We start from the raw sequence: 115,343 nt of genomic DNA on the forward strand, positions 1-115,343 counted from the left end.
AAACAAGAGTTGGATAAAAAAATAGCTTTAACTTTAAATTTTAACTAGTTTTTATCTAGAAAATTAATCGAGTATTATATCTTTGGCGACTGCAAAATTTAGCTACAAAAAAGGTTTGTACAATTAATTTTTTAAGTGATATGAAACAACTAGTACTAGTATTTTTTCTATTAACCACTCTTATAGCAAAAAGTCAAACTAATATTATTTCTAATTCAGATTTTGATAATATTAAAATAAATAATATTGCTTTAACTGATATAAAAAAGACCTTTGGAAAACAAGCAAAAGTAGAATCTTTATTAGGTGCAACTACTTCTTATGAAGATAACGGTTTTTACTACTATTTTAGATTTAATGGATTAAAACTTGATTTTTCTACATCTGGAAGAAAGCCTTACATCGAGTCTTTAGATGTTTTAAGTAATGAAGCCTCTTTTACAATTAAAGGAATTACAGTTGCTGTAGGGGATTCTATTAGTAAATTAGGTGATGTTACCTTAAGCACTGGTAGAAATGGATCTAAAAGTATTTTATATGCCGAGTGTGATAGTTGTGATGTCTTTATTAACATAGATTTTGATCAAGCAACTAAAAAAATTACAAAAATCAATTATTTTGATATGTCATAATTGATTTACTTATTAAAAATAAAATGCCCAGAAACATAGCTTCTGGGCATTTTTATTTTATTCTACTCAAATAGTTAACTTGTTATTCTTCCTTCTCATGCTCTTCTAAATCTTTAGTTAAATCTAACTTTCGTAACGTTGGGTTTAAAACTCCCGTAGTAATAACGGTAATTAAGGTCATGGTACCACCAAAAACAACAGCTGTAACGGTACCCATTAATTTTGCTGTTACACCACTTTCAAAAGCTCCTAATTCGTTAGAAGAACCAACAAACATAGAGTTTACTGAAGCTACTCTACCACGCATATGATCTGGTGTTTTTAATTGTAATATTGTTTGGCGAATCACCATCGAAACTCCATCAGTTACACCACTAAAAAATAGCGCTACAATTGAAATCCAGAAAACAGAAGACAATCCAAATACGATAATACAAATTCCAAAACCAAATATAGCTGCTAAAAGCTTCATTCCTGCATTTCTACTAATAGGTATGTAAGCAGTTATTAACATTGTTAAAAAAGCTCCTATGGCTGGTGCAGCACGTAAAGCGCCAAAACCTTCCGGTCCTACTTTTAATATATCTTGAGCATATACTGGAAGCAATGCTACTGCCCCACCAAATAATACTGAAATCATATCTAACGTAAGCGCTCCTAAAATAGCTTTTGTTTTATACACAAAACGTACTCCTTCTTTTAAACTTTTCATCACTGGCTCACCAATTTTAGGGTTTAAAATTGGTTTCTTTTTAATGAAAAATACTGTTAGAAATGATATAGATACTAAACCAAATACAACACATAATGACCAATGTACTCCAATCCAAGAAATGGTAAATCCTGCAAAAGCAGGTCCTAGTACAGAAGCTATTTGCCATGTTGAACTACTCCAAGTTGCTGCGTTTGGGTATAATTTTTTAGGTACTATTAATGCAATTAATGAAAATATAGTTGGTCCAAAAAATGAACGTAACAATCCACCAAAAAATACCAAAGCATAAATAGCGTATAGTACTGTGTTCTTATTCCATCCTTCAATAAAACTAGGTAGGGTTAAAAAGAATAGTCCTAAGCTAATTAGTGAAAATAACCCAATGCACAGCGCTAATAAATTCCTCTTTTCTTTTTGATCTACAATATGACCTGCAAACAGCGCCATAGATACTGCTGGAATTACCTCCATTAGACCTATAATTCCTAGTGATAATGGATTTTTAGTGATACTATATACTTGCCATTCTATAATAATAAATTGCATAGACCATGCAAATACTAGGGCAAATCGTACTAAAAGAAAAATATTAAACTCTTTGATTCTTAGGGAAGCGTAGGGATCTTTTTTTTCCATTAATTAATTTAGTTTCAAATCCATTAAAATGGCAAATGTTTCATTAACATCTCTTTCTTTTACCACTATGGTCATTTCATGTGTCGTAGAAATTACTTCTTGTACCGCTATATTTGCCCAAGCAAATTGTTTTAAAATGAAATAATAAATACCTGATTGATCTAAGTTTCCTTTTGGAAGTTTTATGGTTATAGAAGCTAAATCGTTTACATTATTAATTAGTGCTTCTTTCTTAAAAATTTCTTCAACAAAAGGTTTTAAATTTTTACTTGTAACAATATTTGTTTCAAAAATACCTTGAGAAACCGTTAAAAAATAATCTTTACTATCAGCTGATTTACTTAAAATTTTAGCAATTTCTTTTAGTAATGATGTGGTATTTTTAAAAGTGAAATCGCACAAATCTGAACGTACAATTACATCTCCTAAATTCAATGCAAGTCGTTTAATATTTTTACGAACTCTCAATTCGTTTGCTGGAGATAACCTATTAATAGCCATCATAACTGCACCAACTTTTACTTCTTTTTTTAACAATTTAGAAACTTCTGGTAAAATTTCTCTTGCTAACGATGATACATTAATTAACTTCTCATTTAAAGCCTCTTCTATAAAAGGAGTTTTTCTGATGGTAATTTCAACAGCTTCTTGAATTGTTTTCATACTTGTTTAATTTTAAACTAAAAGTAACAAAAATACAATTAAAAGTGAATTTATACTCTATTTTTAATTTGTAATATATTTAATTAAAAACTTTGTTAATCAGATTTTTAAACTAAATTTGTTACTATTGTATCTTGTATACAAGACCTATACACAACTCAATTTATTAGAAGCGATTGATGGGGCTTCTTAATTATATATTAAGAAGGATTATTTGTACAAATGCAAACAACTAATCTAATCTATTTGTTAACTTTAAAAACTCATCTTTCGCTTCTTTTTTGTCGTACAATACGTTATAAACAGCGTCGATTATTGGAGTTTTAGCTTTGTTTTTTTGATTGATTTTATAGGCACTTTTTGTTGCGTAATACCCTTCAGCAACCATACTCATTTCTAACATTGCAGATTTCACAGTGTACCCTTTACCTATCATGTTTCCAAACATTCTATTTCTACTAAATGTTGAATAGCCTGTAACTAATAAGTCACCTAAGTATGCTGAGTTATTAATATTACGCTTCATTTTGTGAATCTTTTTAATAAAGCGTTTCATTTCACGAATACCGTTACTCATTAATACTGCTTGAAAATTATCTCCATATCCTAAACCATGAGCAATTCCAGCTGCTATGGCATAGATATTTTTTAACATCGCTGCGTATTCAGTACCAATAATATCATCAGATATTTTAGTTTTAATATAGCGTCCTGCTATACCTTTACTAAGGTTTTTTGCTTTATCTTCATCTTGACACGCCAATGTTAAATACGATAAGCGCTCCATTGCCACTTCTTCTGCATGACAGGGTCCTGATATTACTCCAATATTTTCATATGGAATATTATATGATGTATGAAAATGTTCACCAACAATTAATCCTGATTCAGGAACTATTCCTTTGATAGCTGAAAAAATAATTTTTCCCTCTAAAGAAGTTGTTAGTTTTTCTAGCTCGGTGTTTAAAAAAGCAGATGGGATAGCAAAAATTAACACATCGTAATTTTCAATAATATAGTTTATATCTTCAGACAAATCTAATTTCTCTGGGTGTAATTCTGCAGAACTTAAATAACTAGGATTATGCTTGTTACGTTTAATATGTTCAATAGCATATATGCTACGCATATACCAACCAATAGTTTCTAAGTTTTCAGATAACATTTTAACAATAGCTGTTGCCCAACTTCCTCCTCCTAAAACGGCTATTCTAGTTTGATTGCTCATAAGTAGTATTTGTTTGTATTACAAAATTAAGAAATCTATAAACGACTCTCTAAACTTAAAGGTTATTATATTTGAAAATTGAAAATCAAGAATTATGAATGTACAAATCATAAACAAATCAAAACACCAAACTCCAACGTATGAAACCGAAGGTTCTGCAGGTATGGATTTGCGTGCAAATATAGATGCTGCTATTACTTTAAAACCTTTAGAGAGAGCTATTATAAAAACAGGTTTATTTATTGCTCTTCCTGTTGGATATGAAGCTCAAGTTCGACCACGTAGTGGACTTGCAGCTAAAAAAGGAATTACTGTATTAAACTCTCCTGGTACTGTTGATGCGGATTACCGTGGTGAAATTGGTGTTATTTTAGTGAACTTATCTAATGAAGAGTTTATTATAAATGATGGTGAACGTATTGCACAATTGGTCATTGCAAAGCATGAACGTGTAAACTGGAAAGAAGTAGAAGTTTTAAACGAAACTGAACGTGGTGCTGGTGGTTTTGGAAGCACGGGAGTTTAAATAAGTCTTTTATATACTTGACTCATTTTTCTAACTTCATCAAACAATAATTCAAAGTTTAAAAAACAATGTGAATGATACTGGTACCCAAGTTTTTTATAGAATTCAAAAGCTTGCGGTTGCTCATCCATAGTATCTAACCATATTAATTCATATTGTTTTTTTCTAGCTTCCTCTTCTAACCAAGCTAATAATTGTTTACCAACACCTTTACCTTGGGTGCTTTTATGTAAATAAATTCGATGGAGTTTTAATGATTTTTTATTCTCAAGCCCTGATAATTTTTCTTCCCATAGAATTCTAAAAACCCCTATTATTTCTCCGTTGTAAAGAATAAAATAGTAGCTTGTTTTATCTTCTAATAATTCTTTTTCTAAATTACTTTTAGAGAATTGAGTTTGCACATACCAACTACCTGCATCTTTCCAAAAATGACTGTATGCTGCAGGATATATTTCTTCCATTAAATTAAAAAGAGATGTTGAATCGGAACTCAAAATCTCTTTTAATTGTATGCTTTTAGATACATTAATCATTGTCTTTTTAAATACAAAATTACTTATAAAAACAGTATAATTATTTACTAGTTTAGATTTACACTAAATCTTCTTTTTATATAATTTTCAAAACAATTTATTTATTTACTTTCATATATTTCTTTACCATTAAAAACCGTTAAAACTACTTTAGTTGTTTTAATTGTATTTGATGAAATTGTAAAAATATCTTGATTAAGAACGATGAAGTCAGCTAGTTTTCCTGCCTTTAAAGACCCTACTTTATCTTCTTGACGCATTACATAAGCTCCATTAATTGTATACGCTTTTACAGCTTCTTTTAACGATATATTTTGTGGTGCCCTTGTAACTGCATTCTGAATTCCTACAAACGGGTTTAAAGTACTTACGTTCCAATCACTACTCAATGTTATCCTAGCTCCAGCTTCTTTTAATGATTTTATTGGAACTTGATTGTCAGATAATTCTGCACCTAGTAAATGATTGTTTTCATGCCAATATTGTGGTTGGGTAAAATCTCCAGCTACTTGAGCATCAGCTGTTACATTTAATTGTTTAAACCTAATTAAATCAGAATTGTTTATCATTTCTACATGCGTTAATCGGTGTCTTCCTTTTGAGGTTCCACTTTGTTCAATGGCATTTAAAGCTTCTGTTACCCCTCTATTTCCTATAGCATGAATGTGAAAATCAAATCCAACCGATTCTAGTTCTTCAATATACTTTGCAATCCTTTCTTGTGTAAAATAATTAAGTCCGTTATTTGTTTTTAATCCAAAAAAGTCTTCTTTGTAGTTTGAATGTAACGCTGCTGTGGTATTATGTGTTATTCCGTCTGAATATAACTTTATCTGATTAATTTTTAATAGGCTATTTTCATCATTAGAAAACAATGATTTTAGCGATACTAATTGTTCTTTATCATTTTCGGTTGGATATGCCCATAAACCTAAATTAAATCGAGCAGTTAATTTACCATCATTAGCTAAATCTTTCCAAGTTTTATGTTGTTTTCTTTTCCAGTAAGTTCTTGCATCAGAAACTGATGTTATACCGTATTTTGCTAATTCAGGTAGTACATAAGAAACCATTCCGTCATACTCACCATCTGTATCTTTTAATGATTCTACTGCTTGCTGAAAAACTACATTGCCTGCATTATCTATTAAAATTCCTAATAATTTCCCTCCTTCTTTCATAATAATTCCACCTTGAGGATTCTTTGTAGAATTCGTAATTCCTTCTAACTCTAAACCTTTAGAATTTATCCACATTGAGTGTGATGTTTGTTCCATAATAATTACAGGTCTGTCTGAAACTGCTTCATCTATAATTTCTAATGGATTTCTTTTTGCATTAAATAGTGTATTTATAGAATGTCCAAAACCAATTAACCACTCAACATTTGGATTGTCCTTTGAAGCTTTTTGGATGGTTGAAATATAATTTTCTGCATTAGTTTCTTCTTCATTCAACACAAAAGCAGTGGTAGTAGATCCTACCTCCATAGGATGCATATGAACATCATGAAAACCTGGTAATACTAGTTTTCCCTTTAAATCAATTTTCTTAGCATTTTTATTGGCTTTTAATTTTGCTTCTTTATTTGTTCCTACAAAGATTATTTTATTTCCTTCTAACAATAATGCTTCTGCTAAAGGATTGTTTTCATCTACTGTATATATTTTTGCGTTGTAATATAATTTTTGACTGCTTATTTCAGTGTTTTTATTTGTAATTGCTACATCACTCGAACAAGATTTTATAGTAAAAACTATACTGCATAAAATAGTTAATAACTTCATTTTTTTCATGTTTTATTAGTGTTGTGAAATCATCTTTTTTAAAGGTACATAAATTTCTGTTTCGAATTCACTTTCATTACTTGTGTTCCCTTCATGTTTCGTATATTTTTCAATAAATGGTTTTTCTGAAACTTCAAAATTTGTAGTAAATAACCATCTTGTAAAAATTTTGTCATACGTTTTAGAAATACTTTGATATGACCCAACATGTGTAAATACAGCATAACATTGTTCTGGAATCGTTTTTATCTTAAACTTTTTTTGAGGTATTTTTTCTATAAAATTAACTTCAATACAAGCATCGTAATCATAATTTATAGTTTCTGAAATACTGGGTTCGTCCCATATAATTCCAAAACATTCAGCTGTATTAATATTTATATTTTGTGCAGATGCTTCTTCTAAAAACTCATCCCAAATAGTAGTTAACTTTGTACTATTATAATCTCCTTTAAAAGTAGTATATAGTACTTTTTTTGTGGGTAAAACAGTAATTTTTTCTTCAAAAAAAGGCATAATTTCTATATTTATTTGATTCTTTTTTTGAAATAATTCTTCTTTTTTATTTCTATACTTTGCTGGTGAAATTCCGAAATGCTTTTTAAATGATTTACTAAATGTTTGTACATCAGAATATCCTACTTCTTCAGCTATTAATTTAATTTCTGTAGAAGAGTATACTAACATTTTAGCACCGTTTTCTACTTTTATTCTTGTAACATAAGCTCCTATAGTTTCTTTATAGTATGCTTTAAATACCCTTTGAAGATTTCTGTATGAAAAGTTTGAAAACTCTTCAAGTTCTTTAATAGAAATTTTTTCATTGTATTTAGATCGTAAATAAGAAACAACTTGCTGTAACCGGTTTTTATAGAATTCTTTTGTTTCCACAATGCAAATTTATGCTAGGATTAGTGTTTTACTTTTGTCTTAAATTGACAACATTTAATGTACAAAAAAAAGCTGTTGAAATATTTCAACAGCTTTTTAGTAATAGTTAGAACTTTTTAATTTAAACCTTAATCTTGGTTTTCAATAGCATCTTTTATTTTATTTTCTAACTCTTCCATTAGTTCTGGGTTGTCTTTAATAACACCTTTTACAGCATCTCTACCCTGACCTAATTTAGTATCTCCGTAGCTAAACCACGAACCACTTTTCTTTATAATTCCGTAATCTACACCAATATCTAATACTTCACCAACTTTTGATATTCCAGCTCCATACATAATATCAAACTCAGCCATTTGAAATGGTGGTGCTACTTTATTTTTTACAATCTTAACCTTGGTACTGTTACCAATTACCTTATCACCATCTTTAATTTGTGTTCTACGACGAATATCTAAACGAACCGATGAATAGAATTTTAAAGCGTTACCACCAGTAGTTGTTTCAGGGTTACCAAACATAACTCCAATCTTTTCACGTAACTGGTTAATAAAAAATACCGTACAGTTTGTTTTACTAATTGTACCTGTTAATTTACGTAAGGCTTGTGACATTAAACGTGCATGAAGTCCCATTTTAGAATCTCCCATTTCACCTTCAATCTCAGATTTTGGTGTTAAGGCCGCAACCGAGTCAATTACTACAATATCTATAGCTCCAGAACGAATTAAATTATCAGCAATTTCTAAAGCTTGTTCACCATGATCTGGTTGAGAAATAATTAAGTTGTCAACATCAACGCCTAAACTTTCAGCATAAAAACGATCAAAAGCATGCTCTGCATCTATAAAAGCTGCAATTCCTCCTGCTTTTTGAGCTTCTGCAATGGCATGTATGGTTAATGTTGTTTTACCTGATGATTCTGGTCCGTAAATTTCTATAATTCTTCCACGAGGATATCCTCCTACTCCTAAGGCTAAATCTAATCCTAAAGAACCCGACGATATTGCATCTACATCTTCTACTTGGCTATCTCCTAACTTCATTACGGTTCCTTTACCGTACGTTTTATCTAACTTATCTAGTGTAAGTTGAAGCGCTTTTAATTTCGCTTCTTTTTCTTTATCTGCTGCCATAAATCGTGCTAATTATTTTAAGTAATAAGAACGGCTAAGTTATGAAAAACTAGCTTTAATATCCTATCTTTTTATGTTACATTTTGTAATATTGTGCTTCTTAAAAAAAGAAAAGATGCCAACCCATCGTCACTTCATGATTTACAAACCTTATGGTTTTTTATCGCAATTTATTACCAATCAAAAAAAAGGAGGTAAACATAAATTGTTAGGAGAGTTATTTAATTTTCCTTCAGGAACTATGGCTGTGGGTAGGTTAGATGTAAAATCAGAAGGATTATTATTATTAACTACCGATGGAAAAGTAAGTGATTTTATTACCACAAGAGGCAAGGTTGAAAAAGAGTATTATGTGCAAGTTGATGGAGCAATTACATTTGAAGCTGTTGAACAGTTAAAAAATGGTGTTGAAATTGGTTTTGACGGAAAAAAATATATGACTAAACCTTGCAAGGTTAAAATGATTGACATTCCTAATTTTCCTGAACGTTCTAAAAAAATTCGTGATGCTCGTCACGGTCCTACTCCATGGATATCGGTTACTTTAACGGAAGGGAAATTTAGACAGGTACGTAAAATGACTTCTGCAGTGGGTTTTCCTACACTTCGTTTGGTACGTGTTCGCGTGGGTGATATTGTATTAGGTAAAATGGATTCTGGTGAAGTTAAAGAGGTTGAAGAATTGATTTAGTTTGTTATTTTTACAGCTTTATAAAAAGCTATGAAAAAATATATCACTCTTTTACTTTTCTTTTTTACTTTATTTTCTTACTCACAAAATACTTATGTTCCCGATGATGCTTTTGAAAATTATCTAATTAGATATGGCTATGACTCAGGTCCATTAGATGACTATGTACCTACAAAAAATATAAATAACATTGAAAGTTTATTTCTTAATAATTTTGGAATAGAAAACTTTGAAGGTTTACAAGATTTTGTTTCATTACATACTTTAAAAATTATTGCTGGGAGTAACGTAAAAAATATAGATATATCAAAAAATATTAATCTTATAGATTTTCAAATATATGGAGCTCCTTTGTTACAAAATTTTGATATCTCTAAAAACATAAAGCTAGAAGTTTTTACTATAGAAAACAATAGTATAAACAAAATAGATTTATCTAAAAACTTAAAAATAAAAGAATTAACAATAGGAAATACAAAAATTAAAAACTTAGATTTATCAAAAAATTCTAATATTAAAAAAATTGATTTAAACTACGGAATTTTTGAAAATATAAATTTAAATAATAATAACAACTATTCAATAACCCAATTTTCATGCATAGGAAATTATAATTTAAAATGTTTTAGAGTTGATAACAAAAATTACAGTATAAATAATTGGATAAGTATAACTAATTCAGATGTTTTTAGTGAATCTTGTGGATCCTTTGAATTATTAACTTATATACCAGATGATGGTTTTGAACAATATTTAATTGATTTAGGGTATGATTCTGGTCCTTTAGATGATTATGTTCCTACTAATAATATCAGTACTATAAATAACCTATCAATATCAGGAAATGCTGCTTATATATGGGAAATAAAATCCTTACAGGGTATTGAAGACTTTATTGCTTTAGAAAAATTAACTATTGAATTAAATGAAGTTGTGACTATTGATCTTTCTAGTAATACCAATCTAAGAGAATTATATATTTATAGTGATTCATTATTAGAAAGTTTAATTATTTCTAACAATAGGAAGTTAGAAAATTTTTATTGTATTAACACTAGTGTAAATTCAATCGATTTATCCAATAATATAAATATAAGAGACTTAACAATAGGTAATTCAAGTATAACAGAATTAGATTTATCAAAAAATATTAAAATTGAACAACTTAATTTAAGTCATGGAATTTTAGAAAAAGTAAATTTTAAAAACGGTAATAATTCATCTATTACTCAATTATCCTGTATTGATAATCCTAATTTAACTTGTTTTCAGGTAGATAATGAAAATTATAGTAAAACTAACTGGATAGATATTGATGACAACTCTGTGTTTAGTAATAATTGTGCTGCTCCTCTATTAACCTATGTACCCGATGATAATTTTGAACAAGAATTAATAAATCTTGGATATGATTCTGGTCCTTTAGATGACTATGTGTTAACCAGTAATATTGAAAACATACTAGAATTAGAAATTCAAGAAAAAAATATTGCTGACTTAACAGGTATACAAGATTTTAAGAGTTTAACAAAACTTATATGTTATACTAATTCTATTACCTCTATAAATCTCGATAACCTTAAAAATTTGACACATTTAAATATATCAGAGAATAATCTTACAACACTAGATATTAGTAATAATTTAAAATTAATTGATCTATTTTGTAGTGATAACTTACTTGATGAAATAGATGTTAGTGATAATATCAAGTTAGAAAGATTGGTGTGTTCTCTAAATAAAATAAAGGATTTAGACATATCTAGGAACTTAGATCTATATCTTTTATGGTGTGAACATAATCTACTAAATCAATTAAATTTATCATTAAATAAAGATTTAAAAAGATTAAGTTGTGGAGGTAATTTATTTACTAGTATAGATGTATCAAATAATAATATATTAGAAGAATTTTATGCTCCTGATGGAAATTTAGAATCATTGGATTTATCTAATAATCCAAAAATCAGTTACTTCGTTGTATCTAACAATAAACTCACTTTTTTAGATTTAAGAAATGGTGCTAATCAAAATATACCTGGAAACAGTTTTAATACAACAAATAATAATTTGGATTGTATTCTTGTTGATGATAAAAATTTTAGTGAAGTAAATTGGATTTCTATCGATGCTACATCTACTTTTATTAATAATGAATCAGAATGTAATCAAACTACATGTAATATTACAGTAGATACTTTTAATGATGTTACTACCTGTGATAATTACTCTTTACCTAATTTATCTAATGGTAAATATTATACCAAAAGTGGAGGTAATGGAAATCAATTAAATTCTAAAGATATTATTACTACTTCTCAAACTATTTTTATTTATAACGAAGATTCAAGTAATCCATCTTGTTCAATTGAATCTTCATTTTTGGTTACTATAAACAATTCACCTGATGTTGATATTTTAAATGATGTTTTTGCTATTAATGAATTTACTTTACCAAATCTAACAAACGGAAATTATTATACTGAATCTGGAGGTAATGGAAATCAATTAATCTCTGGAGATATTATAACTTCATCACAAATAATTTTTATTTATAATGCTAATCCAGCCAATTTAAATTGTGATAATGAAAGTAGTTTTACTATCACGATTGAGCAAAAAGATATTACTATACCAAATTTCTTTACACCTAATAACGATGGAAATAATGATACTTGGGTTGTAAACGCTAATAACGATCTTATTAAAGATATTTATATTACCGATAGATTTGGTAAAATAGTAAGTAAGATTAAAGCAAATACTATTGGTTGGGATGGTTTATACAATGGATTACCATTACCTAGTAATACATACTGGTATCAAATAATTTTTACTAATGGAGAAACTAAAAATGGTGCTTTTGCTTTAATTAGAAACTAGTTTCTAACCATTCTTATATGTGGAATACCATCTTCTAAATACCCTTCACCTACTTGTTTAAACCTGTGAGATTCGTAAAATTTCTGTAAATACGTTTGTGCTGAAATTGTTATAGTGGTTGTTTTGTAGTTATCAACAATGGCTTTGATAGAAGCTTCAATTAAATCGTGACCATAACCATATTTACGTTCGGTTTCCTTTATTACTACCCTACCAATACTAGGTGTATCAAAATATTCACCACTGTTAAATAATCGTGTGTAGGCTATAATTTTACCATCTTTTACACCTATAACATGTAACGCTTTTTTATCTTTACCATCAATATCTTGATATACACAATCTTGTTCAACAACAAAAACTTCAGAACGTAATTGAAGTAATTCATACAGTTCTGAAGTTGTTAATTCTTGAAAATTTTTAACTTTAAATTCCATTAGCAATCACAAGCTATTTTATTTACTCTATTAGCATGACGACCACCTTCAAATTCTGTAGATAAGAAAACTTTCACAAAACCTAAGGCTTGTTGTAACGATACAAAACGAGCAGGAATCGTTAAAATATTAGCATCGTTATGTTGACGTGTTAATTCAACTAATTCATTATTCCAACATAAAGCAGCTCTTACACCTTGATGTTTATTAGCTGTCATTTGCGCTCCGTTGCCACTTCCACACAAAATAATACCCATTTCAGCTTGACCAGTTTCAACAGCTTCAGCAGTAGGGTGAATGGTATCTGGGTAATCCATACTATCGGTTTCATTTGTACCAAAGTTAATTACCTTATGTCCTAATTCTTCTAATAGGTTAACTATTTCAAATTTGTATTCGGTGCCTGCGTGATCATTTCCTACAGCGATTGTCATAATTTGTTGATTTTAATTCAGTTGTGAACTACAAAAATACAGTTATTCACGGTTATCAACAGTAATTAACAATGCTTTTTTTAGCATTCTTAATAACCTCTTTAAAATTAAGGGGTTAAACTGTATTACCAAATTGTTAAGAACTAGTAGTAGATTCTGAAAAGAAAATTTGATTTTCTAGATATTTTTTACAATACAAGAACAAGAATTAATTATGCAACTTTTTTTTTGATATTTTAATGAACATTTATCAACATAAAATTAACCCTTTCTTTACATTTAAAATGAAATTAACTATTCATAATTTTTAGTGAATTGCTGTTTATAACTTTTGTTAATAACTCCATTTTGTAGTTGATTTTTAAGATTTTATTCAAATAATAACTTGTTTATTTATTTTAATAAGTCACTTTACCAAAAATAAAATCTACTTTTTATGCTACATATTAACACACTATTATAACAATCATTTCTTTTTTTTAATTTTAAAAATCTTTTATATATATTATATAATATGTTAACAACAGTTTTTTTGAACTTCAAACTTTAAATAATTTACTTGTAAGATGAGAGATTAAATAAATTAGAATCCTTTTCTGTGTTTCTAGTAGGCAAATTGCAAAAAATAAGGCATTAATGCTACGTTTGTTGATAAGTGATAATAAATGTAAAGAAGTGCTTTAAACGGCTTTTTTATAAGCTTTGATAAGGTTAAGAGTGTCTTTAGCTTTAACTACTTCAGAAGGAGTTTTTTTATTCAAAGTCGTATTGATACTTACTACAGTTACGATAATTCCTGTAATAAATATAAAAATAAACAGCGCTATTATTTTGCGTAAGTTTTTCATTTATAACGACTTTCTTATTATAAAGACGTATGAGTTTAAGAAACGTTACAATTTATTTAAGTTTTTTTTAACTTTTTAAGGAACTACTATTCGAATAGCACTTTTAATAATACTAACTCTTACTTTCCCTTTACCTATTAACTCTCCATCTGCCTGAATATAAGGAAGATTATTTCTATTTTTTGGAGTTATTAACAATGATTTTGAAGTATATGTTTCTACTTTTTTATGCTGAAGAATTTTTCCGTTGTATAATTTTTTTATAGAAAACAATAAATCCCAAAAAGATAGATTTTTAGCTATGGTTATATCAAATAATCCATTATTAGAGTCTTTATAATCAGTTAATTGCATACCACCAGCAGCATATTTACAAATACCAAACAAAGTCATTAAACACTCGGTTTCAATTGATTTATTATCTATATCTACTTTAAAAGTAGTTTTTTTGTAGAATAATAAACCTGCTATTCCGCTAAGTAAGTAGGCTATAGGTCCAAACCTTTTCAATTTATTCAACTTATTAACAACATATCCGTCATAACCAATGCCTGCAACATTATTAAAGTAAGAAGTAATATCTGATAATTCCAAGTAACCGATGTCTTGAAAAATGGTTCTTTCCTGCTTTATTAAATTAATAGCTGCTTTTACATTTTTAGGAATAGTATAGGTTTTAATCCAGTAATTACCAGTACCTAAAGGTATTACAGCAACAGTTATTTCTTTTGAATTAATAGTATTTTGTGTCATAATTCCATTAATAATATGGTGCAAAGTACCATCACCACCTACTGAAATTATTTTTTTATACCCTTTATTAATAGCTTGTTGAACAATTATTTTTTCATGATTTGAATACTCAGTTTTAACATATTCATAAGTAATATCATTTGCTTTTAATCCCTGCTGAATTTCAGACCAATACTTATTAAAATTACCATTACCAGCTACAGGATTAACAATACCAAACCAAGAATTATTCATACAAATACTTTAAATAAAGAATGGAAAAGTACAAAATGAATTTATAACAGTTATTTAAATTACTAGCATTAATTTTATTTGTACTTTGGTTGAAAATTAAATAAGACGAAAGATTAATGACTAGAAAGAAAAAAATCTACAAAAAAAAGGGGAAAGTTATCAAAGACCTTACTCGAAACATTTTCAAAATACTTAACGAAGACAGTAATAAAAATTATAATTACAAGCAGATTGCTGCCAAATTGAAGGTTTCTGATACTGATGGTAAAAACCAGATTATTAAGAAACTAGCTGAATTAACAGCCAATCAAAAAATTAAAGAAGTTGACAGAGGTAAATATCAAATAAACGAAGATCGTAAGTATCATATTGGTACATTAGATGCTACTTCTAACGGTAATGCCTATTTTATTTCTGATGACTTCGAACATGATATTTTTGTTCCTTCAGTAAATTTAGGAAAAGGCTTACATAACGATACTGTTAAAGCTTATGTTTATAAAAAGCGAAGAAGTAATAAATTAGAAGCAGATGTTGTTGAAATTATAGATAGAGCTAAAACAGAATTTGTTGGTGTTTTACAAATGAATAAAAACTTCGGATTTGTGATACCTGATAGCAATAAAATGTATGCCGATATTTTTATTTCACAAAGTAAACTTAATGGTGCAGAAGATGGTGATAAAGTTGTTGCTAAAATGACTGATTGGCCTGAGAATTCTAAAAATCCGTTTGGAAAAATTACACAAGTTTTAGGAAGACCAGGAGACCATGATACCGAAATTCATTCTATTTTATTAGAGTATGGTTTACCGTATGAGTTTCCAACAGAAGTAGAAAAAGAAGCTTCTGAATTACCAATAGAAATAACTAAAGAAGAAATAGCTAAACGTAGAGATATGCGTGGTGATTTAACCTTTACTATTGACCCAAAAGATGCAAAAGATTTTGATGATGCTTTGTCATTTACCAAACTTGAAAATGGAAATTATGAAATAGGAATTCATATTGCAGATGTTTCTCATTACCTACAACCAAAGACAATTTTAGATGATGAAGCTTACGATAGAGCAACTTCAGTATATTTAGTTGATAGAGTGGTACCTATGTTACCAGAAATGTTAAGTAATGGAGTTTGTTCATTACGACCAAATGAAGAAAAATTGACTTTTTCTGCCGTATTTGAAATGAATGACAAAGCACAAGTTATCAACCAATGGTTTGGAAGAACAGTTACCTATTCTGATAAACGTTTTGCCTACGAAGAAGCACAAGCCATAATTGAAAACAAAAATAATATTATACCTGCTGATGTTTCTTTAACAGGTGAAGCCTATGAAGTTGATGAACAAATAGTAGAAGCTACATTAAAACTAGATGAATTAGCCAAAAAGATGCGTAAAAAGCGCATGAAATCTGGAGCTATTTCTTTTGATAGAGTTGAAGTTAAATTCGAATTAGATGAAAATGCAAATCCTACTGGAGTTTTCTTTAAGGAAGCAAAAGATGCTAATAAATTAATAGAAGAATTTATGCTATTAGCAAATAAAAAAGTGGCTGAGTTCATAGGTTTTTCTGGTGGAAAACCAAGTAAGAAAACATTTGTGTATCGAGTACACGATGAACCAGATGTTGAAAAGTTAGCATCATTACAAAATATTGTTAGCAAGTTTGGTTATAAAATCAATACAGAAACACGCCAAAAAACATCAGATAGTTTAAATAAATTATTATCAGATGTACATGGAAAAGGGGAAGCTAATATGGTAGAAACCTTAGCAATACGTTCTATGAGTAAAGCTGAATACACTACACAAAATATTGGTCACTACGGATTAGCATTTGATTATTATAGCCACTTTACTTCACCAATTCGTCGTTATCCCGATGTAATGACACATCGTTTATTACAACATTATTTAGATGGAGGAAATTCACCAAAAGCAGAAATTTATGAAGATAAGTGTAAGCATTCTTCAAAAATGGAAGAATTAGCTTCTAAAGCCGAAAGAGATTCTATTAAATACATGCAAGTAAAATACATGCAAGATCATAAAGATCAAGAATTTGAAGGTGTAATTTCTGGGGTTACTGAATGGGGAATTTATGTAGAGATAAAATCTAATAAATGTGAAGGTATGGTACGTATCAAAGATATTAAGGATGATTATTATATATTTGACGAAAAACAATATGCTGTGATTGGACAATCAACCAAAAATATGATTCAATTAGGTGATGAAGTTGTAGTAAAAGTTAAACATACCGATTTGGAGCGTAAACATCTTGATTTCAACCTTATTTCACATTAATTAGATAGCTTTAAACAATAAAAATTAGCATTTACCTTTATAGTATTGGTATAATTATTGGTTATACTCAATTAACTAATGGAATTTATTATGAAGAAATTAGCAATATTAAGTTTGTTTTTGATGACCGTTTTAGCATCAGCTCAAACAACCATAACTAAAAATTTAGGAGACTTTTCAATTGTAAAAGTCTATAATGGTATAGATTTAAAACTTGTTAAATCAGATGTTTCTAAAATTATAGTTACAGGTGAAAAAACAGATAAGGTTAAAATTAAGTTAGATGGAACTACCTTAAAAGTATTATTGAGATTCCCAGAAACTACTGCCGATGGTAAAGTTAAAGCAACGTTATATTACAATAAAACTTTATCAATAATTGATGCAAATGAAGGAGCGACAATTACAGGTAAAGACATTAATCAACAAAAAGTTGAAATTAGAGCCCAAGAAGGAGCTTTTATCAATCTTGTGGTGAATGTTAAGCATTTAAACGTAAAAAGCTCTTCAGGTGCTGTTATTAAGCTTTCTGGTACAACCAAGAATCAAAATGTAAATGCAGATTTAGGAGGAATGTACCACGGATACAAATTATCAGTAGAAGAGATGACTATTGTAAAAGCAGGATCTGGATCTAAAGTAGAAGTGCAATCTGGTGAAACTTTAGATGCTAAAGTATCGTTTGGAGGTTCTATTTTTTACAAAGGAAAACCAGAAGTATTTAGAGATAAAAAAGTAATTGGTGGAGTAATTGAACACCGAAGTTAATTTTGTATCTTTGTAGCGCAAAAATTTAATAAAAATGAATTTACTTACTATATTTTTAGGAATGATTGGACCATGGCAAATAGCCATTGTCGTTGCATTAGTATTATTATTATTTGGAGGTAGAAAAATTCCTGAATTAATGAGAGGTTTAGGAACAGGTATCAAAGAATTTAAAGATGCTACTAAAAATGAAGATGAAGAGAATACTGATAAAGCAGAAGATAAAAAATAAGATTAATACTTATTACAAATAAAAAAAACCGAAACATTTAATGTTTCGGTTTTTTATTTTTAGTTATATTTTTATAGTAGTACCTGAGGCTGTGACCATTAGCATACCACCATTGGCACCTACGGTTTCATAATCTAAGTCAATTCCTACCACTGCATCCGCTCCTAAGCTACGAGCTCTTTCAGTCATTTCTTTTAAAGCTATTTATTTAGCTTCTCTTAGAACTTTTTCATACGAACCAGACCTACCTCCTACTATATCTCTAATACCAGCAAAAAAGTCCTTAAAAATGTTTGCACCAATAATTGTTTCACCTGTAACAATACCTAAATATTCTTTAGCAGGTTTATTTTCTAACGAAGGTGTAGTTGATAATATCATATTATTCTTTGTCTTTTTTCTCTTGAGCTTTTTTCATGGCTTCCCCTATTTGATTACTTGCTGTAAAGCTAGCTACCATATCATTTAACATATTACTACCTGCTTGAGGAGAGTTTGGTAATAAAATTAAGTTACTATTCGTTTCTTCACCAATAGATTGTAAAGTATCGTAATGTTGTGTAACAACGATTAATGCAGAAGCTTCTTGACTGTTAATTCCTACTTTATTTAATACTTCTACAGATTCTTCTAATCCACGGGCAATTTCACGACGTTGATCAGCAATACCTTGTCCTTGCAAACGTTTACTTTCAGCTTCCGCTTTTGCTTTCTCAACAATTAAAATACGTTGTGCATCACCTTCGTATTGAGCTGCAGTTTTTTCTCTATCTGCTGCATTAATACGGTTCATAGCTGCTTTTACTTGAGAATCAGGATCAATATCAGTAACTAAAGTTTTTATAATATCATAACCATAATCCATCATAGCATCATTCAATTCTGTTTTTACTGCGATTGCAATATCATCTTTCTTAACAAATACATCATCTAAACGCATTTTAGGTACTTCTGCACGTACAACATCAAATACATAAGAAGTAATTTGATCATGTGGATAATCTAGCTTATAAAAAGCATCATATACCTTATCTTTTATTACCATATATTGAACAGAAACTTTTAATTTAACAAATACATCGTCTAAGGTTTTTGTTTCAACAATTACATCTAATTGTTGAATTTTTAAACTTAATTTTCCAGCAATTCTATCTACAATAGGAACTTTTAATTGTAAACCAGATTGACGGATGCTTTGAAAACGACCAAAACGTTCAATAATCGCAGCGGTTTGTTGCTTAACAATAAAAAATGAAGATAATAAAACGATAACCCCGATAGCAATAACCGGATACATGTAAATTGACATAGTTTTTAATATTTAAATGTTAGTAATTTTTTTGATAAAGATACTACTTAATAGTAGATATTTATAGGACGAATTTTTTCATAATTGTTACAATTCTTTTTTTAAAATTATATTTGTAAAAAATCAATTACATGGAACTTATACAACAAAGCATAACAGAAATTTTAATCTTACTTTTTTTAATCGTTACTTTTTTACAATCGGGAATTGATAAAGTGAGTGACTGGAAAGGAAATTTGTCTTTTATTAGAGGCCACTTTAAAGATTCACCTTTAAAAAATTCAGTACCAATTTTATTAGCCGTTATTTTAGTGATGGAATTATTAGCAGGTGCATTAATGTTTGTTGGAATTTTTCACTTATCAACAACAGGAAATCATAACATCGCTTTAATTGGTGCAGAATTATCTGCAGTAACATTAATCTTTTTATTAATTGGTCAACGATTAGCAAAAGATTATGCAGGGGCGATGACCTTAGCAGTTTACTTTATAATTGCAGTTTTAGGCGTATATTTATTAAATAGATAAAAACTATTAAAAATACAATAAATAATAAATATTTATTATTTAAAAACCTCTTAAAAATCTAATTTTAAGAGGTTTTTAAATTTCAATAAGGTATTTGTATGCTTTAGTGTTTAAAACTACTTAAAATAGCTTTAAATTTAGCTTTACTTACTTTTTAAGATGTAAATTAAAGAAGAATACTCACCAGAACGTTTTGCTTTCATATTTGACTTTAAACCTGTTAAAAAAGCATGAATAGGTCTTGATTTTTTTGTTTTATATTTTTCTGATAATAAAGAAACATAAAATGAATCAAACTTCATTGGAAGTGTTTTTTCAACTTTTATTTCAACGAATGAAAATATTTTTGAAATAGCTGTTTTTGAAAAATGCCATAAATGTCTTGGAACATCGTAAGCAGCCCAAAACTCTTTGTAGTGTTTTGAATCAAAGCTTTTATAATTAGGAACAGCAATGATTAAAAATCCATTTGGTTTTAAAAGTGATTTAAGTTGTTGTACATACTCTGTTAAATTAGGAATATGTTCTAATACATGCCAAAGTGTAATAACATCAAATTGCTTATTATCTATTTTAGAAATATCTTCTACAAGATTTATGTTTTTGTTTTTAGCAAAATCTCTAGCTTTTTCAGAAGGTTCTACTCCATTAATTCTCCATCCACCTTTTTCACATACTTTTAAAAAATCACCAGTACCTGCTCCAATATCTAAAATTGATTTTTCTTCTGTATTAAAAGAGTTAATCAATTTTAGTTTTTTCTTTAAAGTGTAATTTTTTACAAACTGATATGTTTTATCAAAAAGAGAAGTTTTACTATCTGTGTGTGAAATATAATCTTCACTAGCATAATATTTTTCTAAGTTGTTAGGTACAGGTGAAGTTACCAACATATCGTAATCTTCATTTCTCATTACCTCATAACTTTCTTTTGATACTGTATGATCAATACAGTTTAAAAAAGGTTTTAAGTTTCTGTAGAATTCTTTATCTGTAATCAAACTAATAAAATGTGTTGAGTGTTCCTTGTGGAACATTATTTTTTATCGAACAATTATACATAAAAAAAACAAAACGTTCCACATGGAACATTTTGTTTTTTGTAACTCTAAATTAGAATTTACCTACCCATGTAAACAAGTAGTACTGATATATCACTTGGTGAAACACCACTTATTCTACTTGCTTGTGAAATGGAAGTAGGTTGAATTTTTGTTAACTTCTCTCTAGCTTCATATGATAAAGACTTTACTTTAGTATAATCAAACGTAGAAGGTATAGGTACATTTTCCAATCTATTTAATTTATCGGCATTATTTTTTTCTTTTTCGATATAGCCAGAATATTTTAAATGGATTTCAACTTGCTCTATTATTTCATTATCAATAGCATTTTCTTGAATATAATTTTCAAGTTTTTCTATAGATCTAAAATCTGAAAAAGATAATTGTGGTCTAGCAGCAATCTTATATAATTTCATAGATTGATTAATGGTTGCTAAATTTTTACTCTCTAAAATAGGGTTTACCTCTTCTTTTGTAATACTTAATTTAGTGATAAAATCTATTAAATTTTGAGTTTTGTTTTGCTTCTCTTCTACTCTATCCATTCTTTCTTGTGAAGCTAATCCTAATTTATAAGATCTTTCAGTAAGACGTAAATCAGCATTATCTTGTCGTAATAAAGTTCTATACTCTGCACGAGAAGTAAACATTCGATAAGGTTCTTCTGTTCCTTTTGTAATTAAATCATCAATTAAAACACCTATATAAGCTTCACTCCTTTTTAAAATAAATGGTTTTTTATTTTGAGTTTTTAAGGCAGCATTTACACCTGCCATTAAACCTTGTGCAGCTGCTTCTTCATAACCCGTTGTACCGTTTATTTGTCCAGCGAAAAATAAGTTGTTAATTAACTTAGTTTCTAAATTATGTTTTAATTGTGTTGGAGGAAAGTAATCGTACTCGATGGCATAACCATATCTAAAAAACTTTACGTTTTCAAAACCAGCGATAGAACGAATAGCTTTGTCTTGAATATCTTCTGGAAGAGATGTTGAGAAACCATTTACATAAATTTCAACTGTATTCCATCCTTCTGGTTCTACAAAAATTTGATGACGTTCCTTCTCTGCAAAACGATTAATCTTATCTTCTACTGAAGGACAATAACGAGGTCCTGTAGATTTAATTCTACCATTAAACATTGGCGAGCGTTCAAAACCTTCACGAAGTATATCATGTACTTCAGGGTTAGTGTAAGTAAGATAACAAGAACGCTGTTTTGCTAATGTTTTTGTAATAGGTAAATACGAGAATTTTTCTGGAGAATCATCACCAGGTTGTTCAGTCATTTTAGAATAATCTAAAGAACGACCATCAACACGAGGAGGAGTTCCTGTTTTCATTCTACCAGCTTCAAAACCTTTTGCAACTAAATCTTCAGTAATACCAGTTGAAGCTCCTTCACCTGCTCTACCTCCACCAAAAGTTTTATCACCAATATGAATTAAACCGTTTAAAAAAGTACCAGCTGTTACGATTACAGTTTTAGCTTTTATTTCTAAACCTAAAGCAGTTTTAACACCTGTAATAGTATCTCCATCAAACAATAATCCATTAACAGAATCTTGATAAAAGTCTAAATTTTCTGTTTGTTCTAACATCGTTCTCCAACACTCTGCAAATTGCATCCTGTCTGATTGCGCTCTCGGACTCCACATAGCAGGTCCTTTTGATTTATTTAGCATTTTAAACTGAATAGCTGTCTTGTCAGTTATAATAGCACTATAACCACCTAAAGCATCAATTTCTCGTACTATTTGCCCTTTTGCAATTCCACCCATAGCAGGATTACAACTCATCTGAGCAATGTTTTGTAAGTTCATTGTAATTAACAAAGTGTGTGCTCCCATGTTTGCACTTGCTGCAGCTGCTTCGCTTCCAGCATGTCCACCTCCTATTACAATTACATCGTATGTCGTATTAACTAAACTCATTTTTTATAGTCAGTTCCACGTGGAACTTTTTTATGTTTTATCTAAAATTTCTAAACATTCATTTTCCTTAGAGCGCATCATTTGCTTCTCTTTCTCAGTCTTGTCTTTGTATTTCATATAATGTAAAATACCATGAATTATCACTCGGTGTAATTCATCTTCAAAAGAAGTACCAAACTCGTTAGCATTATCATTTACTCTTTCTATAGAAATAAAAATATCGCCCCCTACTAACTTACCCAACGTATAATCAAAACTGATAATATCAGTTAAAGTGTCGTGTTGTAAAAACTCAATATTGAGTTTATGTAAATAGGCATCGTCACAAAAAATATAGTTGATTTCTCCTAATTCAAAACCTTCTTTTTCTATACATTCTTGTATCCATTTAGAAGTGTTTTCTTCATTGTTTAATTGAAACTCGGTTTCGTAATTAAATGCAATCATTTCTTTATATCAAATACTATTGTTAATGTCTTTTTTTAAAAAAATCAATTAAAAAGCGATAGTATTTGTATAATCTAAAGGCTTTTTAATGTGTTATTTTTTATCCTTTGGAAGGCTAAAATACTCTTGCACCTTCTTTTTGTAATTTTGGCGCAAAGGTAGTGATTGTCTGTTTAATATCTCTGTTTGGTTATAAAACAACTTTTTAAACTCCAATTCTTTAGAAGTATTGTTATTAAACTCTTGTAAATTGGTATTCGATTTACGTTGCTTATCTTTATTTTGTTCAAAAGTTGCTTTGTCTAATTTTAGTAACTCATAGTTTAACTGTTGCATTCTATTTATACTTTCTTGCGTAAACCCTTTTTCTAAAATCTCATTTTCTAATTGCTCCATTTCCTTTAATGCTTTTTTAGTATCACCATTCCCTCTTTTTCCTTCCCTAATAGCATTTTCTAATTGCTCTCTTAACTGTGATTGTTCTTTATAAATTTGATATAACTCGCCATCTAAATCATCACTTTGTTCTCCGTTTTGTCCCTCTTTTTCGCCTTTCTTTTTACCATTTTTTCCGTCTTTTGGTTTTCCTTGATTTTTCTTTTGCATACCTTGTTTCATCTTTTCCATCAATTCGTTTTGTTTTTGAATGATGTCCGGTAAGCTAAACGATTTCCCTTTCCCTTTTCCTTTTCCGTTACCGGGTTTAGGGTTTTGCATGGCATCTAAAGTATTACTCAACATATCAGCTAATGTATTTGCTGAAGTCATTACATACTGTTGGTTTGATATTCCAGTCTGGAAATAATTATCCGCAAAGTTTTCTAAAGATTGATCTAAGTTATAATGAGCTTGTGCTAAGTGATCTTGAATTTTTGAAGATATACTAGGAACTCGCATTGAAAGCACAAACAAACTATCGTCAATATGTTCAAAATAGGTTTTAAGCTGATGTTGTTTTTGTAGGTTTTTACCAAAATTTGGATGCGATGAATTCGATGAAGAAAACTCATCCATTAGTGCTTCTTGGTCAAAAGAAAATTTAATTAAATTTTCTAAAATTTGACGCAATCCTTCCATGTTCTCCTCCTCCATTTCAGCACTCATCGATTGCATTGACTGTTGCATTTTTTGACTCATTTCCTGCATCTTTTTAGCAGCTTTTTTCTGATTTTTTTTAGTTTCTGAAGCATTATTTTTATCTAAGTTTTCCTCAGCTTTATTTAGTTCTTGTTGAGTTTTCTTTTCTAAATCTTCCATAGAAGGCATTTCCATGGGTTGTTTTAACTCTTGATTGTCTTTTTCTAAGTCGTCTAATTCTTTCTTTGCATTTTGAAACTCTTCATTAATCTCTTGTTGCTCTTCTTTACTAGCTTCTTTTTTACTTAACTCTTCTTGTTTTTTAGACAAATCATCAAGTTTATTAGCTAGTTGATTCATCTTTTGTTCAACATAAAAACGTTTAGTCATTTCTAAAATACGTTCCAAACTACGTTCCTGTTGTTTATTTTGTTCAGCTAGTTCTTTAGTCTTTTTAATTAACTCTTCTTTCTTCAGTTTATCTGCTAGCTTATGTAATTGATCTAGTAATTTTTGCTGCTTTTCTAACTTCTTAAGTTCTTCAATACGCTTTTTAAGGTTCTCTTTTTTCTCTTGAAGTGTTTCATTTTCCTCTTTCTTTTCAGAAAAATTTTCTTGTAATTTTTGTGTTTGACGTTGCATCATTTGCTTGTATTGCTCTTGACGCTTTATTAAATTCTGAATTTTTTTCTGATCATTCCAGTTGATATTCTTTTTGTTTTGTAAATCAAACTGAATCTTTTCTAAATCTTTCTTGCTTTTTTGTTGCTGATCTAACGAATTAGTTATGTTTTGAATGTAGTTTTTTTGCTCTTGCAATAGCTCCTCTTCTATTTCCTCTTCAGTTTTTTGACGATAACTAAATTTTCTACTGATGGCCTTTTTACTACCATTTACAAGATCATTATCGTATACCTGAAAGTACATTTCATAGTCTATTCCTTTCTTTAAATCTAAGCTTCCAGGAAACTCTAAATAAAAGGTCTGAATAATCTCTTTATTAATGTTAATTAATTGATTATAAGTGTTTTGGGTATTGTTTTTATCATAATAAACCAATTGTAATTTCTTAAAACCGTAATCATCAGAAATTTGACCTACAAACTGTGCGTTACCTCTCGAAATACTATCAATATTTGAATTTACAGTAATTGTAGGATATTCATCTTTCGTCACATTAATAGAAAACTGCAGCTGTTCGTAATCTGTTAGGTTTTGATTAGAGGTAGTTATTTGATAATTTGTATTATTTAGTACTCGTTTTGTAAACTCAAATTCGTTGTTTTCTTTTTGTTTAAAAATTGTTCTTTTTTCTTTTTCAATGAAGGTAACTGTATCGGTTTCAGAAGTTTTAATGCCCCATTTTATAATTGTTCCTTGTGGAACATTTAAGTTTCCGGTATTGTTTATAGTTTCAGAAGCTTTTCGTATGTATGATGGATATGTTAAGTTCAATGATATATTTTGAATAGAAGGAGTTTTAATAATCGTTATGTGATACTCATTAGATTCAATTCCGTTGGCACTTGCATAAAAAGTAATTGGATTTTGGACTTCAGAAAACGTATACGAAAACAAACCATTTCCTTCATTCTCCATAAAGTATTGTTGATTATTAAAATGAATTTTGGTTTCCTGTGGTATTACCTCCCCTTCTGTTTGTAAATACACGGTTACATCTTTTCCTTTAATAACACGTAAATCTTTTGCAGTTAAATTAAAATAAAAAGGAGCTGGTGGATTATAAGCTACGGAATGATTTACCATACGATTAAAACTTTGTGAAAGCTTAACAGAAGTTCCTGTAAGCAAAGAAATACTCCAAATAAGAAAAGGAATTAAAGCATACTTTATATATTTTTTATTTCCACTAAAATCGATAGCTTTATTAAAAGAAACAGGTTGTAACTCTTTCGACTTTTGTTCAATACTAGCAGCTAATAAATCAGACTGCTGATTGTTTTGCTGCAATTGTAAAACATTTAATAATTTATCTTTTACCTCAGGAAAATGATTTCCGATGATTTTAGAAGCCTCTTCAAAAGAAATTCCTTTTTGTAATCCCACAATTTTAAAAATAGGAAAACAAATAAAACGGAATAGTAAGAATACTTCCACCACAATAAATAACCAAAACAAAATAGTTCTAGCTGTAGGTTTTAACCATAAAAAGTATTCAATAAACAGTGTAAAAAGTAAATAGATTAATCCTAATGCGACAAATAAAATGCTTCCTTTTATCAATTCATTAGTGTAAAACTTCTTGCTAAACTGCTGTAGCTTTTGTTGTATTTTATTAAAATCTTTCATATCTAAGTATAAAAATACATGTTTTATGAAGAAATCTTAGTTAAAGATTTATTTAAACGCACATATCCTCTTAATAAATCATTTTAAAATAGTATTTAAAGAAAAAATAAGGACTTTCCATACCTTTTATAAGGTAAAATAGGTGATTCGTATTTAAAGTTGAATTAAATTGCTAGTACTAATTTAAAAACTTTAAAGATGTTAAAAAACATTTCAAACTTAGGTATTCTACTGAATAAAGTAGCTCAAAAAAATATTAATGGAGGATTTTCAGGAAATAATGAATGTGATATTACAGGTTGTCATGAAAGATACCCTGGAGGAAATGGGTATGTTGGTTTCGGAGAAGGAAATCCATGTGCATTTGATACGCCATATGATATAAGCTGTGTAGGAATTATACAAAATGGATTGTGTTGCATAAGTTAAAAACTTCAAGTAGAATGTATGAAAGCAGTATTAAATTTAATGCTGCTTTTCTGTGAAGTGTAATTAATAATAAAAAAATATTACTTAAAAAATAAGTCTTTTGTAAGGAACGAAAGCTTTTGTAAACTAATTATAAAATCTTTTTAGCATGAAACAACTAGTTTTACCAGCATTATTTTTAATTACACTTAATGCTTTTTCTCAAAGTCCATGGACAAAAAATAAAAACGAAGGATACATTCAAGTATCATATACTACTATTGGGAGTTATGATAAAATCTATGGAACCCCAGACTATAAACCACAACGAGAAATAACCGATAATACAGTACAACTATACGGAGAATATGGTGTAACTGACAAAACAACACTATTTGCTAACATTCCTTTAAAAATGGTAAAAACAGGCGATTTTACCGAAGACATGTCAGTAATTTTTCCTTCTTTTACCATTGATGAAGCTTCAGAAACTTTATTAGGGAATATTCAATTAGGAATAAAACATAACTTTTCTAATAATAAATGGTTGCTTTCAGGACAACTTTCTATAGAAGCAAATACAAGTACCTATAAAGAAAATTCAGGATTACGAAGTGGTTACGATGCGTGGACGTTTACCCCGTTGTTTTTAACAGGTAGAGGTTTTGATTCATGGTATATACAAGCGTTCACAGGGTTTGATATTAGAACTAATGATTATAACTCTAACTATAAACTCGGAGGAGAAATAGGGTATAAAGCACTAAATTGGTTATGGATAGCTGGGTTTTTAGATGGTGTTGCTTCTTTAAAAAATGGAGATATAGTATTACCTCAGGAAAATTTAGCTACAGGTTTGTATGTAAACGATCAAAGCTATGCTGCCTTTGGATTAAAACTTATAGGTGAGTTCAATAAATCTTTTGGAGCTAATGTTGGTTTCGGAGGAGCTTTTGCAGGAAGAAATGTTGCCAAAGCCCCAGCATTGAGTTTCGGATTGTATCATAAATTTTAAAAAGTATGGTTTTACCTTACTTTTTGTAAGGTAAAATAGACGACGAGTGTTTAAAGTTGAATTAAATTGCTTGTACTAATTTTAAAAACTTTAAAGATGTTAAAAAACATTTCAAACTTAGGTGTTGTTTTAGATAGTGCTGATCTTAAAACTATTAATGGAGGTCGTGTAAAATGTACTTATCCTGATGGAACAGGTTGGGATTTGGACTATAAAACAGAGCAATCGGAATTTTTAGCGGGAGATCACTGTGTAAAAACTGGAGGAACGGTTGAGTTTTATGAAGAAGATCAGATAATGCCATAAAATGCTAAATTTAGGCAGTATCTTAAACAAAAACAGAGAAAAAAACATCTAACATTTCTCTGATAAGGATTGTCCAATTTGGGATTCTTTTATTAATAATGTATAAAAAATTAAAAATTAAGGTTTTTCCTTACTTTTTGTAAGGCAAAAAAAGCATTGGGTATTTAAAGTTGAATTAAATTGCTAGTACTAATTTTAAAAACTTTAAAGATGCTTAAAAAGCATTTCAAATTTAGGTACTACCCTAAAGAAAAAAGAACAAAAAAAAATCAATGGAGGGTGGAGAAACATTAGATGCCATACCGATAAAGATTGTCCACCTTGGGATTCTTTTTGTCTTAATGGTTACTGCCAGTATAAATAAGATAACACAAAGCGAGCTAATACTCGCTTTTTTATTTATCAACAAAAAAAGTATGGTTCTTCCTTACTTTTTGTAAGGTAAAATAGACGACGAGTGTTTAAAGTTGAATTAAATTGCTAGTACTAATTTTAAAAAACTTTAAAGATGTTAAAAAACATTTCAAATTTAGGTACTACCCTAAACAAAAAAGAACAAAAATTTATTAATGGCGGTTTTGGAGGAGGACGTATGCAATGCTCTTCAAATAGCGATTGTAATATTCTTAATTCTTTACCAGGGATGGAAAATGAAGTTTTCTTTTGTTACTGGGGTTATTGTCAAATATCTTAAAAACATATTATGCTAAAAAACATTTCAAATTTAGGTACTACCTTAAAAAAGACTGAGCAGAAAAATATTAATGGAGGTTTCGGACTTACCAGATGTAGATATGATCAAGACTGTCCGAGAAGGGATATGTATTGTTTTCATGGTTACTGCCAGTATAAATAAGATAACACAAAGCGAGCACTAGCTCGCTTTTTTTATTTATAAATAATATTAATAATTCTGAATATTGTATAAAAAATTTAAAAGTATGGTTTTCCCTTACTTTTTTTATGGTAAAGTTTTAATTTTAGTATTAAAAATATAGTAGATTGAACTCTTATTAATCTATAAACTTAAAAATCATGTTAAAGAACATTTCAAAAACAAGTAAGTTACTTACTAAACAAGAGCAAAAGGTAATAAAAGGAAATGGTGGTTGCTTTCCTCTTGAACCATGTGATGTGGGTTACGTGTATGATTACACAGCTTGTGCATGTGTTCCAGACAATTCATAAAAACTATTTAAAAAGCGAGTTTAACTCGCTTTTTTTCTTTTTTCTCTTTCCTCCTTTTTCTTTTCTATTAACATAAAACTATCTTTGCGCTTTCAAATCAATAAAAAATGACTGAGAACGTAAGAGTACGCTTTGCTCCGAGTCCAACAGGACCTTTACACATAGGTGGTGTAAGAACTGCTTTATTCAATTATTTATTTGCTAAAAAACATAACGGAACCTTTGTTTTACGTATCGAAGATACAGACCAAACTCGTTATGTAGCCAATGCAGAAAAATATATCATCAATTCGTTAGAATGGTGTAATATTCCGTTTGATGAAGGCCCTGGTAAAAACGAAAAATTCGGACCATACCGTCAGTCAGAACGTAAAAATTTGTATAAAAAATACGCAGATCAGCTAATTGAAAGTGGTTGGGCGTATTATGCATTTGATACTGCTGAAGAATTAGATGCACACCGTAAAGATCATGAAGAAAAAGGAAAAACCTTTATTTACAACTGGCACAACCGATTAAAATTAAACAATTCATTGGCTCTTTCTGCTGAAGAAGTTGCCGTTAAGATAAGTGCAGGAGAAAAGTATGTGATCCGTTTTAAAACACCACAAGACGAGACCTTAATTTTACAAGATGAAATCCGTGGTACGATTAAAGTGGAAACAAATACGTTAGATGATAAAGTGTTATTTAAGTCTGATGGAATGCCAACCTATCACTTAGCAAATATTGTAGATGACCATTTAATGGAAATTTCGCATGTAATTCGTGGTGAAGAATGGTTACCTTCTCTCCCACTACATGAATTATTATACCGTGCATTTGATTGGAAAGCACCAAAATTTGCACACTTACCATTAATTTTAAAACCAGTAGGAAAAGGTAAATTAAGCAAGCGTGATGGTGACAAATTAGGTTTCCCAGTATTCCCGTTAGAATATACCAATGAGCAAAAAGGAGATGTTTCACGCGGATATAAAGAAGACGGTTATTTCGCAGATGCTTTTATAAATATGTTAGCATTTTTAGGATGGAACCCTGGAACAGAACAAGAAATTTTTAGTTTAGAAGAATTAACAGAAGCGTTTGATTTATCTCGAGTAAGTAAATCAGGAGCTAAATTTAGTCCTGATAAAGCAAAATGGTTTAATCAGCAGTATTTACAACAAAAATCTAACGAGGAACTTACAGAGCTATTTTTACCAATTCTGGAGGAAAAAGGAATAACAACAGATATTGATCGTACAGAAAAAGTAATTTCATTAATTAAAGAACGTGCTGTGTTTGTAGCTGACTTTTGGGAGTTATCAAGGTTTTTCTATCAAAACCCTTCAGAATACGATGCAAAAGCGGTTAAAAAGCAATGGAAAGATACTACAAGCGAATTAATGCAAGAGTTAATAGAAGTCATTTCTAATATAGAAAACTTTTCAATTGAAAATACACAAACAGAAATTAAAGGATGGATTACCTCTAAAGAAATAGGCTTTGGCAAAGTTATGCAGCCACTTCGTTTAAGTTTGGTAGGTAAATTAGCAGGACCCGATTTGTTTGAAATTATGACAATGATTGGTAAAGAAACTATCATGACAAGAATACAAAATGCAATAAACGAACTATCATAAAAATAAGAAAGCCGCTTTTAAAGCGGCTTTCTTATTATATAAAATTAGTGAAGTTTAAAACATACAACCTCCTAAATGTTTTGCAGCATTACGACCATTGTTATCACCACCATTGTTCCAGTTTAATTTGAAAACAACACCTAAAGTTCCTTGAATGTGTGAACGCATACTTTCATAACCTTCAAAAGAATGTTTATAGTATAATTGTGGATTAATACCGATGTTATCGCTAACCCAGTAAATTCCACCAGCACCAACATTAAGTGTAGGTGTCATTTTACGTTCAGAATCTACTACACTTCCTCCTATAAAAACATACGGAGCAAATTTATCTAACACTGCATTTAAGTTATAACGAAATGAAGCATCCATAGAAAAATACTTTGCCGAATTTTTAATAAAACCAACATCATCAATAGTATTAAAAGACACAGCACCATCTAAAGAAAAACGATCACCAATAGGCATAGTTAAACTTACAGTAGGTACTTGAAATAAATATTGATCGCCAATAAAAGCAGCATCACTTTCACTAAATTTTGTTATTCCAAAACCTACACCTATTTGCCAAGAGTCGTTTAAATTTTGAGAAAAAACGGAGGTTGTTAAACAGGTAAAGATTGCTATGAATAAAATTTTATGTTTCATCGGGAGATAAGTGTTTAGAGTAATAACTAGTTTAATAAGTTTTTAGTATAATTAAGTTAATCGGCATTTACTTTCTTAATAGCTGTAGTAAAGTCATCTAAATCATTATCATTTAAAACTAAATGAATGGCTTCATCACAAACCTTTTCTGCATTTTCAGTAGAAAAATGCAAAGCTACTGCAATTTTACGTAGTATACCAACTTCTTCTTTCGCTACATTTTCATCAGCAAAAATCATTTTTGTTAAACGAAACAAACGTTCAATACGCTCTTCGTAACTTACAGGTGCATTTATAGGATACTTTTCAGGACTTTTTAAAATTAGTTGGTACTCTTCATTACTTATATTTAATTTTTTAGCAGCTCTGTTTAATAATAATAGCTCCCCTTCTGAAATTACTCCGTCTGTTTCGGCAATTTTTACTACACTAGCAAAGTGTCCTATTTCTTGTTTATGTTTTCCGGTTGAATATAAATCTGATATTGACATAATTTTTTTTTGATTTTTTTAAATTGAAAGTAAGTGTATTTATTTAGAAGCAAGTTTTAAATAAAGTCACAAAAATATCGCCGAAAGTTAACAATTCTAACTAAAAACAAAGTATTATTTTTTCTTATAGTAAATTTAAAAAACATAAAAACTATTAATAAAAAACAGGTTTTTTTAAGCGTTTTAAAGCATTTTTATTTTTAATTAATACAATTATTATAATAATTGTTTTTCGTTCTTTAAAAAGATAAATAGGTGTGTTTTTGTAAAAAGTATTGAAGAAAATAAAAAAGAATAGAAAATATTTATAAAATAGAAAAAACAAATCAATAAAACTTAATATAGTTTTACTCATAAAAAAATTACTAACTTGTTAACAAATGAATTTTTAATCTTATCAAAAAATGAAAACGGGATACACTATTTTAATTTTTTTAGTTTCGGTTACATTGAGTTTTTCACAAAATAAACAAGTAATAGAAAAAGAAGTTAATCAACAAATATGGAAACCATTTAAAAAATCTTTTGAAGCTAGAGATTGGAAAACGTTTAATAGTTTACACTCTAATGAAGTGTTACGTGTAAATAAATATGGAATTCGTATAGGAGCCGAATACAAAAACTCAATAAAAGCATCCTATCAAAAATCAACAAACAAAAAACGACAAATAGATTTTTGTTTCAATCAAAGAACCTATAAAGAAAACATAGGTTATGAAGTAGGTTATTACCGAGTTATATATACCGAAAAAGACAAAGAATCACGTACTGTATATGGAAGATTTCATGTGGTACTTAATAAAAAGAATGATATATGGTTAATTGCGCAAGACTGGGATACTGATACCATTAATGGAGATCCGGTTACTAAAGAAGGTTTTGAATCAGGTAAGTGTTTGAGTACAAAATAATTTTAATTGTGAGTCTTTCAATTGTCGCTCAAGAAAGGTTAAAACCAAAGTGTAAAATGAAGCAATCTTTATATTACGAGTTTTCAATAAATAGATTACTTCAGTTGTATTTTTTTGTAACGATGTTGAGGTAGTATAACTGATTAAAATAAAGGAATGAAAGTATAAAAATAATTTTCAAAATACCTTATTTTTATCAACACAAGCTTTAAAATCAGCCTATGAACAACGAGAAAAACTCTGAAACTTGGAAAAATTTTTATCAAAACTCACAAGAACTCACCAAACCAACATCAATAGACAATATACTTTCTGATGACGATGTAACCTTTTTAAAACAAGAATTAAAAAACATCATCAATCGGTTTTTAGACAAAGGAGAATTGCATAAAGGCATTAAAGTATACATAAACCACGAACTTCAAAACGGAATCGCAGAAGAAATGGCTGCTAATAGACCCGAAGAAAATGAAACTATTGAGCAATGGTGTATGAAGTTATTCGGAGATCAAAAATTCGGAGTTGTTTTCAATAGTTTAGAAACCTTTAGCAATGAGTTTACAGAGAGAATGTGTCAGATTGTAGCTCCGTTACTTCAAAAAGCAGGAATGCCTTTAGGCGGACTCTCTTTTTTATTTTTTATGGGAAACTATGGTTTTACTCCTTTCGGAATTCATAAAGAAGCCAAAGGAGAAGAAGGTTTTTTGTTTCATTTAGGTCCCAACCATAAAGATTTTTACACTTGGGATATTGAAGAATACAACCAAATAGAGCACAATACTCAGGTGTTCCACGAGGTAGATACAATGCTACCAAGCTCCACAAAATATCCACTAAAAGCAAAATCGGCGATGTTTATTCCGCATCAGGTATATCATATTGCAAAAACCGATGAATTTTCATTAAGTGTGGTAATGGATTACATAAACCCGTCAAGAGACTATTTAGAAAAAACAATTGCTACACAAATAGCCTCAAGTGAGTTAATCAAAAACCCAAAAGTAGGGTACTTACCACCCGTAGATATCACAACCGAAAAATTGGATTGGAATAGCTTATTAAACCCAAAAACATGGGAACAGCAATTTAAAAAAGCGCTTTCAAAATATATTACAGGATTAAAGAGTAACGCAGGAGTCTTACAACCTTCAATAGTTGAAAACAAAGAAGGGGTACCAAATCCGCCATTTCAAATTACGGGAAAAACAATTTTTCCGTTGTTAATACATACAGAAAACACAGAGAAAACCTGCATTATGGCAAGAGGAAATGAAGTTATTGTTAGCAATAACTCACAACTAAACACAATTATAGAAAAGCTAAATACAGGAAAAATCATAAGCTTTGATAAATTACAAAAGCACCTCATTCCTACTTGGGAATTGATGGATGTATTTGATTTTGTAAGTCAGTTAGCAAGAGTTGGAGCGATTACTATTCATAAGGAATAAAGCCTTTTTTTGTACAAACTTTTTAAAATTATTTTTTTTTTTGTACATAAAGTGCGCTCCGTTTGATGTACAAATAAAATTTTGAAAAATATTTTCTTGTACACAGGTTGTACAAACTTTTTTCTACAAAAAAACTTGTATAAAATAACAATGATGTTAAGGTTGTATGGTTTCCCGTAATTGCGATCGTTAGCGAGAAACCGCAAGGTTCAGCGGAGCTAAATCTCATTCGGGAGTCAGAAACACTCTTGAAAGTACCCTACACATAACAATAAGATTTCTAACTTCCGTTGTACTTCAGTTCGAAATGACGTATAAGTTGTCATTTCGAGCGATAGCGAGAAATCTGCTTAATTTGAGTCACGAATATCCTTTAATATTTCTTAGTCGTATCCTCCTTCGAAATGACGTTTAGAATTTTTCATATCTTTAAAATAAAAAATGCTAGACAAATATGTTGTGTACATTATTACAAACAAGAACAAAACCACGTTGTATATTGGTGTGACTAACAACCTCCAAAAACGATTATCTCAACATTATTTTGATAGTGAACATGCTAAAAAATCCTTTGTAGGAAAATATAATTGCTATTATTTGATTTATTATGAAGCTTTTGAAACGACAAACGAAGCAATCTATCGAGAAAAAGAATTGAAAAAATGGCGTAGAGAAAAGAAAGAAAGCCTGATTAATAGTTTCAATCCTGAATGAAATTTTTTAAATAATGAAGTGTTTTAATTAATACGGTCATTTCGAAGAAGCGATTTTATGAGCGACTGAGAAATCTCATTCATGTGAGTTATAAGTACACTTTAAAGTATCCAACACACGACTGTAAGATTTTTCAGTCGTGTCCTCCTTCGAAATAACGTTGTAGTTGTTGCTTCATTCTTGGTGTCCTGTCATTTCGAGCGCTAGTGAGAAATCTCATTCACGGGAGTCAGAAACACTCTTGAAAGTTCCCTACACATAACAATAAGATTTCTCAGTCGTTCCTCCTTCGAAATGACGTAATGAGTTGTCATTTCGAGCGATAGCGAGAAATCTGCTTAATTTGAGTCACGAATACCCTTTAATATTTCTAATACATAACAATAAGATTTCTCAGTCGTTCCTCCTTCGAAATGACGTTGTAGTTGTTGCTTCATTCTTGGCGTCCTGTCATTTCGAGCGCTAGGGAGAAATCTCATTCATGTGAGTCAGAAACACTCTTAAAAGCTACAAACACACGATTGTAAGATTTCTCACTTCCGTTGTACTTCAGTTCGAAATGACGTAATGAGTTGTCATTTCGACCGCAGGGAGAAATCTTTTTAAAGAGAGTTACAAATACTCTTAAAAGCTACAAACACCCTTACAAACTCACAGACAAACAAATAACTCTTGCTTCCCTCCTCTTTTTTTACTATGTTTAACACGCTAAAAAACAAAAAGTAGTACTACCCCTTATCTCAACTATTTTTTTATTTAAAAAGTAACAACAAATACTTCTTTATGGATTGCCGTAAAGAATAGTGATTGTGTGTGTTTAGTTTTAAGATTAAATAGATTTTTTATAATAAATTAATAAATATGGCAGATAACAATCAAATAGTACTTCAAACTTTAATTGAGCAAAACAGAAAAGAATTATATCCAGAATTGTCAGCGGATGATTATTTTCATCTATTTGTTACTGAACAAGTAATGAAAGATACAGAGCTTTCTTATGATGAGATTGAAGAAGGTATTGTGGATAATGGAGGTGATGGAGGAATTGATTCAATTTATACTTTTGTAAATCAAGAGCTTGTACAACGAGATAGTGAGTTAATTGATGGGAAAAGAAACTCAGTAATTGATGTTTATATTTTACAATCAAAAAATGTAAATGGTTTTGGAGAGACTCCAATAGAAAAATGTAATTCTTCAGCCATAGATATATTTGATTTGAATAAATCAATAAATTCGCTACGAGCAGTATATAATTCTGATTTACTAGCTAATGTTGAGGTTTTTAGAAATCAATATCTACATTTAGCGTCAAAGTTTCCTGTTTTAAGATTTCATTATTTTTATATTACTAAAGGCTCAGAAATACATCCGAATGTAGAAAGAAAAGTAGAAGTTTTAGTAAGTTCAATAAAAAAACATTTTGACAAAGCGGAAGTTATATTTGATTTTATTACAGCAAAAAAGCTTATTGATTTATCAAGAAAAGAGCAGTTACGTAGTAAGGATGTAGTGTTAAATGATAATCCAATCTCAACTCAAGATGGAGGATATATCGCAATCGTTCCGATAAAAAACTATTTTGATTTTATTACAGATGAGACGGATAACTTAATAAGATATTTTTTTGATGCTAATATTAGGGATTATCAAGTTAATGTTGATGTAAACAAAGAAATTAGAAAAACATTAATAAGCCAAAATGAAAATGAAGATTTTTGGTGGTTAAATAATGGAGTTACGATTACAGCAATTGATGCAACTTTTGCAAGTAAAAAACTACATATAGAGGATCCACAGATTGTTAATGGACTTCAAACATCTTTTGAAATTCATAAATATTTCACTGAGAATAGAATAGAAAAAGAAAACAGAAATGTTCTTTTAAGAGTTATAAAAGTACAAGACGAAAAAAGTAGGCTAAACGTAATAAAAGCAACAAATAGCCAAACAAACATACCTCCAGCATCATTAAGGGCTACTGATCCTATTCATAGAGATATTGAGGACTTCTTATTTTCAAAAGGATATTATTATGATAGAAGAAAAAATTATCACAAAAATCAAGGTAAGCCTGTAAATAAAATTATTAGTATACCGTATTTGGCGCAGATAATAACAGGAATTTACAATCAAAAACCTGACTATGCTAGAGCAAGGCCATCAACGTTAATTAAAAATAATAGTGATTACCAAAATATATTTAAGGACAGTTTATCATTGGAAATGTATCATAAAGGGATACTTATTCAAAAGAAGGTGGAAACTCTTTTAAAAGAATATGATAGCCCAAAACTTTCAAGACCTCAAATTGGAGATATAAAATTTCATGTAGCGATGTATGTTACTTCCATTTTATGTAATAAACAAAAACCAACGTCTGAAGATATAGGAAAAGCAGATATTAGTAAAATGTCTAATGAAATGGTTACCAATGCAATTCAAAATACATATATTGTTTATGATGCGATGGGAGGAACAAATTCAGTTGCTAAAGGGAATGAGTTTGTGAAAGAAGTACTAGAACAGGTTCAAAATGAATTAAAAGAAAGAATAAAAGTTTTATCAAACACTTAATAGAACAGATATTATTTAACCAAAATAATCCTCGTACATTTGCGTAAAATTTTTGTACGTTGAGCAAGCAAGCAATTGTAAACCAATACCAACAATCTGAGAATGTAAAACAGATTGTAAATCAGCTTCAACAAGATCCACACCATTTTCAACTAACGAATTTGGTCGGTTCTTCGTTGTCTTTTGTCATTTCCGAAACTTTTAAACAAGCCGATAAACCCTACTTGTTAATTTTTAACGACAAGGAAGAGGCTGCATATTATCTAAACGATTTAGAGCAGTTATTGGGTGATAAAAACGTGTTGTTTTATCCGGGTTCGTATCGCAGACCGTATCAGATAGAAGAAACCGACAATGCCAATGTGTTGTTGCGTTCAGAGGTGTTAAACCGTATCAATTCTCGTAAAAAACCTGCGGTTATTGTTACCTATCCTACTGCCCTTTTCGAAAAAGTGGTGACCAAAAAAGAGCTGGAAAAAAACACGCTAAAAGTGATGGTGGGCGAGCAAGTATCGCTCGATTTTGTCAACGAAGTATTATTCGAATATCATTTTAAACGCGTTGATTTTGTAACCGAACCAGGAGAGTTTTCGGTACGTGGTGGAATTATCGATGTGTTTTCGTTTTCTCACGACGAACCGTATCGTATTGAGTTTTTTGGCGATGAGGTAGACAGCATAAGAACTTTTGATGTAGAAACGCAACTTTCTAAAGAAAAACTGAAGAAAGTAAGCATTATGCCCAATGTAGAAAACAAAACATTGAAGGAGTCACGAGAAAGTTTTTTAAAATACATATCGGCTAAAACGGCTGTTTTTGTGAAGAATGTAGACTTGTTAAGCGATTCATTAGACAAATTTTACCGAAAAGCAGAACTATCGTTTAACGAATTATCCACTGAAATCAAACACGCAAAACCCGAAGAACTGTTTTGTAATGGTGAGCTCATTCGTAATCAATTACAAGATTTTACAACGGTTGACATTGGTAAAAACAGTCATCCCGAACAAAGAGAGAAACCGCAAGGTTCAGCGGAGCTAAATCTCACTGAAATAAGTTTTAATACCCACCCCCAACCTTCTTTCAACAAAAAATTCGACCTGTTAATTCAGAATTTTAATGAATTTTCAGCCAAAGGATTTACCAATTATATTTTCTGTTCTAACGACAAGCAAGCACAGCGTTTCCACGATATTTTTGACGATGGTGAACAAGAAGTTTCCTATGAAACCATTGTGTTTCCGTTATATCAAGGATTTGTAGATTTAGATAATAAAATTGTTTGTTATACGGATCATCAAATCTTTGAACGTTATTACAAATTCCGACTCAAAAACGGATATGCGAAAAAACAATCCATCACTATACAAGAACTTACCAAATTAGACGTAGGTGATTATGTAACGCACATCGACCACGGAATTGGAAAGTTTGGAGGACTGCAAAAAATTGATGTAGAAGGGAAAAAGCAAGAAGCCATTAAGTTAATTTATGGCGACCGCGATATTTTATACGTGAGTATTCACTCGCTACACAAAATATCCAAATTCAACGGAAAAGACGGCAAACCGCCTAAAGTATACAAACTAGGGTCGAATGCTTGGAAAAAAGTCAAGCAAAAAACCAAAGCTCGTGTAAAACATATTGCGTTTAACCTAATTCAGTTATACGCAAAACGAAAACTGCAAAAAGGATTTGCTTTCGGACCCGATACGCACATGCAACACGAGTTGGAAGCAAGTTTCTTATACGAAGATACACCCGATCAGTTCTCTTCTACCCAAGAAGTAAAAGCCGATATGGAAAAAGAACAACCCATGGACCGTTTGGTGTGTGGTGATGTTGGTTTTGGAAAAACAGAAATTGCCATCAGAGCTGCTTTTAAAGCGGTAGATAACGGAAAACAAGTGGCGGTGCTCGTACCAACCACGGTTTTGGCATTTCAGCACTTTAAAACCTTTTCTAAGCGATTAAAAGACTTTCCGGTCACCATTGATTACCTAAACCGTTTTAGGACTACAAAACAACGAAAAGGCGTTTTAGAGGGAATAACTAACGGCGGTGTAGATATTGTAATTGGTACGCATCAATTAACGAATAAAGCAGTTCAGTTTAAAGATTTAGGATTGTTGGTTATTGATGAGGAACAAAAATTTGGGGTAGCAGCGAAAGACAAACTAAAAACCATTAAAGAAAACGTAGATACGCTAACCTTAACGGCAACACCGATACCACGTACGCTACAGTTCAGTTTAATGGCGGCGCGAGATTTATCGGTGATTAAAACGCCACCACCCAATCGTCACCCGATAGAAACCAATGTAATTCGTTTTAGTGAAGAAACTATTCGCGATGCGGTTTCGTACGAAATTTCTCGTGGAGGACAGGTGTTTTTTATCCACAATCGTATTGAAAACATCAAAGAAGTAGCAGGATTATTGCAACGTTTGATACCAAGTGCTAAAATTGGTATTGGACACGGACAAATGGAAGGAAAAAAGTTAGAAGAACTCATGCTTGGTTTTATGAACAATGAGTTTGATGTACTAGTTTCTACTACGATTATTGAAAGTGGATTGGATGTACCGAATGCGAATACCATTTTCATCAACAATGCCAATAACTTCGGACTGTCGGATTTACACCAAATGCGTGGTCGTGTAGGACGTTCGAATAAAAAAGCCTTCTGTTATTTTATCACGCCACCGTACCATCATATGACCGATGATGCACGTAAACGAATTCAGGCATTAGAATTGTTTTCTGATTTAGGAAGTGGATTAAATATTGCCATGAAAGACTTGGAAATTCGTGGTGCTGGAGATTTACTAGGAGGTGAACAAAGCGGATTCATCAACGACATTGGTTTTGACACCTATCAGAAAATATTACACGAAGCGATTGAAGAACTGAAGGAAAATGAGTTCAAAGATTTATATCCTACGGATGAAAATGCACCAAAAGAGTATGTAAAAGAGGTGCAAATTGATACCGATTTTGAAATTCTGTTCCCAGATGATTATGTCAACTCAGTAACCGAACGTTTAAGTTTATACAACAAATTAGGAACCTTAACTATAGAAGAAGAATTACAAACCTTTGAAACTGAAATTATCGATCGTTTTGGAGAATATCCAACCCAAGTGGCCGATTTATTAGACAGTGTTCGTATTAAATGGTTAGCGAAAGAATTAGGCTTAGAAAAGGTGATTTTAAAGCAAAAACGATTAATTGGGTATTTTGTATCCGATCAGCAAAGTGCTTTTTACCAAACAGAAGCATTTACCAAAATGTTGAGGTACGTACAGCACAACCCGAAAAGTTGTGTAATGAAAGAAAAGAAAACCAAAAACGGATTGCGTTTACTCATTACATTTATTAAAATTGATAGTGTACATAAGGCATTAGAAACCTTACAGAAAGTGTAAAACGTCATCACTCGCAATGAAGTTGTCTGTTCGAGTGGTTTTCACGATTAGAATGAGTGAAAATTGTATCGAGAACTAGCTTATATGCATCTCGATACAAATTTCTTTCCTCTATCGAAAAAGAAATTCACTCGATGTGACAATGTAAACTCATAACCAAAGGATGGGTACGTTGCCCCTAGCAATGAAGGAGTAAAGAAATTGTTATTCTTGTAAAAGGGTAACTAATTCGTTGATAAACTTTAAAATGAAAATATACTTTGTTTACATATTACAATGTTCAGATAAAAGCTATTATACAGGAGTAACTTCAAATCTATCTCAACGAATATTTCAACACCAAAACGGAACTTTTAAAGATAGTTATACTTCAAAAAGAAGACCTGTAGAATTAGTTTTTTATTGTGAATTTACCAACGTAGAAATGGCTATTGAAAAAGAAAAACAAATTAAAAAATGGTCAAGAGCAAAAAAAGAAGCTCTTATAAATAATGAGTTTGAAAAACTACCTAATTTAGCAAAAAAGAAGTTTAATAGTTAAGATTGTCTGTTCGAGTGGTTTTTACGATTAGAATGAGTGAAAACTGTATTGAGAACTATAGTCCATATACATCTCGATACAATTTTTTTTCTATCGAAAAAGAAATTCACTCGATGTGACAGCTAAATCTAAAACAATTTTGTTTGTTTTGAAATAACATACATTTACCCTTATGCAAAACAATCACATAAAACATGTTTCAGGCTTACTTTTAGCCACTGTTTTTATAAGCACCTCAAGTGTATTGGGTAAGTATATTGCAATGCCTTCGGAAGTGATTGTTTGGTTTCGTTCAGTATTTGCCATGGTAGTTTTATATGCTTTTTGTCGGTTTAGAAAGATTGATTTAAAAATACAATCAAAAGGACATGTACTTCCGTTTATTATAGGTGGTGTTTTTATGGCAGCGCATTGGATTACCTATTTTTATGCTTTAAAACTATCTAATGTTGCAATCGGAATACTTTCTTTATATACCTTTCCGGTAATGATTGCTTTTTTAGAACCCTTGTTTTTAAAGGTAAAATTCAATCCGATTCATATAATTTTAGGCTTGTTAGTACTACTTGGGTTATACATTTTAGCACCAGAATTTGATATTAAAAACACGCAAGTACAAGGAGTTTTGTTTGGTTTACTTTCCGCATTGTGTTATGCTGTTAGAATTTTAATTTTAAAGCAATATGTACAGCAATATAACGGAGTGATGTTAATGTTTTATCAAACGGTAATTATTACCGTTTTATTGGTTCCTGTACTGTTTTTTATGGATATTTCAGGTTTTAGAGAGCAACTCCCCTATTTGTTACTATTAGGGTTGTTAACTACGGCTATCGGACATAGTTTAATGGTACACTCACTACAGTTTTTTTCAGCATCAACGGCAAGTATTATCAGTAGTATTCAGCCCATTTTCGGAATTTTGTTAGCGTTTATTTTTTTAAACGAAATCCCCACATGGAACACGTATATTGGAGGAAGTTTGATTTTAACAACCGTAATTATTGAAAGTATTCGAAGTAGAAAAAGTTAGTGTAGCTTTTGTTGTTGTTGAATAATGGTTTTCATGCTAACATCTTCGTAATTTCTACGAACAAAAGTGAGTGCACTGTCTAGAACCTCTCCCATACCATCACTATCCCTAAAATTAATATCACCTGTAAATTCAAAAATTTCAGACTTTAGCTTTTCAATATTTTTAGGAGTAGAAATATTATCAGATTTCATGGCAGTGAGCAAACGGTTTAATCGAGAACGTGAACCTAAAATTCTTTTAGCAACAATTGATCGCTCTTCTATTTGATATTGTTCAATAGACTCTGAAGTAAGCTTATCTCCTACTAGTTGAACGAGTTTTATGTTTTCTTTAAAAAACTGCGGATAATATACTTTAAACTTTCCTTCGTAACATTGTTGGTCAAAATCTATCGGACGAATTTTATACACAACATTTTCAAAATCGTGTGTTGGTACTACCACATAGTTATACGAACGCATGTCACCCAACAAACGAATCATACAACGTTCGTTAAACTTTACAAACTCTTTGGCTAATTGCGCTTTTTCAATATCTAAACAATCCTCTAAATAATCGTTGATAAAAACATCTCCAGGAATTCCTGATATATGTTCTTCTATCAAGGTGTCTTCATATACCAAAAAGTTAAGGTTATAAGGCGATAAAATATCCTCTAACTCTAGTCCGTAAATACGAGAAGAATCGGTTTTTTTAACGTAAAAATACGTGTAGTTATCATTTAAAATATTTCTAATTTTTATACGAAAAGGTTTAGAGTTACCAAACGTACAAAAATCTATAGCATCAACATTTAAGTGTCTAATACCAGCATCAGAACCGTTAGAGTGTAAAATATTGTATACTTTTTTTAAGTATAAATCAATTTCCTCTCGTTCAAACTCATTGTAAAAAACACGTATCCATAAGGTATCGTTATCGTGTTTGTCGTACACAGCAACTGCGCCTTGAAAACGTAACAAATCATCATAAAAAATAGGAATTTTAATAGTCCTGTTATGCCTTTTTAAGTAGGTTCCTAGTTTTTTGGTAACAGGAAAAGCAGGTTTTTTTTGTGATATGAGTTTGTTTTCTGACATTAATAGTCTTTTTTTTTCAAAGATAATTTATTTTATTTTTTCTGGAATAGTATTTGTTAATTCCTAATATAAAAACCATCTACTATGAAAAACTTTAAATTAACTATTTCAAAGCCATGTCATGAAGATTGGAATGCAATGACACCTAATGAAAAAGGAAAATTTTGTAATTCCTGCTCAAAAACAGTAGTTGATTTTACTCAAAAATCAACTAAAGAGATTGAAGATTATTTGGTAGCTAATAAAGGACAACGAGTTTGTGGTCACTTTTACAGAAAACAATTAGACAGTATTATAATTCAGTTACCTGAAACAACTTTTTACCAACCTTTAACCTTTCAAAAATTATTTATTTTATCGTTGTTATTTGCGATGGGAACCACATTGTTTAGTTGCAAAACCAATACGGGAAAAACACAAAAAATAGAAAAGGTTGAGTTTATAGATACTGTTTCAGAAACAAACATATTGATTGATTCTTCACATGTTGATAAGGAGCCTGTTGTTCAAAAAAGGGAGTATAAAACTCCTCTAGTAGCAACTAAAAGAATGACTACTATTGAAACTAAATTAAAAGAAGATATTATATTACACCCAAATGATAGTGTTCCAGAAGTTGTAATTATGGGAGATATTATTGAGGGAGAAATTGAAATAGAACCTAATGAACCGTACGCTTTTTTTCAAGTTGATATCAAGCCTAAATTCAAAAACTCTAAAGTTAGTTTTGGAGAAGACATCAATCGTCTTATCGAAAAAAAACTTGATAATGACCTAATCAATAAACTTGAAGTATATAAAAAAAATGAAAGAGCGTATGCACAATTTATAATAGACACTATGGGCAATATTTCTAACATAAAAACAAGAGCTCCACGCCAAAAAGTAGAAGATTGGATGATAAACTTTGTTGAAGGTTTACCCCAAATAATACCAGCTAAGATTGATGGAAAAAATGTAAATGTGCGATATACTTTACCAATTACTTTTAAAGTAGATTAAACTTCAAACATTTTTCCGGGTAAAGGTTTTATCACTCCTTTTAACTCCATTTGAACTAAGATAGATGATAATTGATAGGTGGGAAGATTACAGTCTAATGCAATAACATCCAGTAATTGCTTACCATTTTCTTGTAAATAATCATAGATTTTTTGTTCGATTTCATTTAAATCAACAAAAAGCTTGTTTTGAATGGGTGCCGAGGCTCTCGGTAGATCCCAGTTGAGCATGGTTACAATATCTTCAGCAGAAGTTAATAAATGTGCCTGATTATTTTTGATAAGGTTGTTGCATCCTTTGCTATATACATCAGTAGCTCTACCTGATAGCGCGAATACATCGCGATTGTAAGAATTAGCAATATCGGCAGTAACCAACGAGCCTCCTTTTTCAGCAGATTCAATGATAATTGTTGCTTTTGATAACCCTGCTACAATACGGTTTCGTTTTAAAAAGTTTTCTCTCATAGGCTGTTCATCATGCCAAAACTCGGTAATAAATCCCCCATTTTCATTTACTTGATGAATGTGTTTTTTATGAGTTTTCGGATAAATTTCATCCAGTCCATGTGCCAATACCGCAATAGTTTGCAAGTTGTTTTTTATAGCAGCTTTATGCGCACAAATATCTACACCGTACGCAAAACCACTTACAATTATTGGGTTGTGTTCTTTTAAATCCTCAATAAGTTGATTGCAGAAATCACGTCCGTACGAACTCATTTTCCGAGTTCCTACAATCGAAATAATTTTATTGTTGTTTAGGTTGAGATTTCCATCTTTAAAAATTAATATAGGAGCATCGATACAATGTTTCAAGTGCTGCGGATAATCAGATTCTAAAAAATAAGAAAAAGCAATGTTGTTTTGTTGAATATAGACTAGCTCCTCTTCTGCTCTTTTTAGGTTGTTTTCATTAAAAAGATGTTGGGTTACATGAGTTCCAATTCCGTTAATTTTATGTAGAGTATTTTTCTTTTCTAAAAATACTTGTTCAACGCTTCCTACGGAGGTAATTAGCTTTTTTGCTAAAATATCACCTACATTTTTGGTTGCTTGTAACCGTAGAATAGCTAGCAGTTTTTCTGAGTTCATATAGCAATAATTTGAGTATCAATATACAAAAAACTGTTAATAAAAATTAAGAGATTACTTGAAAGTAATGTACTAAAAAGCTATATTTGTTCTTATGACATTAGCCAACTACATTAACGATTTATTATATAGATACGATTGCGTAATTGTTCCTAATTTTGGAGGGTTTGTAACCAATAAAATTGGTGCTAGAGTAAATACTACTACGCACACTTTTTACCCACCCAAAAAACAACTTACATTTAATGCGTATTTACAGCATAATGATGGTTTATTGGCTAATTATATAGCTTCAAGTAAAAATACTTCTTTTGAAGAAGCAATTACTTTTATTGCAAAAGAAGTTGAACAATGGAATGAAAAGTTAGCAACAACAACTGTTACTGTTGCCTCTGTAGGAAGCATGTCATTGAACGAAGAAAAACAAGTTGTTTTTGAACCAAATATATCTAGTAACTTTTTAAAGGAATCTTTTGGATTAGCAGAGGTTTCAACGCCTTCTGTAGAAAGAGTGAAAGAAGTAACAGTTAAATCATTACCTACTACTAAAGAAGAAAACAAAAAAACAATTCCGTTATATGTAAGAAGAGCTGCAGTAGCGGCTGTTTTTGTAGGAATTACTTATGTGGGTTGGAATGGTGTTCAAAGTCAGGAACAACAGAAGGTACTAGCAAACCAAGAAAAAGCTGTTGAGAAGAAAATTCAATCAGCAACTTTTGTAATCGATAACCCGTTACCAACTATTAACTTAAACGTTAGTAAAGAAGATAGAAGCTTTCATATCATTGCTGGTGCTTTTCAAGAAGCACATAATGCTGAAAACAAATTAGCAGAGCTAGAAGAAAAAGGCTATGATGCTTCTATTGTTGGAAAGAATGGATTAGGTTTAACACAAGTAGCTTTTGCAAGCTATGCAACAAGGGCTGAAGCTAGAAAAGCCTTAGAAATTATTAAAGAATCAGTAAGTGAAGACGCTTGGTTATTGACCAAATAAACTGTATTTATTTTAGGTAGATTTTTTTGTTGCTGTATCTTTGCAGCAAAATTTAATTGATGAGAGCAAAATCACCAAAAGAATCGTTAACTGTACTTACCGATTTAGTTTTACCAGGAGAAACAAATTATTTAGATAACCTTTTTGGAGGAGAATTATTAGCTCGTATGGATAGAGCTTGTAGTATCGCTGCACGACGTCATTCGAGAAGAATTGTAGTAACAGCCTCTGTAAACCATGTAGCATTTACGAAATCGGTGCCTGTAGGAAGCGTGGTAACTTTAGAAGCAAAGGTTTCACGTGCTTTTAAATCATCAATGGAAATTTATGTGGATGTTTGGATTGAAGATCGTCAATCAGGAGAAAAAACAAAGGTAAATGAAGGTATTTACACCTTTGTTGCTGTTGATGAAACAGGTAAACCAGTCCCCATTCCTCAAATTGAACCAGAAACCGAATTAGAAAAACAACGTTACGAAGCAGCATTGCGCAGAAAACAATTAAGCTTGGTTTTAGCAGGTAAAATGGATCCTAAGGAAGCAATAGAGTTGAAGTCTATTTTTATGGATTAAAACAGGTTATATTTCATCTACATTGCCGCTTTCAGACAAGAAAATGGCAATGTCTTTTGTTTTCTCAAACTGAGAAAAGATAATAATCATAATTACTGTAATAGGTACCGAAAGTATCATTCCTGTAATTCCCCAAATTTCTCCCCAAACAGCTAATGATAAGATGGTAACTAACGGACTTAAATTTAGTGACTTTCCAAAGACTCTAGGCTCTACAATATTACCAACTACTACCTGAATACTACCTACCGCAAATAATATGACTAAAAATGGAGGAAATTCTCCAAATTGAATTAAACAGAATATGGCAGGAAATGCAGTTGCCACAAGTGAGCCAATAGTAGGAATATAATTCAGTAAAAAGATAAGAAATGCCCAAAATGGAGCACCGTCTACCCCTACTAACAATAATACAAAATAACTAAGTATACCTGTTAATAAACTCACGTAGGTTTTTAGTCGTAAATAGTTTGAAATAGAGTCTTCAATCTTTTTTAAGATAGACTGAAAGCTTTTAGAGTTGTTTTGAGAACTCATGAATACCTTTTGTAATTTCTTTTTAAAATTACTTTCCTCTAAGAAGATAAATAAGGCATAAATAATAATCATAAAAGTGTTACCTAGCAAACTGCTAATTCCGTTTGCTATATCGCCTAAAACAGAGCCATAATCAAAGTCTCCAACAACAGATTGTAACGACTTGATAATATCGATGTGAAAATAGGCATCTAAACGTTTTATAATAGCATCAACATTTGGTTCATATTTTGAGTACGAAGTGGTTAAGTTAGAAATACTATTGGTAATTATTTCTGAAACAAAACCAAATCCTAAAATAATGAATGTAAAAACAAATACATTACTTAACCAAAAAGGAATAAAGCGTTTGGCAAAGGGAATTTTGTATATGGTTTTGCGGATTTCACGAGTTAAAAACCAAAAAATTAGTGCAAAAACAAATGGAATTAAAATTCCTTTTCCAATAACCAACGTTGCAATAATAGCCACGGTTACAATAATAAAGTTTGATGCGTTTTTCACACGTTTAAGTTTTAGTAATTACTTGATTACAATTTAATTATAAAATTGAGAACGTGTGCAACCGCTACGCTCTCACATTAAAAATTTTAAATATTACCTTTTGTAAAAAAAGATTAAAACTTATTAATGTTCGTTTCATAGTATTATGAACGAATCCACTTTGCAGGATTCAGTCGATTTTTGTTTTTGTATAGCATAAAACTAAGTTGTGTTTTACCTGTTACTTTGTTAGTAAATACTTTACCTAATTTATCACCAGTTTTAACAGCGTCACCTTTTTTAACATACACTTCTTTTAACTTGTTGTATGCAGAAATATAATTACCATGTTGTACTAAAACTGACTTTCTACCATCAGAATGCAACTGAATAACTAATACTTTTCCGTTAAAAATACTTTTTACCTCAGTGTTGGACTTAGTAGCAATGTATAATCCATGGCTGTTAATACTAATTCCAGGAAATGTAGGATGTGGTTGTACTCCATATTTTCGTGTAATTACGCCTTTTACTGGCCAAGGTAAATTACCTCTATTTTGTTCAAAGTTGGCAAGCAAAGCTTTTTCTTCGGCATTTAAAATAAAACCAGAACTTTTAGTTTTACCTTTCGTTGTTTTTTTACCCTTGTTTGCTTTAGTAATAGCATCTCTAATTAACTTATCAATTCTGGCGGCAATTCTTTTTTCTTCTCGCTGTTTTTTCTGTAAATCGCTTTTATATTTTTTCTCTTCTTTTTTAATTTTTGAAATTAGCTGCTCCTGACTTTTCTTATCTCCTTCAATTTCTTTTTTCTGATTTTTTTCGTCAGATAGTAAGGTTTCTTTTGATTTTTTTTGAGCAGTTAGCGAGTCGTTTAACTGTTTTACGTCTTTAGCTTTTACGATGATTTCTTCTCCTTGCTTTTTTCTAAAGTCTTTATATTGCTGCATATATTTTAGTCGCTTGTAGGCTTGGTAAAAGCTTTCTGAAGACAATAAAAACATGGTTTTGCTTTGTTGCGATTTACTTTTGTATGATTTCACTACCATGTCTCGGTAGTCATTTTTCAAATTCTTTAACTCGTCATTATATTTTTTTAATTGTTGCTCGTTTGACCTAATTTCTTTTGAAAGTAATTTAGCTTCTAATTCAATAGTTTCAATTAAGCGTTCTCTAACACTTATTTTTTGATTTAAGTCTTTTAAATCATCTAAAGCACTACTCTTTTTTTTCTTTGTTGTAAACAAAAGGTTGTTAACCTGTTCTATTTCATTTTTAAGTTTCTTTCGCCTATTTTCAAGCTCTTTCCTACTTTGAGCAAAAGAAGATATTCCTACAAAAAACAGGCATAAAAAAGAGATGTAAAAAACAGGGTACTTCATAATTATAATTGAATTTCTTTGTATCCACTAGGGATATTAAAATTTACATTAAGTTTAGTGTCATATTCTACTGAACGAGTAGTTATATCAATAATAGTAAATTTATTTTTTTCTTTAGCCTTTATGTTAATCTTCTCAGGGAAAAAAGTAGTGTTCTTCTTATGATATTTTGGGTAACTAATAGCTAAACGTTGATCTTTTAACGAATTTACAATTAATTGCTTGTTTAGTTTAAAATGTTGAGGGTTTACATAAAAAAACAAGTCGAATAAAGTAGGTTGTTTTTTTGGTGATAATTGATACGATTTTTCTTGAATTTGAACTTCTTGTCGTTCAGATTTTACATCCATTAAAGCTTCACCCAATAACATGCTTTGTAATTGTTGGAAATTAATATCAGCTCCTAATAATTTTTTTAGCATTAGAAAGTCACCATCGAAATAACTCTTTTCATACGGAGAATAAAATTGCACTTTTGTTGGGGTAATTTTAGCTTTAAAAATAGAGATGATTTTGGTTCCCTTTAACCAAATAACTTCATCTTTTTTAATCTTCATTCGTACCGAAAACCCTAAGCTTTCTTTGTTGTTCTTGTAATTAACTTTTAAACGAGCATCTACCGTTTTTTTGTCAAAACTTGTGGCAATATGTTTTTTAGCTACTTTTCGTGCCGACAATTCTTTAATGACGGCACTACCAGTAACGTCTTTGGTAGATTTACAAGAGGTTAAACCTAAAAATAATATAAATAATAAAGAGGTGTATTTCATAAATATTGTACTAACGAAACTTATTTTAAAATCTTTTCAGCTTTGTTTTTGTAAGAATTGGCTTTTTTAGCATTGTTCAACCCTTGATAAGCTTTTGATATTTCTAAGTAAAATTTGGCTTCTATTTCATTATTATCAATAACAAAATCAATGCCGTTTTGTAAGGTTTCTAACGCTTTTTTATAATCTCTATTGTTATTAAGTGCCTTTCCATTCATTAAATATACAAAAGGTTGAGCAGGAAAAAGAGCTAAACCCTCTTCACTGTATTTTAATAAATCATGATTATTATCATCAGCTAATTTATCCAATAAAGCTTTTAAACTTCTATAGGATTTTTCTTTTTCAAAAAGCGATTTTGCATCGAGGCTTTCTGTAACTTTTTTGGGCTGTACTTCGGTTGTTTTTCGAAGATTTAATTTTCTTTTGATAGAGCGAAGTCTGGCATTTAATAATTTAGCTTCTTTTAATTCAGCCAACACTTTTTCAGCAGAGATTACATCTTTGTTTTGAAGATGTAAAAAAACAAGTAACTGTTTTTTCTTTGGGTATATTGCAGCTATCTTTTGTTGTGTAAGAATAGCATCATTAAAATCAGCTAATTTTCTTAAAATAAATACCTTGTGCTCAAGTAACCAAACATTATTAGGTTCTGCTTTTAAGGCTAAATCAATATAGGTTAAAGCTTCAGGGTTTCTACCTAACTTTTCATAGTTTTTAGAAAGTTCAAACAAAACAGCTTTATTGTTTGGAAATATTGTGTTACATTTCTCTAAATGCTGTATAGCTTTTTGATAGTTAAATATAGCTTTGTCTGAGAGAGCTTTAAAAAAATGTTGTTGAAATTCAATATTATTTTTTTCAGCAATGTTAACCGCAGCAGGAATGCTGTCTTGAGCGTTTAGAAAGAAAGAAAAGAGAAGAAATATAAAGGACAATACCGTTTCAGAAAAAAAACTTTTTCCTTTTCTTTCTTTCTTCTCTTCTCTTGAAATTTTATGTAAGTTCTGTATAATCACCTATACTTACTGATGTATAATTAGCATTGTATTTTGCATGATTACCAATCATAGCGTTATCTAAATTGGCATTTGAAATACGAACATTTGTTTGAATTAGAGAGTTTGTTATTGTTGAGTTTTCAACGATACTATTTTCACCAATTGAAACAAAAGGACCTATTTTAGTGTTTTTCAACACTACATTTTTTCCAACATAACAGGGCTGAATAATTTCAGCGTTCTCTAATACAACGCTTTCAGCTACTAAATTGTTGCCATCAGCTTGTTCAAAACCTAAAACTTGTTTGTTGGTATCTACTGTTGGGTCTTTTTTACCACAATCCATCCAAGTGTTTACTTTTCCAGGAATAAATTTAGCCCCTTTTACTTTTAAAGCTTCCAAAGCTTCAGTTAATTGATACTCACCAGAAGGTCTAATATCATTATCTATTAAATATTTTATTTCTTCCAATAATTTATCAGCATCTTTAAAATAGTAAATACCAATAATGGCTAAATCAGAGACAAATTCTTTTGGTTTTTCAACAAAATCAGTAATAACTCCATCGTTAAGTTTTACCACACCAAAAGCACTAGGGTCTTCTACTTGCTTCACCCAAATAGCTCCATCAGCGTTAGCATCTAGGGTAAAATCAGCTTTGAATAAGGTATCAGCAAAAGCTACTACACAAGAACCTCCTAATGATTCTTTAGCACAATAAATAGCGTGTGCAGTTCCTAAAGCTTCTTCTTGTACGTATACAGAACCTTTTGCTCCTAAGTTTTGGGCTATTTTTAGTAGTTTGTTTTTTGTATCTGCAGGAAATCCTTTAGCAGCAGGTCCAATTATAAATGCAATTTCTTCTATAGGTTGATCTACAACAGAAGTAATATCTTCTACTAATCGTTGTACAATTGATTTACCAGCAATAACGGTTAATGGCTTAGGAGTAGTTAATGTATGGGGTCTTAAACGAGACCCAATTCCTGCCATTGGTACTATAATCTTCATATTCTTTCTTTTCGTTTTTAACGGTGCAATATACCATTAATAACGCAGTGAAAAAAGTTACAGCCCTTTTGGGATAGCTTCTATTAAAGTTTGAGTATATTTTGTCTTTGGATGTTGGTAAATTTCGTCAGCATCAGCTATCTCCTCTACTCTACCTTTGTTCATCACAACCAACTTATCTGCCATGTATTTTACCACAGATAAATCATGTGAAATAAAAATATAAGTAAAGTTAAATTCTGCTTTTAATTGGTTTAATAAGTTCAATACTTGGGCTTGTACCGAAACATCAAGAGCCGAAACCGACTCGTCACAAATAATTAGTTTTGGTTGTAAAGCTATTGCTCGAGCAATTCCTATGCGTTGACGTTGTCCACCAGAAAATTCATGTGGATAACGATTGAAATGAGTTGCTTCCAAGCCTACTTTTTCTAACAAGTTACACACATATTCTTTTCGCTCTTTGTTAGAGCCTAAAATTTTATGAACTTTCATTGGTTCTAAAATAGTATTACCAATAGTAATTCTTGGGTTTAATGAAGAAAACGGATCTTGAAAAATGATTTGAATTTCTTTTCGAAGTTTTTTAAATTCAGATTTAGAAAGTTTGGTAATGTCTACTCCCTTGTATAAAATACTTCCCAAAGTAGCTTTTTCTAGTTGTAAAATAGTTCTACTCAAGGTCGTTTTTCCGCAACCACTCTCTCCTACTAGTCCTAAAGTTTCACCTTCATAAATTTTAAAAGACACATCATTCACCGCTTTTATCACAGTTGGTTTTGAAAACCATGAAGCATTACTGATAAAATCTTTATGTAAATTGACGATTTCTAACAGCGGAGGTTGGGTATATATTTTTTGATGAAAAGCAGTACGCTCTTCATCTGTATAAATTGTAGAATCAATAGTTTCATTGATAAAATCGTAAACAGTAGGTAAAGTTTTAAGTCGTTTTTCTGTGTTTGGTTTTGAATTAATTAAGGCTTTTGTATAATTTTCTTTTGGATGTAAAAAAACAAGGTTAGCACTTCCCTTCTCTACTATTTTTCCTTTATGCATTACTACTACAGTATCAGCAATTTCAGAAACTAATGCTAAGTCGTGAGAAATAAAAATAATTCCCATTTCAAACTCATGCTGTAATTCTTTTAATAAAGAAATAATCTCTTTTTGTACCGTCACATCAAGCGCTGTTGTAGGCTCATCAGCAATAAGCAATTGAGGTTGGCAAGCAATAGCCATAGCAATCATTACCCGCTGCTTTTGTCCGCCACTTATTTGATGCGGATACGAATTATAAATAGCTTCGGGTCTTGGAAGCTTTACTTTTGAAAATAATGAGATTACTTCTTCTTTAATTTTTTGATTAGATAATTGTGTATGCTGTTGTAGCATTTCAGCAACCTGGACACCACAAGTTAATGTTGGATTCAAAGAACTCATTGGTTCTTGAAAAACCATGGCAATTTTTTTACCACGTATTTTTTGAAAATCCTGCTCATTAAAATTTAATAAAGATTCATGGTTAAAAAGTAGTTCACCTTTTACAGTAGCAGTTTTAGGTAGTAATCCTAAAATAGCTAAGGAACTTATTGATTTTCCGCTACCACTCTCTCCTACAATTCCTAGTATTTTGTTTTTCTGAACATTAAAAGAAATTTGCTGAACAACAGGTGGAGAGTCTTTAAAGGATATTTCTAAGTTTTTAACTTCAAGCATCAATCATAAATTTTAATAAAAATACAATTAATATTTTCCATTTCATACTTAAAAATTGATTTAGAAGATAAGTACTTGATAATAAAACAGAAGGTGAGTGAAATAAAAAATAATAGAAAAACTCAGTTTAAAAGTGTGCTTTTTGTTATGTAAAAAAGGTTTTTATTGATAATGATGTATATTTTTTATGATTTTATTAATAAAAATATATATTTGCCTTCGCTTTTTAATAAAAAAAGCAAAAAATAATAATTAAAAACCCTTCAAAATGAAACAAAAAATTACCCTTGCACTTATGTGCTTGTTTATGGTAGTTACTGCCTTTTCTCAACAAAATTCACCGCAAGTAAAAAGAACTTGTGGAGTAATGGAAGATTTAGAGTATAGAAAATCTCAAGATCCGTATCTTCAAAATCGTATGGATCAAATCGAAAAATTTACTCTAAGTAAAATTAAAGAAATACAAAGTCGCCAAGGAAAAATAGAAGGTGAAATTATTACCATACCGGTAGTAGTACACGTTTTATACACAAACTCTACAAACAACATTAGTGATGCTCAGATTCTTTCACAAATTGATGTGCTGAATAAAGATTTTCGTAGACAAAATACGGATAAAACAAATAAATGGGCACAAGCAGCCGATACTCAAATAGAGTTTGCTATGGCGAAAATAGACCCTAACGGTAACTCAACTACAGCAATTACTAGAAAACAAGTAGGTAGTTCAGATTGGGGAACAAAGTATAAAGCATACAATGCAATGAAAAGTTCTGCATCTGGTGGTGTTGATGCATGGGATACTGATGAATACTTGAATATGTGGATAGTTCCAAAAATGACTAATACTAGTCCAACTGGAGATAGAAATATTTTAGGGTTTGCACAGTTTCCAGGAGGATCTGCTTCTACTGATGGTTTAGTAATGATTCACAATGCTTTTGGTTCTGTAGGAACGCTTGACCCTTCGTTTAATCTTGGTAGAACTACAACCCATGAAATAGGACACTTTTTTAATTTGCGTCACATTTGGGGTGATGGCGGTTGTGGTGTTGATGACTTTGTAGCTGATACTCCAGAATCGGATGCAGCCAATTATGGTTGTAAAACAGGACATGTTTCTTGTGGTACAGAAGATATGGTTCAAAACTACATGGATTACTCAGATGATGCATGTATGAACCTATTTACATTAGGTCAAAAAAACAGGATGCGTGCTGTTTTAGAAGCAGGAGGATCAAGACGTTCATTGGCGCTGTCTAATAAAGCAGATGCACCAGCAGTTTGTAATGCTACGGTACCAACAGGTACAGCTACATCTTCAGTTACTGCCACAGAAGCAACAGTTTCTTGGGCAACAGTTTCAGGAGCAACATACGATGTAAGATATAAAACAACAACTAGTTCTTCATGGACAACAGTTGCATCTTCTTCAAACTCTGTAGTGTTAAGTGGATTATCAGCTTCTACTCAATACGAAGTTCAAGTGCGTAGTAAATGCTCTTCAACAAACTCAAACTATAGCACTTCAGTAAACTTTACAACACCAGCAGTAACTATTTCATATTGTGCTTCAAGTGGAAACACTACTTATGAAACAGGAATAACAAAAGTGGTATTTGGTAGTATAAATAATGCAGATGGTACTACAAAAGACAAGGGATATGAAAACTTTACAAATTTGAGCACAACAGTTTCTCAATCTTCATCAACAAACCTTACAGTATCGGTGAATACTGATGGAGACTATAGAATTGATGTTTTTGCCTGGATTGATTGGAATCAAGATGGAGACTTTACTGATAGTGGAGAAGCATATGACTTAGGTAATATTAGTAATGTTTCTAACGGAGCTTTACCTACAAAAGCGATTGTTGTTCCTGCAAATGCAAAATTAGGAAGCACAAGAATGAGAATTTCAGGAAAGTATAATTCGGACCCTACTTCTTGTGCAACAAGTTTTGACGGAGAGGTAGAAGATTATACAGTAGTAGTTGGTACTTCACAAGCAGATACTCAAGCACCAACTGTACCAATAAACTTAACTGCATCTCGTATAGCACAAACTTCATTAACCTTAAATTGGTCAGCATCAACTGACAATGTTGGTGTTACAGGTTATGATGTATATCAAGGAGCTTCTAAAATAAGTTCAGTAACAGGCGCTACAGCAAGTGTAACAGGATTAACAGCAGGAACAGCGTATGTGTTTTCAGTAAAAGCTAAGGATGCAGCAGGAAATGTTTCAGCATCAAGTAATACAGTAAATGTAACTACATTGTCTAATTCAGTATCGTACTGTGATTCTAAAGGAAATGACTCGTCTTACGAGTGGATTGATAATGTTGAATTAGGGGGAATGAAGAATGTAACTGGTGATAATGGAGGATATGCTGATTTCACTTCAAAAGTAGCTACATTGGCAAGAGGAAGTTCAAACCAAATGATTGTTAGTGCTGGATTTAAGAGTACAGCATATACAGAACATTGGGCAGTATGGATTGATTTTAACCAAAATGGAACATTTGAGAACAGTGAAAAAGTTGTAACAGGATCTTCATCAAGTGCAAATAACTTAACATCAACGATTGATATACCTTCAGGAGCTATATTAGGATCAACTAGAATGCGTGTTTCAATGAAGTTTGATGCTGCTCAAACAGTTTGTGAAACATTTAGTTATGGTGAAGTAGAAGATTATACGGTAAATATTGTTTCGAGCGTAAGACAAGAGAACATTGTAAGTGCAGAAAGGTTAGGAAGCGAAGCAACTCAAAACTTAGTGGCGTATCCAAACCCTACAGTTGATTTTGTAAATGTTAAATTAAGATCTTTGGCAGAAGATACAACATACAAAATTGTAGACCTAAGAGGAAGAGTAGTTAAATCAGGAGTTTTAGGCACTACTAATATTAATGTTTCAAAATTAAAAACAGGATTGTATATTATTGAAGTTAATGATGGTCAAAAGTTATTAAAAACTAAAATATTGAAGAAATAAGTTTTAAAAAAAGAATAAAAAAAGCAAAAGCCTTAGAGACTCCTCTAAGGCTTTTTGCTGGTTATTAGTATGTTATAGTGAATTTATTTTTCGTTTCTGTATGTTTTTAGTAAAAAATATATATATTTGCTAATGTTTTAACAAAAAATTAAGAACGATTTTTTCTGTGAAAAAAGAGTTTTTAATTAACTTAAAAAACCCTTCAAAAATGAAAAACAAAATTACCCTAGCACTTATGTGTTTATTTTTTGTTGGTGCTTTGTATGCCCAAGAAAAAAGAAACTGTCACTCAATGGAAAATCTTGAGTACAGACAATCCCTCAATCCTTCTTTAAAAAGTAAAATGCAAGAAATTGAGTCCTTTACTCAAAAAAGACTTGCAGAAAAGAAAAACTATCAAGGAAAAATAGTTGGAGATATTATCCAAATTCCAGTAGTTGTACACGTTATTTATAGTAGTTCACAAGAAAATATTAGTGTGGCACAAATTCAGTCGCAACTTGATGTTTTGAATGAAGATTACCGTAGAACAAATTCTGATGCAACCAATAAATGGTCACAAGCAGCAGATACACAGATAGAGTTCTATTTAGCTCAAGTTGATCCAAATGGTAATCCAACAAACGGAATTACAAGAAAATCATCATCTAAAACTTCATGGGGAACTAATGACGCAATGAAAAAGTCATCTCAAGGAGGAGTAGACCCATGGGATACTTCTGAGTACCTTAACATGTGGGTATGTAATATTGGTGGTGGAATCTTAGGGTACGCTCAGTTCCCAGGAGGAAGTGCTGCTACTGATGGAGTAGTGATGGGACCTCAGTATTTTGGAAGTTCAGATAAAGGTTCAGGTTTCTATTTATCATCTCCATTTGACAAAGGAAGAACAACAACACACGAAATAGGTCACTTTTTAAACCTTAGACATATTTGGGGAGATGGTGGTTGTGGTGTTGACGATTTTGTTTCTGATACTCCAGAATCTGATGCTGCAAACTACGGATGTGCTTCAAGTCACTCTTCTTGTGGGTCAGCAGATATGGTTGAAAACTATATGGATTACTCAGACGATACTTGTATGAACCTTTTCACCCTAGGACAAAAAAATAGAATGCGTGCTGTTTTAGAATCAGGAGGTGTACGTAGAAGTTTAGCTTTATCTGATAAAACAGGAGGTTCTACTTCATGTACAGCAACGGTACCAACGGGAGTAACTGTATCTGGTGTTACTTCATCAGAAGCATCAGTTTCTTGGACAGCAGTTTCAGGAGCTACTTATGACGTAAGATACCGTCAAACCGGAACTTCATCTTGGACAACCAACGCAGTTTCAGGAACATCAACATCTTTAAGTGGATTATCAGCTTTAACTCAGTATGAAGTACAAGTACGTAGTAAATGTTCTGATGGATCTAACTCAGCATATAGTGCTTCTTCAACTTTTACTACTCCTGAAGTTACACTTTCTTATTGTTCTTCAAAAGGAAATAGTGTTTCTGATGAATATATCGGAAGAGTGCAATTAGGAACTATTGATAATAGTACAGGAGGAGGAAATGGTTATTCAGACCATACAGCCATTTCAACAAACTTAGCAAAAGGAACTGCTCATACAATTACCATTACACCAACTTGGACAGGAACAGTATACAATGAAGGATATGGTGTTTGGATTGACTATAATCAAGATGGAGATTTTTCTGATTCAGGAGAAACTGTTTGGACAAAATCGGCATCTAAAGATACGCCAGTTAGTACATCTTTTACAGTACCCGCTTCAGCAACAGAAGGAGCAACAAGAATGCGTGTAGTTTTAAAATACAATGCAACACCAACAGCATGTGAAGCGTCATTTTCTTATGGAGAAGTAGAAGATTATACGGTAGTAATCGGAGCAGGAACAACAGACACAACAGCACCAACAGCGCCAACAAACTTAGCTGCATCTAGTGTAACACAGACTTCGTTAACGTTAAATTGGTCAGCATCTACTGATAATGTTGGAGTAACTGGTTACGATGTTTACCAAGGAACTACAAATATTGGATCTGTAACAGGAACTACAATGAATGTAACAGGGTTAACAGCAGCTACTACTTATACTTTCTCAGTAAGAGCAAAAGATGCTGCAGGAAATATTTCATCTTCTAGTAGCACAATAAATGTAACAACGTTGTCAAACTCAGTTTCATACTGTGACTCAAAAGGAAATAACTCTTCTTATGAGTGGATTGATAATGTAGAGTTAGGAGGAATGACCAATGCAACTGGAGATAATGGAGGATATGCAGATTTTACTTCTAAAACAGCAACTTTAGCAGTAGGAAGCTCAAACCAAATGACTGTTAGCGCAGGGTTTAGTAGCTCTTCATATACAGAACATTGGGCTGTTTGGATTGACTTTAACCAAAATGGAACATTTGAAGGCAGTGAAAAAGTAGTAACAGGGTCTTCATCAAGTGCAAATAACTTAACTTCTACTGTAGATGTACCTGCAGGAGCAACTTTAGGAACAACAAGAATGCGTGTTTCTATGAAATATAACGCTGCTCAAACAGCTTGTGAAACATTTACTTATGGAGAAGTAGAAGACTATACGGTAAATATTGTTTCTAGTACAAGACAAGAATCTTCAGCTAGTATAAATGGAGAAAGGTTAGGTAATGAAAACAGCTTAGACTTAATGGCATACCCTAACCCAGCAGTAGACTTTATACAAGTAAAATTAGCCTCTAGAGCTGATAATATGACTTATAAAATTGTAAATACCATTGGTAGAGTAATGAAAGAAGGTCGCTTAAATTCTTCAAACATCGATGTTTCTAAACTAAATACAGGTATGTATATTTTACAAGTTAATGATGGTCAAAAACTACTAACGACTAAAGTATTTAAAAAATAAATTCTTACAAAAAAGCCTGAGTTATTTCTCAGGCTTTTTAATTAAAATAAATTAACTAAACCCTTCAAAAATGAAACAGAATTATGCAAGAACTGTGTTTTTATCTGCTTTTCTACTTACAGGAATTTATACTATAAATGCCCAAGAAAACAGAGAATTAAAACACGTTAAGTTCAACAAATCCTCAAAGGTGTCTTTACAAAAAGCACCAGATTTAATTAGACAAAAACTAAAGCTATTTAAAAATGATGGCTTGCAAAAAATTAAGTCAAATAGAGACGATCTAGGCTTTACACATGAAAAATTTCAACAAAAATTTAAAGGAGTAAAAGTAGAATTTGCCACTTATACAGCTCACGCAAAAAATGGTGCTTTAATGAGCATGAATGGTGAGTTTTACGATGTTGGAAAGGTTAATATAAGCCCAAAGCTATCCAAAGCTCAAGCATTTCGAAAAGCTTTATCGCATACAGGAGCAGAGAAGTATTTATGGGAATATCCTGAGGCAGCCAATGAAATGGATAATTATAAAAAGCCTGATGGAGAGTTATTAATTCTTCCTAGAGAAGTTATAGGAAAAAAAGAAGCAAGACTAGCTTATAAGTTCGATATTTTTGCTACAAAACCGCTAAGCAGAGGGTATTTATACATAGATGCTCATACAGGAGAAGCATTATTTTACAATGCAATTATAAAACATGCAGATAAGTTTGGTCATGTAGGAGAGTTAACTACCCACGCAAAAAAAAGTAAAAAAGCGGCGAACGCTATTTCGGCTGCATTTGCAGCAGGAACTGCACAAACACGTTATAGTGGTACAAGAACCATTGAAACATCACTAAGTGGAGGAAACTATATTTTGAGTGATACTGGAAGAAAAATCCACACAAGAGATGCAAAAAACCAAGCTCCAGGTTCCACATACCCATATGTTACAAATTATGACCAGTTTACTGATAGTGATAATAATTGGACTACAGCTGAACATAGTGCAAACAAAGATGATGCAGCATTAGATGCTCATTGGGGTGCAATACAAACATATGAGTATTTCTTGCAAAAACATAATAGAAATAGCTATGATGATAACGGTGCTCAAATTAGAAGTTATGTACATGTAGATACGAATTACGATAATGCCTTTTGGAATGGTTCTGTAATGTCTTATGGAGACGGTTCTTCTAACGGACAAGAAGGAAACGGTAGTTTTGATGCATTAACCTCTATTGATGTTGCAGCACATGAAATAGGACACGCAGTTTGTACTCATACAGCGAACTTAGCTTACCAAAGAGAATCAGGAGCTTTAAATGAAGCTTTTTCAGATATTTGGGGAGCGGCAGTTGAACATTTTGCTAAAGGAAACGGAAATGATTCAAACCCAGACCTTTCAGTATGGTTAATAGGAGATGAAATAGATAGGCGTAGTGGTTCTGCTGCTTTACGCTCAATGAATGACCCAAAATCACAAGGTCAACCAGATACCTATGGAGGAACTAATTGGAAAAACCCAAATTGTGGAGTACCGACGAGATTTAATGACTACTGTGGAGTTCATACAAACTCAGGAGTTTTAAATAAATGGTTCTATTTACTAACTGTTGGAGGGTCAGGAACAAATGATGCATCTGATACATACAACGTTACCGGAATTGGAATGACAAAAGCTGCAAAAATAGCGTATCGTACCGAAGCAAATTACTTATCAGCCAGTTCAACATATGCCGACGCTAGAACAGCGGCAATACAAGCTGCAACAGACTTATACGGAGCAAACTCTCAAGAAGTAATTTCTACAACAAATGCTTTTTATGCGGTTAATGTAGGAGAAGAGTTTGTACAAAATTGTGCTTTAGCAGCACCAACAAACTTAAATTCATCAAACATTGGTGATAACGGATTTACAGTAACTTGGACAGCAGTTTCAGGAGCAGCTTCTTATGATGTAACTATTGGCGCAAACACAACAAACGTAGCAGGAACGTCATTTAACGCTACAGGATTATTAAGTGGAACAGAATATACGGTATCTGTAGCTGCGAAATGTACAGAAGGTGGAACAGGAACACCAGCAACAGTAAATGTAACAACAACAGGTACGCCACCGCTTAACTATTGTGATTCAAAAGGAAATAGCGTTGCTGATGAATATATTGAGAGAGTTCAATTAGGAAGTATCGATAACACTTCTGATGGAGGTGGAGGATATTCTGATTTCACTACAATTTCAACAGATTTATCTATTGGTGACTCTAACACAATAACCATTACCCCAAAATGGACAGGAACTGTTTATAGTGAAGGTTATGGAGTATGGATTGATTATAATCAGGACGGAGACTTTTCTGACTCTGGAGAAACGGTTTGGACCAAAGCAGCGTCTAAAGATACTCCAGTAAGCACATCATTTACAGTACCTGCTTCAGCAACCGAAGGAGCTACTAGAATGAGAGTTGTGCTAAAGTACAATGCTACACCAACGGCTTGTGAAGCAACATTCTCTTATGGTGAAGTTGAAGATTATACAGTTAATATTACAAATGCTACACCAGATACAGAAGCACCAACAGCGCCTTCTTCAGTAGCAGCATCTAATATTGAAGAAACAACAGCAACGTTAAGTTGGACAGCGTCAACAGATAATGTTGGAGTAACTAGCTACGAAGTATTTAATGGAACTACAAGTGCAGGAACAGTTAGTGGTACATCAATAAACTTAACAGGGTTAACTGCAAATACTACGTATAACTTTACAGTAAAAGCAAAAGATGCAGCAGGAAATGTTTCAGTATCAAGTAATACAGCAACATTTACAACAAAAGATGTGTCAGTAGTAGAGTATTGTGCTTCACAAGGAAACAATTCTTCTTACGAGTGGATTGATAGAGTTTCTATGGGAGGAGTTGATAATACTACAGGAAATGATGGTGGTTATAGAGATTATACGAACCTTATAATGAATGTGGCTCCAGGAGCTAATCGATTATATGTAAGTGCTGGATTTAGTAGTTCTTCTTATACCGAGTACTGGAAAGCATGGATTGATTATGATAAGGATGGTGTTTTTGAAGACACTGAAGTAGTACTAAGTGGTTCTTCTTCAAGTGCTGGTGAGCTTTATGAAGATTTTACAATTCCATCAAATGTTTCAGGAACTACAAGACTTAGAGTTTCTATGAAGTATAACAGTGCTCAAACAGCATGTGAAACATTTACTTATGGTGAGGTAGAAGATTATACAGTTAATATTTCTTCTGGTTCTGTGGCTGCAATAACAGGTTTTTCAGCGAATATCAGTGGAGAAGCAATAGGAAATGAAGAAAGCTTAGATTTATTAGCATACCCTAATCCAGCAGTAGATTTTATACAAGTAAAACTTGCTTCAAAAGCAGAAAAAATAAGTTATAAACTTATAAATACTGTTGGTAAAGTAGTAAAAGAAGGTCATTTAAAATCTTCTAATCTAGACGTTTCAAAGTTAAATACTGGAATGTACATTTTAGAGGTAAATGATGGACAAAAACTACTTACAACGAAACTATTTAAAAAGTAAGTTTTTAAAAACATTAAAGAGAAACAAAAGTCTGAGTTTTTTACTCAGGCTTTTGCTTGTTCTAAATTGTAAAGTACCATGAGAATAAAATATTTGACTTAGCTAGGGGTGGCTAAACTATTAAAATTTAGTTCGTAAAGGGTTAAAAATGAGTCTATTCAAAAGGTGTGAATGATAAAGAAAAGGTAGAATTGTAAAAGAACTAGGAAATAAAAACTTAATTATTCAACTTAAATTGATTCAAATGAACAAAAAGTTTAAATTTCTAATTGGAGGGCTGTCTGTTGCAGCGGTTTCAATTATTGGTTCAGATTATCTTAAAAAGCAAAATGTTGCTGATAAACTGGCTGAACAACGTAAAGTACATAGTACTTTTTTAAAGGAAAGTCCTTTAAATGAATCGTTAAAATGGGGGAAAAAAGAGAGAAAACTTAAAGGGTTACCACCTAACAGGTATTTTGATCAAATGCAATTACTTACCATGAATCCAGCTACAGGAAAAATGGAAGATGGGAGTTTAGCAGGATTGAGAGAAGATCTGTTGAAAAAAAGAGCACAACAAAAAAGTCCTGGAGACAATGGAAACTCTTGGATAGAAAGAGGTCCTAATAATGTAGGAGGACGTACAAGAGTTGTTTTATTTGATCCAAATGACGGAACAAATAATACCGTATATGCTGGTGGAGTAAGTGGAGGTTTATGGAAAAACACCGACATTAGCAATGCCAACTCTCAATGGACAAGAATACAAAATGTACCAGGAAACCTATCGGTAACTTCTATTACAGTAGATCCAAGAAACTCTAATAGATGGTACGTTGGTACTGGTGAACAATATACAGCAGGTGATGTAGTAGGAAATGGAGTATATGTAACTACCGATGGAGGTACAACATGGAACGCAGTCAATATACCAGCTGCTGGAGACGCAATTATTAATTACAATGCAAGTAACATTTTTTTATCAGGAGTTCATTTCGTAAATGATGTATTGGCATGGGATAATGGAGCATCAACAGAATTATTTGTTGCCGTTGGAGCTCACGTATATGGAGATTCTTCTAGCCCTAGAAACTGGTTAGGATTACAGTCTGCAGGGTTGTACCGTTCTACAGATAATGGAGCTACTTGGAACAGGATAGAATCTGCCAATATGAAGTATGTTTTTGGAGGAAAAGACTATTATTATATAGCCAATGATTTAGAGGTTAGTGCAAACAATACGTTATGGATGGGAACTATTGCGTCTGCTTTAGGAGAAGGAGGAGGTAGAGTATTCAGCTCTACAAATGGAGGAACTTGGTCAGAAGCAACAGCATCTCCTTTAACTGAATCTAACAGGGTTGAAATTGAAACTTCTGCTACTGATGCAAATAAAATTTATGCATTAACACAAGGAACAACAAGTGCGGCACCTGTTCATATTTATAAAACAACAAACGCGTTTTCAACAGCGAGTGCAACATCATTACCAAATGATGCAGATACAAATATTTCAGCAAACGACTTTTGTCGTGGGCAAGCATTTTATGATTTAGTAATTGAAGCAGATCCAACTAATGATAACGTAGTGTATGTTGGAGGAATTGACTTATTTAAAACGACAAATGGAGGTTCTTCTTGGTCTCAATTATCGCACTGGTATGGAGGTTTTGGTCATCAAAATGTTCATGCAGATCAGCACTCGATGGCTTTTGGAAATAATGATTCATCAAAAATATTATTCGGTAACGATGGAGGAATCTATTATTCAGGAAACTCTGGAAGTACAATTAGCGTAAGAAACAAAGGATACAATGTAACTCAGTTTGTAAAAGCAGGAATTGGTCCTGATGGAGCAGGAGATGTTGATGGAATTTTTAGTGCGGGTGCTCAAGATAACGGTACACAAGCATTTAGAAATGCAGTTGCAGGAGTTAATAGCTCAACAGAACTAAGCGATGGTGACGGATTCTATACTTTCGTTGATAAAGATGGGGACTATATGATTGCTACGTATGTAAACAACGTAATATATAGGTTTAATTTACCTTGGAATGGTTTGGGTAGACAGCAAGGAGGAGCAACAACATTATCAAGTGACCAAAATACGGGCGACTTCGTAAACCCTATGGGATATGATAATGATGCTAATCGTTTATTATCGAATGCATCAACAAGTTCAGCTAACTCAATTTTGAGTATTAATGTAGCATCAAATTCAAAAGGAAATATTACAAATGCTTTATTAGATGCAAGTCCAACAGCTTTTCAAGCATCTCCTTTTACAAATAATGCATGGTTTGTAGGATTGGCAAATGGTAAACTATTAAAACTAACGAATGTTACAAATTCTAGTGCTACATGGTCAAACATAAACACTCCTTTTGTTGGTTCGGTATCTTCAGTAAGATTCGGAGCTACTGAAGATGATATTTTTGTAACGATACACAACTACGGTGTAACGAGTGTTTGGGCTACTTCAGATGGAGGAACAAATTGGGTAAGCAAAGAAGGAAACTTACCAAATATTCCTGTAAGAGATATTTTACAAAACCCATTAGACAGAACAGAAGCTATTTTAGCAACACAATTAGGAGTTTGGTCAACATCTAACTTTAATGATGCAAACCCTAACTGGAATCAAGCATATAATGGAATGAGTGATGTTAGTGTTACTTCATTAGATTATTGGAATGTAAGTGGAGATCATGTAACGAACAAAGTAATTGCGTCTACTTATGGTAGAGGAGTGTTTACAGGTTCATTTACAAGCAATGCTGCTTCCGATAATGAAGCACCAACTGCTCCAACAAGTTTAGCTGCTAGTTCAATAACAGCAACAAGTTTAACGTTAAACTGGACAGCATCAACAGATAATGTTGCAGTAACAGGGTATGACATATATCAAGGAGCAACTAAAATAGGAAGTTCAACAACAACTTCATATAATGTAACAGGTTTAACAGCAAGTACAGCATATACTTTTACTGTAAAAGCAAAAGATGCAGCAGGAAATGTTTCAGGAGATAGTAATACCGTAAATGCAACTACTACAGCAGCAACAATTACGTATTGTACTTCTAAAGGAGATAGTGTTTCTGATGAATATATTGGAAGAGTTCAGTTAGGAAGTATCGATAATTCTTCAGGAGGCGGAAATGGGTATTCTGACCATACTGCAATTTCAACAGACTTAGAAAAAGGTGTATCAAATTCCATTACGATTACTCCAAAGTGGACAGGAAGTAGTTATGATGAAGGATATGGTGTTTGGATTGATTACAACCAAGATGGAGATTTTTCTGATGCAGGAGAAACGGTTTGGACCAAGGCTAAATCAAAAGATACGCCTGTAAGTACATCATTCACTGTACCAAGTTCAGCTACAGACGGAGCAACAAGAATGAGACTTGTAATGAAATACAATGCTACACCAACAGCTTGTGAAACGTCTTTCGAATATGGAGAAGTTGAGGATTATACAGTAAATATTACAGCAGCGGTAGCTGATACACAAGCCCCAACAACACCTAGTAGCTTAGTAACATCAAGTGTTGCACAAACTACGTTAACATTATCATGGACAGCATCAACAGATAATGTAGATGTTACAGGATATGATGTATATCAAGGAGTAACTAAAATAGGAAGTTCAACAACAACATCTTACAATGTAACTGGGTTAACAGCGAATACGGCTTATACATTTTCAGTAAAAGCAAAAGATGCAGCAGGAAATATTTCTGTAGCAAGTAATGTTGTAAACGTAACTACATTAAATAACGTTGTTACTTATTGTGATTCAAAAGGAAATAGAGTTAGTTATGAATGGATAGATTATGTGTCTTTTGGAGGAATGACTAATACGACTTCTGCCAATGGAGGGTATGGCGATTTTACAAGTAAAATAGCAACAGTTACCCAAGGAACAACAAACCAAATTATTGTGAGTGCAGGATTTAGTGGATCTTCATATACGGAATATTTTACAGTTTGGATTGACTATAACCATAACGGAACTTTTGAAAGTAGTGAACAAACTTCTTTAGGTTCTTCTAGTACAGCAACTAATAGATCAGCAAATATATCTATTCCAGCAAGCGCGTTATTAGGACAAACTAGAATGCGTGTATCTATGAAATATAATGGAGCATCAACCGCTTGTGAAACATTTGCTGACGGAGAAGTGGAAGATTATACAGTTAATATTGTTAGCTCATCATCTTCAGTTGCAGGATCAAATACAAGTAATGAATTTGCTGAGCCATTAGACAAGGAAGCAAAATCAAGTTTAATAGCATTCCCAAACCCAGCTATAAGTAACGTTACTGTAAAATTTGGAAGCAACGAAAATGTAAATTACAAAATAACAAATACAATTGGTAGAGTTGTATTAACAGGTAAAACAGTTAATGGTACTGTAAATGTTTCTAATTTAAAAACAGGAATTTATTTATTAGAAGCAAACGATGGTAAAAAATCAGAAACCATTAAATTAATGAAGAAATAAAAGCATTTCTTTTAATTATAACAAAACCCGAGCTATTGCTCGGGTTTTTTGTTTCTTTGCATAAAATTTTAGAGAATGAATTACCTATCAGTAGAAAATATAGCAAAATCGTATGGCGAAAAGGTCTTATTTGAAGAAATTTCTTTCGGAATAAACAAAGACCAAAAGATAGCCTTTGTTGCTAAAAATGGTAGCGGAAAAACCTCTATTTTAAATATTATTGCTGGAAAAGACACACCAGATGAAGGTCAAGTTATTAGTAGAAAAGGAATCAATATTGCTTATTTGGCACAAGATGATAGTTTGAATCCCGATTTAACTATTGAAGAAACTATTTTTTCTGCTGAAAGTACCATTCTTCCAATTATTCAACAATACGAAAAAGCCTTACAAAACCCTGACGATACAGAAGCGTATCAAAAAGCATTTGAGCAGATGGAGCAGCACAATGCATGGGATTTTGAAACACAATACAAACAAATTTTATTTAAATTAAAACTTGATGATTTATCGCAAACAGTAGGAAAGCTTTCTGGAGGGCAAAAAAAGCGATTATCATTGGCTATTATTCTAATTAATAAACCTGATTTATTAATACTTGATGAGCCAACCAACCATTTAGATTTAGAAATGATTGAGTGGTTAGAAGCTTTTTTTACTAAGGAAAAAATTACCTTATTTATGGTTACACACGATCGTTACTTTTTAGAGCGAGTGTGTAATGAGATTATTGAATTAGATAACGGAAAATTATACAAATACAAAGGAAACTATTCGTATTATCTTCAAAACAAAGAAGAACGAATGGCTTTAGAAGCTACTAACTTAAGCAAAGCGAAAAGCTTATTTAAAAAAGAATTAGATTGGATGCGTCGTCAGCCAAAAGCACGTACAACCAAATCAAAATCACGTATTGATGACTTTTTTCAAATTAAAGAAAAAGCACATCAACGAAGAAAAGAGCACGAAGTTCAATTAGAAATAAATATGGAACGTTTAGGAAGCAAAATTGTAGAGCTTCATAAACTAAAAAAGGACTTTGGTGATAAAGTTATTTTAGATGGATTTGACTACGTTTTTAAGCGAGGTGAACGTATAGGAATCATTGGAAAAAATGGAACAGGAAAATCCTCTTTTTTAAATATACTAACGGGTAAATTGCCTGTTGATGGAGGTAAAGTAATTGTTGGTGAAACAGTAAAATTTGGCTACTATACCCAAAAGGGAATCCAAATAAAAGAAGGACAGAAAGTAATAGAAGTCATTAAAGAATTTGGAGAAGAAATTCCGTTAACTAAAGGAAGAAGAATTTCTGCAGCACAGTTATTAGAACGCTTTTTATTTGATAGAAAAAAGCAATACGATTTTGTTGAAAAATTAAGTGGAGGAGAGCAGAAGCGTTTGTACTTATGTGCTGTTTTAATTCAAAACCCTAACTTCTTAATTCTAGATGAGCCCACGAACGATTTAGATGTGGTAACTTTAAACGTGTTAGAGAGTTTTTTACTCGATTACCCAGGGAATTTAATGGTAGTATCGCATGATCGTTATTTTATGGATAAAATTGTGGATGGTTTATTTGTGTTTAGAGGAAATGGAGTAGTGGAGAATTTTCCTGGAAATTACTCTGATTACAGAGCGTATGAGAGCTCGCAGCCATCAGAGCCTAAAGAAGAAAAGAAAGTAACTGAAAAGCAAGAAAAAACACCTCAAAAAGGAAAGTTAAGTTATAACGAAAACAGAGAATACGGATTACTTGAAAAAGATATTGAAAAACTTCAAAAGAAAAAAGGAGTAATTGAAGCTCAGTTTGCTAATAACGAAGTTTCACCTGAAGAGATTAATGAAAAATCGTTAGAGCTACAGCAGATTATTGATAGTTTAGAAGAAAAAGAAGAACGTTGGTTTGAGCTTTCTATGAAATTAGAAGGCGAATAGTTAAACGCTAACAATATCATCTTCTTCAACCAAAGGCTTGTTCAAAAAGCGCAATAATAATTGTGCAACAGCAACGGTATCACGTTCGCAATACTCAACAATACGAGGAAGGTTTTTTTCTCGATGGTACACGTTTGCAACTTCACTTCCATCAATATCTTGTTTGGGTGAAGGTATTCCTAAAATAGCAGTGAGTAGTTTTAAAGAGGTGTAGTGTTTATAATCGCCAAACTTCCATAAGTCCAAGGTGTCTAAATGTGGAACCTCCCATGGCTTTTTGCCAAATAAGTTGAGTTTGTTAGGTAAGTTAATTCGATTGATAATCATTCTTCGCGCGATGTACGGAAAGTCAAACTCTTTACCATTATGAGCACACAATAAGTGTTTATTTTGGTTAAAATGTGTATCTAATAAGTTTTTGAAATCGGTTAACAATTTAGCTTCATCATCTCCATAAAAAGAGGTAACTCGCAGTTGGTTTTTACGATCTCGATCTACAAAGTAGCCTACCGAAATACAGATGATTTTTCCAAATTCAGCCCAAATACCCGCACGATGGTAAAACTCTTCAGGAGTAACTTCATCTTTCCGTTGATATTGAGTTTTTAGAGCATATAACTCTTGCATTTCAGGTGATAAATCAGCAAATAATTCCACTTCAGGAACCGTTTCAATATCTAAAAACAGGATGTTTTGTAAATTCGTCTTATTCAGCATTTTCTTTAATTAAAACGTAAGCATTAGCATTAGATAAGTGTTTTTCGTTAGCATCATCAACTTTTGATAGATTTATGCTTTGAAAAACAAACTTTATATTTAGAGTTTTAAAACCATGTTCAATTGTCATTAAATTAGGTGCTATATCATAATTTTTTTCTTGACTGTTAAGTCTTTGAATTATTTCTGAACAGTCTATATTTCCAATATAAGTATCTCCTTTTGAGACTTTGATTAGGTTGCTTTTTTCACTTAGATAAAAATGATAGTTGTTAATGGAATTACGATTTTCATAAGAATTAAAATATAGTCTTTTCAAAACATCATAATTCTTAGTATCAATAATCATTTTAGAATCGTCGACACTATAATACTTATTTCTGTAAGTACCATTGGTGTTATCAATTACTTTTATATTCAAACTATCCATTAACCTGTTTTGTAATTGCCAATGACTGTTGGTTTTAAAAGTTATTTTTGGATTATACCCTAAAACGTTTTCTACTTTATGTAATTCCTGTTTATTGTTTAAGTATCTAACAATAGAGCGTAACTGATTTTTCTTTTCAAAAGTGGTAGTAAAATTATCTTTCTTAATGTCAGTATATACTTTCTTAAATTGAAGAAGTTGACTTTTTGTTGATATTGAAAAAGTTCCCCAAAACCCAAAAGAAATGAGAAAAGTAATAAGAGCTAAACTAAAAGGAAAGACTTTAATTTTTTTACGCTTACTAAAAAGTATGTACAAGGTCATAGCTAAAACCCAACAAGCTAAAACAAGTACGAAATAACGGTTTTCGGTAATCCCATATTCGTTAATACGTCTAAAAATAGCAATAAAAAGTAAAATTATTAACGGTAATAACAAATAATAAAACCATGGATAAAACTTTCTAATTGTACGAGAGTTAATAGTTTTTTGAATAGGGTTGATAAGTATTTGCACAATAAAACCTAAAAATGAAAGAGCAATAACCAAATAAGAAACCCACCCTTTAGGTAAGTTCCAATTAATTACAATTTTTAAACTATAAGCATATAAAATGATGAGGTATAAAATTACTAATGGAATTAAAATATACTTAACTAATACCTCTAAAGCTTTTGTGTAGTTAATTGCAAGTTGGTTATGAACATCTTTAGGAAAATCTGAAAGGTAAATCCAAGTATTTACAACTCCTATACAAAGCACAAAAACCTGAAAAAAACGTTCTCCTTTAAAATCTATATTAAATAAATGTTTAATAGCTAAGAGTGCCAAAACAATTCCTAAATATAAAATTAGTGAAAAAAATAAACTTCTAACAATTGCTATAAAAACTGATTTTACGTAATTAAAATAAGCAGATTTATTCCATTTAAAAATAAAAGGGGCTACCATCACTAGTAAATGACCTGATACAAAGTAAAGTATAAATCGAATAGTAGAATTTTGGTGAATTTTTGAACCATTAACTTCAATACTAAAATAAAATAGAAGTAAAAAGCCAAGAGTTAGCAAGAATATCCATGTTTTATCTCTTTTAAACTGTTCTTCCAAAAAACGAGTAGCGATTAACCAGCTAACCCCTAAAGTAAAGGTTATAATAACTTTACCATAAAAAGCGTTATCAAAAGTATCTGTTTCAATTGTAAATAAAGTAAACAATGTACCAATGATTGCCCAACAAAGGGCTATAGGAAATCGCTTAAAAGCATTTTTAGCATTGGAAGTAATTTCCCCTAGGGAAGAAATAATTTTCATAGGAAACAATTTGTATAAAGATACAAAAACTACAAAAAAAGAAAAAACAAAAGAAATATCTTCGTTTTCTTTAAGCAAAAGTTTGGTAAATATTAAATGAACGTTAAGTTAAACATGTATATAAAGGGTTTATTATTTTATGATTACTTTTGGATAACACAATATAAATGAATAATGAACACTAGCGATATTAAAATTTTACTAGTTGACGATGAGCCAGATATTTTAGAAATTGTAGGTTACAATTTAAAATCAGAAGGATATCAGGTTTTCACTGCAAACAACGGAGCAGAAGCTGTAAAAACAGCAAAAAAAGTAACTCCACATTTAATTTTATTAGACATTATGATGCCTGAAATGGATGGTATCGAAGCATGTGAAAAAATTAGAAATGTAAAACCTCTTGAAGATGTGATAATTTCTTTTTTAACCGCTAGAGGAGAAGATTACTCACAAGTAGCAGGTTTTGACGCTGGGGCAGATGACTATATAACCAAACCAGTAAAACCAAAAGTGCTAATAAGTAAGGTAAAATCTTTATTACGACGTTTAAAAACTGAAGAAAAAGCAGATACCACCACAAAAATTGGAGATATTGTAATTAACAGAGACGAATATGTAGTTTTTAAAGGAGAAGAAAAAATATCTTTGCCAAGAAAGGAGTTTGAACTATTCTCTTTACTAACTTCAAAACCAGGAAAAGTATTTAAAAGAGAAGTTATTTTAGATAGCGTTTGGGGAAATGAAGTAGTTGTAGGCGGAAGAACTATAGATGTACACATACGTAAACTTCGTGAAAAAATAGGAGACCACTATTTTAAAACAGTAAAAGGAGTTGGGTACAAGTTTGTATTAGACGAAACAGACAAATAATTTTTTAAACTCAAAATTTTATAAGTAGATTGCTAGCTAGCAATCTATTTTTTTATCATGAAATGAGCTATAATAATTTTGATCCTTTTTGAGATAATTATTGGCGAATTACATCTGACATTTAAAAAATAATAGAAAAAAACAGATGAAAAAAATAAAAAAAACGTATAACTACGCGCTTTGGTCGGCGTTATATTCAACGCTATTATCTATTGTCATAGCAGTATTATCGTACTTGTTTTTATTAAACAGCTTAGGAGTTGTAACCATTGTAATTTTTGGCCTTGTAATGTTTATTATCTCCTTTTTTGTAATTCAATACAGAGCAGAACACTTTATTTACCAACGAGTAAAAAAGATGTATGAAGACATTTCTATTTTAGATGAGAATGATTTAAAAAGAAATAAAGTAACGACCGATGTAGAAGCGCTAACTAAAAGTGTACAAGAATATGTTGAAGGGAAGAGTGAAGAGATAGCTAATTTAACCCAGCGTGATTCATTTCGTCGTGATTTCTTAGGAAATGTAGCTCATGAGTTAAAAACACCACTTTTTACAGTACAAGGATATATTTTAACGCTTATTGAAGGGGCTGCTGATGACAAAGAAATTCTTGAAAAATATTTAGAAAGAGCTAATAAAGGGGTAGAACGATTAACCTCAATTGTTAAAGATTTAGACATGATTGCTAAGTTAGAAACTGAGGGAATGAAAATGAACATGCAAACCTTTAATATTATAGAGCTTATTCAAAACGTGTTCGACTTGTTTGAAATGAAGGCAAAAAAACGAAATATTACGTTGAGATTTGATCGTGTGTATGATTTTCCCCATTTGGTAAAAGGAGATGTTGAAAGGATTGAACAGGTACTTATTAATCTTGTTGTAAATTCTATAAAATATGGTAGAGTAGGAGGTATAACTACGGTGAGTGTTGAGCCATACAACCAAAATAAGCTTATTATTAAGATAAATGATAACGGTGAAGGAATAAAACAAGAGCACATATCTCGTTTATTTGAACGTTTTTACCGTGTAGATCAAAGTCGTTCACGTGAACAAGGAGGTTCAGGTTTAGGGCTTTCTATTGTGAAACATATTATTGAAGCGCATAACGAAACCATTCTTTTAAAGAGTGTACACGGAGAGGGTTCCGAGTTTTCGTTTACGCTAGAAAAGGCAATGAAATAAAAAAAGGAGTTGAATTTTCAACTCCTTTTTGTTATAATTATTTTAAATCGAAACCGATATCTTTTCGATAATTCATTTTATCAAAAGCTATTTTATCGATGCTCTTATAAGATTTCTCTAAGGCTTCTTCTATTGAATCTCCAAAAGATGTAATTGCCATAACACGTCCGCCACTCGTAACTACTTTACCATCTTTTAAAGTGGTTCCTGCATGAAAAACAATTGAATTTTCTACAGCATCATAACCCGTAATTTCTTTTCCTTTCTCATAAGCTTCAGGGTATCCGCCAGAAACTAACATTACTGTAGTCGCTGTTTGTGGAGTAACTTCGTATGATTTTTCGCCTAAAGTTTGCGTAGCAACACCTTCAAATAACTCTACTAAGTCTGATTGAATACGTGGTAATACCACCTCTGTCTCAGGGTCCCCCATACGAACGTTGTATTCAACTACCGAAGGATTTCCGTTATCGTTCATTAATCCGATAAAAATAAACCCTCTATAATCAATTCCATCTTTTTGCAAGCCGTCAATTGTTGGTTTAACAACCAATTCTTCCACTTTCGTTAAAAAATCATCCGTAGCAAAAGGAACAGGAGAAATAGCGCCCATACCGCCTGTATTTAACCCTGTGTCACCTTCTCCAATACGTTTGTAATCTTTAGCAGAAGGTAATATTTTATAATTCTTTCCGTCCGTTAATACGAAAACAGATAATTCTATTCCTTTTAAAAACTCTTCAATAACTACAGTTGATGAAGCATTTCCAAACTTTTGATTAGAAAGCATTTCTTCTAACTCAGCTTTAGCTTCTTCTAAATCATTTAAAATTAAAACTCCTTTACCAGCAGCTAATCCGTCAGCTTTTAATACATACGGAGCATCTAAGGTTTCTAAGAATTTTTTTCCTTCAGCTAAATTTTCAGTAGTAAAAGATTGATAACGAGCTGTTGGAATGTTGTGTTTTTCCATGAATTGCTTCGAAAAATCTTTACTTCCTTCTAGTAAAGCACCATCTTTTTTAGGTCCAATTACAGGAATATTTTTTAACTCTTTATCTGCTAAGAAAAAGTCGTGAACACCTTCTACCAAAGGAGCTTCAGGACCTACAACTACCATGTTGATATTGTGTTGTAAAACAGTTTCTTTTACCTGTGCAAAATCGGTTGGATTGATGGCAATATTCCTTGCTATTGCATCAGTTCCTGCGTTACCAGGAGCAACAAAAAGATTGTTGATTTTAGTACTTTCTGAAAGTTTTTTAGCAAAGGCATGTTCTCTACCGCCCGATCCTAAAATTAGAATATTCATTGTTGTGTGTTGTTGTATTGTGAGTGCAAATATAAAATAAGAAAAAAGGCTATGAGCAAAACCTGTCTTTAAAATTATGTAAAAAACTAAAAAGACCTCTTTTAATTTGAAAAGAAGTCTTTTTATGGTTTAATTAGGTTTTTTGGTAGTCGTTCTGCGACTAAAATATTTGTTCTAGTATTTTTTGCGTAATAGCATAAGTAGGTGTTACCCCGCTCATTCCAAGTCCTCCAGAGGCAAGCGTAGCACCTGTTTCTAGTGGGTTATCTGAGGCGTAATATGCATAACGAACCTTTACGTTTTCTGAAATATTTCCTCTAATTTTTGAGGCTGATTGAATTGCTTTTTGATAATGTGCTCCTTCCATTTCTAGTCCGATTACATTCCAAGTTGAATCGTGGAAGAATCGTAGTAAATCTTTGTTTTGTAATGAAGTTCCTAATACAGAAATCATTGCTCCGTCAAAAACCTGAACTCCAAAACCTTCTAAATCTTCTTTTGATAGTTCGTTTTTAAATGGGTAATTATCAGCAGTTCCTTCAAAAATATGTGATGAAGGAATCATAATATCTCCTTTACCACCTTCTAAAATACCTGCTTTCCCCATAATTGAAACAGATTGAACATCTAAATGGATTTTTTCTCCTTTTGTTTTATAGGGCTTTAAAAGCTCGTCCATAGTTTCAAAAGCCTGTTCACCAAAAGCATAATCCATTACAATAATTACAGGATCTTCTCCAGCTGAATTAACTTTGTTAAAAGAGTTCGCTTCAAAATCAATTTTCCCTGTATCAATTACCTGAACATTGATATTGGTTCCTGAAGTATCTTTGATATATATGAGTCCGTTTTCAGAAGCATAATTTTTAACGGCAGATTGTAAAGTACTGCTATTAACATTACTCAATACTTCAAAAAGTTGAAAATCTTTGTGTTTTTTAGCTTCTTTTGGTAAAGCGTTTTGTGCATAAATACTATTCATTACACTGTGCATGTTAGCACTGATGATATGAATAGGACGTTCTAATAGATCGTTTTCTAATAAAACCTTTTTAATATTGTTTGCCCAAATTTCACCGTAAATATGATGTCCAATTTCCTCAATTAAAACAGAACTGAACTTAATAGAGCGTTTTTGGTCGTATAAAGCTTCATTAATTGCTAATTTACCTAACCAATAAATTAGATGGAAAAACCTGTTTGGGTTCTCTTCTGAAGCAAACGTATTGTAAGCGTCGTACACTTCATCATAAGTTCTACCTAAAATATTACCAAGGTGTACAACAATTACATCTTTCTCCTCATCTGTAAGTGTTTTATTATGTATTACAATATCTTCTAGTTGTAACCATTCACGAATAAAACTTTCTCCATTATTAAAAACAACACGATCTTTAATTTTATGAGATTCAATAAATAAAAACGTTAAGTGTGTAAGAATATCATAAATCTCAGAGCGCCCTCTAGTAATTTCAATATTCATTTGATCTTTATCAATACGGTAACAATTTCTTCTTCTTTTAGGAGGAATAATTGCTTTGAATTTTGAATTACGATACCCTTCGTCAGCGGTCAAATAAATAAACTGACACTCTTCTATTCCTTCTGGTAACCGTTCTATAACGTATACCAATCCGTTTAATTCCGTTTTGTTTTCTGCAATTGAACCATAAATTTCTGGACGTAAAGACAAGAGTGATGTACGTAAAGTTTCACCAGAAACCCCCATTGGTTTGTAAAAACCGCGACTAAATAAGTGTCGCATTGAAATGTATAAACGCTCAATAGCATTTGTAGATTCTTGGGCTCTTGTACGTTCTTTTAGGATAGGTTTTGACATATGTTTTTAAAGTACAAATATACAAATTATGTTAAAGAAGCTAATTTTTTAAAATACTGTTATATTTTTTAGGGTTATTTAACAAGTTAACAGCATTTTTTATAGTTACATCATTTTTAAATAAATGCTTATACATTCCTTCTTTGTATGTATAGCGTTCCACAATTTCATTTTCAATTTCTTTTGATAAAAGATCTTGGTTGACCGAAACTTTAGCAACTTTAACAGCCTTTAATTGTTGAATAATTGCGGTATATTCTGAGGTGATTTTTTTGTTGTTTTCTACGGATTCATATGCTTCTTGAAACATTTTTTCTTCTTTAGATACAAAAGCAGTGTCTTTACGAAGTAAATAATCTTTAAATTGATTAAAACTTGAAGAAGAAAAGGTGTAGTTATCAGCAGGTAAATTAGGGTTTTGATGTGTAAAATCAGTTACAAAATTAAAAATTGCTCTTGATTTTAGTAACTCATCAGTTTCTGCTGTTTTTTTAGAAAACTCACTTGTTACATCAGGAGTTACACCACCTCCATCGTATACTTTTCGTCCATTTTGAGTTGTGAATTCATTAAGAGTAGCGTCAGAAAACTTAGGTACCTTCCCTGTTTTGGAATCTCTGTTGGCATAATCTAACTCCTGAATACATCGTCCGCTAGGAGTATAATATTTAGAAATCGTAATTTTCATTTGAGTTCCATAGCTCAAATCAAAATAACGTTGTACGAGTCCTTTTCCAAAAGAACGCTCTCCCATAACAACAGCTCGGTCATAATCTTGTAAGGCACCAGAGACAATTTCTGAGGCAGAGGCAGATCGACCATTTATTAAAACAACGATAGGGATTTCAGCATCTAAAGGTTCTCTACTTGTTTTATAAGTTCTACTATTTTTTTTAGTTTTTCCACGAGTATCAACAACTTTTAATCCTTTAGGAATAAATAAGTTGGTGATATTTATAGCATCAAATAAAGAACCACCAGGATTGTATCTCAAATCAAAAACCAACTTTTTCATTCCTCGTTTCTTTAGGTCACTAAACGCATTTACAACACTTTCAGTAGCCTTTTGACTGATAAATCGTGTTAAAACAATATATCCTGTTTCAGTATCAATCATATCGTAAAAAGGGACAGGATTTAAAATAACTTTATCAAGTTTTACAGATATGTTTTTTGTTTGACCATTTCTTTCTATTTGTAAAGAAAGCTCTTTTCCCGGAACTCCTTTTAACATTTGTGGAAATTGACCTCTTTCTAAGGTTGCTAATTCTTGTCCATTTACATTGATGATGATATCACCTGCTTTTAAACCAGCTTTATCGGCGGAAAAACCTTTGTAAATTTCGGCAACTACAATTCCTTTTTTAGTATAAAAAGTAGAAATACCAATACCTCCATATTCACCTTCACGACGAATACGAGCATCTTCAACATCTTGTTCATTATAAAAATTGGTGTATGGATCTAAATTCTTAAGGGTGTTTTTTATCGCCTTGTCAGTTAAATAGCCAGGGTTGATTTCATCAATATAATTAATGTTCAACTCTTTAAAAAGGTTGTTGTAAATTTCAATTTGTTTAGCAATCTCGAAAAAACGAGACTGAAAAGAAAAGAAAAGAGAGATGACAATAAGCGAACCAAAAAAAAGGAATTTTCTATTTTTCATCTTGAGTAACTTCGGTAATAAACTTTGTTAATAATTTCTTCATTTTATGCTCTAAATCGGCATATTTCCATTCATCTCTTGCAAGATAAGAAATCATAAACACATACGGTTTATCTATAGTCTCATAAATAGTATGCTTTTCTTTACGGTAGGTTTCGCGAAGTAACCGTTTTATACGGTTTCTATCTACCGCTTTTTTAAAATTACGTTTAGGTACAGAAACTCCAACTTGCGCAGGAAATTTTGAGGTGTGTTCGGTTTGTATATACACCATTCTTAGCGGAAAAACTTTTATCACCTTTCCCTCCTCATATAGTCTTCCTATCAGCTTTTTGCTTTTTAAACGCTCCTCTTTTCCTAAAGTAAATCTCATTAGTACAAACATACGCAAACCTGCACGAATAACCATTTTTTTAAGTATTTTTGAATCAATTCTTTTAAGAAACGCATACAACAAATCGCGATTAATTTTACGTTTCTCTTATACAATTAGTAAAATTAATTTTAAAACATATTTATGAAGTCTGATTTATTTCAAGCCCCAGATTATTATCAAGTAGATGATTTATTAACCGAGGAGCATAAGCTTGTTCGCAACACTACCCGTGAATGGGTTAAGAAAAACTTATCTCCAATTATTGAAGAATATGCACAACGTGCTGAGTTTCCGAAGGAATTGATTAACGGATTGGCAGAAGTAGGAGCTTTTGGGTCTTATATTCCTGAAGAATATGGAGGAGCTGGGTTAGATCAAATTTCTTACGGATTAATCATGCAAGAATTAGAGCGTGGTGATAGTGGAATTCGATCTACTGCTTCAGTACAATCCTCTCTTGTTATGGGACCTATTTATAACTACGGAACCGAAGCACAACGACAAAAATACTTACCAAAATTAGCCTCTGGTGAATGGATGGGAAGTTTCGGATTAACAGAACCAAATCACGGTAGTAATCCTAGTGGAATGGAAACGAAGTTTAAAGATATGGGAGACCATTATTTGTTGAATGGAGCTAAAATGTGGATTTCAAATGCACCCATTTGTGATGTAGCAGTTGTATGGGCAAAAAATGAAGAAGGTCGTATTCATGGTTTATTAGTTGAACGTGGTATGGAAGGTTTTTCTACGCCAGAAACTCATAATAAATGGTCGTTAAGAGCATCAATTACAGGTGAATTAATTTTTGACAATGTAAAAGTTCCTAAAGAAAATATATTACCCAATAAATCAGGGCTAGGAGCTCCATTGTTGTGTCTTGATGCTGCTCGTTACGGTATTGCTTGGGGCGTTATTGGTGCTGCGATGGATTGTTATGATACAGCATTACGTTATGCGAAAGAACGTACACAGTTTGGTAAACCAATAGGGCAATTTCAGTTACAACAAAAAAAGTTAGCTGAAATGATTACTGAAATCACTAAGGCTCAGTTGTTAACATGGCGTTTAGGAGTCTTAAAAAATGAAGGTCGCGCAACATCTGCTCAAATATCTATGGCAAAACGAAATAATGTTGACATGGCGTTGAAAATAGCACGTGAGGCTAGACAGGTACTGGGAGCAATGGGAATTTCTGGAGAATACTCAATTATGAGGCATGCAATGAATTTAGAAAGTGTAATAACCTACGAAGGAACACACGATGTTCATTTATTAATTACAGGGTTGGATATCACAGGATTAAATGCATTCAAATAAAAAGAAGAAGAAGCACTCAAACGTTAAACCACTAACACATTATTAAGGAGTGCTTCTTCCATCAACTATTAAAACTAAAATTTACCTACTCTTTTTTCTTGCCACCATTAACAAGAATTAAAAGAGCAGTTACTAAACCTATACAAACCAAACCGAAAATAATCATCATAATGGTTCCGTTTGTCCAAGATACCATTGGGATGTTCATTAATTGTGTCATTTCTTCTTATACTTTATTGTCTCAAAAATACAAGCATAGTTTAAGTTAAAACATGATTTTTATCAGGGTTTTGAAAAAAATGATGAGATTTTATAATATAGATTAGGAAGATGTTACCTCTTTTAATGCAGTGTCGAAACCATTAATACTAGCTTGGTTTCTTCCTTATCACTCTAGTATTATTCAATTTGCGAATGTTATAAGTTATATTAAAATGCAGAGTAATTTAAAGATAGATTATCAATATAAAAAACAGTATCCTCTAAGTATCCAGAGTTTGACCAGCCCATTAAATACATTTCGTTCATAAAGTTTTCATTAATACCACCATACATGTTAAGTGCTGTTTCATCACAAACCAAAACATCGTTTTTCCATAGTTGCATCACTCCATCAGTAGCTTTTTCACTGCTAGGAGCTTTAATTCTAGCCATAATATGAATCCATTTCCCTTGATCATTTTTGGTAATAAAGTCAGTTCCTAACTCTCCTGAAGGTGATATCGTCGACTGTTCTGTTCCATTTCTATATCGATGTAGGGTAAGATTGGAACCTCCTGTGTTATTTGGAGATAATGACCAATTTACATGAAACCCTGGATATCGATAGTCATTTTTATAAACAGCTAAAAACTTATTGTTGCTAGCTGAATTTTCTTTACGATGAGTATAATTAACGGGGATGTAAAGTTCATATTTTATCCATAATTCTCCAGTATTTGAATAGGATATTCTTTGCTCAGAAAAAGCGTCTTCTCCCGATGGTCCACCTTTATAGTAAAACCGAAGAGAGTACTCTCCATCCTTTTTTACTTCGTTAGAAACAGATGAATAGGTACTACTGCCATAGCTAATATTGTTTTCTGTTTGAGATAAGTCACCTTTTTCAAAATCATCAAAAAATAATATATTCCCTGAAGGTTCTTCAACTATTTTTGGACTCTCTTTTGTACAAGACATGAAAAATAGAGTAAGGAAAATCACGGAATATAAGTGGCTTTTTTTTTCATAGTGTAATAATTGTTTTGTAGTGTATATAATTAATGTATTAATTTTAAAACGATCAAATTATTTATTCTTTTAATAAAGTATCCAATCCATCAATATTAGTTTGATTTCTGTCGTTCCAATATTGTTCAATACCTTCTTCACCTTTTTCAGTAGCCCAATCGTTTAATTGATTTCGCTCTCCTTGGTATTCATAAAAAGGAATTGACATTCCGCAAGAGGTTTGTACACTTTCTATAGAAACCACAAATATTTGACGGGTACCAGGAAGTTTAGGAAATAAATCAGCATAATTACCCCACTTATCATGAGTTGGAAGAATTTCTTCTGCTTTTCCATATAGTCTGAGTATGTTTGGAGCACCTTCAAAAGCACAAAACATGATGGTTATTCGGTTGTTAGCTAATAAATGTGCTGAGGTTTCATTTCCGCTACCTGTAACACTTAGCCAAGCAACTGTATTTTTATCAAGTACTTTAAAGGTATCCATTCCTTTAGGAGAAAGGTTAATCCTTCCCTCTTTAGCAGCGGTAGCAACAAAAAAGAGTTTTTGTGCTTCAATAAATTTTAGAACTCGAGTTGTTATTTTGTCGTAAAATTTTGCCATGATTCTTTATTTTTAGTCAATCCAATCTTTAGTACGTTCAACTGCTTTTTGCCAAGTACGATATAATTTTTCTCTTTTTTCTTTAGAGAAAGAAGGTGTAAACGTTTTATCTATTTTTCTTTTGCTTATAATTTCATTTTGTTGCCAAAACCCAACACAAAATCCAGCTAAGTAAGCTGCTCCCATTACGGTAGTTTCAATTTCTTCAGGACGTTCTACACTCACATTTAAGATATCTGCTTGAAATTGCATGAGTAAATTATTAGCACACGCCCCGCCATCTACTTTTAAAGATGAGAGCTGTAGCATGCTGTCTTTTTGCATAACGTCTAAAATATCTTTTGTTTGATAAGCTAATGATTGTAAAGTAGCTTTAATTAAATGGTTTTTTCCAGTGTCACGTGTCAAACCAAAAACAGCTCCTCTAGCATACATGTCCCAATATGGAGCACCTAGTCCAGCAAAAGCTGGTACTACATACACAGGGTTTTCTTCAGTAACTTTTTCAGCAAAAAGCTCACTTTCTTCTGCGTTATTGATCATTTGTAACCCATCACGTAACCATTGAATTGCAGAACCAGCAACGAAAACACTTCCCTCTAGAGCATAATACACTTTGTTATTAATTCCCCAAGCAATTGTAGAAATTAAACCATCTTCAGAGTATTCTAAGTTTTCACCAGTATTCATCAACATAAAGCATCCTGTTCCGTAGGTGTTTTTTGCTTCTCCTTTTTTAAAACACGCTTGTCCAAATAATGCAGATTGTTGATCTCCTGCAATTCCTGCAATTGGAATTTGAACCCCGTCTAATTCATAATTTCCAAAATGAAAGGATGAAGGTTTTACTTCTGGCAACATTGAAATTGGAATGTTTAATTCTTTTACTAAAGTATCATCCCAACACAAGTTTTTTATATCATATAGCATCGTACGCGATGCATTGCTATAGTCAGTAGCGTGAACTTTACCGTTAGTTAAGTTCCATAAAAGCCAAGAATCAATAGTTCCAAATAACAAATTTCCTTTTTCAGCGTCTTCTTGAGCTCCTTCAATAGTATTTAATATCCAATGAATTTTAGTGGCTGAAAAATAACTATCAATTACCAACCCAGTAGTTTTACGAACATAGTTTTCAAGTCCTGTTTCTTTGAGTAACTCGCAAGTAGCTGCTGTTCTTTTGTCTTGCCAAACAATTGCATTATATATAGGTTTGCCTGTGTTTTTATTCCAAACAACGGTGGTTTCACGCTGATTGGTAATACCAATCCCTGCAATTTCTAAAGGCGAAATTTTAGCTTGTTCTATAGCTTTTTGTAAAGTGCTTAGTTGTGTTTGTAAAATTTCATTAGCGTCGTGTTCTACCCATCCTGACTGTGGGAAAATCTGCTTGAATTCTTCTTGAGTTTTTGCAACTATCTTTTCTTCTTTATTCAAAATAACTGTACGACAGCTAGTAGTTCCTTGGTCTAAAGCAATAATATATTTTTGAGTCATTTAGGTGTAAAATGATTGAACGCCTAATTTACAATTTTAGTAGTGGTAATAAAAAAAACCTTCTAGAAATCCTAGAAGGTTTGTACACTTAAGTTTGGTTAGTTAACTTTTAGTGTCTTAGAGCATAGCCAGCTCCTTTACCAAATTCAGCTAAAACTGAAAGTAAAGTGCTTAAGCCTTTGCTCGTCTTGCGTAGTAGTAATTTTCCCATTTTAAAAATTATTTAATTCCCCTTAAATTAATTGTCATTAAAGAATGAACACTTCAAATATATACTGATAATCAGGTAGATAAAATGGGATTTCCGAAGTTAAAAGTGTAATTTTCCGTAAAGAGCATAAAAAAACCTTCTAGAATTTCTAGAAGGTTTATTATTCCCCTTAAATGTCTTTTTTCAATTAATCTTGAAAAGAAGATGTTACAAATGTAAAGAGAGGTTAAAGGTTAAAAAAGGGTATTACCGCAAAAAAAAGTGCGGTTTTCCGCAAAGAGTTAAAGAGAAACGGTTTTACAACAAAAAGCCTTTAGATATCTAAAGGCTTTTTTTATTTTCTCTCTCTTTTCAAGATTCTTCCCAACAATGGTTTGAATTCCATTGCAAAATTATTACTTAGTTGTAATGTATAAAATGGGATAACCGTAAAAATAAATGCGTATTTCCGCAAAAGAAACTAATCTACAATTCCTAATTCTTTTGCTTTTAATATTAGGTCTGTATTGTTGTTGGCTTGTAAGTCAGTTCTTAATTTAGATAGTTTACTTTCTATGGAGCGGACTTTTATTAACGAACCATCATCTTTTTTAATTAAGCCTTCTAGATTAGAAATTTTAGCATGCCTAGGAAGCTCTTTTAAGATTTGAATAGCAATATCATCCATTTGTATTTCAACTAAGGCTCTTTTTAAGAGTTTTTGATGAATTTCATGCGTGTAATACACTTCTCCCTTTAACATTTTTTGAATGGCAAAGGTTAATTCATCGGTACTACACTTTCCTTTTAAAATATAGGCAGAAGGATTTAAGTTGTGTATTACATTAAAAATTCTGTTTGTTTCAGAGTGTCCAGTAATTACACCAACTTTAATAGGAATTTTTTCTTTAAGGATAGACTTTATAAAAGCTTCGCCTCCATCTAAAACTACGTTTTGATTTTGATTGTCAAAACTCAAATCCGTAAAAACAATATGAAATGGATTTTCGCTTAAACTTGATTTTATTTTAGAAAATGCTTCGTCACACGAATTTGCCGTTTCAATTTCTAAACCATCTATACCTTTCAAATACGAAAGAATTCCTTCAAGAATCAATTGATGGTCATCAACTAAAAGTATTTTTGTTTGTCCAGCCATTTAAGGGTATTTGAATACTGGTTTGGGTTCCTTTACCTACTTCACTACTAATAGTTAATTTACCGTTTAACTCTTCAATGCGTTCCTGTAGGTTTTGTAAACCAATTCCTTTTTTATTAATGTTGGTATCGAAACCAATTCCATCATCAATAATACCCAAATGTACGTATTTTTTACGTACAGAAAAATTGATAATAATCTTACTTGCTTTTGCGTGTTTTTTGCAGTTTTGTATGCTCTCACGAATACTTAAGTAGAGTAGACGTTTTATAGAGTTATCAACAGCTAACCAATCGTAGATTTGTAATCCGTTGACCTTAATTTTAAAATTGAGATCATAATAATCACTAACTAAGTTGATAATTTGGTCTCTAAACGAAACCTTTTTAAAGCTGATGCTACTTAATTGGTGCGATAGGTTACGTACATTCTCCTTAACCGCATCTAGTCTTTTAGCTTCCTCAACTAAATTAGATTTTTCTAATTTACGATGTAGTAAACGCAAATCACCAGCAACTTCATCGTGCAAGGATTTTGCTATTTGTTTACGTTCATGTTCTCTTGCCTGTATTCTTTCTAACTGGGCTTGATAGAGTAGTTTTCTTTTTCTGTTAAAATAAAATAAAACACCTACTCCAAATAACAATAAACTAAGAACGAACAATAACCAACCTATCGTTTTTTGTTGTTTATGATATACTATTTCAGTTTGTTTTTTTTCGTTTTCGGTTTTTAAAACAGTATTTTCTTTTTCTTTTTTATCGGTTTCGTATCTGATTTTAGCAAACTGATTTTTTAATCTACGCTCATTCTGGAATAAACTATCATTTAACGTAATATATTCTTCTAAATATTTTTTTGATTCATTACCAGTTGTTAAGTCTGAAAGGTTTTTTAAAGCCTCCAACCAACGTTTATTATTGTGTGTTTGTTTAGCGTGTTTTAAAGCTTCGTTAGAATGAAAAAGGGCTTTTTGATTTTGATTTTGATTTTTGTAGTAGTCAGCCAGATTTGTATGTGTAGTACTCAATCCTATTAAGTTATTTTGTTTAATTCTGAGGATTAGAACCTCATAATATTGTTGAAGTACCTCATCATTATGATTGCCTAGTAAAAAGTTGCTTGAAGCAAGGTTCTCTAATAGTAATGCATATTGAGTAGGAAACTTATATCTAATACTATCAAATGTTAGCCCTTTTTTAAAATAACTAATTGCTTTTTGGTGCTGGTTTTGTTTTTGGTATAAAAGACCAATGTTGTTTATTGTGAATAAATAGCCTAGCCTATCTTTGGTTTTTTTATTGATATCTAGGGTTTTATTGTAATAATCAATAGCTTCTTTTTTTTGATTTAACTCTTCAGAAACAAGTCCAAGATTATTATATACTCTTTCTAAATAAATTGAAGGCTGTATTTGTTCTAAATATTGTAAAGCTTCTATAGAGCTAATTTCGCTGCCAAGATAATCTTTAGCTTCTCTTTGCAATATTGCTAGACTTAATAGGCGTCTCCCAACTGCCATAGAATCATTTATTTCTTTAGAAATATCTTTGGAACGATGATAATAGTAAAAGGCACTATCGTTTGCGTAGGTAAGTTTACTTTGTAGGGCTTTAAAATGAAAGTATTTAGCTAGTAAAATAGAATCATTTGTTTTTTGATACAAAGAATCTACTTGTGTTGTGATTGTTTTAAGTAAGAAAAGTTTTTTACTAAAGTAGGCTTTTCTTCCAGATTCTATGAGTTCCTTTTTAAAAGAAGTAGTTGTAATATCTTTTTCTTGAGAAAAAAGAAAAGAGGAACAAAATAAAAGAATACAAAAGCTATGTTTCATCACAAATTATAAAGTAAAACCATCACTTTTCAAAAGTAATGGTTTTAAGCTTAAGTTGTATTTACTTGATGGCTTAATACTTAATCACCACCACCTGTTCCACCATCACCACCAGTATCAGTACCAGTTTTGGGGCTATCTGTTCCACCAGTATCGGTAGTTACAGTTTCTTTATCTCCACTAGGTTTTAAACTCATTGCTGTTTCTTTTAAGTACTTGTTTTCCATATTAAATAGGGTTTTTAATTACAAAATAATACTTGGGGATAGGGGGATAATCAAGTCCCTAAAATAACAGGTTTTTTGAGAAGAGACAAGAAAATAGTAGGTTTTCTAATATTTTTTGTTTGTTCTTGAAAAGAGATAACACTGTATAAGTGCTATTACGAACTTTTCGGCTGTCGCCCAAGACAGGCTAAAGTGAAGCAATCTATTAGTTGGTCAGATAAGAAATTTAAAGATTAAGATTATTTCGTCCGTACCTCATTAGTAATAATATTACTTTTTTATCTTAGTAAATAAGTCCCATAGCACCACTCCGCAACTTACAGAGATATTCAACGAATGTTTGGTTCCTAATTGCGGAATTTCAATACAAACATTAGAAGCAGAAACAACTTCTTGCTGTACACCTTTTACTTCATTTCCAAATATAACAGCGTGTTTTTGGTTGGGTTCAGGAGTAAAAGTATCTAACATGGTACTGTTTTCCGCTTGTTCAATAGCTAAAACCTTTACATTTTCTGATTGTAGTTTTTCAACCAAATCAACTGTGTTTTCAACATATTCCCAATCTACAGATTCGGTAGCACCTAAAGCCGTTTTATGAATTTCTTTATTGGGCGGCGTTGCTGTAATACCACACAAATAAATTTTTTCAATTAAAAAAGCATCCGAAGTTCTAAATACCGATCCTACATTATTCAAACTACGAATATTATCTAACACTACAATGAGAGGAGTTTTATCCGTTTGTTTAAACTCTTCAACGGTTTTTCTGCCTAGTTCGTTGTTTTTTAATTTTCTCATTTTGTTGGGTAACTTTTAGAGGTCAATAGCTAAAAGCTAATGACTAAAAGCTAATGACTAAAGACTTTTTTCTATCTTCGCAAAACTAACCCAAAAAATCCACAAACTTGGCAAAAACAAAGGCAAAAAAGGTAACTCCATTAATGCAACAGTACAACGGAATTAAGGCAAAATATCCGGACGCGATGTTGTTATTTAGAGTGGGCGATTTTTACGAAACCTTTGGAGAAGATGCTATAAAAGCATCCAAAGTTTTAGGAATTATTTTAACCAAAAGAGGAAGTGGGAGTGAAAGTGAAACTGCATTGGCAGGTTTTCCGCACCATTCTTTAAATACTTACTTGCCCAAGTTAGTAAAATCAGGATTGCGTGTTGCTATTTGCGATCAGTTGGAAGATCCAAAAATGACCAAAAAGATTGTGAAACGTGGGGTTACGGAGTTGGTAACTCCTGGAGTTGCGTTGAATGATGAGGTGTTACAATCAAAGTCAAATAACTTTTTAGCAGCAGTTCATTTTGGTAAAAAACTATTGGGAGTTTCATTTTTAGATGTGTCAACAGGTGAGTTTTTCATAGCACAAGGAAATGAAGAATATATAGATAAGCTCCTACAAAACTTTACACCTAGTGAAGTTTTGGTAGAAAAGAAATACAAGCAACGATTTTTAGAAATATTTACCAATCGTTTTCATGCTTTTTATTTAGATGATTGGGTGTTTCAAAAAGACTATGGAGATGAACTACTACGAAATCACTTTAAGGTAAAAACGTTAAAGGGATTTGGAGTTGAAGAGTTAGAATACGGGATTGTAGCTGGGGGTGCAGCCATGTACTATTTATCTGAAACACAACACAACAAAATAGAACATATACAATCAATTAGCAGAATTGCTGAGGATAAGTATGTGTGGATGGATCGTTTTACGGTTAAAAACTTAGAATTATACGGAGGAAATTCGGTGAATTCTGTTTCGTTATTGGATGTAATTGATAAAACGATTTCTCCCATGGGAGGACGTTTGTTAAAACGTTGGTTAGCGCTTCCATTAAAAGATTTAGCCCAAATTCAACAGCGACACGAATTGGTGAAGTTTTTAATTGATGACGACGCCTTTTTTGAAACAGTAACGTATCAGTTAAAACAAGTTTCTGATATCGAACGACTCATTTCGAAGGTTGCAACAGGCAAAGTATCTCCAAGAGAGGTCATCTTGTTGAAAAATTCGTTAAAAGCAATTCTTCCGATAAAGACTTCCGCAGAAAGCAGCAAAAATGCTGCCGTTAGGTTATTAGGAGAAAAAATTAATACGTGTGATGAATTAATTGATAAAATTACGGAAACGGTATTAGAAGAAGCTCCTGTAAATATAAACAAAGGAAATGCGATTGCCAGCGGAGTTTCTGAAGAGTTGGATGAATTACGTAGTATTTCAAATTCTGGAAAGGAGTATTTAGATACCATGTTAGCTAGAGAAACAGAACGTACAGGAATTCCGAGTTTAAAAATAGCCTTTAATAACGTATTTGGATACTATATTGAAGTTAGAAATACCCATAAAGATAAAGTTCCTGAAGAATGGATTCGTAAGCAAACTTTGGTGAATGCAGAACGTTATATTACTGAAGAACTAAAAGAATACGAAGCAAAAATTTTAGGAGCAGAAGAAAAAATTCAGCAGTTAGAAACTGAGATTTTTGCCAAATTAGTGCAATACATCATAGGTTTTGTACAACCTGTACAACAAAATGCACAGAATGTAGCCAAGATTGATGTTTTACAGTCTTTTGCAACCTTAGCTACCGAGAATAATTATGTACGTCCGTTAATGGATGATAGTACCGATATTGAAATTAAAAATGGTCGCCACCCAGTTATTGAAAAACAATTACCCATTGGGGAAGAATACATCGCCAACGATGTGGTGTTGAATCGTAATCAGCAACAAATTATCATGATTACAGGTCCGAATATGTCGGGTAAATCGGCAATTTTACGTCAAACAGCTTTAATTGTGTTGTTAGCACAAATGGGAAGTTATGTTCCTGCCCAAAATGCCCGAATAGGAATGGTGGATAAGATTTTTACCAGAGTAGGAGCCAGTGATAACATTTCAATGGGGGAATCTACGTTTATGGTAGAAATGAACGAAACGGCATCGATTTTAAATAATATTTCTGAGCGTAGTTTGGTGTTGTTAGATGAAATTGGACGTGGAACGTCTACCTATGACGGAATTTCCATTGCCTGGGCGATTTCGGAGTACTTACACGAACATCCTTCGAAAGCAAAAACGTTGTTTGCAACACACTATCACGAGCTGAACGAAATGACCTCGACGTTTGAGCGTATTAAGAACTTTAATGTATCGGTAAAAGAGTTAGACAATAGCATTATTTTCTTGCGTAAACTGGTAAAAGGTGGAAGTGATCATAGTTTTGGTATTCATGTAGCAAAATTGGCAGGAATGCCAAGCATGGTAATTCACAGAGCAAACAAAATTCTAAAAGAATTGGAGAGCTCTCATTCACACAAAGAGGTAAAAGAAACCTTGAAAGAAGCACAGCATGAAGATATGCAAATGAGTTTTTTTCAGTTAGACGACCCGTTGTTAGAAGATATTCGAGAAGAAATTTTAACGACAAACATCGATACACTAACACCGATAGAAGCACTTATGAAGCTAAATGAAATTAAACGAATGTTGACGAAAAAGTAAACGTTTTGCAACACGACATTAGTTTTAAACATATAAACAAACTAGCAATGCCTGCCTTAATTGCAGGAGTTGCTGAACCTTTACTTTCTACCACTGACTTAGCGATTGTAGGTAATATTGAATACAATGCTACCGAAAGTATTGCAGCAATTGGTATTGTAGGAGCTTTTTTATCCATGTTAATTTGGGTGTTTGGGCAAACACGTAGTGGAATTTCTTCTATCGTTTCACAATATTTAGGTGCTAATAAACTTGATGAAATTAAAAACTTACCCGCACAAGCTATTGTTATTGTATTAGGGGTAAGTGCTCTTATTTTAGGAATTAGTTATCCTTTTGCCAAAGAAATTTTTGAATTATATAATGCTTCAGGAACCATTTTAGACTATTCTGTTGCGTATTATAAAATCCGTGTTTTTGGGTTTCCATTTACGCTTTTTACCATCGCTGTTTTTGGTACATTTAGAGGTTTACAAAATGCGTATTATCCAATGATCATTGCCTTGATTGGAACGTTTATTAATATTATACTAGATGTCGTTTTGGTTTACGGAGTAGAAGGTTTTGTTCCAGCTATGCATATTCAAGGGGCTGCCTATGCAAGTGTTGTTGCACAAGTTACGATGGCAATAATTTCTGCAGTATTATTATTAAAAAAGACGGATATTTCGTTAAAATTCAGCTTGCCATTTAATACTGAAATTCCAAAATTCATAGTAATGGTCTTAAACTTATTTGTGCGAACCATAGCGTTAAATGTAGCCTTATATTTTGGAACTTCTTATGCTACTGACTATGGAGATGCTTACATTGCAGCTTATACCATCGGATTCAATATATGGCTTATAGGCGCTTTTATGATTGATGGCTATTCTTCCGCAGGAAATATGTTGTCAGGAAAATTATTAGGAGCAAAAGCCTACAAAACCCTAGTTACCTTAGGAAATAGATTAATTACTTATGGTTTTCTTTTTGGGTTATTACTAGCCGCTGTCGGATTTGTTTTGTATCAATCTATAGGAAAAGTATTCACGAAAGAACCAGAGGTTTTAGAGCAGTTTTACGATACCTTTTGGATTATTTTACTCATGCAACCTGTATGTTCAATCGCCTTTATTTATGACGGAATGTTTAAAGGGATGGGAGAAATGAAGTATTTACGAAACGTTTTATTATTAGCAACAGGATTCGTATTCGTCCCAACCTTATTATTTTTTGATTTATTAGATTATAAACTGTATGCTATTTGGATTGCTTTTTTCCTGTGGATGATTGCTAGAGGAACTCCATTAATTATAAAGTTTAGAAGAAAGTTTTTACCACTTGCTCAAAAAACGTAATTTTGAGCAAACAACAAATAAATGACTACAACTAGAGAAAACGGAAGTTTATATACACATATTGAAAATAAGATTGCTACGGTTGAATTCGGGCACCCAGCTAGTAACTCTTTTCCAAGTGTGTTGTTAGAACGTTTAGCAAATGAGTTTGATAAGCTTTCAATTAATAATGAAGTTTCAGTAATTGTACTAAAATCAGAAGGAGATCGTGCTTTTTGTGCAGGTGCTTCTTTTGATGAATTGGTAGCAATTGATAATTTAGAAGATGGAAAAGCTTTTTTTTCAGGTTTTGCGAATGTTATTAATGCGATGCGTCGTTGTTCGAAACTAATTGTAGGAAGAGTTCAAGGAAAAACTGTGGGAGGCGGAGTTGGTTTAGCAGCCGCTTGTGATTATGTATTAGCTACGGAACACGCTTCTATTAAGCTTTCTGAATTTACAATAGGTATTGGTCCATTCGTAATTGCGCCTGCCGTAGAACGTAAAATTAGTGTAAGTGGATTAGCAGAATTAACCTTAGATGCTACGAGTTGGAAAAATGCATATTGGGCAAAAGAAAAAGGGTTGTATGCCCGTGTTTTTGAAACACAAAGTGAATTAGATAAAGAAGTTGCCATTTTATCAGAAAAACTGGCGTCATATAATCCTGAAGCATTGGCTGAAATGAAAAGAGCTTTATGGATTGGAACGGAACATTGGGAAGAACTCTTGATGGAAAGAGCAGAAACCTCAGGAAAATTAGTATTGTCTGAGTTTACCAAAAAAGCATTAGCCAAATTTAAGAAGTAAGAATGTTTTTAATTGAAGAAGAAAAAAGTTCTACAGCCTATAAAGTAGGATATGAAATAGGACAAAGGATAGCACATAATTCTTTCCTGGCTGTGTTACTCGGAGTGGTGGTTTCAGTAGGTTTTGTGTGGATATTAACAAAAGTTGTAAAACAAATTCGTAATTTTGGCGAATAAAAATAAAATAGTATGGGTGGAGATTATTTATTTGCCATTTTAGCAGCAGGTGTTGCAGTAGTTTATTTCTTTAATAAATATAGAGCAAACAAAAAATTTAAGAGAAAATAAGAGCCTTTTAAAAAGGAGAATATATGAGCAATATTAGAATTACCAAACAGTTTACTTTTGAAACTGGACACGCTTTGTACGGTTATGATGGAAAGTGTAAAAATGTTCACGGGCATAGTTACAAGCTTTCGGTTACCGTAATTGGTTCTCCAATTACAGATACTTCTAACGTTAAGTATGGAATGGTAATTGACTTTGGTGATTTAAAGAAAATCGTAAAAGAAGAAATTGTTGATGTGTTCGATCATGCTACGGTATTCAACAAAAATACACCTCATGTAGAGTTAGCCAAAGAGTTAAAAGACCGTGGGCACCATGTAATTTTGGTAGATTATCAACCCACAAGTGAAATGATGGTGATTGATTTTGCTAAGAAGATCCAAAGTAGACTTCCTAAAAGGATCAAATTACACGCTATTAAACTACAAGAAACAGATACTAGCTTTGCTGAGTGGTATGCTTCTGATAATTAACCAATAATTAGTTATCATTGATAATTGTTCTTTGGTAATTGATAGGTTATTTCCCGTTAAATTCATTCATAGTATTAGCTAAACCTGCCGTAATAAAAGAGGTTACAGCTTTTACAGAAAAAGGAATACGCTCAATCATCGCGCTTTCTTCATCAGAGTCCCATTCACCTAAAACGTAATCTACTTGACGCCCTTTGCTATATTCAGCTCCTACACCAAAGCGAAAACGTGGGTAGGCACCTGTATTAAACTTATCTTGGATGTCTTTTAGACCATTATGTCCGCCAGAACTACCTTTTCCTTTAATACGAATCTTTCCGAAATCAATATTTAAGTCATCGGTAATAATTAATAAGTTTTCAACTTGAATGTTTTCTTTTTGCATCCAGTATTTAACAGCTTTTCCACTTAAATTCATATAAGTGCTCGGTTTTAGAACGATAACTGTTTTACCTTTAATTTTAAGTTTAGCAATATCTCCTAGTTTTTCAGTCTCAAAAGAACTTTCATATTCTTTTACGAAAGCATCTACGATTTTAAAGCCGATATTATGACGTGTGTTGGCATATTTTTCACCAATATTACCTAAGCCTACAATTAAAAATTTCTTCATTGAATTGTTTTCTTTCTCTGTTAATTGTTTTGTAGAAAAACCAAATAATCTTTTCAAAAAAGTTGTAAAAATCATACACCAAAAATAAAAAAAGCGTTACACATGGTAACGCTTTTGTATGATTATAGTTTTGCTGTCTAAGCTTCTTCAGTTTCAGATGCTGCTTTAGCAGCATTACGAGACATACGAACTTGAGCAACTACTGTGTTGTCTGGGTGTAAGAATGTATAATTATCATTCTTTAATTTAGTAACATATAATTTATTACCAATTTCTAATTCAGTAATATCAGCTTCGATATAATCTGGTAAATTAGCTGGTAAAGCTTTTACTTTTAACTTACGTAAGTTGTGACGTAAAGCACCACCTACCATAACACCTTTAGAAGTTCCAACTAAACGAACAGGAATATCCATTGTCATAGCTTTGTCTTCAAATAATTGGTAGAAGTCTACATGTAAAATGCTATCGTGTACTGGGTGGAACTGTATATCTTGTAATACAGCATTGTATGTTACACCATCTAATTCAATCGTAGCAGTAAATACGTCTGGAGTATATACTAATGGCTTGAACGATTTTTCGTCAGCTGAAAAGTGTACTGGTTTGTCTCCTCCGTATAATACGCAAGGAACCTTTCCAGCATTACGTAAGGCTTTGGTTGCTTTTTTACCTACGCTTTCTCTTTGAGATCCTTTGATTGTAATTGATTTCATTACTTTGTTTATTAAATTTATTTACATTAAAAATTGATCACTAATTGATGTATTGTCTTGGACTTTATGCATCACATCAGCGAATAAAGTGGCGCAAGATACAACTTTTATTTTAGATACACTCTTCTTTAAGGGTATTGTATCTGAAACAATTAGCTCTGTTAATTGAGAGTTTTGAATTCTTTCGTAAGCATTGCCAGAAAGAATAGGGTGAGTACAGATGGCACGTACACTTTTTGCTCCTCTTTCCATCATTAAATCAGCAGCTTTAGTAAGAGTTCCTCCAGTATCAATCATGTCGTCTACAAGAATCACACTCTTACCTTCTACTTCACCAATAAGCTCCATATGAGCAATTACATTAGCTTTTTGACGCTGCTTATAACAAATAACTACATCACTTTCTAAATACTTAGAATAGGCATAGGCTCTTTTTGAACCTCCCATATCTGGAGATGCGATTGTTAAATTATCTAACTCTAAGCTTTCTACGTATGGTAAAAAGATAGTAGAAGCGAATAAATGATCTACTGGCTTTTCAAAGAATCCTTGAATTTGATCAGCATGTAAATCCATAGTCATAATCCTAGTTGCCCCAGCTGCTTCTAGTAGTTTTGCAACTAACTTGGCACCTATGGCTACACGAGGTTTATCTTTTCTGTCTTGACGTGCCCATCCAAAATATGGCATTACAGCCGTAATATGTCTTGCTGATGCACGCTTAGCAGCATCACACATTAATAGCATTTCCATTAAATTATCTGTTGAAGGAAAAGTAGATCCTATAAGAAAAACTCTACGTCCTCTAACCGATTCTTCAAAAGCAGGTTGAAATTCGCCATCGCTAAAATGTGTTGTTGTTAACTTTCCTAACTCAGTTCCATATGCGTTAGCGATTTCTTCTGCAAGTTCAACACTTTGTGAACAGGCAAAGACTTTTGGGCTTAATTGATTTGTAGCCATTTACAAAAAGGTATTTTTAGTTAGTGTTGTTGTCAAGGCAAAAATAAAACTATTTTAAGAGTTTAAAAGATATTTTAAATGAAATATTTTATAGATTTGCACTCTCCAAAAGCCAAAGTGGTGGAATTGGTAGACACGTCGGATTCAAAATCCGATGCTCGCAAGGGCGTGTGGGTTCGAGTCCCACCTTTGGTACTAAAAAGCACTTAAACTGAATTTAAGTGCTTTTTTAATTATGAGCTGATTTCTCTTTTGGCTTCTTTAAACTCTTCAGGAGTGTTAATGTTTCTAATAAGGATATCATCAACTTCAACAATTTCTACATCAGAGTTAATTAGCATTTTACGAGGACAAGAATACCCTTGGGCTAAATACTGAAGTAGTTTTCCGTAGGCCTTTGGCTCATAAATGGTAATTAATGGTTCAGGAAATTCTTTGTTTTTCCCTTTGATTGCTGTAGCAACTTTACTTGGGTTTCTTTTCTGTAAAAGGAGAGAAATAAGTTCTTTATTTACAAAAGGAACATCGGTTGCTAGTACCAACCAAGCTGTATTTGGGTTCTTTTGAAAAGCAGAACAAATACCCCCAAAAGGTCCTAAGTTTAAAAAGGTGTCGTGAATTTCATTTTCTTTTTCAGAAGGTTTTTGAACAGAAAAGAAAGTGTCTAAAGAGCAGTTTTCTAACAACTCTTTAGCGTATTGTTTTTGAGGTTTTCCAAAATAACTTAATTCTGATTTATCAGTGCCCATTCGAGTACTTTTCCCACCAACTAATATTAAACCTTTCACAGGAGCGATATATTCTTCAATCAAATTTTGAATATGCTGTGTAATTTCATCCACTTGGTCAATTGTGTAGCTAGTGATGTTTTTGATATTAGGAAAACGTTCTAACAAGCAATCAAAATATGTTGAACTTTCATTCAATTTAATTACAAACTGGATGTTTGTTAATTGTTCTAACCTCTTTTTTACAGAAGCTTCTTTTTCATCATCTAAAATCAAAATTTGTTTTGCTCCCTGATAATGGTTCCCATTAACAAATACAAAATCATGATTGTAAAACTGTAAGCGCTGTTCGTATTTGTTTACAATAGCAGTAGTATTTAGCTGTAAATTACCTTTATGATGAAAGGTGTATTCAGACAACATATTTTGCTCAACATCTTTAGCATGTGAAGCATCAAAATAGCCTAAATTATATTTTGATAATTTTTTTGAAACTTCATAAACTAAGTTAGCAATAATATCGCATTTGGTTCCTAAGATAGCTACTTCATTAGGAGCAAAATTATCATTATGCTTTTTAACAAGGTTTGTATGTTTGGTATGCTCCTTATCCATTTTTTATATCTGATTTTCCGCCTGTTTTTTCTACTAGCTTCACTTCTTGAATTACCATTTTTTGGTTGATGGCTTTGCACATATCGTAAATAGTTAAACAAGTAGCCGAAGCACCTGTAAGTGCTTCCATTTCTACACCAGTTTTTCCTTCTATGGTTACTTTACAAAAAACTTCAATATGTTCGTTATCTACAATATTAATATCAATATCCACTCCATTAATTAATAAAGGGTGACACATTGGGATGATATCAGAAGTTTTTTTTACAGCTTGAATTCCAGCAATAATAGCTGTTTGAAAAACAGGCCCTTTTTTAGTGATGAGTTCATCATTAGAAAAATGACTTATAATTTCTGAACCTAAAAACATGGTGGCTTTTGCAATGGCTGTACGTTTCGTGATTTTTTTATCAGAAACATTCACCATTTTAGGTTGATTTTGTTCGTTTATGTGTGAAAAGTTGCTCACTTTTTATAAGTTTTAAATATTGAGTTCTTGTCAGGTTTAGTTGTCACATCGAATGAATTTCGTTTTCGACAGAAAAAAGAAATTAGTATCGAGATGTATACTAGACTGGTTCTCGATACAGTTTCCACTCATTCCAATCGTGGAAACCACTCGAACAGACACTTTTACTTTTTAAAGTTCTTTTTTGCTAAGTTAGGAAGTTTTTCAAACTCATTATTTATAAGGGCTTCTTTTTTAGTTCTAGACCATTTTTTAATTTGTTTTTCTTATTCCAATCATGAAAACCACTTGAACTGACAAGATTATTTTTCATAATTAAAAACTCAACATTCAAAACTAAAAACTACGATACGTTAGTACCGGAAAAACATTTCCTTTTTTAAACCCTATTTCTTCAGTTTTTGGAAGCTCTATAAAACCATCTGCCTCAACCAAACTTGCTAAATCGCCCGAACCATTTCCTTGTATCGGAGTAGCGTAAATATGTCCGTTTTCCAAAGATAACTTTACTTGCATAAAACAAGTTAAATTGGGTTTGAAAGTAATGTCTTCAGCTAAAATTGCTGTTTGTGTTTCTTGTTGTACACCTACCGATTTATAATACCAAGGATAAAAATATACCATACAATTTACAAATGTTGAAACTGGATTTCCTGGAAAAGCAAATACATTGCACCCCTTAGTAGCACCAGCCCAAAAAGGTTTTCCAGGTCTTTGCAAAACTCTATGAAATAATTTCTGAACGCCTAGTTCGTCCAAAACTTCAGGTAAAAAGTCAAACTTTCCTTTGCTTACAGCACCGCTAAATAGAAGCACATCGTATTCTTTTAAGTAAGATTCTATTTTTTCTTTTAAAACTGATTTTTCATCGGTAATATGCGCTGTTTTTGCAGGGATTTTTAAATCGTTTAGTAAAGAAACTAAGGTATATACATTGCTTCTCCGGATTTGGTGGTCTAACGGATTTTCATTTACACCAACCAATTCATTACCTGTAGAAACAATCATCACTTTAGGTTGTTTGGTAACTTTTACAGTAGCTTTTCCAACGGTAGCTAATACTCCAATTTCAGCGGCGGAAATAATCGTATTCTTTTTTATTAGAACTGTACCTTTACTTTTATCGGAACCTTTTCTGTGAATGTTTTGCCCTTCTTTAGTTTCATCAACAGTAATAGTTGCTACTTGAGTGTTAATTTCAACATCTTCATAACGAATTACTGTGTCACAGTTGTTAGGTAATACTGCACCCGTCATTACTTCATAACAGTTGGCAGCATTATCTAGTGTTTGTTGTGGACTTCCAGCAGCTTGAATGCCTTCTATTTTAAAGTTACGAAGCCCTTGTTCAAAAAAAGGATGGTTAATAGCAATACCATCCATGGCCACTCGATTGAAGGGAGGAAAATCTCTGTCAGCAACAATATCTTCCTTTAAAACTCTTCCGGCAGATTTTAAAAAAGGAATTTCTTCAATACCAAAATCTTGTGTGCTTTCTAAAATTATATGTTTGGCTTTTTGTACTGTAATCATATGTTAAAGTGTAACTGTTAAATTATTAAAAAGTTTAATTGTTACATTTCCAAATTATCCAATTAATACATTGAAATTATCCTCCAATGGTACTCATACTTTCGGTTACGCTTCCTTTTCTATTTGCCTCGGCCACAAAACCATTTTCAGGTTTTTCTTTTATAAGCGATAAAAACAAGGCTTTTAAATCTTCATTACTCGCTCCGTTTCTAATAAAATCACGTAGGTTAAAAACACCATCATCAAATAAACAGTTCTTAAAAGTTCCAGTTGAGGTAATTCTAATTCTATTACAATCATTACAAATAGTACGAGTAAATGCAGGAATAATTCCTATCGTTCCTTTATGGTTTTCTATAGAAAAGTTTCTAGAAGTAGATGATTTTTTTGAGGGAAGCTCAGTAGGAGTAAATTCAGATTGTATCTTATTTAAAATTTTGTTATAGTTCCAAACCTCTTCTGCGTTTCGTTGTCCTTTACCATTAAAAGGCATTTCTTCAATAAAACGTACAGTAATGTTTTTATCTTTAGTGAGCTGTACAAAATCGTTAATTTCATCAGTATTAAATCCAGATTGTACAACTACATTCAGCTTCAAATTCAACGAACTTTTTTCTAATAACTCAAACGTTTTATATACTTCTGGGAAAACATCTCTACGAGTAATTTTAGCAAACTTTTCAGGATGTAAACTGTCAATGCTTAAATTAATGTTTTTTACCTTTTTAAGCTTTTCTATTGTTTTAATGTGTTTAGAAATGAGCGCTCCGTTAGTGGTAATGTTTATATCATCTAACAAATCATTATAAGACAACATTTCTAAAAAAGAGACAAAATCTTTTCTTACAAAAGGCTCACCACCTGTTAAGCGAATTTTGTTTACACCTAACTCAGTAAGTACTCGAATTATTCGGTACATTTCTTTATAGGTAAGTAGCTCTTTTCTTGGCACAATATCAATTCCTTGAGCAGGCATGCAATATTGACAACGTAAGTTACAGCGATCGGTTACCGCCAATCTAACATAGTTAATTTGTCTGCCAAAATTATCGATAAGTGTACTCATATTGTAAAGGTAGTAAAACTAATAAAGATACCCTTTTTAAACTTAAAAAAATCGTATTTTCGTTGTATGCCAACACCGCTCGAGCTTCAAATAAAAACACTGCCAAATTCACCAGGAGTTTATCAATATTTTGATAAAGAAGATGTGATTATTTATGTTGGAAAAGCAAAAAATTTAAAGAAGCGAGTTTCGTCTTATTTTACTAAGAATCATGAAAATGGAAAAACACGAGTTTTAGTAAAAAAAATTGTTCGGATAGAACATGTGGTGGTAGATACTGAAACGGATGCGTTACTGCTTGAAAATAATCTGATTAAAAAATATAAACCACGATACAATGTGTTATTGAAGGATGATAAGTCATACCCGTGGATTTGTATTAAAAAAGAACGCTTTCCACGTATATTTTCTACGCGACGAGTTGTAAAAGATGGATCAGAGTATTTTGGACCATATACTAATATGCGAACGGTACATGCGTTGTTGGATTTGATTAAAGAGTTGTACCCGTTACGAACGTGTAATTACGACTTAAGTCAGGAAAAAATTGATACGGATAAATACAAAGTTTGTTTAGAGTATCATTTAGGAAACTGTAAAGGACCTTGTGAAGGATATCAAACGGAAGAAGATTATTTAGAAGATGTTAGAGCAATTCGAAATATCATTAAAGGAAATTTTAAAGAGAGTTTACAGCAGTTTGAAAAAATAATGCTTGACTTTGCTGTTGATATGCGATTTGAAGAAGCACAAAAAATTAAAGAAAAATTAGCGTCTTTACAAAACTATCAAGCCAAATCAACAATTGTGAATCCTTCCATTAACAATGTGGATGTATTTTCGATCATTTCTGATGATTCTCACGGATATGCGAACTTTTTTAAGTTAATGAACGGTTCAATAGTGCAATCTTACACTACAGAGATTAAGAAAAAATTAGAAGAAACCAACAAGGAACTGTTAGAGTTGTTTATTGTTGAAACTCGACAACGTTTTAATTCGTTATCAAGAGAAATATTTGTTCCGTTTAAAGTGAATGTAGGCAAGGATATCAAAGTAACGATACCAAAATTAGGAGACAAAAAGCGCATTGTTGAATTGTCTGAACGTAATGCAAAGTTTTACCGTCAAGAACAGTTTAAGCAAATAAAAATTGTAGATCCTGATCGTCATGTAAAAAGAATCATGACACAAATGCAAAAAGACTTGCGATTAGGAAAAGAGCCAAGACATATTGAGTGTTTTGATAACTCAAACATACAAGGAACAAATCCTGTTGCTGCGTGTGTGGTTTTTAAAGACGGAAAGCCAAGTAAAAAAGACTACCGCCATTTTAATATTAAAACAGTTGAAGGTCCTGATGATTTTGCTTCGATGGAAGAAGTGGTATATAGAAGATATAAGAGGTTATTGGAAGAAGAACAGTCGTTACCACAGTTAATAGTTATTGATGGAGGAAAAGGACAGTTATCCTCCGCTTTAAAAAGTTTAGATGCTTTAGAGTTAAGAGGTAAAATAGCTATTATTGGTATTGCAAAAAGATTGGAGGAGATTTTTTACCCTGGAGATCCAGTTCCTCTGTATTTAGATAAAAAATCAGAAACACTTAAAATAATTCAGTATTTACGTAATGAAGCACATCGTTTTGGAATTACTTTCCATAGAAACAAACGAAGTAAAAGTGCGATACAATCTGAATTAGAACAAATTCCTGACATAGGAAAACAAACTATTACTAACTTACTACGTAAGTTTAAATCAGCCAAAAGAGTAAAAGCAGCTACTTTTGAAGAATTAAAAGAAGTAGTTGGAAATACCAGAGCTCAAAAAATATACAAACACTATCAAAAAAAGGGGAAATGAAAAAGTTGCTAATTTTATTATTACTACCAACATTTATGTTGGCACAAGACCAACCTAAAGTAGGATTGGTATTAAGCGGAGGAGGTGCAAAAGGGATTGCACATATAGGGATTTTAAAAGAGCTTGAAAAAGCAGGTGTACAAATAGATTATATCGGAGGTACAAGCATGGGGGCTATCGTCGGAGGTTTGTATGCTTCAGGTTACACTGCCGAACAAATTGAAGAAGCTGTTCTTAAAACAGACTTTATTGACTTATTACAAGATAAAGTTTCTAGAAGGCAAAAACCTTTTTTTAGTAAAGAACATGGAGAGAAATATGCTATTTCTTTGCCAATAAAAAAAGGTAACTTAGGGTTACCTTTAGGTTTATCTAAAGGACAGAATGTGTTAAATTTCCTGACAGAATTGTTAGCTCCAGTTGATGAGGTTACGGATTTTTCTAAATTACCAATACCTTTTTATTGTATAGGAACAAATATTGAAACTGGCAAAGAAGAAGTGTTAGAAAGTGGTTCGTTACCTCTTGCTCTTAGGGCAAGTGCTGCCTTTCCTTCATTATTAAATCCGGTAGATATTGATGGTAAGTTGTTAGTTGATGGAGGAGTGGTTAACAATTTCCCTGTAGATGTAATGAAAAAGAAAGGTGTAGATATAGTTATTGGTGTAAGCGTACAAGGAGAACTCTTAAAAAGAGATGAATTAACTTCTATAGCATCTTTACTAATGCAAATAATTAATTTTCAAATGTACCAGAAATCAGATGAGCAGGTTGAATTATTAGATATTTATATAAGACCTAATGTGATTGATTATAGCGTTATCTCATTTGATGCTAAGAAGGAAATTTTAGCGCAAGGAGAAAAAGTAGCTAAAACATATAGAGTAGTTTTTGATAGCATAGCAAAGATGCAACCTAAAAAAAATACAACATCAAAAATATCACCTAAAGGAAAAAGGTTTTTAGTTGATAGAATTATTATAAAAGGAAATAAAAACTATACAAACAATTATATTTTAGGAAAGTTACAGTTACGTGAAGGAGATAGTGTATCGTATAAAGAAATTTCTAAAAAAATTAATACGTTAACAGCTTCAAAAAATTTTAAAAGAATAGACTATCATTTTGAGAAGTCTTTTGAAGGAAAAAAATTAGAGCTAACAGTTAAAGAAGAAAAAATACAATCTTTTTTACGATTAGGCTTACACTATGATTTGCTATATAAATCAGCAGTGTTATTAAACTACAATCATAAAAAAATGCTTTTTCAGAATGATGAGTTTTCTTTGGATGTAGGTGTAGGAGATAAAATTAGGTATAATCTTGAGTATTTTGTTGATAATGGTTTGTTACCAAGTTATGGCTTCAGAACAAGGTACAATGTATTTAACAGTGATTTTATACATGATACAGGACTCATAAATGGGAGGTATAGAGATTTTTCAAACTCATTATACCTACAAACAACATTTGATAAAAAATTTGCAATAGGTATAGGAGCAGAGCATAAAAACATTAATGCAAGCACACAAAATATTTCAGCAGAAGGTAAAGAGGACTTTTTTGACAATAGTAACTACATAAACACCTTTGCATTTTTAAAGTTAGACACCTACGATAAAGAAATGTTTCCTAAGAAGGGCTTCTATGCAGACATAGGATTTAAATGGTTCTTATGGTCTGATAGAGATAATCGGTTAGATAAATTAATAGAAAATAGTGAGCCCTTTCATCAGTTTTCTCAATTGGGAGGAACTTTAGGGTTTGCAACAACTTTTTATGATAAGTTAACATTTCAATACACTTCACAAGTAGGGTATACACTAGGGAGAAAATCGTTTGAAATATTTGATTATCACTTAGGAGGTTACAATCAAAATTATATTAATAACTTTATTCCAATGTATGGATATGATACAGGGGGGTTAAATAATCAGTCTTATTTAAGATCAGAGTTTAACTTTCGTTATAAAGTTTATAAAAAGCATTATGCTATGTTTATAGCTAATTACGCACGTGTAGAAGAAGATATATTTGAAGATGGAGATTTATTTAAGAATACGAAGTCTGGATATGCAGTAGGGTACAGTGTAGAAACATTTTTAGGCCCCATAGAGTTAAAATATACATGGTCACCAGACCACTCAGAGCATTATTGGTTGTTTAACCTTGGTTTTTGGTTTTAAGAGATAAAAAAATCCCGTATCGTTTCGATACGGGATTTTATTTCATAATAAGATTGCCTTACTTACTTTTTTTATTCTTTTTTAAATAGAACTTATATTGCAAGTATTGGTAAGCATCTCTAGGTAATATTTTAATCCACTTTTTGTGTTGAACAAACCATTTAAAACGGATTGAATTAACGCCTTTTGTTAAATAAGCAGCTATAAAAGGATGTACATTTAATGTGATTTCCTTATATTTTTTACCGCTATTAAGTATGCGTTCTAATTCAGCTTCTATTTTGTCTAATAACACAATAGGAGCTTCAACCTCTCCATCTTTATTTGGGTTTGGTTCACGTGTTTTTATCTCTAATTCAGGTCGTACACGTTGTCTTGTAATTTGAACTAAACCAAATTTACTTGGAGGTAAAATTTTATGTTTAGTACGATCAAAAGACATTGCTTCTTTCAAATGTTGATATAATTTCTGTCTATTCTCAGCAGACTTCATATCTATAAAGTCAACAACAATAATTCCGCCCATATCTCGTAACTGTAACTGACGAGCTATTTCACTGGCTGCAATTAAATTGACTTCTAAAGCAGTTTCTTCTTGGTTTAAGGATTTGTTAGAACGGTTACCACTATTTACATCTATAACATGTAAAGCTTCGGTGTGTTCAATAACTAAATAAGCTCCTTTACTCATTGAAACTGTTTTACCAAACGATGTTTTAATTTGTCTTTCAATACCGTATTTTTCAAAAATAGGTACATCAGAACGGTGGAGTCTTACGATATTTTCCTTTTCAGGATATATTTCTTGTAAGTATTCTTTTATTTCAACCTTTAAGGTTTCATCGTTGGTTACTATACTTGTAAAAGAATCATTCATAACATCTCTTAAGATAGAAGATGCTCTGTTTAATTCACTTAATATTTTTGTTGGTGTATTGTTATTAGCAATGCGTTTACACATTGTTTTCCAACGGTCAAGTGAGTTTTGTAAATCTTTGTCAAGTTCTGCTACCTTTTTACCTTCAGCAACAGTACGTAAAATAAGACCAAACCCTTTAGGTTTGATGCTTTTTGCTAATTTTTTTAAACGCTCCTTTTCTTTCGGATCTGCTATTTTCTGTGATACCGATATACGGTTAGAAAAAGGAACTAAAACTAAAAACCTACCTGCAATAGAAAGTTCCGAACTAATACGCGGACCTTTGGTAGATATAGGTTCTTTTACAATTTGTACTAATAAATTTTGACCTGATTTTAGTACATCATTAATACTTCCATCTTTGTTGATGTCTTCTTCAAAGCGAAAGTTTTTTAAAGTGAATTCTTTATAATTACCTGTGCTTACTTTCTTAATGAATTTATTTAAAGATTGCACTTGAGGACCTAAATCGTGGTAGTGTAAAAAACCATCTTTAGGATATCCAACATTTACAAAAGCAGCATTTAAACCAGTCATAACTTTTCCTATTTTAGCTAGAAAAATATCACCAACTGAGAAATTGTTGTCGCTTGTTTCTTTGTTTAACTCAATAAGTTTACCATCTCTTAGTAAGGCGAAATCAATATCAGAAGAATTGGAACGAATTATTAATTCTGTTTTCATTCTGAATATGGTTTTGTGCCAACGTAAAATTACGCAGACGGATTAAAATTTGTAAACAGGTATATGTTTATACCATTTTTAAGGTGTTAAAACCTTAATGTCAATGAACATAGCTTATAAAAGCAACGAAAAAGTAAGCTACTGCTTACTTTTTCTTATGACGGTTTGCTCTTGCTCTTTTCTTTCTTTTGTGTGTAGAGATCTTAGCTCTCTTTCTTTTTTTACCACTCGGCATAGTTAAAATGTTTTGTAAAACCTTTTAAATAAAGGTCTTGGGTTAATAATTTTTTAATTACTTAACAGCTACTTTTGTCTTCACTCCTTCAGTAAACACTTTAGAAGGTTTGAAAGCAGGTATATTGTGTGCAGGAATCTTGATAGTTGTATTCTTAGAAATATTTCTACCAGTTTTTTCTGCTCTTGTTTTAATGATGAAGCTACCAAAACCTCTTAAATATACATTATCCCCATTCTCTAATGCATCTTTTACTTCGTCCATAAATGCTTCAACAGTTGCCAAAACATCCGCTTTTTCAATTCCACTTTTATCTGAAATCTTAGATACGATATCTGCTTTTGTCATTATAAATATATTTTTGTTTGTTTTCTTTAAAAAATTGAGGGTGCAAATATATGATAATTAATTCATTCCGGAAAAAATAAGAATAAAAAACCCAAAAAACAATTGTTTTTTGGGTAAGTTTAATGAGAACAAGGTTTTTATTTGACTATTGTAAATACAAAGTCTGGGTCACCATCACTTGTTAAAATGGCAGTATCGGGATTAACTAATTGGACTTTATAAGGAGACTTATCAACTAATAAATCAACTAATGGGTTTAAATGTGGTAATAAGCTCCAGTTTCTACCAGGGGCTAATTTACCTATGGCTAATAAATCTTTGTTACCTAAAACACCAGAAAATGACATACCGTGTACTCCAGAAGTAGATCCTATTAAGAAGGTAATTTCACCGCCTCCAATAAGATATATATCATTTAATGGAAAAGGAGGAAATAATGAGTCATGAATAGGTTTTACTGTATTAAAAGTATCAATAAACTCTTGATTGCTAAAGGCAGGTCTAGCTGCTGTAGTCCAAGTAAGAGACATGTCGATGGGACTAGAAACTAAAGATATTGAAAAGTTACCGTCAATAGAGGTGTATTTATTTTCTGTTTCGTTTAATATAAATTCAGAATATTTCGTCCCATTAACGTCAATTGCTGGTGAAATTTCGATACCACTAGACGTGAAACCTACTCCAAAGTCCAACGAAGAATTACCTTCAAGGTTTGTAGCAAACCTTATTTCATCGTTTCCGATATAAGAAAAATTGTGAACAGTTCCATTATTTTCATAAGCTAAATGCCCAGAAGAACTATTAAGGAAATCTTTCATGTCTTGATACTTCTGAAAATCTGCCCAATCTTCTGCTGTAGCTTTTTTAAATCTTACTTCAACAAAATCTCTAGAAGTTCTAAAAACAATTTCATCGTTTTCAACACCGTAGTACATAAAGTTAAAATCACCTTTGTAACCACTACCGCCAAAGTTAGGCAATGGAGCTGAGTTACCTGAATCTGATAATTCATGAAGCTCACTTTTTGTTGTGAAAATTAAAGTTGTTGTAGTGTTTAAACCTATGGTATATTCACTTTCAACTGGTGAAATATTATTATTAAAGTTACCTATTGTTCTAACTTTAGATTCGTCTAAAAAATCAAACAAGAAAGTATATCCTCCTAGGTTATTATTATCAGTAAAGTATACTGTTTTCCATCCGTATTCTGAAGAAAGAAGTAAATCTCTTAATTCTTTCTCTCTTTGATTCATACGTTCGGTTGGCGATTGATTAAATAACTCTTCTTCTTTATTTTCATTACAAGATGTAATAAAAAGAGATAGAGTAAATAAAGCCAAAAGCACACGTATTTTAGTTATATGTTTTTTTACCATTTTAATTATTTAGTGAATTCATCAACATTTTTTGCTACTAACTCTTGTAGTTCATACAAGTCTATATTAAAATTATCTTTGTAGTATTTAACTACAATAGCTTCCTTTTTTCTGATATCTTCTTTTGCTTTAGTGCTTGTAATACCGTTTACTTTTGCATCATAATCTGCTTTGTTTGAAGATAGCATAGCGTTTATCATTTCAGCAAAATCTTCATGTTCGTTTGCTCTTGCATAAGCAGAAATAAACCCTAATTCTCTAGCCTCAGCATCAGATATTTCAAACCACTGACCTGTGTAATCAGATGGAGTAATGTTTCTATAAGCTATCTCATCAAAGGGGATTCTTTGGTTTAAAATATGTATATATTCATGTTGAATTGTTCCGATGAATTGAATTAATTGATTTTTATCTTTATAATCTTGATTATCTACTTCAAAAAAAACAATTCGCATTCCGCTTTCTGCTAAACCTAGAACAGAAGTTGCTCCACCTGGGTTTATGTTTTGTCCACCCACTAAGAGAATTTCTCTTGGTGCTATATTTTTAATAAAGTTTTCACCTCCTAATTGCGAGTAAGGTTCAACCCAAACAGCTTTAATAGCCTCCATTGCAGGTTTAACATTTTCTATCTTTGGTGGGTGTAAATACCTGTTTAAATCAACTTTTCCAGGTCCCCATTTGTAAGAAACCTCTATGTTATAGGGTGTAGTATAATTATCTCGTAACCATTTGTCGGTTTCATTCAGTACAGGTGTAGAGGCATCTATATTACTTGAACCTAAATCTTCCTCCTTTGTTGTGCATGATGAGCAAATTAATCCCAGCATGCCAATACCTAATAATAATTTGTTTATTTTTTTCATACTGTTTGTTTTATCTTGGGTTTTGCTGTAAACCTCCGCTTTGAGCTGTTAAAGGTATTTGTAATTGTTTTCTTAAATCTTGTTTTTCAAGCACAATATCTGAACCATTATCTAGTTCGTGTGTAATGCTTAGGTTAAAACGTCTTACATCGAACCAACGGAAACCTTCATGGTAAAACTGTCTTCTTTTAAACTCAGCTATAGCTTTAATAAAAGAGGTTTGCTTATCGTTTAAGCCATAAGCTGGTGTGTACTCATTAGCAATAACAGGATATTCTGACTGAATTAAGCTTTCTGTTAGTATATCAGTGTTAGGGTCATAGGTTATTGTTTTGTTTCCTATATAGGCGTTTAAGTAATTTAAGGCTTCATTAAAATTTTCTAGCATAACAGATGCTTCTGCTCTATTTAGTATTACTTCGTCTTTATCAAACATTGTTTGTGCTAAATAAGGTAAACCTATACCAGCACTTTCATTTGTATACTTAAAATATTCGTTATATTTTGGAGTGAAATAAGTGTACTGATTAGATCTATATGTATCATACGCCCAATTTTTATTGAAAGGGTTTGATGCTCCAGTGAATAATTGAGGTCTTATTTTATCTACCGACAACCCAAATCGTGAAGATCTATGTCTTCTTGCCCATATTGAGTTTGTAGAAATAATTAATAAATTGGCAGGCTCATCAACACTATTGTATAGCATTCTTACTCCTGTTAAATTCATATTTCCGTAAGCAACCATATCTCTAGCTTCAGAAGCAGGATTGGTAACTACTCTATCTGCATGTTTAATTACTTTGTTCCATTGACCTTTGTATAAATAAAACCTTGCAGCAAAGGCATTAGCAGCATCTTTAGTAAAATGGAATTTAGGAGAGCTATAGTTGTCACCAACCATTGAAAGTCCTTCAATTAAATCTTTCTCAATTAAATCATATACTTCTTGAACAGTATTTCTTTTGTAGGTTTTGAAAAGAACAGTTTCAGGTTCTAATACGTAAGGGATTCCTAAGTCAGTAGAAGCTGTTGTCACATCATAATGTTTAGCCCAAAAATTAACTAACATAAAATGAGCATATGCTCTAGCAATTAAAGCTTCTCCTTTTTGTGTACTTAAGTCAAACTTATTTTTTAATTCTTCAATAGAAGCTAAAGCTTGGTTTGCTTGTGAAATCGCCTCATAACAAGAGTTCCAATAGTTAACAGGTGAGCCTCTTTCTTCTAAATTAGAGTCTTGCCACTGGTATAGTTGTAAATCTAATTGTTCGACACTTGAGATATTACCTTTATCATCAGCATTATCAGACATTATTTCTGCCATCAGTGCATAATCTTGATCTGGATATGCTGCTGTAATTAATTGAGAAACTTTATCAGGAGAATCAATTAATGTTCTGTTATCTGGTAATTCAGATAAATACTCACTACACCCTACAAAAGCAAAGGCTAATGTAGCATATAGTATAACATTGTTTATTTTATTTTTAATCATACTATTATTTTATTAAAATCCTAAGTTTAAAGAGAAAGTATATTGCCTTGTAATTGGTAATGCAACTCCGCCTGTTTGGAAGAATTCTGGGTCTTGACCGTTAAGTTTAGAGTCAGAATATAATAAAAACAAGTTTGTTCCTTGAAATTTAACTTTTAAATGTGAAAGTCCTAGTTTTTCAACTAATTCATTATTGAATTTATATCCTAATGAAATGTTTTTCATACGTAAAAAATCTCCATCAGCTACTCGCTCTGTTGAATAATTATATGCATTGTAAACAGTTCTTAAGTTGGTGTTTCTTTGAAAAGCAGAAGGGTCTGGTACTACAGGGATGTTGGTTATATTCTCATCACCTGGATTAAGCCATCTATTTACATGACTTTTTGAAAAGATACTTGTATCAGAATAAGTTGAACTAAACATAGGGTTTAATCTCACCTTATTTCCTCCGCTACCGGTTATTAAGACCCCTAAATCCCAATTTTTATAGGTGAAATTATTTGAAAACCCAACCGAAATATTAGGGTTTACGGAACCTTCATGTTTTAAATAATCTGTTAAGTTTTCGTTGTTTTGAAAGTCTAATACAGAAGCTACTTCACCGTCCTTGTTTGTAAATTGAGGTAAACCTTCATTATTTAAACCTGCAAATTGAAAAGAAAACATAGAGTTAATAGGATAGCCTACAACATTACCTCCAGTTTGATCTACTAAATCAAAAGCAATAGGTGTATTGTCTAGTTTTGTAATTTCTTGATCAAAATATGAGAAGTTAATGTTAGAAGACCATGTAAAGTTGTCAGTTACTATGTTTTTAGTGTCTAGTGTAAATTCTATACCATAAGTTTCAACATCTGCGTTATTTCCTTGTTTTATAAATTGCCCACCGATACCAGAAGTTCTTACAAAGTCAATATTGTCAAAAATATCTCTTTTGTAAACATCTGTTATTAAGTTAATTCTGTTGTTAAATAACCCTAAATCAACACCAACATTTAATTCGTATTGTTTCTCCCATGTTAATTCAGAGTTTTGTAGAGCAGATATATTTAAAAAATTCTCTCTATCAGCAGGTAGTAATCTGTCTGCTATTTGACTTGTAAAAATAGCTAATGCATTTGTTGCATTCCCAGGAGTTGCTACTAAACCATATGAAGATCTAAACTGTAGATTGCTAATAGTATTTGAATTTTCTAAGAAAGATTCCTTGCTAGCATTCCATTTAGCACTAACAGTTCCTGTAGGTAGCCATCTTGAGCTACTACTACGTCCTTGCCTGTTAGATCCGTCGTATCTTCCTGTTAAAGAGAAAACATATTTATCATCATAAGAATAAGTTGCTTTACCAAAGAAGGCAACTGTTCTTTCTCTTTCTTTGGTTAATCCAAAATAAGCATCGCCTCCATTTATTAGTTTTTCAAGAATTCTAGGGTCTGTAAATGCTGTTAAACCATTATCGTATTGTAATCCATATCCTGTAAATCTGTCTGAGTTTCTATTTACAAACCTTATTTCCTGTCCTAATAAAGCATTAAAGTTATGTTTTTCATTAAAGGTATTATCGTACTTAAAGCTATTTCTAGCATAAAATGTTGTTAAGTAGTCATCATTTTTAAAATAGATACCACCGTTTGGTAAAACCGAAACAGGTAATGCATCAGGATCTGTAGGGTCTTGATATAAGAATATATTATCGTCTCTTAAAACAGTTGAAGAATCAGCATTGTAAGCTCTTACAACGTTTGAATTCTCTCTTACATTATGCTCTCTTACAGTATTAACAAAACGACCAGCTCCATTAAAATCATAGGTAATATTGTCTGTTATTTTATAGGAAGCATCTAATTGGAATCGAATATCTCTTTGATTAATATCAATAGAATTGTTTGCTAGTTCTTCTAATATATTAAAGTCAGCCCAGTTATTTCTATAATATTCATACCCACCAGCGTCGTTGTACGGTCTAAGTGTTCTAGAGGTGTTTAGTGCGTAACTAAAAGGGTTGATATCAAACTCACGAGAGATGTCTCCTGTAACAGGATCTGATTCTCTGCTGAATGTACCAGGGGCTTTTTGTTTTCTTATAGATGCGTTTACGGCAAAAGTAGCATTGAATTTATCAGAAAAGTAAAATGTGTTTTTTAAATTAGTTGTAAAACGAGTTACTTTATCAGCGATGGTCCATCCTGGATCATGTAAAAGGCTTACTGATGCGTAGTAAGAATTACTTTCACTACCTCCAGAAAGACTTAAAGAGTGGTTTTGCATTAAAGAACTATTTCTAAATAATGTTTTAAACCAATTAGTGTTGGCTAGCTCATATTTACGTAAAAAAGCCTCTCTGGCTTCAGGAGTGTTTCCTAATTCAAACATTCCAGTAGACTCGTTATAGTTGTCTAAGGCAGTAGCCCTGATGTAATAAACGCCACCATACCTACCTCTAGAAACACTAGGTAGTTGGAAAAAACCTCTACTTTCATTTTCTCTAAAAATAGCCATACTTTCTTTTGAGTTTAACAAATCAAAATTACTATATGAAGGTATGTCACGTATTGTTTGCTCTAGGTTGTAGTTTAGTTTTAATGGGGAATCTTTTCTTCCGGATTTAGTAGTTATTACTACTACACCGTTTCTAGCTCTTGCACCATAAATAGATGTTGCAGAAGCATCTTTTAAAATATCTATTTTTTTTATGTCATTGGCGTTTATACCAGCTATAGATGAGCTAATCAAAGTTGAAGGATCTCCTGATGTTAATTGATCTAAGTCTTGTTCTATCACATCTTCTTGTACCACACCATCAATTACATATAAAGGTGTGTTGTTCCCAAAGATAGAAGAAGAGCCTCTAATGGTGATGTTTGGGGCAGTACCAAAAGTCCCAGAAAGGTTTTGGATATTGACCCCTGCAACTCTACCTTCTAACATTCGAGTTACATCTACAACCCCGTCTATTTTTAAATCATCGATTCCAACAGAAATAGCTGATCCAGTAAAGGTTTTTTTGTTTATTTTGTCATAACCAGTAGCGATAACTTCTATTTCGTTAAGAATATTAGAATCATCTTCCAATATTAAATTAATGACGGTTTGGTTTTGCACCTTTACCTCAGTAGTTTTTTTACCAACAAACCTGAAGACAAGTACATCTCCTTGGTTTACTTTTATGGTATAGTTCCCATCAAAATCTGTGTCTGTTCCTTTGGTTGTGTTCTTGATTAAAACAGTAACGCCGGGTAGAGGACCAGTAGTGTCGGAAACTGTACCAGAAATACTTTTTTCTTGAGCATAGGTTATTCGCCCAAGTAACACTATAAATAGTGTTAGCATGAATTTAGATTTCATTAATTAAATTATTTAAATTAGTACCCAGGAAAAATAATTTTTCCCCCTTCATTATTGAATATAGTAACAGATGAAAATGTTTAAACCCTACTTTTTTTCATAAAAATGTTAAAAAAACTATATAATTACATTGTTTTGTTGTTTTTTATTATTGATTGATTAATTGTGTTGGTGTGTTTTTGTTTTTTGTTAAAAATAAATGTGTTTTTTTATGACTTTTAGATTGATTTCGTGGTATTTTCA

Annotated in this window: 94 protein-coding genes, 1 tRNA gene and 2 pseudogenes (2 of these 97 cut by a window edge); 42 read left to right on the forward strand and 55 right to left on the reverse strand. The window is 31.8% G+C overall.

The genetic code is table 11. The annotated features are described in order from the left end of the window. Nucleotides 1–48, forward strand: the final stretch of a protein-coding gene (locus C7448_RS01665; protein ID WP_115899623.1) for a glycerol-3-phosphate dehydrogenase/oxidase. 1,599 nt of this gene lie to the left of the window's left edge; 48 of the gene's 1,647 nt are visible here — the last part of the coding sequence; its start codon lies off the left edge, out of view; it ends in the stop codon at nt 46–48. Between the two features lie 92 nt (nt 49–140). Next, nucleotides 141–632, forward strand: a complete 492-nt coding sequence (locus C7448_RS01670) for a hypothetical protein (RefSeq protein WP_115899624.1) — start codon at nt 141–143, stop codon at nt 630–632. Between the two features lie 82 nt (nt 633–714). Here C7448_RS01670 and C7448_RS01675 read toward each other — a convergent pair whose 3' ends face one another. The 3 genes from C7448_RS01675 to C7448_RS01685 all read right to left on the reverse strand — a co-directional run bounded on the left by C7448_RS01675 (nt 715) and on the right by C7448_RS01685 (nt 3,874). Next, entirely contained in the window at nt 715–1,983 is a 1,269-nt protein-coding gene (locus C7448_RS01675) for an MFS transporter (RefSeq protein ID WP_115899625.1), read from the reverse strand. A gap of 3 nt (nt 1,984–1,986) precedes the next feature. After that, nucleotides 1,987–2,646, reverse strand: a complete 660-nt coding sequence (locus C7448_RS01680; RefSeq protein ID WP_099214943.1) for a hypothetical protein — start codon at nt 2,644–2,646, stop codon at nt 1,987–1,989. A gap of 232 nt (nt 2,647–2,878) precedes the next feature. Further along, nucleotides 2,879–3,874 carry an NAD(P)H-dependent glycerol-3-phosphate dehydrogenase gene (locus C7448_RS01685; protein WP_115899626.1) on the reverse strand — a complete coding sequence of 332 codons (996 nt, stop codon included), beginning with the start codon at nt 3,872–3,874 and terminating at the stop codon, nt 2,879–2,881. A 94-nt stretch (nt 3,875–3,968) separates the two neighbouring features. Between C7448_RS01685 and dut the strand changes: the two genes are divergently transcribed. Then, entirely contained in the window at nt 3,969–4,400 is a 432-nt protein-coding gene (gene dut, locus C7448_RS01690; RefSeq protein WP_115899627.1) for a dUTP diphosphatase, read from the forward strand. Here dut and C7448_RS01695 read toward each other — a convergent pair. The 4 genes from C7448_RS01695 to recA all read right to left on the reverse strand — a co-directional run bounded on the left by C7448_RS01695 (nt 4,397) and on the right by recA (nt 8,750). Next, a complete protein-coding gene (locus C7448_RS01695; protein ID WP_115899628.1) occupies nt 4,397–4,936 on the reverse strand; it encodes a GNAT family N-acetyltransferase in 540 nt (179 codons plus the stop codon). The two genes, dut and C7448_RS01695, sit on opposite strands and share 4 nt — an antisense overlap. Nucleotides 4,937–5,037: 101 nt before the next feature. After that, nucleotides 5,038–6,723, reverse strand: a complete 1,686-nt coding sequence (locus C7448_RS01700) for an amidohydrolase (RefSeq protein ID WP_211321876.1) — start codon at nt 6,721–6,723, stop codon at nt 5,038–5,040. Nucleotides 6,724–6,738: 15 nt separating this feature from the next. Continuing rightward, a complete protein-coding gene (locus C7448_RS01705) occupies nt 6,739–7,614 on the reverse strand; it encodes an AraC family transcriptional regulator (protein ID WP_115899630.1) in 876 nt (291 codons plus the stop codon). 128 nt (nt 7,615–7,742) lie between these two features. Further along, nucleotides 7,743–8,750: a recombinase RecA gene (gene recA, locus C7448_RS01710; RefSeq protein ID WP_115899631.1), complete on the reverse strand. Its 1,008-nt coding sequence runs from the start codon at nt 8,748–8,750 to the stop codon at nt 7,743–7,745. A 115-nt stretch (nt 8,751–8,865) separates the two neighbouring features. On the opposite strand from recA, the gene C7448_RS01715 reads away from it, so the two are divergent. Beyond that, entirely contained in the window at nt 8,866–9,441 is a 576-nt protein-coding gene (locus tag C7448_RS01715) for a pseudouridine synthase (RefSeq protein ID WP_115899632.1), read from the forward strand. A 30-nt stretch (nt 9,442–9,471) separates the two neighbouring features. Next, a complete protein-coding gene (locus tag C7448_RS01720; protein WP_115899633.1) occupies nt 9,472–12,324 on the forward strand; it encodes a T9SS type B sorting domain-containing protein in 2,853 nt (950 codons plus the stop codon). Here C7448_RS01720 and C7448_RS01725 read toward each other — a convergent pair. The 4 genes from C7448_RS01725 to C7448_RS01735 all read right to left on the reverse strand — a co-directional run bounded on the left by C7448_RS01725 (nt 12,321) and on the right by C7448_RS01735 (nt 15,030). Then, nucleotides 12,321–12,761 carry a GNAT family N-acetyltransferase gene (locus C7448_RS01725; protein ID WP_115899634.1) on the reverse strand — a complete coding sequence of 147 codons (441 nt, stop codon included), beginning with the start codon at nt 12,759–12,761 and terminating at the stop codon, nt 12,321–12,323. The genes C7448_RS01720 and C7448_RS01725 overlap by 4 nt on opposite strands. Further along, nucleotides 12,761–13,195 (reverse strand): ribose 5-phosphate isomerase B, encoded by a 435-nt coding sequence (gene rpiB / locus C7448_RS01730; protein ID WP_115899635.1) that lies wholly within the window; start codon nt 13,193–13,195, stop codon nt 12,761–12,763. The genes C7448_RS01725 and rpiB overlap by 1 nt, the downstream gene beginning before the upstream one ends. Before the next feature lie 680 nt (nt 13,196–13,875). Next, nucleotides 13,876–14,043, reverse strand: coding sequence for a hypothetical protein (locus tag C7448_RS15760; RefSeq protein WP_170136987.1), 168 nt, complete (start codon nt 14,041–14,043; stop codon nt 13,876–13,878). A gap of 75 nt (nt 14,044–14,118) precedes the next feature. Then, nucleotides 14,119–15,030 (reverse strand): diacylglycerol/lipid kinase family protein, encoded by a 912-nt coding sequence (locus C7448_RS01735; RefSeq protein WP_115899636.1) that lies wholly within the window; start codon nt 15,028–15,030, stop codon nt 14,119–14,121. Nucleotides 15,031–15,146: 116 nt separating this feature from the next. Here C7448_RS01735 and rnr point away from each other — a divergent pair, with 116 nt between their 5' ends. The 3 genes from rnr to C7448_RS01750 all read left to right on the forward strand — a co-directional run bounded on the left by rnr (nt 15,147) and on the right by C7448_RS01750 (nt 18,342). Beyond that, on the forward strand, nt 15,147–17,342 hold the full coding sequence (gene rnr, locus C7448_RS01740) for a ribonuclease R (protein WP_115899637.1): 2,196 nt from the start codon (nt 15,147–15,149) through the stop codon (nt 17,340–17,342). A gap of 90 nt (nt 17,343–17,432) precedes the next feature. Continuing rightward, nucleotides 17,433–18,110 (forward strand): head GIN domain-containing protein, encoded by a 678-nt coding sequence (locus tag C7448_RS01745; protein WP_115899638.1) that lies wholly within the window; start codon nt 17,433–17,435, stop codon nt 18,108–18,110. Between the two features lie 34 nt (nt 18,111–18,144). Then, nucleotides 18,145–18,342 (forward strand): Sec-independent protein translocase subunit TatA/TatB, encoded by a 198-nt coding sequence (locus C7448_RS01750; RefSeq protein ID WP_115899639.1) that lies wholly within the window; start codon nt 18,145–18,147, stop codon nt 18,340–18,342. A 63-nt stretch (nt 18,343–18,405) separates the two neighbouring features. Here the strand turns inward: C7448_RS01750 and C7448_RS01755 are convergent. Both C7448_RS01755 and C7448_RS01760 read right to left on the reverse strand, forming a co-directional pair. Beyond that, nucleotides 18,406–18,723, reverse strand: a pseudogene (locus C7448_RS01755) (heavy metal-binding domain-containing protein). Between the two features lies 1 nt (nt 18,724). Continuing rightward, on the reverse strand, nt 18,725–19,651 hold the full coding sequence (locus C7448_RS01760) for an SPFH domain-containing protein (RefSeq protein ID WP_115899640.1): 927 nt from the start codon (nt 19,649–19,651) through the stop codon (nt 18,725–18,727). Between the two features lie 131 nt (nt 19,652–19,782). On the opposite strand from C7448_RS01760, the gene C7448_RS01765 reads away from it, so the two are divergent. After that, complete coding sequence (locus C7448_RS01765; protein ID WP_115899641.1) at nt 19,783–20,181, forward strand: DoxX family membrane protein; 399 nt, start codon at nt 19,783–19,785, stop codon at nt 20,179–20,181. Nucleotides 20,182–20,324: 143 nt separating this feature from the next. On the opposite strand, the gene C7448_RS01770 is transcribed toward C7448_RS01765, so the two are convergent. From C7448_RS01770 to C7448_RS01785, 4 genes are all read right to left on the reverse strand, one after another. Next, the gene (locus C7448_RS01770; protein ID WP_115899642.1) at nt 20,325–21,218 is read right to left on the reverse strand and encodes a class I SAM-dependent methyltransferase; all 894 of its coding nucleotides are present in this window, start codon (nt 21,216–21,218) and stop codon (nt 20,325–20,327) included. Nucleotides 21,219–21,301: 83 nt separating this feature from the next. Next, entirely contained in the window at nt 21,302–23,179 is a 1,878-nt protein-coding gene (gene mnmG, locus C7448_RS01775) for a tRNA uridine-5-carboxymethylaminomethyl(34) synthesis enzyme MnmG (RefSeq protein ID WP_115899643.1), read from the reverse strand. Nucleotides 23,180–23,209: 30 nt separating this feature from the next. Further along, on the reverse strand, nt 23,210–23,626 hold the full coding sequence (gene ybeY, locus C7448_RS01780; protein ID WP_115899644.1) for an rRNA maturation RNase YbeY: 417 nt from the start codon (nt 23,624–23,626) through the stop codon (nt 23,210–23,212). Between the two features lie 93 nt (nt 23,627–23,719). Then, nucleotides 23,720–27,013, reverse strand: coding sequence for a DUF4175 family protein (locus C7448_RS01785; protein ID WP_115899645.1), 3,294 nt, complete (start codon nt 27,011–27,013; stop codon nt 23,720–23,722). 198 nt (nt 27,014–27,211) lie between these two features. Here C7448_RS01785 and C7448_RS01790 point away from each other — a divergent pair, with 198 nt between their 5' ends. The 6 genes from C7448_RS01790 (at nt 27,212) to gltX (ending at nt 31,555) form a co-directional block, all read left to right on the forward strand. Continuing rightward, nucleotides 27,212–27,442, forward strand: a complete 231-nt coding sequence (locus tag C7448_RS01790) for a hypothetical protein (protein WP_115899646.1) — start codon at nt 27,212–27,214, stop codon at nt 27,440–27,442. 148 nt (nt 27,443–27,590) lie between these two features. Then, nucleotides 27,591–28,436, forward strand: a complete 846-nt coding sequence (locus tag C7448_RS01795) for a hypothetical protein (RefSeq protein WP_115899647.1) — start codon at nt 27,591–27,593, stop codon at nt 28,434–28,436. Nucleotides 28,437–28,532: 96 nt separating this feature from the next. Next, complete coding sequence (locus tag C7448_RS01800; RefSeq protein WP_115899648.1) at nt 28,533–28,742, forward strand: hypothetical protein; 210 nt, start codon at nt 28,533–28,535, stop codon at nt 28,740–28,742. Nucleotides 28,743–29,250: 508 nt separating this feature from the next. After that, nucleotides 29,251–29,436 (forward strand): hypothetical protein, encoded by a 186-nt coding sequence (locus tag C7448_RS01805; protein ID WP_115899649.1) that lies wholly within the window; start codon nt 29,251–29,253, stop codon nt 29,434–29,436. A gap of 341 nt (nt 29,437–29,777) precedes the next feature. Further along, on the forward strand, nt 29,778–29,930 hold the full coding sequence (locus C7448_RS15765) for a hypothetical protein (RefSeq protein ID WP_170136988.1): 153 nt from the start codon (nt 29,778–29,780) through the stop codon (nt 29,928–29,930). Between the two features lie 107 nt (nt 29,931–30,037). Next, the gene (gene gltX, locus C7448_RS01810; RefSeq protein WP_115899650.1) at nt 30,038–31,555 is read left to right on the forward strand and encodes a glutamate--tRNA ligase; all 1,518 of its coding nucleotides are present in this window, start codon (nt 30,038–30,040) and stop codon (nt 31,553–31,555) included. 54 nt (nt 31,556–31,609) lie between these two features. Here the strand turns inward: gltX and C7448_RS01815 are convergent, their stop codons facing one another. Continuing rightward, nucleotides 31,610–32,203 (reverse strand): transporter family protein, encoded by a 594-nt coding sequence (locus C7448_RS01815; RefSeq protein WP_115899651.1) that lies wholly within the window; start codon nt 32,201–32,203, stop codon nt 31,610–31,612. A gap of 56 nt (nt 32,204–32,259) precedes the next feature. Beyond that, nucleotides 32,260–32,694 (reverse strand): TerB family tellurite resistance protein, encoded by a 435-nt coding sequence (locus C7448_RS01820; protein ID WP_115899652.1) that lies wholly within the window; start codon nt 32,692–32,694, stop codon nt 32,260–32,262. Nucleotides 32,695–33,098: 404 nt separating this feature from the next. Between C7448_RS01820 and C7448_RS01830 the strand changes: the two genes are divergently transcribed. From C7448_RS01830 to C7448_RS01860, 7 genes are all read left to right on the forward strand, one after another. Further along, the gene (locus tag C7448_RS01830; RefSeq protein ID WP_115899654.1) at nt 33,099–33,605 is read left to right on the forward strand and encodes a nuclear transport factor 2 family protein; all 507 of its coding nucleotides are present in this window, start codon (nt 33,099–33,101) and stop codon (nt 33,603–33,605) included. Nucleotides 33,606–33,826: 221 nt separating this feature from the next. Further along, complete coding sequence (locus tag C7448_RS01835; protein WP_115899655.1) at nt 33,827–35,056, forward strand: RNA methylase; 1,230 nt, start codon at nt 33,827–33,829, stop codon at nt 35,054–35,056. A gap of 441 nt (nt 35,057–35,497) precedes the next feature. Beyond that, nucleotides 35,498–35,770 carry a GIY-YIG nuclease family protein gene (locus C7448_RS01840; protein WP_115899656.1) on the forward strand — a complete coding sequence of 91 codons (273 nt, stop codon included), beginning with the start codon at nt 35,498–35,500 and terminating at the stop codon, nt 35,768–35,770. A gap of 861 nt (nt 35,771–36,631) precedes the next feature. Beyond that, nucleotides 36,632–38,347, forward strand: a complete 1,716-nt coding sequence (locus tag C7448_RS01845; RefSeq protein WP_115899657.1) for an AIPR family protein — start codon at nt 36,632–36,634, stop codon at nt 38,345–38,347. A gap of 59 nt (nt 38,348–38,406) precedes the next feature. Beyond that, nucleotides 38,407–41,775, forward strand: a complete 3,369-nt coding sequence (mfd, locus tag C7448_RS01850; RefSeq protein WP_115899658.1) for a transcription-repair coupling factor — start codon at nt 38,407–38,409, stop codon at nt 41,773–41,775. A 247-nt stretch (nt 41,776–42,022) separates the two neighbouring features. After that, nucleotides 42,023–42,316 (forward strand): GIY-YIG nuclease family protein, encoded by a 294-nt coding sequence (locus C7448_RS01855; RefSeq protein WP_115899659.1) that lies wholly within the window; start codon nt 42,023–42,025, stop codon nt 42,314–42,316. A 172-nt stretch (nt 42,317–42,488) separates the two neighbouring features. After that, nucleotides 42,489–43,349, forward strand: a complete 861-nt coding sequence (locus C7448_RS01860) for a DMT family transporter (RefSeq protein WP_115899660.1) — start codon at nt 42,489–42,491, stop codon at nt 43,347–43,349. Here C7448_RS01860 and C7448_RS01865 read toward each other — a convergent pair. Then, entirely contained in the window at nt 43,346–44,431 is a 1,086-nt protein-coding gene (locus tag C7448_RS01865) for a hypothetical protein (protein ID WP_115899661.1), read from the reverse strand. The two genes, C7448_RS01860 and C7448_RS01865, sit on opposite strands and share 4 nt — an antisense overlap. 84 nt (nt 44,432–44,515) lie before the next feature. Between C7448_RS01865 and C7448_RS01870 the strand changes: the two genes are divergently transcribed. Next, nucleotides 44,516–45,433, forward strand: a complete 918-nt coding sequence (locus C7448_RS01870; RefSeq protein ID WP_115899662.1) for a hypothetical protein — start codon at nt 44,516–44,518, stop codon at nt 45,431–45,433. Here the strand turns inward: C7448_RS01870 and dprA are convergent. Then, nucleotides 45,430–46,527, reverse strand: a complete 1,098-nt coding sequence (dprA, locus tag C7448_RS01875) for a DNA-processing protein DprA (RefSeq protein WP_115899663.1) — start codon at nt 46,525–46,527, stop codon at nt 45,430–45,432. The genes C7448_RS01870 and dprA overlap by 4 nt on opposite strands. 94 nt (nt 46,528–46,621) lie before the next feature. Between dprA and C7448_RS01880 the strand changes: the two genes are divergently transcribed. Then, nucleotides 46,622–47,521 (forward strand): HU domain-containing protein, encoded by a 900-nt coding sequence (locus C7448_RS01880; RefSeq protein WP_115899664.1) that lies wholly within the window; start codon nt 46,622–46,624, stop codon nt 47,519–47,521. Nucleotides 47,522–47,580: 59 nt separating this feature from the next. Beyond that, nucleotides 47,581–48,093 (forward strand): acyl-CoA thioesterase, encoded by a 513-nt coding sequence (locus C7448_RS01885; RefSeq protein ID WP_099214905.1) that lies wholly within the window; start codon nt 47,581–47,583, stop codon nt 48,091–48,093. Between the two features lie 6 nt (nt 48,094–48,099). On the opposite strand, the gene C7448_RS01890 is transcribed toward C7448_RS01885, so the two are convergent. From C7448_RS01890 to C7448_RS01915, 6 genes are all read right to left on the reverse strand, one after another. Beyond that, a complete protein-coding gene (locus C7448_RS01890; RefSeq protein WP_115899665.1) occupies nt 48,100–49,134 on the reverse strand; it encodes an AI-2E family transporter in 1,035 nt (344 codons plus the stop codon). Nucleotides 49,135–49,277: 143 nt separating this feature from the next. After that, complete coding sequence (locus C7448_RS01895; RefSeq protein ID WP_211321877.1) at nt 49,278–50,495, reverse strand: murein hydrolase activator EnvC family protein; 1,218 nt, start codon at nt 50,493–50,495, stop codon at nt 49,278–49,280. A gap of 2 nt (nt 50,496–50,497) precedes the next feature. Next, nucleotides 50,498–51,265 (reverse strand): DUF4292 domain-containing protein, encoded by a 768-nt coding sequence (locus tag C7448_RS01900; RefSeq protein ID WP_115899666.1) that lies wholly within the window; start codon nt 51,263–51,265, stop codon nt 50,498–50,500. A 20-nt stretch (nt 51,266–51,285) separates the two neighbouring features. Then, entirely contained in the window at nt 51,286–52,284 is a 999-nt protein-coding gene (locus tag C7448_RS01905) for a tetratricopeptide repeat protein (protein ID WP_115899667.1), read from the reverse strand. Further along, complete coding sequence (locus C7448_RS01910; protein ID WP_115899668.1) at nt 52,262–53,278, reverse strand: sugar phosphate nucleotidyltransferase; 1,017 nt, start codon at nt 53,276–53,278, stop codon at nt 52,262–52,264. Before C7448_RS01910 ends, C7448_RS01905 begins: the two co-directional genes overlap by 23 nt. Before the next feature lie 57 nt (nt 53,279–53,335). Beyond that, a complete protein-coding gene (locus C7448_RS01915) occupies nt 53,336–54,997 on the reverse strand; it encodes an ABC transporter ATP-binding protein (protein WP_115899669.1) in 1,662 nt (553 codons plus the stop codon). Nucleotides 54,998–55,265: 268 nt separating this feature from the next. Between C7448_RS01915 and C7448_RS01920 the strand changes: the two genes are divergently transcribed. The 5 genes from C7448_RS01920 to C7448_RS01940 all read left to right on the forward strand — a co-directional run bounded on the left by C7448_RS01920 (nt 55,266) and on the right by C7448_RS01940 (nt 70,886). Further along, nucleotides 55,266–57,998, forward strand: a complete 2,733-nt coding sequence (locus C7448_RS01920) for a GEVED domain-containing protein (protein WP_115899670.1) — start codon at nt 55,266–55,268, stop codon at nt 57,996–57,998. Nucleotides 57,999–58,206: 208 nt separating this feature from the next. Next, nucleotides 58,207–60,903, forward strand: coding sequence for a GEVED domain-containing protein (locus tag C7448_RS01925; protein WP_115900113.1), 2,697 nt, complete (start codon nt 58,207–58,209; stop codon nt 60,901–60,903). A gap of 70 nt (nt 60,904–60,973) precedes the next feature. Then, nucleotides 60,974–64,456: a M4 family metallopeptidase gene (locus C7448_RS01930; RefSeq protein WP_170136989.1), complete on the forward strand. Its 3,483-nt coding sequence runs from the start codon at nt 60,974–60,976 to the stop codon at nt 64,454–64,456. 244 nt (nt 64,457–64,700) lie between these two features. Continuing rightward, complete coding sequence (locus tag C7448_RS01935) at nt 64,701–68,948, forward strand: GEVED domain-containing protein (protein ID WP_115899671.1); 4,248 nt, start codon at nt 64,701–64,703, stop codon at nt 68,946–68,948. A 75-nt stretch (nt 68,949–69,023) separates the two neighbouring features. Further along, nucleotides 69,024–70,886, forward strand: a complete 1,863-nt coding sequence (locus tag C7448_RS01940; RefSeq protein ID WP_115899672.1) for an ABC-F family ATP-binding cassette domain-containing protein — start codon at nt 69,024–69,026, stop codon at nt 70,884–70,886. On the opposite strand, the gene C7448_RS01945 is transcribed toward C7448_RS01940, so the two are convergent. Both C7448_RS01945 and C7448_RS01950 read right to left on the reverse strand, forming a co-directional pair. Continuing rightward, nucleotides 70,887–71,603, reverse strand: coding sequence for a 3'-5' exonuclease (locus C7448_RS01945; protein ID WP_115899673.1), 717 nt, complete (start codon nt 71,601–71,603; stop codon nt 70,887–70,889). Further along, nucleotides 71,593–73,347, reverse strand: a complete 1,755-nt coding sequence (locus C7448_RS01950; protein ID WP_147300485.1) for a DUF4153 domain-containing protein — start codon at nt 73,345–73,347, stop codon at nt 71,593–71,595. Before C7448_RS01950 ends, C7448_RS01945 begins: the two co-directional genes overlap by 11 nt. 174 nt (nt 73,348–73,521) lie before the next feature. On the opposite strand from C7448_RS01950, the gene C7448_RS01955 reads away from it, so the two are divergent. Next, nucleotides 73,522–74,220: a response regulator transcription factor gene (locus C7448_RS01955; protein ID WP_115899675.1), complete on the forward strand. Its 699-nt coding sequence runs from the start codon at nt 73,522–73,524 to the stop codon at nt 74,218–74,220. 145 nt (nt 74,221–74,365) lie between these two features. After that, nucleotides 74,366–75,412 (forward strand): sensor histidine kinase, encoded by a 1,047-nt coding sequence (locus tag C7448_RS01960; protein WP_115899676.1) that lies wholly within the window; start codon nt 74,366–74,368, stop codon nt 75,410–75,412. Between the two features lie 37 nt (nt 75,413–75,449). On the opposite strand, the gene purD is transcribed toward C7448_RS01960, so the two are convergent. From purD to rnpA, 4 genes are all read right to left on the reverse strand, one after another. Continuing rightward, nucleotides 75,450–76,724, reverse strand: a complete 1,275-nt coding sequence (purD, locus tag C7448_RS01965) for a phosphoribosylamine--glycine ligase (protein ID WP_115899677.1) — start codon at nt 76,722–76,724, stop codon at nt 75,450–75,452. A 160-nt stretch (nt 76,725–76,884) separates the two neighbouring features. Beyond that, nucleotides 76,885–78,564, reverse strand: coding sequence for a DUF6909 family protein (locus C7448_RS01970; protein WP_115899678.1), 1,680 nt, complete (start codon nt 78,562–78,564; stop codon nt 76,885–76,887). 40 nt (nt 78,565–78,604) lie between these two features. Beyond that, on the reverse strand, nt 78,605–80,230 hold the full coding sequence (locus C7448_RS01975) for a S41 family peptidase (RefSeq protein ID WP_115899679.1): 1,626 nt from the start codon (nt 80,228–80,230) through the stop codon (nt 78,605–78,607). Then, the gene (gene rnpA, locus C7448_RS01980) at nt 80,220–80,639 is read right to left on the reverse strand and encodes a ribonuclease P protein component (RefSeq protein ID WP_245939409.1); all 420 of its coding nucleotides are present in this window, start codon (nt 80,637–80,639) and stop codon (nt 80,220–80,222) included. The genes C7448_RS01975 and rnpA overlap by 11 nt, the downstream gene beginning before the upstream one ends. A gap of 108 nt (nt 80,640–80,747) precedes the next feature. On the opposite strand from rnpA, the gene C7448_RS01985 reads away from it, so the two are divergent. Next, nucleotides 80,748–81,926, forward strand: a complete 1,179-nt coding sequence (locus tag C7448_RS01985) for an acyl-CoA dehydrogenase family protein (RefSeq protein WP_115899680.1) — start codon at nt 80,748–80,750, stop codon at nt 81,924–81,926. A gap of 85 nt (nt 81,927–82,011) precedes the next feature. Here C7448_RS01985 and C7448_RS16070 read toward each other — a convergent pair whose 3' ends face one another. The 8 genes from C7448_RS16070 to C7448_RS02015 all read right to left on the reverse strand — a co-directional run bounded on the left by C7448_RS16070 (nt 82,012) and on the right by C7448_RS02015 (nt 89,468). Continuing rightward, a complete protein-coding gene (locus C7448_RS16070) occupies nt 82,012–82,146 on the reverse strand; it encodes a hypothetical protein (protein ID WP_262510977.1) in 135 nt (44 codons plus the stop codon). 209 nt (nt 82,147–82,355) lie between these two features. Continuing rightward, nucleotides 82,356–83,105, reverse strand: a complete 750-nt coding sequence (locus C7448_RS01990) for a heparin lyase I family protein (protein ID WP_115899681.1) — start codon at nt 83,103–83,105, stop codon at nt 82,356–82,358. 112 nt (nt 83,106–83,217) lie between these two features. Beyond that, a complete protein-coding gene (locus tag C7448_RS01995) occupies nt 83,218–83,760 on the reverse strand; it encodes a pyridoxamine 5'-phosphate oxidase family protein (protein WP_115899682.1) in 543 nt (180 codons plus the stop codon). A gap of 12 nt (nt 83,761–83,772) precedes the next feature. Further along, nucleotides 83,773–85,257, reverse strand: a complete 1,485-nt coding sequence (gene glpK, locus C7448_RS02000) for a glycerol kinase GlpK (RefSeq protein ID WP_115899683.1) — start codon at nt 85,255–85,257, stop codon at nt 83,773–83,775. Nucleotides 85,258–85,928: 671 nt separating this feature from the next. Then, on the reverse strand, nt 85,929–86,606 hold the full coding sequence (locus tag C7448_RS02005; RefSeq protein ID WP_115899684.1) for a response regulator: 678 nt from the start codon (nt 86,604–86,606) through the stop codon (nt 85,929–85,931). Continuing rightward, on the reverse strand, nt 86,575–88,440 hold the full coding sequence (locus C7448_RS02010; RefSeq protein WP_115899685.1) for a tetratricopeptide repeat-containing sensor histidine kinase: 1,866 nt from the start codon (nt 88,438–88,440) through the stop codon (nt 86,575–86,577). Before C7448_RS02010 ends, C7448_RS02005 begins: the two co-directional genes overlap by 32 nt. A gap of 80 nt (nt 88,441–88,520) precedes the next feature. After that, nucleotides 88,521–88,667 (reverse strand): hypothetical protein, encoded by a 147-nt coding sequence (locus tag C7448_RS15770; RefSeq protein ID WP_170136990.1) that lies wholly within the window; start codon nt 88,665–88,667, stop codon nt 88,521–88,523. Nucleotides 88,668–88,937: 270 nt separating this feature from the next. Continuing rightward, a complete protein-coding gene (locus C7448_RS02015; protein WP_115899686.1) occupies nt 88,938–89,468 on the reverse strand; it encodes an RNA methyltransferase in 531 nt (176 codons plus the stop codon). Between the two features lie 107 nt (nt 89,469–89,575). Here C7448_RS02015 and mutS point away from each other — a divergent pair, with 107 nt between their 5' ends. The 5 genes from mutS to C7448_RS02035 all read left to right on the forward strand — a co-directional run bounded on the left by mutS (nt 89,576) and on the right by C7448_RS02035 (nt 95,074). Next, a complete protein-coding gene (gene mutS / locus C7448_RS02020) occupies nt 89,576–92,185 on the forward strand; it encodes a DNA mismatch repair protein MutS (protein WP_115899687.1) in 2,610 nt (869 codons plus the stop codon). Nucleotides 92,186–92,190: 5 nt separating this feature from the next. After that, nucleotides 92,191–93,525, forward strand: a complete 1,335-nt coding sequence (locus tag C7448_RS02025) for an MATE family efflux transporter (RefSeq protein ID WP_115899688.1) — start codon at nt 92,191–92,193, stop codon at nt 93,523–93,525. A gap of 21 nt (nt 93,526–93,546) precedes the next feature. Continuing rightward, a complete protein-coding gene (locus tag C7448_RS02030) occupies nt 93,547–94,314 on the forward strand; it encodes an enoyl-CoA hydratase/isomerase family protein (RefSeq protein ID WP_115899689.1) in 768 nt (255 codons plus the stop codon). A 2-nt stretch (nt 94,315–94,316) separates the two neighbouring features. Continuing rightward, a complete protein-coding gene (locus C7448_RS15775) occupies nt 94,317–94,490 on the forward strand; it encodes a hypothetical protein (protein WP_170136991.1) in 174 nt (57 codons plus the stop codon). Between the two features lie 134 nt (nt 94,491–94,624). After that, the gene (locus C7448_RS02035) at nt 94,625–95,074 is read left to right on the forward strand and encodes a 6-pyruvoyl trahydropterin synthase family protein (protein ID WP_115899690.1); all 450 of its coding nucleotides are present in this window, start codon (nt 94,625–94,627) and stop codon (nt 95,072–95,074) included. Between the two features lie 46 nt (nt 95,075–95,120). On the opposite strand, the gene pth is transcribed toward C7448_RS02035, so the two are convergent. The 3 genes from pth to C7448_RS02050 form a co-directional block, all read right to left on the reverse strand. Then, nucleotides 95,121–95,687 (reverse strand): aminoacyl-tRNA hydrolase, encoded by a 567-nt coding sequence (pth, locus tag C7448_RS02040; protein WP_115900115.1) that lies wholly within the window; start codon nt 95,685–95,687, stop codon nt 95,121–95,123. 137 nt (nt 95,688–95,824) lie between these two features. Beyond that, complete coding sequence (locus C7448_RS02045; protein WP_115899691.1) at nt 95,825–96,403, reverse strand: 50S ribosomal protein L25/general stress protein Ctc; 579 nt, start codon at nt 96,401–96,403, stop codon at nt 95,825–95,827. A 21-nt stretch (nt 96,404–96,424) separates the two neighbouring features. Then, complete coding sequence (locus C7448_RS02050; RefSeq protein ID WP_115899692.1) at nt 96,425–97,366, reverse strand: ribose-phosphate pyrophosphokinase; 942 nt, start codon at nt 97,364–97,366, stop codon at nt 96,425–96,427. 111 nt (nt 97,367–97,477) lie between these two features. On the opposite strand from C7448_RS02050, the gene C7448_RS02055 reads away from it, so the two are divergent. After that, nucleotides 97,478–97,561: transfer RNA gene (locus tag C7448_RS02055), tRNA-Leu, on the forward strand. A gap of 38 nt (nt 97,562–97,599) precedes the next feature. Here the strand turns inward: C7448_RS02055 and C7448_RS02060 are convergent. From C7448_RS02060 to moaA, 5 genes and pseudogenes are all read right to left on the reverse strand, one after another. Continuing rightward, a complete protein-coding gene (locus tag C7448_RS02060) occupies nt 97,600–98,709 on the reverse strand; it encodes an NTP transferase domain-containing protein (RefSeq protein ID WP_115899693.1) in 1,110 nt (369 codons plus the stop codon). Beyond that, nucleotides 98,702–99,178 (reverse strand): cyclic pyranopterin monophosphate synthase MoaC, encoded by a 477-nt coding sequence (gene moaC, locus C7448_RS02065; protein WP_115899694.1) that lies wholly within the window; start codon nt 99,176–99,178, stop codon nt 98,702–98,704. Before moaC ends, C7448_RS02060 begins: the two co-directional genes overlap by 8 nt. A gap of 164 nt (nt 99,179–99,342) precedes the next feature. After that, nucleotides 99,343–99,444 (reverse strand): annotated as a pseudogene (locus C7448_RS15965) (endonuclease); the annotation flags it as partial. Nucleotides 99,445–99,514: 70 nt separating this feature from the next. Beyond that, nucleotides 99,515–100,711, reverse strand: a complete 1,197-nt coding sequence (locus C7448_RS02070) for a molybdopterin molybdotransferase MoeA (RefSeq protein ID WP_115899695.1) — start codon at nt 100,709–100,711, stop codon at nt 99,515–99,517. 76 nt (nt 100,712–100,787) lie between these two features. Further along, nucleotides 100,788–101,777 carry a GTP 3',8-cyclase MoaA gene (gene moaA / locus C7448_RS02075; protein ID WP_115899696.1) on the reverse strand — a complete coding sequence of 330 codons (990 nt, stop codon included), beginning with the start codon at nt 101,775–101,777 and terminating at the stop codon, nt 100,788–100,790. Nucleotides 101,778–101,843: 66 nt separating this feature from the next. Between moaA and uvrC the strand changes: the two genes are divergently transcribed. Together uvrC and C7448_RS02085 are read left to right on the forward strand one after the other, a co-directional pair. Continuing rightward, nucleotides 101,844–103,640 carry an excinuclease ABC subunit UvrC gene (uvrC, locus tag C7448_RS02080; RefSeq protein ID WP_115899697.1) on the forward strand — a complete coding sequence of 599 codons (1,797 nt, stop codon included), beginning with the start codon at nt 101,844–101,846 and terminating at the stop codon, nt 103,638–103,640. Then, on the forward strand, nt 103,637–105,826 hold the full coding sequence (locus C7448_RS02085) for a patatin-like phospholipase family protein (RefSeq protein ID WP_115899698.1): 2,190 nt from the start codon (nt 103,637–103,639) through the stop codon (nt 105,824–105,826). The genes uvrC and C7448_RS02085 overlap by 4 nt, the downstream gene beginning before the upstream one ends. A 58-nt stretch (nt 105,827–105,884) precedes the next feature. Here C7448_RS02085 and C7448_RS02090 read toward each other — a convergent pair whose 3' ends face one another. The 6 genes from C7448_RS02090 to C7448_RS02115 form a co-directional block, all read right to left on the reverse strand. Further along, nucleotides 105,885–107,429: an Rne/Rng family ribonuclease gene (locus C7448_RS02090; RefSeq protein WP_115899699.1), complete on the reverse strand. Its 1,545-nt coding sequence runs from the start codon at nt 107,427–107,429 to the stop codon at nt 105,885–105,887. A 292-nt stretch (nt 107,430–107,721) separates the two neighbouring features. Further along, nucleotides 107,722–108,012 carry an HU family DNA-binding protein gene (locus tag C7448_RS02095; protein ID WP_028891679.1) on the reverse strand — a complete coding sequence of 97 codons (291 nt, stop codon included), beginning with the start codon at nt 108,010–108,012 and terminating at the stop codon, nt 107,722–107,724. Between the two features lie 137 nt (nt 108,013–108,149). Next, complete coding sequence (locus C7448_RS02100) at nt 108,150–109,388, reverse strand: DUF4302 domain-containing protein (RefSeq protein WP_115899700.1); 1,239 nt, start codon at nt 109,386–109,388, stop codon at nt 108,150–108,152. A gap of 5 nt (nt 109,389–109,393) precedes the next feature. After that, nucleotides 109,394–110,254: a substrate import-associated zinc metallohydrolase lipoprotein gene (locus C7448_RS02105; protein WP_115899701.1), complete on the reverse strand. Its 861-nt coding sequence runs from the start codon at nt 110,252–110,254 to the stop codon at nt 109,394–109,396. Between the two features lie 10 nt (nt 110,255–110,264). After that, nucleotides 110,265–111,752 (reverse strand): RagB/SusD family nutrient uptake outer membrane protein, encoded by a 1,488-nt coding sequence (locus tag C7448_RS02110; protein ID WP_115899702.1) that lies wholly within the window; start codon nt 111,750–111,752, stop codon nt 110,265–110,267. Between the two features lie 12 nt (nt 111,753–111,764). After that, nucleotides 111,765–115,100, reverse strand: coding sequence for a SusC/RagA family TonB-linked outer membrane protein (locus C7448_RS02115; protein WP_115899703.1), 3,336 nt, complete (start codon nt 115,098–115,100; stop codon nt 111,765–111,767). A gap of 211 nt (nt 115,101–115,311) precedes the next feature. Here C7448_RS02115 and mutY point away from each other — a divergent pair, with 211 nt between their 5' ends. Further along, on the forward strand, nt 115,312–115,343 hold the 5' portion of the coding sequence (gene mutY / locus C7448_RS02120) for an A/G-specific adenine glycosylase (protein ID WP_245939410.1). Its footprint extends 1,009 nt past the window's final position; only the first 32 of its 1,041 coding nucleotides appear in the window; the start codon lies at nt 115,312–115,314; its stop codon lies off the right edge, out of view.

It is taken from the genome of Tenacibaculum gallaicum, from assembly GCF_003387615.1.
GTDB classification, from domain to species: Bacteria; Bacteroidota; Bacteroidia; order Flavobacteriales; family Flavobacteriaceae; genus Polaribacter; species Polaribacter gallaicus.

Bases quoted from the DNA above. Each gene is read 5' to 3' on its own strand.
- C7448_RS01680 (WP_099214943.1), bottom strand. From the start codon at position 2,646: ATGAAAACAATTCAAGAAGCTGTTGAAATTACCATCAGAAAAACTCCT.
- rnpA (WP_245939409.1), bottom strand. From the start codon at position 80,639: ATGGTTATTCGTGCAGGTTTGCGTATGTTTGTACTAATGAGATTTACT.
- C7448_RS01845 (WP_115899657.1), top strand. From the start codon at position 36,632: ATGGCAGATAACAATCAAATAGTACTTCAAACTTTAATTGAGCAAAAC.
- uvrC (WP_115899697.1), top strand. From the start codon at position 101,844: ATGCCAACACCGCTCGAGCTTCAAATAAAAACACTGCCAAATTCACCA.
- C7448_RS01715 (WP_115899632.1), top strand. From the start codon at position 8,866: ATGCCAACCCATCGTCACTTCATGATTTACAAACCTTATGGTTTTTTA.
- C7448_RS02010 (WP_115899685.1), bottom strand. From the start codon at position 88,440: ATGAAACATAGCTTTTGTATTCTTTTATTTTGTTCCTCTTTTCTTTTT.
- C7448_RS01830 (WP_115899654.1), top strand. From the start codon at position 33,099: ATGAAAACGGGATACACTATTTTAATTTTTTTAGTTTCGGTTACATTG.
- C7448_RS01870 (WP_115899662.1), top strand. From the start codon at position 44,516: ATGAAAAACTTTAAATTAACTATTTCAAAGCCATGTCATGAAGATTGG.
- C7448_RS01815 (WP_115899651.1), bottom strand. From the start codon at position 32,203: ATGAAACATAAAATTTTATTCATAGCAATCTTTACCTGTTTAACAACC.
- C7448_RS16070 (WP_262510977.1), bottom strand. From the start codon at position 82,146: ATGACACAATTAATGAACATCCCAATGGTATCTTGGACAAACGGAACC.
- C7448_RS02090 (WP_115899699.1), bottom strand. From the start codon at position 107,429: ATGAAAACAGAATTAATAATTCGTTCCAATTCTTCTGATATTGATTTC.
- C7448_RS01885 (WP_099214905.1), top strand. From the start codon at position 47,581: ATGAGAGCAAAATCACCAAAAGAATCGTTAACTGTACTTACCGATTTA.
- C7448_RS01670 (WP_115899624.1), top strand. From the start codon at position 141: ATGAAACAACTAGTACTAGTATTTTTTCTATTAACCACTCTTATAGCA.
- C7448_RS01795 (WP_115899647.1), top strand. From the start codon at position 27,591: ATGAAACAACTAGTTTTACCAGCATTATTTTTAATTACACTTAATGCT.
- C7448_RS02115 (WP_115899703.1), bottom strand. From the start codon at position 115,100: ATGAAATCTAAATTCATGCTAACACTATTTATAGTGTTACTTGGGCGA.
- C7448_RS01835 (WP_115899655.1), top strand. From the start codon at position 33,827: ATGAACAACGAGAAAAACTCTGAAACTTGGAAAAATTTTTATCAAAAC.
- rpiB (WP_115899635.1), bottom strand. From the start codon at position 13,195: ATGACAATCGCTGTAGGAAATGATCACGCAGGCACCGAATACAAATTT.
- C7448_RS01935 (WP_115899671.1), top strand. From the start codon at position 64,701: ATGAACAAAAAGTTTAAATTTCTAATTGGAGGGCTGTCTGTTGCAGCG.
- C7448_RS02095 (WP_028891679.1), bottom strand. From the start codon at position 108,012: ATGACAAAAGCAGATATCGTATCTAAGATTTCAGATAAAAGTGGAATT.
- moaA (WP_115899696.1), bottom strand. From the start codon at position 101,777: ATGAGTACACTTATCGATAATTTTGGCAGACAAATTAACTATGTTAGA.
- dut (WP_115899627.1), top strand. From the start codon at position 3,969: ATGAATGTACAAATCATAAACAAATCAAAACACCAAACTCCAACGTAT.
- C7448_RS15770 (WP_170136990.1), bottom strand. From the start codon at position 88,667: ATGGAAAACAAGTACTTAAAAGAAACAGCAATGAGTTTAAAACCTAGT.
- C7448_RS01750 (WP_115899639.1), top strand. From the start codon at position 18,145: ATGAATTTACTTACTATATTTTTAGGAATGATTGGACCATGGCAAATA.
- C7448_RS01675 (WP_115899625.1), bottom strand. From the start codon at position 1,983: ATGGAAAAAAAAGATCCCTACGCTTCCCTAAGAATCAAAGAGTTTAAT.
- C7448_RS01840 (WP_115899656.1), top strand. From the start codon at position 35,498: ATGCTAGACAAATATGTTGTGTACATTATTACAAACAAGAACAAAACC.
- C7448_RS01735 (WP_115899636.1), bottom strand. From the start codon at position 15,030: ATGAATAATTCTTGGTTTGGTATTGTTAATCCTGTAGCTGGTAATGGT.
- C7448_RS02005 (WP_115899684.1), bottom strand. From the start codon at position 86,606: ATGGCTGGACAAACAAAAATACTTTTAGTTGATGACCATCAATTGATT.
- C7448_RS15775 (WP_170136991.1), top strand. From the start codon at position 94,317: ATGTTTTTAATTGAAGAAGAAAAAAGTTCTACAGCCTATAAAGTAGGA.
- C7448_RS01925 (WP_115900113.1), top strand. From the start codon at position 58,207: ATGAAAAACAAAATTACCCTAGCACTTATGTGTTTATTTTTTGTTGGT.
- C7448_RS01920 (WP_115899670.1), top strand. From the start codon at position 55,266: ATGAAACAAAAAATTACCCTTGCACTTATGTGCTTGTTTATGGTAGTT.
- C7448_RS01800 (WP_115899648.1), top strand. From the start codon at position 28,533: ATGTTAAAAAACATTTCAAACTTAGGTGTTGTTTTAGATAGTGCTGAT.
- C7448_RS01895 (WP_211321877.1), bottom strand. From the start codon at position 50,495: ATGAAGTACCCTGTTTTTTACATCTCTTTTTTATGCCTGTTTTTTGTA.
- purD (WP_115899677.1), bottom strand. From the start codon at position 76,724: ATGAATATTCTAATTTTAGGATCGGGCGGTAGAGAACATGCCTTTGCT.
- C7448_RS01975 (WP_115899679.1), bottom strand. From the start codon at position 80,230: ATGAAAAATAGAAAATTCCTTTTTTTTGGTTCGCTTATTGTCATCTCT.
- C7448_RS01785 (WP_115899645.1), bottom strand. From the start codon at position 27,013: ATGAAAGATTTTAATAAAATACAACAAAAGCTACAGCAGTTTAGCAAG.
- C7448_RS01995 (WP_115899682.1), bottom strand. From the start codon at position 83,760: ATGGCAAAATTTTACGACAAAATAACAACTCGAGTTCTAAAATTTATT.
- gltX (WP_115899650.1), top strand. From the start codon at position 30,038: ATGACTGAGAACGTAAGAGTACGCTTTGCTCCGAGTCCAACAGGACCT.
- C7448_RS01855 (WP_115899659.1), top strand. From the start codon at position 42,023: ATGAAAATATACTTTGTTTACATATTACAATGTTCAGATAAAAGCTAT.
- C7448_RS01990 (WP_115899681.1), bottom strand. From the start codon at position 83,105: ATGTCTTGTACAAAAGAGAGTCCAAAAATAGTTGAAGAACCTTCAGGG.
- mnmG (WP_115899643.1), bottom strand. From the start codon at position 23,179: ATGAGTTTAGTTAATACGACATACGATGTAATTGTAATAGGAGGTGGA.
- C7448_RS01685 (WP_115899626.1), bottom strand. From the start codon at position 3,874: ATGAGCAATCAAACTAGAATAGCCGTTTTAGGAGGAGGAAGTTGGGCA.
- ybeY (WP_115899644.1), bottom strand. From the start codon at position 23,626: ATGATTGCATTTAATTACGAAACCGAGTTTCAATTAAACAATGAAGAA.
- C7448_RS01930 (WP_170136989.1), top strand. From the start codon at position 60,974: ATGAAACAGAATTATGCAAGAACTGTGTTTTTATCTGCTTTTCTACTT.
- C7448_RS15765 (WP_170136988.1), top strand. From the start codon at position 29,778: ATGTTAAAGAACATTTCAAAAACAAGTAAGTTACTTACTAAACAAGAG.
- C7448_RS01970 (WP_115899678.1), bottom strand. From the start codon at position 78,564: ATGTCAAAACCTATCCTAAAAGAACGTACAAGAGCCCAAGAATCTACA.
- C7448_RS02105 (WP_115899701.1), bottom strand. From the start codon at position 110,254: ATGAAAAAAATAAACAAATTATTATTAGGTATTGGCATGCTGGGATTA.
- C7448_RS01910 (WP_115899668.1), bottom strand. From the start codon at position 53,278: ATGAAGATTATAGTACCAATGGCAGGAATTGGGTCTCGTTTAAGACCC.
- C7448_RS01805 (WP_115899649.1), top strand. From the start codon at position 29,251: ATGTTAAAAAACATTTCAAATTTAGGTACTACCCTAAACAAAAAAGAA.
- C7448_RS01860 (WP_115899660.1), top strand. From the start codon at position 42,489: ATGCAAAACAATCACATAAAACATGTTTCAGGCTTACTTTTAGCCACT.
- C7448_RS01900 (WP_115899666.1), bottom strand. From the start codon at position 51,265: ATGAAATACACCTCTTTATTATTTATATTATTTTTAGGTTTAACCTCT.
- C7448_RS01760 (WP_115899640.1), bottom strand. From the start codon at position 19,651: ATGTCAATTTACATGTATCCGGTTATTGCTATCGGGGTTATCGTTTTA.
- C7448_RS01940 (WP_115899672.1), top strand. From the start codon at position 69,024: ATGAATTACCTATCAGTAGAAAATATAGCAAAATCGTATGGCGAAAAG.
- C7448_RS02060 (WP_115899693.1), bottom strand. From the start codon at position 98,709: ATGGATAAGGAGCATACCAAACATACAAACCTTGTTAAAAAGCATAAT.
- C7448_RS01765 (WP_115899641.1), top strand. From the start codon at position 19,783: ATGGAACTTATACAACAAAGCATAACAGAAATTTTAATCTTACTTTTT.
- C7448_RS01985 (WP_115899680.1), top strand. From the start codon at position 80,748: ATGAAGTCTGATTTATTTCAAGCCCCAGATTATTATCAAGTAGATGAT.
- C7448_RS01745 (WP_115899638.1), top strand. From the start codon at position 17,433: ATGAAGAAATTAGCAATATTAAGTTTGTTTTTGATGACCGTTTTAGCA.
- dprA (WP_115899663.1), bottom strand. From the start codon at position 46,527: ATGAACTCAGAAAAACTGCTAGCTATTCTACGGTTACAAGCAACCAAA.
- C7448_RS01790 (WP_115899646.1), top strand. From the start codon at position 27,212: ATGTTAAAAAACATTTCAAACTTAGGTATTCTACTGAATAAAGTAGCT.
- C7448_RS01725 (WP_115899634.1), bottom strand. From the start codon at position 12,761: ATGGAATTTAAAGTTAAAAATTTTCAAGAATTAACAACTTCAGAACTG.
- C7448_RS02030 (WP_115899689.1), top strand. From the start codon at position 93,547: ATGACTACAACTAGAGAAAACGGAAGTTTATATACACATATTGAAAAT.
- C7448_RS01950 (WP_147300485.1), bottom strand. From the start codon at position 73,347: ATGAAAATTATTTCTTCCCTAGGGGAAATTACTTCCAATGCTAAAAAT.
- C7448_RS01960 (WP_115899676.1), top strand. From the start codon at position 74,366: ATGAAAAAAATAAAAAAAACGTATAACTACGCGCTTTGGTCGGCGTTA.
- C7448_RS01880 (WP_115899664.1), top strand. From the start codon at position 46,622: ATGACATTAGCCAACTACATTAACGATTTATTATATAGATACGATTGC.
- recA (WP_115899631.1), bottom strand. From the start codon at position 8,750: ATGGCAGCAGATAAAGAAAAAGAAGCGAAATTAAAAGCGCTTCAACTT.
- C7448_RS02110 (WP_115899702.1), bottom strand. From the start codon at position 111,752: ATGATTAAAAATAAAATAAACAATGTTATACTATATGCTACATTAGCC.
- pth (WP_115900115.1), bottom strand. From the start codon at position 95,687: ATGAAGAAATTTTTAATTGTAGGCTTAGGTAATATTGGTGAAAAATAT.
- C7448_RS01955 (WP_115899675.1), top strand. From the start codon at position 73,522: ATGAACACTAGCGATATTAAAATTTTACTAGTTGACGATGAGCCAGAT.
- C7448_RS01915 (WP_115899669.1), bottom strand. From the start codon at position 54,997: ATGCTTGAAGTTAAAAACTTAGAAATATCCTTTAAAGACTCTCCACCT.
- C7448_RS15760 (WP_170136987.1), bottom strand. From the start codon at position 14,043: ATGAAAAACTTACGCAAAATAATAGCGCTGTTTATTTTTATATTTATT.
- rnr (WP_115899637.1), top strand. From the start codon at position 15,147: ATGACTAGAAAGAAAAAAATCTACAAAAAAAAGGGGAAAGTTATCAAA.
- C7448_RS01820 (WP_115899652.1), bottom strand. From the start codon at position 32,694: ATGTCAATATCAGATTTATATTCAACCGGAAAACATAAACAAGAAATA.
- C7448_RS02100 (WP_115899700.1), bottom strand. From the start codon at position 109,388: ATGGTAAAAAAACATATAACTAAAATACGTGTGCTTTTGGCTTTATTT.
- C7448_RS02015 (WP_115899686.1), bottom strand. From the start codon at position 89,468: ATGAGAAAATTAAAAAACAACGAACTAGGCAGAAAAACCGTTGAAGAG.
- C7448_RS02085 (WP_115899698.1), top strand. From the start codon at position 103,637: ATGAAAAAGTTGCTAATTTTATTATTACTACCAACATTTATGTTGGCA.
- C7448_RS02070 (WP_115899695.1), bottom strand. From the start codon at position 100,711: ATGATTACAGTACAAAAAGCCAAACATATAATTTTAGAAAGCACACAA.
- C7448_RS01720 (WP_115899633.1), top strand. From the start codon at position 9,472: ATGAAAAAATATATCACTCTTTTACTTTTCTTTTTTACTTTATTTTCT.
- C7448_RS01695 (WP_115899628.1), bottom strand. From the start codon at position 4,936: ATGATTAATGTATCTAAAAGCATACAATTAAAAGAGATTTTGAGTTCC.
- C7448_RS02050 (WP_115899692.1), bottom strand. From the start codon at position 97,366: ATGGCTACAAATCAATTAAGCCCAAAAGTCTTTGCCTGTTCACAAAGT.
- glpK (WP_115899683.1), bottom strand. From the start codon at position 85,257: ATGACTCAAAAATATATTATTGCTTTAGACCAAGGAACTACTAGCTGT.
- C7448_RS01770 (WP_115899642.1), bottom strand. From the start codon at position 21,218: ATGTTCCACAAGGAACACTCAACACATTTTATTAGTTTGATTACAGAT.
- C7448_RS01945 (WP_115899673.1), bottom strand. From the start codon at position 71,603: ATGCTGAATAAGACGAATTTACAAAACATCCTGTTTTTAGATATTGAA.
- C7448_RS01700 (WP_211321876.1), bottom strand. From the start codon at position 6,723: ATGAAGTTATTAACTATTTTATGCAGTATAGTTTTTACTATAAAATCT.
- C7448_RS02045 (WP_115899691.1), bottom strand. From the start codon at position 96,403: ATGAAATCAATTACAATCAAAGGATCTCAAAGAGAAAGCGTAGGTAAA.
- C7448_RS02035 (WP_115899690.1), top strand. From the start codon at position 94,625: ATGAGCAATATTAGAATTACCAAACAGTTTACTTTTGAAACTGGACAC.
- C7448_RS01865 (WP_115899661.1), bottom strand. From the start codon at position 44,431: ATGTCAGAAAACAAACTCATATCACAAAAAAAACCTGCTTTTCCTGTT.